General features: G+C 66.9%; 99 protein-coding genes (1 of these 99 running past the window's edge). 32 read left to right on the top strand and 67 right to left on the bottom strand.

Annotated features, from left to right (window positions below; translation table 11 throughout):
* On the top strand, nt 1–4,297 hold the 3' portion of the coding sequence (gene gltB / locus M2650_RS15550) for a glutamate synthase large subunit (protein WP_249476074.1). The gene continues 299 nt to the left of window position 1, outside the view; the window shows 4,297 of its 4,596 coding nt (coding positions 300–4,596); its start codon lies off the left edge, out of view; it ends in the stop codon at nt 4,295–4,297.
* Nucleotides 4,298–4,448: 151 nt separating this feature from the next.
* Nucleotides 4,449–5,900, top strand: coding sequence for an FAD-dependent oxidoreductase (locus tag M2650_RS15545; RefSeq protein WP_249476073.1), 1,452 nt, complete (start codon nt 4,449–4,451; stop codon nt 5,898–5,900).
* A gap of 83 nt (nt 5,901–5,983) precedes the next feature.
* On the opposite strand, the gene M2650_RS15540 is transcribed toward M2650_RS15545, so the two are convergent.
* The 11 genes from M2650_RS15540 to M2650_RS15490 all read right to left on the bottom strand — a co-directional run bounded on the left by M2650_RS15540 (nt 5,984) and on the right by M2650_RS15490 (nt 16,891).
* Nucleotides 5,984–6,793 carry a hypothetical protein gene (locus M2650_RS15540; RefSeq protein WP_249476072.1) on the bottom strand — a complete coding sequence of 270 codons (810 nt, stop codon included), beginning with the start codon at nt 6,791–6,793 and terminating at the stop codon, nt 5,984–5,986.
* A gap of 148 nt (nt 6,794–6,941) precedes the next feature.
* Nucleotides 6,942–7,289 carry an endonuclease domain-containing protein gene (locus M2650_RS15535; protein WP_249476070.1) on the bottom strand — a complete coding sequence of 116 codons (348 nt, stop codon included), beginning with the start codon at nt 7,287–7,289 and terminating at the stop codon, nt 6,942–6,944.
* Between the two features lie 85 nt (nt 7,290–7,374).
* Complete coding sequence (folE, locus tag M2650_RS15530) at nt 7,375–7,968, bottom strand: GTP cyclohydrolase I FolE (RefSeq protein ID WP_249476068.1); 594 nt, start codon at nt 7,966–7,968, stop codon at nt 7,375–7,377.
* 82 nt (nt 7,969–8,050) lie between these two features.
* The gene (locus M2650_RS15525) at nt 8,051–8,509 is read right to left on the bottom strand and encodes a glycine zipper 2TM domain-containing protein (RefSeq protein ID WP_249476066.1); all 459 of its coding nucleotides are present in this window, start codon (nt 8,507–8,509) and stop codon (nt 8,051–8,053) included.
* 87 nt (nt 8,510–8,596) lie between these two features.
* On the bottom strand, nt 8,597–8,959 hold the full coding sequence (locus M2650_RS15520; RefSeq protein ID WP_249476065.1) for a hypothetical protein: 363 nt from the start codon (nt 8,957–8,959) through the stop codon (nt 8,597–8,599).
* 164 nt (nt 8,960–9,123) lie between these two features.
* Nucleotides 9,124–10,596, bottom strand: coding sequence for an efflux transporter outer membrane subunit (locus M2650_RS15515; RefSeq protein ID WP_249476064.1), 1,473 nt, complete (start codon nt 10,594–10,596; stop codon nt 9,124–9,126).
* Nucleotides 10,589–11,170, bottom strand: a complete 582-nt coding sequence (locus M2650_RS15510) for a nuclear transport factor 2 family protein (protein ID WP_249476063.1) — start codon at nt 11,168–11,170, stop codon at nt 10,589–10,591. The genes M2650_RS15515 and M2650_RS15510 overlap by 8 nt, the downstream gene beginning before the upstream one ends.
* The gene (locus M2650_RS15505) at nt 11,163–14,330 is read right to left on the bottom strand and encodes an efflux RND transporter permease subunit (protein ID WP_249476062.1); all 3,168 of its coding nucleotides are present in this window, start codon (nt 14,328–14,330) and stop codon (nt 11,163–11,165) included. Before M2650_RS15505 ends, M2650_RS15510 begins: the two co-directional genes overlap by 8 nt.
* A gap of 139 nt (nt 14,331–14,469) precedes the next feature.
* The gene (locus tag M2650_RS15500) at nt 14,470–15,669 is read right to left on the bottom strand and encodes an efflux RND transporter periplasmic adaptor subunit (protein WP_249476060.1); all 1,200 of its coding nucleotides are present in this window, start codon (nt 15,667–15,669) and stop codon (nt 14,470–14,472) included.
* 50 nt (nt 15,670–15,719) lie between these two features.
* Nucleotides 15,720–16,637, bottom strand: a complete 918-nt coding sequence (locus tag M2650_RS15495) for an SDR family NAD(P)-dependent oxidoreductase (protein WP_249476058.1) — start codon at nt 16,635–16,637, stop codon at nt 15,720–15,722.
* A complete protein-coding gene (locus M2650_RS15490) occupies nt 16,634–16,891 on the bottom strand; it encodes a hypothetical protein (RefSeq protein ID WP_249476057.1) in 258 nt (85 codons plus the stop codon). Before M2650_RS15490 ends, M2650_RS15495 begins: the two co-directional genes overlap by 4 nt.
* A 129-nt stretch (nt 16,892–17,020) precedes the next feature.
* On the opposite strand from M2650_RS15490, the gene M2650_RS15485 reads away from it, so the two are divergent.
* A complete protein-coding gene (locus M2650_RS15485) occupies nt 17,021–18,103 on the top strand; it encodes a LysR family transcriptional regulator (protein ID WP_249476056.1) in 1,083 nt (360 codons plus the stop codon).
* Between the two features lie 117 nt (nt 18,104–18,220).
* Here M2650_RS15485 and recD read toward each other — a convergent pair whose 3' ends face one another.
* Genes recD through recC form a run of 3 tightly spaced genes read right to left on the bottom strand, consistent with a single transcriptional unit; the run spans nt 18,221 to nt 27,089 of the window.
* Nucleotides 18,221–20,140, bottom strand: a complete 1,920-nt coding sequence (gene recD, locus M2650_RS15480; protein ID WP_249476054.1) for an exodeoxyribonuclease V subunit alpha — start codon at nt 20,138–20,140, stop codon at nt 18,221–18,223.
* On the bottom strand, nt 20,137–23,739 hold the full coding sequence (locus M2650_RS15475) for a UvrD-helicase domain-containing protein (RefSeq protein WP_249476053.1): 3,603 nt from the start codon (nt 23,737–23,739) through the stop codon (nt 20,137–20,139). The genes recD and M2650_RS15475 overlap by 4 nt, the downstream gene beginning before the upstream one ends.
* A complete protein-coding gene (gene recC / locus M2650_RS15470; protein ID WP_249476051.1) occupies nt 23,736–27,089 on the bottom strand; it encodes an exodeoxyribonuclease V subunit gamma in 3,354 nt (1,117 codons plus the stop codon). The genes M2650_RS15475 and recC overlap by 4 nt, the downstream gene beginning before the upstream one ends.
* Nucleotides 27,090–27,375: 286 nt before the next feature.
* Here recC and M2650_RS15465 point away from each other — a divergent pair, with 286 nt between their 5' ends.
* Genes M2650_RS15465 through M2650_RS15440 form a run of 6 tightly spaced genes read left to right on the top strand, consistent with a single transcriptional unit; the run spans nt 27,376 to nt 31,434 of the window.
* Entirely contained in the window at nt 27,376–28,161 is a 786-nt protein-coding gene (locus M2650_RS15465; RefSeq protein ID WP_249476049.1) for an ABC transporter ATP-binding protein, read from the top strand.
* Nucleotides 28,158–28,910 carry an MlaE family lipid ABC transporter permease subunit gene (locus M2650_RS15460; protein ID WP_249476048.1) on the top strand — a complete coding sequence of 251 codons (753 nt, stop codon included), beginning with the start codon at nt 28,158–28,160 and terminating at the stop codon, nt 28,908–28,910. Before M2650_RS15465 ends, M2650_RS15460 begins: the two co-directional genes overlap by 4 nt.
* Before the next feature lie 4 nt (nt 28,911–28,914).
* Nucleotides 28,915–29,481 (top strand): outer membrane lipid asymmetry maintenance protein MlaD, encoded by a 567-nt coding sequence (gene mlaD, locus M2650_RS15455; protein WP_249476046.1) that lies wholly within the window; start codon nt 28,915–28,917, stop codon nt 29,479–29,481.
* A complete protein-coding gene (locus M2650_RS15450) occupies nt 29,478–30,125 on the top strand; it encodes an MlaC/ttg2D family ABC transporter substrate-binding protein (RefSeq protein WP_249476045.1) in 648 nt (215 codons plus the stop codon). The genes mlaD and M2650_RS15450 overlap by 4 nt, the downstream gene beginning before the upstream one ends.
* Nucleotides 30,112–30,402: an STAS domain-containing protein gene (locus tag M2650_RS15445; RefSeq protein WP_249476044.1), complete on the top strand. Its 291-nt coding sequence runs from the start codon at nt 30,112–30,114 to the stop codon at nt 30,400–30,402. The genes M2650_RS15450 and M2650_RS15445 overlap by 14 nt, the downstream gene beginning before the upstream one ends.
* Nucleotides 30,403–30,450: 48 nt before the next feature.
* Complete coding sequence (locus tag M2650_RS15440; protein ID WP_249476042.1) at nt 30,451–31,434, top strand: MlaA family lipoprotein; 984 nt, start codon at nt 30,451–30,453, stop codon at nt 31,432–31,434.
* 197 nt (nt 31,435–31,631) lie between these two features.
* Here M2650_RS15440 and M2650_RS15435 read toward each other — a convergent pair whose 3' ends face one another.
* From M2650_RS15435 to M2650_RS15425, 3 genes are all read right to left on the bottom strand, one after another.
* A complete protein-coding gene (locus M2650_RS15435) occupies nt 31,632–32,918 on the bottom strand; it encodes a DNA recombination protein RmuC (protein WP_249476094.1) in 1,287 nt (428 codons plus the stop codon).
* Between the two features lie 218 nt (nt 32,919–33,136).
* Nucleotides 33,137–33,742, bottom strand: a complete 606-nt coding sequence (locus tag M2650_RS15430) for a 3-keto-disaccharide hydrolase (RefSeq protein ID WP_249476041.1) — start codon at nt 33,740–33,742, stop codon at nt 33,137–33,139.
* Nucleotides 33,743–33,851: 109 nt separating this feature from the next.
* On the bottom strand, nt 33,852–35,021 hold the full coding sequence (locus M2650_RS15425) for a class I SAM-dependent rRNA methyltransferase (RefSeq protein WP_249476040.1): 1,170 nt from the start codon (nt 35,019–35,021) through the stop codon (nt 33,852–33,854).
* 1,035 nt (nt 35,022–36,056) lie between these two features.
* On the opposite strand from M2650_RS15425, the gene M2650_RS15420 reads away from it, so the two are divergent.
* Both M2650_RS15420 and M2650_RS15415 read left to right on the top strand, forming a co-directional pair.
* The gene (locus M2650_RS15420; protein ID WP_249476039.1) at nt 36,057–37,433 is read left to right on the top strand and encodes a sigma-54 dependent transcriptional regulator; all 1,377 of its coding nucleotides are present in this window, start codon (nt 36,057–36,059) and stop codon (nt 37,431–37,433) included.
* A 64-nt stretch (nt 37,434–37,497) separates the two neighbouring features.
* On the top strand, nt 37,498–40,248 hold the full coding sequence (locus M2650_RS15415; protein WP_249476037.1) for a serine/threonine-protein kinase: 2,751 nt from the start codon (nt 37,498–37,500) through the stop codon (nt 40,246–40,248).
* A gap of 172 nt (nt 40,249–40,420) precedes the next feature.
* Here the strand turns inward: M2650_RS15415 and M2650_RS15410 are convergent, their stop codons facing one another.
* The 10 genes from M2650_RS15410 to M2650_RS15365 form a co-directional block, all read right to left on the bottom strand.
* Entirely contained in the window at nt 40,421–41,743 is a 1,323-nt protein-coding gene (locus tag M2650_RS15410) for a hypothetical protein (RefSeq protein ID WP_249476035.1), read from the bottom strand.
* 85 nt (nt 41,744–41,828) lie between these two features.
* Nucleotides 41,829–42,596 (bottom strand): hypothetical protein, encoded by a 768-nt coding sequence (locus M2650_RS15405; RefSeq protein ID WP_249476033.1) that lies wholly within the window; start codon nt 42,594–42,596, stop codon nt 41,829–41,831.
* Nucleotides 42,597–42,609: 13 nt separating this feature from the next.
* Nucleotides 42,610–43,323, bottom strand: a complete 714-nt coding sequence (locus M2650_RS15400) for a C39 family peptidase (protein ID WP_249476032.1) — start codon at nt 43,321–43,323, stop codon at nt 42,610–42,612.
* An 82-nt stretch (nt 43,324–43,405) separates the two neighbouring features.
* Nucleotides 43,406–44,212 (bottom strand): hypothetical protein, encoded by an 807-nt coding sequence (locus tag M2650_RS15395; RefSeq protein WP_249476030.1) that lies wholly within the window; start codon nt 44,210–44,212, stop codon nt 43,406–43,408.
* A gap of 67 nt (nt 44,213–44,279) precedes the next feature.
* Complete coding sequence (locus M2650_RS15390) at nt 44,280–45,053, bottom strand: hypothetical protein (RefSeq protein ID WP_249476028.1); 774 nt, start codon at nt 45,051–45,053, stop codon at nt 44,280–44,282.
* A 43-nt stretch (nt 45,054–45,096) separates the two neighbouring features.
* The gene (locus M2650_RS15385; RefSeq protein WP_249476026.1) at nt 45,097–45,690 is read right to left on the bottom strand and encodes a hypothetical protein; all 594 of its coding nucleotides are present in this window, start codon (nt 45,688–45,690) and stop codon (nt 45,097–45,099) included.
* Nucleotides 45,687–46,196 carry a hypothetical protein gene (locus M2650_RS15380; RefSeq protein ID WP_249476025.1) on the bottom strand — a complete coding sequence of 170 codons (510 nt, stop codon included), beginning with the start codon at nt 46,194–46,196 and terminating at the stop codon, nt 45,687–45,689. The genes M2650_RS15385 and M2650_RS15380 overlap by 4 nt, the downstream gene beginning before the upstream one ends.
* Nucleotides 46,197–46,599: 403 nt before the next feature.
* Nucleotides 46,600–47,037, bottom strand: a complete 438-nt coding sequence (locus M2650_RS15375) for a response regulator (RefSeq protein WP_249476024.1) — start codon at nt 47,035–47,037, stop codon at nt 46,600–46,602.
* Complete coding sequence (locus tag M2650_RS15370; protein WP_249476022.1) at nt 47,034–48,215, bottom strand: sensor histidine kinase; 1,182 nt, start codon at nt 48,213–48,215, stop codon at nt 47,034–47,036. Before M2650_RS15370 ends, M2650_RS15375 begins: the two co-directional genes overlap by 4 nt.
* A gap of 78 nt (nt 48,216–48,293) precedes the next feature.
* Nucleotides 48,294–49,382 carry a PA0069 family radical SAM protein gene (locus M2650_RS15365; protein WP_249476021.1) on the bottom strand — a complete coding sequence of 363 codons (1,089 nt, stop codon included), beginning with the start codon at nt 49,380–49,382 and terminating at the stop codon, nt 48,294–48,296.
* 59 nt (nt 49,383–49,441) lie between these two features.
* Here M2650_RS15365 and cls point away from each other — a divergent pair, with 59 nt between their 5' ends.
* From cls to M2650_RS15350, 3 genes are all read left to right on the top strand, one after another.
* Nucleotides 49,442–50,890, top strand: a complete 1,449-nt coding sequence (gene cls, locus M2650_RS15360) for a cardiolipin synthase (protein WP_249476020.1) — start codon at nt 49,442–49,444, stop codon at nt 50,888–50,890.
* A gap of 95 nt (nt 50,891–50,985) precedes the next feature.
* Nucleotides 50,986–51,249, top strand: a complete 264-nt coding sequence (locus tag M2650_RS15355) for a hypothetical protein (protein WP_249476018.1) — start codon at nt 50,986–50,988, stop codon at nt 51,247–51,249.
* Between the two features lie 30 nt (nt 51,250–51,279).
* Entirely contained in the window at nt 51,280–52,029 is a 750-nt protein-coding gene (locus tag M2650_RS15350; protein WP_249476017.1) for a pyridoxine 5'-phosphate synthase, read from the top strand.
* A 1,065-nt stretch (nt 52,030–53,094) separates the two neighbouring features.
* Here the strand turns inward: M2650_RS15350 and M2650_RS15345 are convergent.
* From M2650_RS15345 to dnaA, 11 genes are all read right to left on the bottom strand, one after another.
* Nucleotides 53,095–53,508, bottom strand: coding sequence for an ExbD/TolR family protein (locus tag M2650_RS15345; protein WP_249476016.1), 414 nt, complete (start codon nt 53,506–53,508; stop codon nt 53,095–53,097).
* 150 nt (nt 53,509–53,658) lie between these two features.
* Entirely contained in the window at nt 53,659–54,078 is a 420-nt protein-coding gene (locus tag M2650_RS15340; RefSeq protein WP_249476014.1) for an ExbD/TolR family protein, read from the bottom strand.
* Nucleotides 54,079–54,093: 15 nt separating this feature from the next.
* Nucleotides 54,094–54,522: an ExbD/TolR family protein gene (locus M2650_RS15335; protein WP_249476013.1), complete on the bottom strand. Its 429-nt coding sequence runs from the start codon at nt 54,520–54,522 to the stop codon at nt 54,094–54,096.
* Between the two features lie 39 nt (nt 54,523–54,561).
* Nucleotides 54,562–55,314, bottom strand: coding sequence for a MotA/TolQ/ExbB proton channel family protein (locus M2650_RS15330; RefSeq protein WP_249476011.1), 753 nt, complete (start codon nt 55,312–55,314; stop codon nt 54,562–54,564).
* Nucleotides 55,315–55,411: 97 nt separating this feature from the next.
* Complete coding sequence (locus tag M2650_RS15325; protein WP_249476009.1) at nt 55,412–56,080, bottom strand: energy transducer TonB; 669 nt, start codon at nt 56,078–56,080, stop codon at nt 55,412–55,414.
* Between the two features lie 146 nt (nt 56,081–56,226).
* Nucleotides 56,227–57,378 carry a tetratricopeptide repeat protein gene (locus tag M2650_RS15320; RefSeq protein WP_249476006.1) on the bottom strand — a complete coding sequence of 384 codons (1,152 nt, stop codon included), beginning with the start codon at nt 57,376–57,378 and terminating at the stop codon, nt 56,227–56,229.
* Nucleotides 57,379–57,495: 117 nt separating this feature from the next.
* A complete protein-coding gene (locus M2650_RS15315) occupies nt 57,496–58,299 on the bottom strand; it encodes a M48 family metallopeptidase (RefSeq protein WP_249476005.1) in 804 nt (267 codons plus the stop codon).
* A 116-nt stretch (nt 58,300–58,415) separates the two neighbouring features.
* Nucleotides 58,416–60,869: a DNA topoisomerase (ATP-hydrolyzing) subunit B gene (gene gyrB / locus M2650_RS15310; protein WP_249476004.1), complete on the bottom strand. Its 2,454-nt coding sequence runs from the start codon at nt 60,867–60,869 to the stop codon at nt 58,416–58,418.
* A gap of 273 nt (nt 60,870–61,142) precedes the next feature.
* The gene (gene recF, locus M2650_RS15305) at nt 61,143–62,225 is read right to left on the bottom strand and encodes a DNA replication/repair protein RecF (protein WP_345779870.1); all 1,083 of its coding nucleotides are present in this window, start codon (nt 62,223–62,225) and stop codon (nt 61,143–61,145) included.
* Between the two features lie 73 nt (nt 62,226–62,298).
* A complete protein-coding gene (gene dnaN / locus M2650_RS15300; protein WP_249475998.1) occupies nt 62,299–63,399 on the bottom strand; it encodes a DNA polymerase III subunit beta in 1,101 nt (366 codons plus the stop codon).
* Between the two features lie 226 nt (nt 63,400–63,625).
* On the bottom strand, nt 63,626–64,966 hold the full coding sequence (gene dnaA / locus M2650_RS15295) for a chromosomal replication initiator protein DnaA (RefSeq protein WP_249475997.1): 1,341 nt from the start codon (nt 64,964–64,966) through the stop codon (nt 63,626–63,628).
* A 201-nt stretch (nt 64,967–65,167) separates the two neighbouring features.
* Here dnaA and rpmH point away from each other — a divergent pair, with 201 nt between their 5' ends.
* The 9 genes from rpmH (at nt 65,168) to M2650_RS15250 (ending at nt 72,555) form a co-directional block, all read left to right on the top strand.
* Complete coding sequence (rpmH, locus tag M2650_RS15290; RefSeq protein WP_137266561.1) at nt 65,168–65,308, top strand: 50S ribosomal protein L34; 141 nt, start codon at nt 65,168–65,170, stop codon at nt 65,306–65,308.
* A 35-nt stretch (nt 65,309–65,343) separates the two neighbouring features.
* Entirely contained in the window at nt 65,344–65,808 is a 465-nt protein-coding gene (rnpA, locus tag M2650_RS15285) for a ribonuclease P protein component (protein ID WP_249475994.1), read from the top strand.
* 15 nt (nt 65,809–65,823) lie between these two features.
* Nucleotides 65,824–67,524: a membrane protein insertase YidC gene (gene yidC, locus M2650_RS15280; RefSeq protein WP_249475993.1), complete on the top strand. Its 1,701-nt coding sequence runs from the start codon at nt 65,824–65,826 to the stop codon at nt 67,522–67,524.
* 162 nt (nt 67,525–67,686) lie between these two features.
* Nucleotides 67,687–69,024 (top strand): tRNA uridine-5-carboxymethylaminomethyl(34) synthesis GTPase MnmE, encoded by a 1,338-nt coding sequence (gene mnmE, locus M2650_RS15275; RefSeq protein ID WP_249475990.1) that lies wholly within the window; start codon nt 67,687–67,689, stop codon nt 69,022–69,024.
* A 101-nt stretch (nt 69,025–69,125) separates the two neighbouring features.
* Nucleotides 69,126–70,172: an energy transducer TonB gene (locus M2650_RS15270; RefSeq protein WP_249475988.1), complete on the top strand. Its 1,047-nt coding sequence runs from the start codon at nt 69,126–69,128 to the stop codon at nt 70,170–70,172.
* 175 nt (nt 70,173–70,347) lie between these two features.
* A complete protein-coding gene (locus M2650_RS15265) occupies nt 70,348–70,770 on the top strand; it encodes an ArsR/SmtB family transcription factor (RefSeq protein WP_249475986.1) in 423 nt (140 codons plus the stop codon).
* Nucleotides 70,767–71,267: an SRPBCC family protein gene (locus tag M2650_RS15260; protein WP_249475982.1), complete on the top strand. Its 501-nt coding sequence runs from the start codon at nt 70,767–70,769 to the stop codon at nt 71,265–71,267. Before M2650_RS15265 ends, M2650_RS15260 begins: the two co-directional genes overlap by 4 nt.
* Nucleotides 71,264–71,704 (top strand): hypothetical protein, encoded by a 441-nt coding sequence (locus M2650_RS15255; protein ID WP_249475981.1) that lies wholly within the window; start codon nt 71,264–71,266, stop codon nt 71,702–71,704. Before M2650_RS15260 ends, M2650_RS15255 begins: the two co-directional genes overlap by 4 nt.
* 68 nt (nt 71,705–71,772) lie before the next feature.
* Nucleotides 71,773–72,555: a DNA alkylation repair protein gene (locus tag M2650_RS15250; protein ID WP_249475979.1), complete on the top strand. Its 783-nt coding sequence runs from the start codon at nt 71,773–71,775 to the stop codon at nt 72,553–72,555.
* A gap of 138 nt (nt 72,556–72,693) precedes the next feature.
* Here M2650_RS15250 and M2650_RS15245 read toward each other — a convergent pair whose 3' ends face one another.
* From M2650_RS15245 to M2650_RS15230, 4 genes are all read right to left on the bottom strand, one after another.
* Complete coding sequence (locus tag M2650_RS15245) at nt 72,694–73,863, bottom strand: ABC transporter permease (RefSeq protein WP_249475977.1); 1,170 nt, start codon at nt 73,861–73,863, stop codon at nt 72,694–72,696.
* Entirely contained in the window at nt 73,860–74,606 is a 747-nt protein-coding gene (locus M2650_RS15240) for an ABC transporter ATP-binding protein (protein WP_249475974.1), read from the bottom strand. Before M2650_RS15240 ends, M2650_RS15245 begins: the two co-directional genes overlap by 4 nt.
* Before the next feature lie 84 nt (nt 74,607–74,690).
* Entirely contained in the window at nt 74,691–76,232 is a 1,542-nt protein-coding gene (locus tag M2650_RS15235) for an alpha/beta hydrolase (protein WP_249475971.1), read from the bottom strand.
* Between the two features lie 222 nt (nt 76,233–76,454).
* The gene (locus M2650_RS15230) at nt 76,455–77,165 is read right to left on the bottom strand and encodes an FAD-binding oxidoreductase (RefSeq protein ID WP_249475970.1); all 711 of its coding nucleotides are present in this window, start codon (nt 77,163–77,165) and stop codon (nt 76,455–76,457) included.
* A 145-nt stretch (nt 77,166–77,310) separates the two neighbouring features.
* Between M2650_RS15230 and M2650_RS15225 the strand changes: the two genes are divergently transcribed.
* The 3 genes from M2650_RS15225 (at nt 77,311) to M2650_RS15215 (ending at nt 79,980) form a co-directional block, all read left to right on the top strand.
* Entirely contained in the window at nt 77,311–78,297 is a 987-nt protein-coding gene (locus M2650_RS15225) for an ABC transporter ATP-binding protein (RefSeq protein WP_249475968.1), read from the top strand.
* Nucleotides 78,298–78,491: 194 nt separating this feature from the next.
* On the top strand, nt 78,492–79,292 hold the full coding sequence (locus M2650_RS15220) for an ABC transporter permease (protein ID WP_249475967.1): 801 nt from the start codon (nt 78,492–78,494) through the stop codon (nt 79,290–79,292).
* A gap of 148 nt (nt 79,293–79,440) precedes the next feature.
* Nucleotides 79,441–79,980, top strand: coding sequence for a YajG family lipoprotein (locus M2650_RS15215; RefSeq protein ID WP_249475966.1), 540 nt, complete (start codon nt 79,441–79,443; stop codon nt 79,978–79,980).
* A gap of 49 nt (nt 79,981–80,029) precedes the next feature.
* On the opposite strand, the gene M2650_RS15210 is transcribed toward M2650_RS15215, so the two are convergent.
* Nucleotides 80,030–82,009 (bottom strand): winged helix-turn-helix domain-containing tetratricopeptide repeat protein, encoded by a 1,980-nt coding sequence (locus M2650_RS15210; RefSeq protein ID WP_249475964.1) that lies wholly within the window; start codon nt 82,007–82,009, stop codon nt 80,030–80,032.
* Nucleotides 82,010–82,167: 158 nt separating this feature from the next.
* On the opposite strand from M2650_RS15210, the gene M2650_RS15205 reads away from it, so the two are divergent.
* Nucleotides 82,168–82,473, top strand: a complete 306-nt coding sequence (locus M2650_RS15205; protein ID WP_249475963.1) for a hypothetical protein — start codon at nt 82,168–82,170, stop codon at nt 82,471–82,473.
* Nucleotides 82,474–82,985: 512 nt separating this feature from the next.
* Here M2650_RS15205 and M2650_RS15200 read toward each other — a convergent pair.
* Complete coding sequence (locus M2650_RS15200; protein ID WP_249475962.1) at nt 82,986–83,618, bottom strand: DUF2238 domain-containing protein; 633 nt, start codon at nt 83,616–83,618, stop codon at nt 82,986–82,988.
* A 126-nt stretch (nt 83,619–83,744) separates the two neighbouring features.
* Entirely contained in the window at nt 83,745–84,218 is a 474-nt protein-coding gene (locus M2650_RS15195; protein WP_249475961.1) for an Lrp/AsnC family transcriptional regulator, read from the bottom strand.
* A gap of 121 nt (nt 84,219–84,339) precedes the next feature.
* Here M2650_RS15195 and phhA point away from each other — a divergent pair, with 121 nt between their 5' ends.
* Complete coding sequence (gene phhA, locus M2650_RS15190) at nt 84,340–85,227, top strand: phenylalanine 4-monooxygenase (protein WP_249475959.1); 888 nt, start codon at nt 84,340–84,342, stop codon at nt 85,225–85,227.
* Nucleotides 85,228–85,422: 195 nt separating this feature from the next.
* Here phhA and M2650_RS15185 read toward each other — a convergent pair whose 3' ends face one another.
* From M2650_RS15185 to M2650_RS15125, 12 genes are all read right to left on the bottom strand, one after another.
* Nucleotides 85,423–86,109: a helix-turn-helix transcriptional regulator gene (locus M2650_RS15185; protein WP_249475957.1), complete on the bottom strand. Its 687-nt coding sequence runs from the start codon at nt 86,107–86,109 to the stop codon at nt 85,423–85,425.
* Nucleotides 86,110–86,158: 49 nt separating this feature from the next.
* Nucleotides 86,159–86,908, bottom strand: a complete 750-nt coding sequence (locus M2650_RS16565; protein WP_249475955.1) for an NIPSNAP family protein — start codon at nt 86,906–86,908, stop codon at nt 86,159–86,161.
* 84 nt (nt 86,909–86,992) lie between these two features.
* On the bottom strand, nt 86,993–87,478 hold the full coding sequence (locus tag M2650_RS15175) for a hypothetical protein (RefSeq protein WP_249475954.1): 486 nt from the start codon (nt 87,476–87,478) through the stop codon (nt 86,993–86,995).
* Between the two features lie 12 nt (nt 87,479–87,490).
* Entirely contained in the window at nt 87,491–88,120 is a 630-nt protein-coding gene (locus M2650_RS15170; RefSeq protein ID WP_249475952.1) for a hypothetical protein, read from the bottom strand.
* A 95-nt stretch (nt 88,121–88,215) separates the two neighbouring features.
* The gene (locus tag M2650_RS15165; RefSeq protein ID WP_249475951.1) at nt 88,216–89,475 is read right to left on the bottom strand and encodes an MgtC/SapB family protein; all 1,260 of its coding nucleotides are present in this window, start codon (nt 89,473–89,475) and stop codon (nt 88,216–88,218) included.
* A 166-nt stretch (nt 89,476–89,641) separates the two neighbouring features.
* Nucleotides 89,642–91,411 (bottom strand): YadA-like family protein, encoded by a 1,770-nt coding sequence (locus M2650_RS16620; RefSeq protein WP_425602558.1) that lies wholly within the window; start codon nt 91,409–91,411, stop codon nt 89,642–89,644.
* A 682-nt stretch (nt 91,412–92,093) separates the two neighbouring features.
* Entirely contained in the window at nt 92,094–92,342 is a 249-nt protein-coding gene (locus M2650_RS15150; RefSeq protein WP_249475944.1) for a hypothetical protein, read from the bottom strand.
* Between the two features lie 392 nt (nt 92,343–92,734).
* Nucleotides 92,735–94,411 (bottom strand): YadA family autotransporter adhesin, encoded by a 1,677-nt coding sequence (locus M2650_RS15145; RefSeq protein ID WP_249475942.1) that lies wholly within the window; start codon nt 94,409–94,411, stop codon nt 92,735–92,737.
* A gap of 284 nt (nt 94,412–94,695) precedes the next feature.
* Entirely contained in the window at nt 94,696–97,521 is a 2,826-nt protein-coding gene (locus M2650_RS15140) for a serine/threonine-protein kinase (protein WP_249475941.1), read from the bottom strand.
* Nucleotides 97,522–97,523: 2 nt separating this feature from the next.
* Complete coding sequence (locus M2650_RS15135; protein ID WP_249475940.1) at nt 97,524–98,075, bottom strand: ECF-type sigma factor; 552 nt, start codon at nt 98,073–98,075, stop codon at nt 97,524–97,526.
* Between the two features lie 96 nt (nt 98,076–98,171).
* Nucleotides 98,172–99,065, bottom strand: coding sequence for a DUF2167 domain-containing protein (locus M2650_RS15130; protein WP_249475938.1), 894 nt, complete (start codon nt 99,063–99,065; stop codon nt 98,172–98,174).
* Nucleotides 99,066–99,979: 914 nt separating this feature from the next.
* Nucleotides 99,980–100,963, bottom strand: a complete 984-nt coding sequence (locus tag M2650_RS15125; RefSeq protein WP_249475936.1) for an alpha/beta fold hydrolase — start codon at nt 100,961–100,963, stop codon at nt 99,980–99,982.
* Between the two features lie 182 nt (nt 100,964–101,145).
* On the opposite strand from M2650_RS15125, the gene M2650_RS15120 reads away from it, so the two are divergent.
* Entirely contained in the window at nt 101,146–103,446 is a 2,301-nt protein-coding gene (locus M2650_RS15120; RefSeq protein ID WP_425602557.1) for a TonB-dependent receptor, read from the top strand.
* Between the two features lie 134 nt (nt 103,447–103,580).
* Here M2650_RS15120 and M2650_RS15115 read toward each other — a convergent pair whose 3' ends face one another.
* The 6 genes from M2650_RS15115 to M2650_RS15090 form a co-directional block, all read right to left on the bottom strand.
* Nucleotides 103,581–104,570: an NAD-dependent epimerase/dehydratase family protein gene (locus M2650_RS15115; protein ID WP_249475935.1), complete on the bottom strand. Its 990-nt coding sequence runs from the start codon at nt 104,568–104,570 to the stop codon at nt 103,581–103,583.
* Nucleotides 104,567–104,977: a cytochrome c oxidase assembly factor Coa1 family protein gene (locus tag M2650_RS15110; RefSeq protein ID WP_249475933.1), complete on the bottom strand. Its 411-nt coding sequence runs from the start codon at nt 104,975–104,977 to the stop codon at nt 104,567–104,569. The genes M2650_RS15115 and M2650_RS15110 overlap by 4 nt, the downstream gene beginning before the upstream one ends.
* Nucleotides 104,978–105,049: 72 nt before the next feature.
* On the bottom strand, nt 105,050–105,826 hold the full coding sequence (locus tag M2650_RS15105) for a rhomboid family intramembrane serine protease (RefSeq protein WP_249475930.1): 777 nt from the start codon (nt 105,824–105,826) through the stop codon (nt 105,050–105,052).
* A gap of 784 nt (nt 105,827–106,610) precedes the next feature.
* Nucleotides 106,611–107,645 carry a class 1 fructose-bisphosphatase gene (locus M2650_RS15100; protein WP_249475929.1) on the bottom strand — a complete coding sequence of 345 codons (1,035 nt, stop codon included), beginning with the start codon at nt 107,643–107,645 and terminating at the stop codon, nt 106,611–106,613.
* A gap of 93 nt (nt 107,646–107,738) precedes the next feature.
* Nucleotides 107,739–108,761 carry an MBL fold metallo-hydrolase gene (locus tag M2650_RS15095; RefSeq protein ID WP_249475926.1) on the bottom strand — a complete coding sequence of 341 codons (1,023 nt, stop codon included), beginning with the start codon at nt 108,759–108,761 and terminating at the stop codon, nt 107,739–107,741.
* A gap of 79 nt (nt 108,762–108,840) precedes the next feature.
* Nucleotides 108,841–109,374 carry a hypothetical protein gene (locus M2650_RS15090; protein ID WP_249475925.1) on the bottom strand — a complete coding sequence of 178 codons (534 nt, stop codon included), beginning with the start codon at nt 109,372–109,374 and terminating at the stop codon, nt 108,841–108,843.
* Nucleotides 109,375–109,615: 241 nt separating this feature from the next.
* On the opposite strand from M2650_RS15090, the gene M2650_RS15085 reads away from it, so the two are divergent.
* Both M2650_RS15085 and M2650_RS15080 read left to right on the top strand, forming a co-directional pair.
* Nucleotides 109,616–110,281 carry a response regulator transcription factor gene (locus tag M2650_RS15085; protein ID WP_249475922.1) on the top strand — a complete coding sequence of 222 codons (666 nt, stop codon included), beginning with the start codon at nt 109,616–109,618 and terminating at the stop codon, nt 110,279–110,281.
* On the top strand, nt 110,278–111,705 hold the full coding sequence (locus M2650_RS15080) for an ATP-binding protein (protein WP_249475920.1): 1,428 nt from the start codon (nt 110,278–110,280) through the stop codon (nt 111,703–111,705). Before M2650_RS15085 ends, M2650_RS15080 begins: the two co-directional genes overlap by 4 nt.
* 132 nt (nt 111,706–111,837) lie before the next feature.
* Here the strand turns inward: M2650_RS15080 and M2650_RS15075 are convergent, their stop codons facing one another.
* The 4 genes from M2650_RS15075 to M2650_RS15060 all read right to left on the bottom strand — a co-directional run bounded on the left by M2650_RS15075 (nt 111,838) and on the right by M2650_RS15060 (nt 113,262).
* Nucleotides 111,838–112,047, bottom strand: coding sequence for a DUF6289 family protein (locus tag M2650_RS15075; protein ID WP_249475918.1), 210 nt, complete (start codon nt 112,045–112,047; stop codon nt 111,838–111,840).
* 121 nt (nt 112,048–112,168) lie between these two features.
* The gene (locus M2650_RS15070; RefSeq protein WP_249475916.1) at nt 112,169–112,399 is read right to left on the bottom strand and encodes a hypothetical protein; all 231 of its coding nucleotides are present in this window, start codon (nt 112,397–112,399) and stop codon (nt 112,169–112,171) included.
* Entirely contained in the window at nt 112,396–112,803 is a 408-nt protein-coding gene (locus M2650_RS15065) for a hypothetical protein (protein ID WP_249475915.1), read from the bottom strand. Before M2650_RS15065 ends, M2650_RS15070 begins: the two co-directional genes overlap by 4 nt.
* Nucleotides 112,804–112,944: 141 nt before the next feature.
* Nucleotides 112,945–113,262 (bottom strand): hypothetical protein, encoded by a 318-nt coding sequence (locus tag M2650_RS15060; protein WP_249475914.1) that lies wholly within the window; start codon nt 113,260–113,262, stop codon nt 112,945–112,947.
* Between the two features lie 437 nt (nt 113,263–113,699).
* Between M2650_RS15060 and M2650_RS15055 the strand changes: the two genes are divergently transcribed.
* On the top strand, nt 113,700–114,275 hold the full coding sequence (locus M2650_RS15055; RefSeq protein WP_249475913.1) for an ECF-type sigma factor: 576 nt from the start codon (nt 113,700–113,702) through the stop codon (nt 114,273–114,275).
* Nucleotides 114,276–114,410: the final 135 nt, after the last annotated feature.

Below are 114,410 nucleotides of genomic sequence, written 5' to 3'. Positions count from 1 at the left end.
CGAAGCCGTCGCGCATGCGCGCGCGGGTCTCGCGCAGACGTTGCGCGAGGTCGGCCTGGCCGTGGCCGGCTGGCGCGAAGTGCCGGTCGATGCCGATGCCTGCGGCAAGAGCGCGCGGCATTCGCTGCCGCGGATCGATCAGGTGTTCGTGGTGCCGGCGCTGGACGTGGATGGCGCGCGTCCGGAGCCGGCCGCGTTCCAGCGCGCGCTGTACCTGGCGCGCCGCCGCGCGGAACAGCGATTGCGCGACAGCGTGCCGGGCTTCTACATCGTCAGCCTGTCGGCCGGCAGCATCGGCTTCAAAGGCATGGTGCTGCCGTCGCGGCTGCCGCAGCTGTTCCCCGATCTGCGGCGCGCGGAACTGGCCAGCAGCGCGGTCGTGTTCCATCAGCGCTTTTCGACCAACACGAGCTCGCGCTGGTCGCTGGCGCAACCGTTCCGGTTGCTGGCGCACAACGGCGAGATCAACACCATCGCCGGCAACCGCCGCTGGGCGCAGGCGCGCGCGGCCGAGTGGCGCACCGACACGCTGGATCCGCGCGAGTTCGATCCGGTGATCGAAACCGACGGCTCGGATTCGCAAAGTCTGGATTCGATGCTGGAACTGCTGCAGGCCGGCGGCATGGATCTGCTGAAGGCGATGCGGATCCTGATCCCGCCGGCGACACAATCGTTGGAATACAAGGACGCCGATCTGGCCGCGTTTTACGAGTACTACGCGCTCAACACCGAACCGTGGGACGGGCCGGCGGGGATCGTGGTGTTCGACGGACGCTACGCCGCATGCACGCTGGACCGCAACGGCCTGCGCCCGGCGCGCTGGCTGCTGTCGCGCGACCGCCACTTCATGATCGCGTCCGAAGCCGGCGTGTGGGAATTGCCGATCGGCGAGGTGACCGCGAAGGGCAAGCTGGGCCCGGGCCAGATGATCGCCGCCGATCTGCATACCGGTGAACTGTTGGACAGCGAAGCGATCGACGCGGTCAACCGTTCGCGCGCGCCGTACAAGCGCTGGCTGAAGCAGGGCATGACTTATCTGCACAGCGAGCTGATCGATCCCAACCTGGCCGCCGAGCCGTTCGACCACGGCACGCTCGCCGGCTTCCAGAAATTGTTCCAGCTGACCCGCGAAGAGCGCGAGCAGGTGCTGCGGCCGCTGGCCGAAACCGAGCAGGAAGCGATCGGCTCGATGGGCGACGACGTGCCGATGGCGGCGCTGTCGCAACGCGTGCGGCCGTTGTACGACCGCTTCCGCCAGGCCTTCGCCCAGGTCACCAATCCGCCGATCGATCCGCTGCGCGAGGATTGCGTGATGTCGCTGGCCACGCAGCTGGGCCGCGAGGGCAATGTGTTCGTCGACGGTCCGGACAACGTGCACCACGTGCTGCTGAATTCGCCGGTGCTGTCGCAGCGCAAGCTGCGGCAGTTGCTGGCGACGGCGCCGTACGACGAATCGCATCGTTACGTGGATCTGAATTTCACCGCCGACGAAGGCATGCGCGCCGCGTTGCAACGGGTCTGCGCGGAAGCCGAAACAGCTGCGCGCGATGGCCGCCTGCTGCTGATCCTGAGCGACCGCCGCCCGCGTCGCGGCCACCTGATGCTGCACGCGCTGCTGGCCACCGGCGCCGTGCACCAGCATCTGGTACGCACCGGCCTGCGTTGCGCGGCGAACCTGATCGTGGAGACCGGCACCGCACGCGATCCGCACCATTTCGCCTGCCTGATCGGCTTCGGCGCGACCGCCGTATATCCGTACTTGGCCTATCAGACGCTGCACGACCTGGGCGTGCGCGGGATCCTGAAGACCAAGCAAGGCGGATATGCCTCTCAAGAGCCGGCGCAGATCGGGCGCAGTTACCGGCGCGGCGTCAAGAAAGGCCTGCTGAAGATCATTTCCAAGATGGGCATCAGCACCATCGGCAGTTATCGCGGCGCGCAACTGTTCGAGATCGTCGGACTGGACCGCGACGTGGTCGACCTTTGCTTCACCGGCACGCCGTCGCGCATCGGCGGCGCCGGTTTCGACGCGCTGCAGGCCGAGGCGGCGCATTTGGCCGCGCTCGGCTGGGACAACGCCGCGCTGCCGGAGATCGGCGGCCTGCTGCAGTACACGCCGGAAGGCGAATACCACCAGTTCAATCCGGATGTGGTGATGTCGCTGCAGCGCGCGGTGCGCAGCGGCGATGCCGGCGACTGGCAAAAATACGCGGACACCGTGAACCAGCGGCCGCCGGCGGCGCTGCGCGATCTGTTGTCTCTCCGCACCGCCGCGGCGCCGATTCCGCTGGATCAGGTCGAACCGGTCGAAGCGATCGTCAAGCGCTTCGACACCGCCGCGATGAGCCTGGGCGCACTGTCGCCCGAAGCGCACGAAGCGCTGGCGATCGCAATGAACCGCCTTGGCGGCCGCAGCAACTCGGGCGAAGGCGGCGAAGACCCCGCGCGTTACCGCAGCGACAAGGTCTCCAAGATCAAGCAGATCGCGTCGGGCCGCTTCGGCGTGACGCCGGAATACCTGGTCAACGCCGAAGTCCTGCAGATCAAGATGGCGCAGGGCGCCAAGCCGGGCGAGGGCGGCCAGCTGCCGGGCCACAAGGTCAACGAACTGATCGCACGCTTGCGCTACGCGCGCCCGGGCATCGGTTTGATTTCGCCGCCGCCGCACCACGACATCTATTCGATCGAAGACCTGGCGCAGCTGATCTTCGATCTGAAACAGGTCAATCCCGACGCGCTGGTGTCGGTGAAATTGGTTTCGCATGCGGGCGTGGGCACGATCGCGACCGGCGTAGCGAAAGCCGGCGCCGACCTGATCACCATTTCCGGCCACGACGGCGGCACCGGCGCCAGCCCGCTGTCGTCGATCCGCTACGCCGGCACGCCGTGGGAACTGGGCCTGTCCGAAGCGCGTCAGGCGCTGCTGGCGAACGATCTGCGCGACCGCGTGATCGTGCAGGCCGACGGCGGCATGAAAACCGGGCTGGACGTGATCAAGGCGGCGCTGCTGGGCGCGGAGAGCTTCGGCTTCGGCACCGCGCCGATGATCGCGCTGGGCTGCAAATACCTGCGCATCTGCCATCTGAACAATTGCGCGACCGGCGTGGCGACGCAGGACGAGCGCCTGCGCTCCGATCATTTCACCGGATTGCCCGAACGTGTCGAGAATTTCTTCCGCGGTTTGGCGGAAGAGGTGCGCGGTTATCTGGCGCAGTTGGGAGCGCGCACGTTGAGCGAGGTGGTCGGGCGTGTGGATTTGCTGCGACAAATCGAGAGCGCATACGCCGGACACCGCAACCTCGACCTCTCGCTTCTACTGGCAGTCGAGACGGCGCGTAAATCCTCCCCAGCCCTCCTTTTACAAAGGAGGGAGAACAGCAGCGGTCCGCGCACCGCTGTTCCTCCCCCTTTGAAAAAGGGGGATCGAGGGGGATTTGCGGCGAGCGACGGAAGCTGTGGTGCACCAGCATTGGTAGCCGAGCCCGATAGCTTGACCATGCGCCTGGATACCGAACTCGCCGATGCGATCGAACGCAAACTCGGCGGCCGTTTCGAATACCCGATCCGCAACACCGATCGCAGCATCGGCGCGCGCCTGTCCGGCCGCATCGCGCGCGCGCATGGCAACCACGGCATGGGCGATGCGCCGATCGAACTGCGTTTCGACGGCACCGCCGGACAGAGCTTCGGCGCCTTCCTCGCCGGCGGCCTGCAGTTGGAATTGCATGGCGAAGCCAACGATTACGTCGGCAAGGGCATGGCCGGCGGGCGCATCGTGATCCGCCCGCCGGCGAACGCGCGCTACGCCGCGCACGAGACGCCGATCCTGGGCAACACCTGCCTGTACGGCGCCACCGGCGGCGAGCTTTACGCCTCGGGCCAGGCCGGCGAACGTTTCGCGGTGCGCAATTCCGGCGCGACCGCGGTCGTGGAGGGCGCGGGCGACCACTGCTGCGAGTACATGACCGGCGGCGTGGTCGCCGTGCTCGGCCGCACCGGCCTGAATTTCGGCGCCGGCTTCACCGGCGGCATGGCCTACGTGCTCGACCTGGAGCGCGATTTCGTCGATCGCTACAACCACGAACTGATCGATATCCTGCGCATCAACAGCGAAGGCTTCGAGCACCACCGCTCGCACCTGCTGGACCTGCTGGAAACGCACGCGCAACTCGCCGGCAGCGCGTTCGCGCAGAAGATCACCGACGAGTTCCGAGATTTCCTGGGCAAGTTCTGGTTGGTGAAGCCGAAGGCGGCGAGCCTGGAATCGCTGGCCGACAACCTGAGGCGCGCGGCATGAGGTTGGATTCGTGCCAAGAGCAAATCCCCCTGTGTCCCCCTTTTTCAAAGGGGGAGAAAGCCATGGACTCGCTGGTTTCTGCTGTTCCCCTCTTTGAAAAAGAGGGGGCAAGGGGAGATTTGCTTTTGATCTTGCTTTGGACGGCAAGCCCATGAGCAAGAAAACCGCCTTCGAATTCCTCGACACCCCGCGCCGCATGCCCGAGCGCGTGCCGCTGCCGCTGCGCAAGCAGGGCGACTGGAGCGAACTGTACGGCCGTTTCGGCGCCGAGGAAGCCAAGCACCAATCCGCACGCTGCCTGGACTGCGGCAATCCTTACTGCTCGTGGGGCTGCCCCCTGCACAACTACATCCCGCAATGGCTGGAACTGGCGCGCGAAGGCCGCATCCACGAGGCGGCCGCGCTGTGCCACGAAACCAACCCGCTGCCGGAAATCTGCGGCCGCGTCTGCCCGCAGGACCGTTTGTGCGAAGGCGCCTGCACGCTCAACGACGGCTTCGGCGCGGTGACCATCGGCGCGGTCGAGAAATACATCGTCGACGCCGCGCTTGCGGACGGATGGCGGCCGGACATGACCGCGGTCGAGCCGACCGGCAAACGCGTCGCAGTCGTCGGCGCCGGGCCCGCCGGATTGGCCTGCGCGGATCGACTCGCGCGTTCCGGCGTCGCCGCGACGGTGTTCGACCGTTACGAATCGATCGGCGGCTTGCTGCAGTTCGGCATCCCCAGCTTCAAGCTCGACCGTTCGGTGATGCCGGCACGGCGCGAAATCCTGGAAGGCATGGGCGTCGAGTTCAAGCTCGGCGTCGAGATCGGACGCGACATCGCGTTCCGTACGCTGCTCGACGACTACGATGCGGTCTTCCTCGGCTTGGGCAGCTACCGCTACACCGATGGCGGCCTGCCGGGGCAGGATCTGCGCAACGTGCTGCCGGCGCTGCCTTTCTTGGTGCAGAACGGGCGCATCGTTTGGGGCAACGACCCGCAGGGCCGGCCGATCGCCGGCTGGGAAGACGAAATTGCGTTGCCCGATCTGCGCGGCAAGCAGGTAGTCGTGCTCGGCGGCGGCGACACCGGCATGGACTGCGTGCGCAGCGCGGTGCGGCTGGGCGCGGCCGGCGTGCGCTGCGTCTATCGGCGCGACGAGGCGAACATGCCCGGCTCGGCGCGCGAGGTGGCGAACGCACGCGAAGAAGGCGTGGAATTCCTGTTCAACCGGCAGCCGCTGGGTTTGCTCGGCGATGGCGACGTCGCCGCCGTGCGCGTCGCCGAAACGCGATTGGGCGATCCCGACGCGCGCGGCCGCCAGCGCGCGGAAATCGTGCCGGGCACGGAATCCGAGCTGCCCGCCGACGTGGTGATTATCGCTTTCGGTTTCCAGCCCGATCCGCCGGACTGGCTAACCGCGCACGGTATCGCTTCGCACGATAACGGCCGCATCCGGGTGGAAGGCGGGCTGCCGTTCCAGACTTCGAACCCGCGCGTGTTCGCCGGCGGCGATGGCGTGCGCGGCGCCGACTTGGTGGTTACCGCAGTGTACGAAGGCCGCGAGGCAGCGAAAGGCATCGCGCGGATGCTGACCGCGGGCTCTTGCTCTTCGTAAGAGCGGCTATAGCCGCTTTCACGTATGCATGGACGTACGGAAAAGAGCTCGCGGCTAAAGCCGCTCCTACAAAAAGCGGGTCGTCAGCGCTGGGCCATCAACTGCGCGGTCGACACCGCCAGCCGCTCGACCGCATCGCCGAAATCGCCATGGCCGCCGTCGGCGTACACGCCGTTGCCGCGGCCGAACTGCGACGCGACATCAGCGGAGATACGGCTGGCTTCGGCGAAGGAGCGGTTCAAGCTGCCTTCCAAAGTCGATACCGCATCGACCGCGTCGGCGAAATCGCCGCGCATCGCGCTGTCCATTACGCTGCTGGCCACGTTCGACAGGCTGCGCATCTCGCGGGCGACCGAAGCGATGTCGCCGAGGCCCGGCACGCGGCCGTTGGTCAGTGCGCCGGTCGCCAGCGTGCCGAGCACACCTTGCAGGTTGCTGCTGGTGGATGCGCCGGGAATCTTGCCAGCGAAGGCATCGATGGCCATGTTCGCCAGCGGCTGCATAGATGCCGGCAGGTTGGACGACACCGCATCGCGCGCGGCGTCCTGCAAGCTGCCGCCGACCAAGGCGTTGACCACCCCCATCACCGCACCCGGCAGGCCGCCGGTGACGGCGCCCATGAACGCGGCGCCGACCAGGCCCTGCAGGTCCTTCGCGTCCAGGCCCAGCATGTCGGCCAGGTTGCCGATCGCATCGCTGAGTCCGGCCGCATCGGTGACCGAACCGAGCATGCCGGTGACGGCATCGGCGACCGCATCGACCGCTTGCCCCAAGGCATCGGCGGCCGCTTCGGCGGCGTTGCCCAGACCGTCGGTCGAGTTGTCGTTGCCCGCAGCGTTCGAGCCTCCGCCGCCGCCAACCCCGCTTGCGCCGTCGCTACCGTCGCTGCTCATGGCCCTGCCTCCGTGAACGGGTTACGGACTGAGGTTAGGCCTTGTTTTCCAGGGATAAAACCTAGTGCCGACCCGAGGTCGCGATGCTTTTCCCTCTCCCCTTGCGGGAGAGGGACAGGCCCAAAGGGCCAGGGAGAGGGTCCGGCTCTTAGCGCGAACTTTCCAGCGCCTTTAGGACCGAATCCAGCACAGCCTCGATACGCTGCAGGATGTCGTTATTCCAGAACCGAAGCACGCGGAATCCCTGCGCTTCCAGCCATGCGGTGCGCACCGCGTCGTACTCGAGGGCGTCGCTATGCTGCCCGCCATCCGCTTCGACCACGACGCGGCAACGCAGGCATACGAAATCGACGATGTAAGGCCCGATGGGTTGCTGTCGTCTGAACTTGAACCCTGAAAACCGCTTACCCCGAAAATGGCGCCATAGCAGGGCTTCCGCATCCGTTTGGATGGTGCGCATGCGTTTGGCATGGTCGAGCAGATTTTCTTCCGACATTCGGGCCGAACCTTGAAAAGCCGAACCCTCTCCCTGGCCCTTCGGGCCTGTCCCTCTCCCGTAAAGGGAGAGGGGAAGCAAAAAACTAGCCGCTATCGCGGATGAAGCGCAGGAACTCGGCGCGGGTGCGCGCATCGTCGCGGAAACCGCCCAGCATCTTGGAGGTGACCATGCTGACGCCGCGCTTGTGGATGCCGCGCGTGGTCATGCATTCGTGGGTGGCTTCGACCACCACGCCGACGCCGCGCGGGTTGAGCACCTGCTGGATGCAGTGGGCGATCTGGGCGGTCATCTTCTCCTGCACCTGGAAGCGGCGCGCATAGGTCTCGACCACGCGCGCCAGCTTGCTGATGCCGACCACCTTGCCGTCGGGCAGATAGCCGACGTGCGCCTTGCCGATGATCGGCGCCATGTGGTGCTCGCAATGGCTTTCGAACTCGATGTCGCGCAGCACGATCATCTCGTCGTAGCCGGCCACTTCCTCGAACGTGCGCGCGAGGTATTCGTGCGGGTCGCCGGCGTAGCCGCTGAACCAGTCGCCGTAAGCCTCGACCACGCGTTTGGGCGTATCCAGCAGGCCCTCGCGCGCCGGGTCTTCGCCGGCCCAGCGCAGCAGGATGCGCACCGCATCCTCGGCCTGTTCGCGGCTGACCGCGTTGCTATCGTCGTGAGAGGCCATGGCGGCTCCGGCAATGCGGGGGAGAAGACGCACATGGTAGCGCGACACCCGTATCGCAACCCCGGATCGCCTTGCGGCTGCGCTATTCGACGCGGCCCATCGCTCGCAGGTTGTCGTCGAGCTCGCGCCAGGCGTGCTCCACCGCAGGCTGCGCCTGTTCCCAGCTCAAGCGGGAGACGCCGCGAACGCGCCCCCAATCTTCGGCCAGCGTCGGCGCCGCCATCGCGAAAGGCTGGCCGCCGTGCGTGGCGTAGGTGTCCAGGCCGTAACGGTAGGCCGGTGCGTAATCCTCCCAGCGCATGCCTTCGACGTAATAAGGCGTGGTGCGGTAGACCTGCTGGTAGTGGCCGAGGTCGCCGCGCGGATCGGCCGCTTCGGACAGGCGATGCCCGATGATCGCGCCCGCTGCGCCGCCCGCGACCGCGCCCAGCGTGAGCCCCGGCGTGCCGCCGACGACCGCGCCGACGACCGCGCCGAGCACGCCGCCGCCTAGGGTAGCGCTTCCGGTACCGAGGATATGGTCTTTCTGCAGCGTACTCATGGCGCGCCCTCCACCTTTCGGCATGCTTTCCAAGCTAGCCCTGCGGCCGTCCAGTGCGGGTGAATTCCGCGCCTTCCGGCGTGCGCGCTACTGCCGCCGATCGGTCGACCGGCCGCGTTCGCCGCTGATGTCCTGGTCGATCAACTGCCAGATGTCGCGGATCGCGCCCCTCGCTTCGGCCCAGGCCAGGCGCGATTCGGCTCGGCCGGCGTCCCAGTCGTGTTCCAACTGGGCTTCCACCTCATCAAAGCGTCGGCCGCCGAAGCGGCCGTAGCTTTCGTAGCCGTAGCGGTAGGCCGGCGCGTAGTCCGGCCAGCCGCGGCCGGTGGAGTAGTAGACCGCCTCACGGTAGACGCGTCGAAAATGCCGCTCGTAATCCATCCAGTCGCTCTCTTCCTCGAACGGCTGGCGGGCGGCACTGGATTGCGGAGGACGTCCACGGAGATTCATGTGGGCCATGCTGCCTGGCGCGTTGCGCCTTCGTTCTGCGATCGCCTGCAAACTAGGACAGTCGCGGTCGCAGCATGGTGAAGATGCGCGCATTCATACGCGATGCGCGCACTTCGTTCGGGTTCCTAAACGCAATCGCGAAGCATGAACCGGCCAAATCGCGCCTAGAGATCGGCGACATCCTCGCGCAGCGGCTGACGCTGCGGCCAGCCGCCTGCCAGCGCTTTGTACAGTCCTACCGCGCCGACCACGCTGCGGGTGCGGGCATCGGCGAACGCTTCCTGCGCCTGCAGGCGCGTGCGTTCGGCATCGAGCACTTCCAGCAATCCCGACGCGCCGGCCTCGTACCGCACCCGCGCCAGTTGCGCGGCGCGCGCGCTGTCGGTAGCGGCGCGTTCCAGGTGGCCGTCTTCGACACGCGCCTTGGCATAGCGCACCAGCGCGTTTTCGGTGTCCTCCAGCGCCAGCAGCACGGTCTGCTGGTAGCGCGCCAGTTCGCCGGCGGCATCGGCATCGGAAGCGGCGATGCGGGCGCGCACGCGGCCGATGTCCAGGAACGACCAGTCGATGCCCAGCGCGACCAGCCGCGTTTCGCTGTCGCGCTCGAACAGCGCGCTGCTGTCGATCGCCTGGCTGCCGATCAGGCCGCCCAGGGTGAAGCGCGGGAACAGATCGGCAGTGGCCACGCCGATGCGCGCGGTGGCGGCGTGCAGCCGGTGCTCGGCGGCGGCGATGTCCGGGCGGCGGCGCAGCAATTCGCCGGGCGTACCGGCGTCCAGCCGCGCGGGCAGGGCGGGCAACGGCTTCTGCGCGTCCAACTCGCCGATCAGCGCGTCGGGCGTTTTGCCGCTGAGCACGCCCAGGCGGTGCATCGATACGGCGATCTGCGCTTCCAGCGCCGGTATCCGCGCCGACGTGGTTTCCAGCTGCGCACGGGCGCGCGACGTGTCGAATTCGGTGTCGCGGCCGGCGTCCAGGCGCGCTTGCACCAGGCGCAGCGTCTCGCGCTGGTTGTCCGTGTTCTCGCGCGCCACGTGCAGCCGTTCCTGCAGGCCGCGCAACTCGATGTAGGTGCGGGCGACTTCGCCGACGATCGCCACCTGCAGCGCCTCCAGATCCGCCGCAGTGGCGGCGGCATCGGCGCGGTTGGCCTCGACGTTGCGGCGGATGCGGCCGAACAGGTCCAGTTCCCAAGTCGCCGAAATGCCGGCGCTGTAGCTTTCGCCGTCGCGGTCGGCGCGCGAGGCGCCCGGCGCCTGGTCGGCGCTGCTGCGCGCGTCGCTGGCCTGCGCATCGGCGGTGACGGTGGGGAAACGGTCGAACTTGGCTTCGCGCAGCAGCGCGTTGGCGCGGTCGTAACGCGACAGCGCGATGCGCAGGTCGTGGTTGGCGGCCAGCGATTCCTCCACCAGCCAGGTCAGCTGCGGATCTTCGAAGCCGCGCCAGAATTCGGCGTCGGCTTCGCGCAGGGCGATGTCGGCCGCGGTGGGCGTGGCGGCCGCTTCGGCGCGCGCGAATCGCTCGGGCGCGGCGACGGTCGGCTTCACGAAATCGGGGCCGACGGCGCAAGCGGCCAACGCCAGCGTGAGCGCCGCGGTTTTCAGCATCGCGAGCGCGGTCGGTTTCAGGTCATGCATGGGGACTCTCCAAAGAATCGCTGCGCGTCGCGGCGGCTTGCGGAAACAGCACGGAAGGATCGCCGGTCAGCCAGACATTGCCGATCCGCAACGACTGGATCACCCAACGGTCGCCCTGCCTGCGCAGTTCGGCGGTGTAGAGGTTCTTCAGCAACAGATGGCGGCTGTGATCGTCGCGCGGCAGGTGCTGCGCTTCGACCAGGGCGGACAAGGTGGCGCGGTCGCCGTCGTAAGCGGTCACGCGCGGGTTGGTGACGGTATGGGTCGTGTCGAGCGCCGCGATATTCGCGAACACGGTGTCGGCGATGGCCTGGCGCCCGGAAAACACCGGAATCCGCGCGCCCAGCCGCTGCGCCGGCCCGGTGAAATCCAGTGTCGCGTCGGCCGCGAAGGCCGATTCGAACAAGCCGCGATCGCGCAAATCCTGCCCTGCGCCGAAACGGTACAGGGCATCGACGATCTCGAAATGCTCGCCGGCGGTCGGCGCGTTGCGGCGAGGCGCGGAATGCGCCTCGCCGGCCATGACCTCGCGGATGTCTTCGCGCGAGGGGATCTGCGGAACGGTATTAGGCATGGTTCACCCCGTACAGCGCTTCCGGCGGCGTCGCGGCCTTGCCGCGCGTGACCAACTTGCGCAGCGCGACGTAGAACACCGGCGTCAGGAACAGGCCGAACAGGGTGACGCCGAGCATGCCGGAGAACACGGTGATGCCCGTGGCCTGGCGCACTTCCGCGCCGGCGCCGTGCGAGAACACCAGCGGGATGGTGCCGGCGATGAAGGCGATCGAAGTCATCACGATCGGGCGCAGGCGCAGGCGGCAGGCTTCCAGCGCCGCTTCGACGATGCTCTTGCCCTGCATTTCCAGTTCGCGCGCGAATTCGACGATCAGGATCGCGTTCTTGCACGCCAGGCCCATCAGCACCACCAGGCCGACCTGCACGAACACGTTGTTGTCGCCGGTCATGCCCACGCCGATCAGCGCGGCGAGCATGCACATCGGCACGATCAGGATCACCGCCAGCGGCAACGTCCAGCTTTCGTACAGCGCGGCCAGCACCAAGAAGGCCAGCAGCACCGCCAGCGGGAACACGACCAGCGCCGCGTTGCCCTGGGTCGCCTGCTGGTAGCTCAGGTCGGTCCACTCGATCTCCATGCCGTTGGGCAGTACCTGATTCGCCAGCTCCTGGATCTTCTCCATCGCTTGCGCCGACGACAGCATCGTCGGGTCCGCCTCGCCGAGCAGGTCCGCAGCCGGATAGCCGTTGTAGCGGATCACCGGGTCGGGGCCGTAGGTCTGGGTGACCTTCACCATGCTGCCGATCGGCACCATCTCGCCGTTGGCGTTGCGGGTGCGCAGGTTGGCGATGTCTTCGACGTTGTCGCGGTACGGCCCGTCGGCTTGCGCGATCACCTGCCAGGTGCGGCCGAACAGGTTGAAGTCGTTGACGTAGGCCGAACCCAGATAGGTCTGCAGCGTGTCGAACAGCTCGGTCAAGGGCACGTTCTGCGCCTTGGCCTTCACCCTGTCGACCTCGGCGTCCAGCTGAGGCACGTTGGCCTGGTAGCTGCTGTTGATGAAGCCCAACCCCGGCGTCTGCGCGCCCGCGCCCTGCATGCCCTGCACCGCGCTCTGCAGCGCGCCGTAGCCCAGGTTGCCGCGGTCTTCGACGAAGGCGGCATAGCCCGAGCCGTTGCCCAGGCCCTGGATCGGCGGCGGCAGCAGCGAGAACGCGAAGCCTTCCTGGATGCCTGCGAGCTTGGCGCTCAGTTCCGCATTGATCTCGGACGCGCTGCGCGTTCGCTCGCCGAACGGCTTGAGGTTGATGAAGGTGACGCCGTAGTTTGGCGTGTTGATGAACTGCAGCGGATTGAAGCCGGGGAAGGCGACGTCGTTCTGGGTGCCCTCGATGCCCATCGCGATCTGCCCGATCTTCTTCAGCGCCGCATCGGTGCGTTCGATCGAAGCGCCCTCGGGCATCTTGATGCCGGCGATGATGTAGGACTTGTCCTGCACCGGGATGAAGCCGCGCGGCACGAGCTGGAACATCAGCCCGGTGGCGACCAGCAGCGCCGCGTAGATCGCGAACACCGCGCCGCGGCGCCCCAGCGCCTTGGACACGCCGCGCTCGTAACGCTGCGCATTGGTGCCGAAGAAGCGGTTGAACGGGCGGAACAGCCAGCCGAAAGCGCGGTCGATCAGGCGCGTCGGCGCATCCTTCGGCGCGCCGTGCGGCTTCAGCAGGCGCGCGGCCAAGGCCGGCGACAGGGTCAGCGAGTTGATCGCCGAGATCACCGTGGAAATGGCGATCGTCACCGCGAACTGCTTGTAGAACTGGCCGGTCACGCCGCTCAGGAAGGCCATCGGCACGAATACCGCGCACAGCACCAGCGCGATCGCGATGATCGGGCCGGACACTTCCTTCATCGCCAGGTGCGCCGCTTCCAGCGGGCTGGCGCCGTGCTCGATGTGGCGTTCGACGTTTTCGACGACCACGATCGCGTCGTCGACGACGATGCCGATCGCCAGCACCAGGCCGAACAAGGTGAGCGTATTAATCGAGAATCCGAGCAGGTACAGCGCCGCGAACGTGCCCACCACCGACACCGGCACCGCGATCAGCGGAATGATCGAGGCGCGCCAGGTCTGCAGGAACAGGATCACGACCAGCACCACCAGCAGCGTCGCTTCCAGCAGCGTGGTGATCACCGACTTGATCGAATCGCGCACGAAGACCGTGGTGTCGTAGATCGACTTGTACTCCACGCCCGGCGGGAAGGTCTTGGCGGCCTCGTCCATGCGCCGGATCACTTCGTCGCGGATCTGCAGCGCGTTCGCGCCCGGCGCCTGGAAGATGCCGATCGCGGCGGCATTCTGGCCGTCCAGGCGTGCGCGCATCGTGTAGTCGCCGGCGGCGAGCTCCACGCGCGCGACATCGGACAAGCGCACCACTTCGCCGCCTTCGCCGCTCTTGAGCACGATGTTGCCGAACTCTTCGGGCGTCGACAGCCGGCCGCGGGCGTTGATCGGGGTCAGGAATTGGCTGCCGTTCGCCATCGGCTCGGCGCCGAGCTGGCCGGCCGAGACCTGGATGTTCTGCTCGCGCACCGCGCGCACCACATCGCCGGCGGTCATGCCGCGTGCGGCGACCTTGTCCGGATCCAGCCATAGCCGCATCGCGTAATCGCCGCCGCCGAACGCTTGCGCATCGCCGACGCCGGGAATGCTGGCCAGCCGGTCCTTGATGTGCAGGCGCATGTAGTTGCGCAGGTACAGCGTGTCGTACTTGCCGGACGGCGACACCAGGTGCACCACCATCAGGAACACCGGCGACTGCTTCTGCGTGGTCACGCCCTGCCGGCGCACGTCCTCCGGCAAACGCGCCAGCGCCTGGCTGACCCGGTTCTGCACGCGCACCGTCGCCTCGTCGGCGTCGACGTCGGGCTGGAAGGTGACCGTGGTGGCCAGCACGCCGTCGGAACTGGCGACCGACTTCATGTACATCAGGCCTTCGACGCCGCGGATCGATTCCTCCAGCGGCGTGGCCACGGTTTCGGCGATCACTTTGGGATTCGCGCCCGGATACACCGTGCGCACGACCACGGAAGGCGGCACCACTTCCGGGTACTCGCCGATCGGCAGCAGCGGGATCGAGATCAGGCCGGCGGCGAAGATCACGATCGACAGCACGGCGGCGAAGATCGGCCGGTCGATGAAGAATTTTGAGAAGTCCATGGGGAATCCTTAGGCAATCGGTGGGCTTGGCCCGCGTTTTCTGACGCAGCCAGGCTTGCTTGTTTGGTTCGGCGCGGACTGTCAGGTCGCGCGCCCTCACCCAACCCTCTCCCGCAGGCGGGAGAGGGCTTCGATCACGTCACTTCATCGCGACTTGTTGCGTCGGAGCGGGCGCGCCCATCGCGATCAGCTTCGGCGCCACCGGCATGCCGGGGAAGAAGATCTTCTGCACGCCGTGCACTACCACCTTATCGGCGGGCGCCAGGCCCGAGTTGACCACGCGCAGGCCGTCGACCATGCGCCCGAGCACCACGTCCTTGCGCACCGCCGTGTTCTTCGGGCCCAGTACGTACACGTACTTGCGGTCCTGGTCGGTGAGCACGGCCTTGTCGTCGATCAGCATGGCCTTGAACTGCGCGCTGCCTTCGATCTGGACGCGCGCGAACAGGCCCGGCGTGAACACGCGGTCGGGGTTGGGCACCACGGCGCGGGCGCGGATCGTACCGGTGTTCGAATCCACTTGGTTGTCGGTGAAGTCGAGCTTGCCGGTATGCGGATAGCCTTCCTCGTTGGCCAGACCGATTCGCACCGGGTTGCCGGCCGCGGCGCGCTCGCCGTCGCGGGCGAGCTGGTTGTAGCGCAGGTAGGTCTGCTCGTCGCTTTCGAAGTAGACGTGCACCGGATCCAGCGACACGACCGTGGTCAGCAGCGTCGAATCGGCCTGGGCCAGGTTGCCTTCGGTGACCATCGCGCGGCCGGCGCGGCCGTCGATCGGCGAACGCACCTGGGTGAACTGCAGGTCCAGCTGCGCGCTTTCGACCGCGGCTTGCGCCGCGTTGACGCCGGCGTTGCCCTGCGCGGTGGCGGCCTTGCGCGAGTCGAATTCCTCGCGCGAGATCGCTTTGGCTTCGAGCAAGGTCGCTGCGCGCGCATCCTGGGTCTGGGCCAGCCGCGCTTCGCTGCGCGCGCGCTCCAGGTTGGCCTGGGCGCGGGCGAGTTCGGCGCGGTAGCGGCGCTGGTCGATCACGAACAACAGGTCGCCTTTCTTGACTTCCTGGCCTTCCTTGTAAGCGACGCGTTCGACGTAGCCGCTGACGCGCGGACGCAGTTCGACGGTTTCCACCGCGCTGACGCGGCCGGTGAAATCGTCCCACTGCCGTACCGGCTTGGACAACACGGTGGCGACGCTGACTTCGGGCGCGGGCGGCGCCGCGCCTTCGCCCGGCGCGGCCTGGCTGCTGCACGCGGCGATGGCCGCCGCGATCACAGCGCTCAGGGCGAGCGCCGCGAGCGAGTATCGGGTACCCGAACGGACTTGGAATTTGTTGGGAGCGTTCATCGGGGGGAGGTTCCTGATTGGTTTTCGGTGTGAGCTGGGGTAGGTGGGCGCTAGGTCTGGTGCGAGCGCGGCTTGGCTGAGGCGAGCGTCTGCAGCAGCGTGCGCGCGTCATGCAGACAGCGTGGTGGCAGCAGCTCGGCGTCGCTATCCGGTCCTTGCGTATTCGTCGATTGAGCGACCGCGTTTTCGACATCGGGCGGGAGCGCTTCTGCGGTCGGCGCCGTCGCCGGCAAGTCGATGTCGTCGGACCAGGGCGAGTTCGCCAGCGATCCGGCCGCAGGCCACGCGGCGTAGCGCACCACGGCATGGGCGGGCACGGCCGCCGAATGCTCGATCAGCGCCAGCGCGCGACGGCCGACCGATAGCGCGTTCGGCCATTGCGTGCATGCGTGCTTGCGGTTGGCTTCGGTCTGCAACGGCGAATCCACCGCCAGCAGCTGCACGCGGATCGGATACGCCCGCGCCTCGTCGTGCAGCACGCGGGCGAGCATGCGCAACGCGGCGGCGGCGATCGAGTCGTGGCCGTAGCCGGCCCACGGATGCTCGCCGCCCGGACCGCCGATCAGCACGTAGGCGCCGCCGCGGTCGGATTCGGCCAGCAGCGGCAGCAGATGGCGTGCGGCGGCCAGATGCGGCAGCAGGTCTTCGTCGAGCGTACGGCGCAGGAAGTCGGCCGGCTGGTCGAGCAGGCGGCCACGCTTGCCGCCACCGCAAACGGTCGCGACCACGCCGCCGAGCGGCCGGCCCAGCGCGCGCAATTCCTCGCCCAGCCGCGCCGCGTCGGCTTCGCTGCCGACCGAGGCGCTGATTGCGACCAGGTCGGCGCCGGCATGCCGCTGGCGCAAGGCGTTCAGCGCAGCGACGTCGCGGGCGATGGCGATCACCGGCCAGCCGCCGTCCAGTGCGGCCTGCACCACGCCATGGCCAACGGCACCCGTGGCGCCCAGGACAATCAGGGCCGCCTTCATTGTCCCGCCCCCGGGATTTTTCCTCCCGTGAATGGGACGATGTGGTCGCGGCTGAGCCAGGCCAGCAGGGCACCGGTGGCTGGCATGACGAACATGGCAGCGGGTACGGAGACGATGCCGGACACCAGCCAGGCGTGCTTTGCGTCAAGCGCAAACCATTGATTCAAAAGGGCAGCAACCACAGCCACCAACAACGCTTGCGCGGTCAGGGCCGTGGGCAGATAGGCGAGGCGGGCTTGGGCGGGGGTCAGCATGGCGGCGGCTATGGATCGGGGTGCGATACACAGTAGTCGCGCGAGCGCCACTTGATTAGACACTGAATCGGGGAATAATTGTCCCCGAGGTGGGCCAATCGGCCCACCACCTTCTGGAGGCCTTCCCCCATGGCCCGCGATCTCAACGACACCCTGATCTTCGTCAAAGTGGTCGAGCACGGCAGTTTCATCGCTGCCGCCAAGACCCTGCGCCTGCCCAAGACCACGGTCAGCCGCAAAGTGCAGGAACTGGAAACGCGCCTCGGCGCGCAACTGCTGCATCGCACGACACGCAAGCTCGGCCTCACCGAAGCCGGCAACATCTACTACGAACATTCGCAACGCATCGCCCGCGAACTCGACGAAGCCGAGAGCGCGGTCGGCCAATTGCAGGGCGGCCCGCGCGGCTGGTTGCGCCTCACCGCCCCCTATTCGCTCGGCATCGAACGCATCGCGCCGTTGTTGGGCGAGTTCCATGCGCGCCACCCCGAAGTGCGCGTGGAAATGCTGCTCAGCAACGAACCGCTGGACCTGATCGACAAGGAAATCGACGTCGCGCTGCGCGTCGGCAATCTTCCCGATTCGAATCTGATCGCGCGCAAGCTGACCGTGTTCCGCACCCAGGTGTACGCCAGCCCCGGCTATCTGGAACGACACGGCGAGCCGCTGCATCCGGACGACCTGCAACATCACCGCACGTTGGGCATGCAGAAGATGCATCGCAACGGCCATTACTACTGGCCGCTGAGCGACGGCGAGCGCATGGTCGAATACCGCATCGATCCGGTGATGGTGGCCAACGACCCGGCCGGCGTGCGCGGCGCGCTGCTATGCGGCGAGGGCCTGATGCTGGCCAGCGACATCATGGTCAAGGCCTATGCCGAACAAGGTTACGTGCGGCGCGTACTGGCTGGCTGGACCGGGCCGGAATACGAATTGAACGCTGTGTTCCCGCGCGGCCAGGTGACCGCGCCCAAGATCCGCGCTTTCGTCGACTTCCTGGTCGAACGCCTGAACTTCGACGCCGACTACATGCAGATCCTGTGCCCGGATGCGCGCGGCCGTTGCATGGAGGCCGACAAGGCTTCCGCGGCGGTGATGTCGGCCGAATTGGACAAGGTGGTGAAGGGCGCCAAGAAGAAGCCCGCCGCGCAACCGGCCGAACCGGTGGAAAGCACGCGCGACGACGAGGACGAAGCGCTGGTCGAATGACGCCGATCGTAGCCCGGGCGGAGCGAAGCGATACCCGGGGCTTTTGATCGCCATACCGCAGAAACATGCTCACTTGTTGGAGATGGCGACCCCGGGTATCGCTGTGCTCCACCCGGGCTACATTTCGCGCCGCAACCGCGCCGCCAGGCCCGAAACGCGCGCGGCGTGGCGCGACAGCGCGGCGCGCAGTACGGATTCGTCCGCGCAGACGTGCAAGGCGCTGCGCGCCCGCGTGATCGCGGTATAGATCAGCTCGCGCGACGCCACCCGCGTATCCGCCGAAGGCATCTGCAGCCAGACCGTATCGAATTCGGAACCTTGCGCCTTGTGCACGGTGACGGCGAAGGCGCCGGTATGCGCCGGCAGCGTGGCCGGATGGAAGCCGCGCACGCCGGCGCCGCCGAACCAGGCCACCGCCGCGCCGTCGGCATCGCGCAGGCACACGCCGATGTCGCCGTTGAACAGGCCGTGGCGATAGCTGTTCTCGGCGATCAGCAGCAAGCGTCCGTGGAAATAGGTTTCGCGCTGGGCGCCGGCCAGGGCTTCTTCGATCCGCGCGTTGAGCCGCGCCGCGCCTTGCGCGCCGTCGCGCAACGCGCACAGCACGCGCTGGCGCGCGGCGTGCTCCAGCGCGACGGCGGGATCGGCGAGCGTCGCCAATTCGCGCCATGGCGCCAACAAGGTCTCGCGCGTGAACGTCGCCAAGGGGTCGGTCGCGCCCACGTGGTAGGCGACGCCGCGCAAACCGCCTTGCAGCAGTGCCAGCACACGCTCGCCGTCGCCTAGGCGCGCGGCTTCCGCCAGCGGCGCCAACTCCAGCGCCTGCGATTGCCGATAGCCTTGGCGCAACTGCACGCGATGCCCGCTCAGCGGCGACGATGCGGGCGCCGCAGCCTCAGCCGAATCAGCCGAAGCGGGACGCTCGAACAGCGACATCTGCCGCTGCGCGGCCTCGCCGTCGTTCGCCGGCGGCGCGCGACGCGACGGCGCGCCCAGCAACGGCGCCAGCGCGGCGGCGTCCGCGGCCGCGAGCGCATCGTCCTCGCCCGCGGCATCGACGATCGCCGCCAGCACATCGCCCGCTTCCACCGACGGCAACTGATCGCGATCGCCCAGCAGGATCAGTCGCGCGCCGTCGGGCACCGCTTCGACCAGCTTGCACATCAGCGGCAGATCGACCATCGAAGCTTCGTCGACCACGACGACGTCGTACGGCAGCGGGTTGTCGCGGTCGTGGCGGAAGCGCGGCCGATCGCCGATCGGTCCGAGCAAGCGATGCAAGGTGCGCGCCTCGCCCGGCAGCGCATCGCACAGCACCGGATCGATCCCGGCCGCGCGCATCGAAGCGACCGCCCGCGCCAGACTTTGCGCCATCCGGTCCGCGGCGCGACCGGTGGGCGCGGCGAGGGCGATCCGCGGCGTCTCGACTCCGGCGACGTGCGCTTGCGCCACCAACAACGCCAGCAACCGCGCCACGGTCGTGGTCTTGCCCGTGCCCGGACCGCCGGTGACGAACAACAACTTTCGCACCAACGCGAGCGCCGCCGCACGCGCCTGCAAATCGCCCGAACGCGCCTGCGGAAACAAGGCGACGAACGTACGCGTCAGCGGACTCAAATCGGACCGCGCGGAATCCGACTGCGCGAGGCGCAGCAATCCCGCCGCCAAACGCCGTTCGTATTCGCGGTAGCGACGCAGATAGAGCAGGCCGCCTTCCAAAACCAGCGGCATGGCGGGATCCGCAGCGGCCTCGGCTTGCGGCGCGTCGACCCACAGCGACGACGCCAACGCCGCGCGCCACGCCTCGGCATCCGGCCATTCGCGGCCGTCGTCGATCAACAGCTGCGGCCGCGCCGGATCGAACGCCGCGTGGCCTTCGCCGACCGCGAACGAGGCGAGCATCGCCGCCTGCAGCACGCGCTCGTCGGGGTCGGCGCCGCGCGCGCGGTCCTGCCGGCGCAGCACGTCGGCGAAAGCGCGATCGACCGCGCGCAGGCCTTCGCGCTCGGCGGGCTCGTACCGGCGCCGTCCGCTCATGCCGGCCTCCCGTTCGCCAACAATGCGTCCGCCGCTTCGATCAACTCGCGCGGCAACGCCGGAATCGCGACGCCGCGGCCGGGCGCGGCGACGTCCATGCCGCGGCAGAACAAATAACGGACGCCGCCGAAATGGCGATCGAAACGATAGGCCTCGCCCAGCCGCAAACGCAGCCAGCGATGCACGGCGACCGCGTACAGCAGCGCCTGCAGATCGTATTCGTGCGCGGCCATCGCCTCGCGCAGCGAAGCCTCGCCGTAATCGGGCAGGAAGTTCGATTTGTAGTCGATCACGTAGGCGCGTTCGCCGGCGCGCGCGATCAGGTCGATCTTGCCGTTCATCAGCCCGTTGAGCCGCGGCCATGCGCCGAAATCGCGGCGCCCGGGCACCAGGCCGTGCGCGTGCAGCAAGCTCAGCAGCGCCTCGCCGGCGGCATCGTTCAGCACGAAATGGAATTCGAGTTCGGCGATGCGCTCCGTCGCCGCGAGTTCGCACAAGCGGAACCCGATTTCGCCGTCCGCCGCCGGCAGCGTCGCGTTCAACGTGGCGGCGACGAGCGGCGCCATTTCGCGCAGGCCGTCGATGTCCTGCTCTTCGCGATAGCCCTGGCTGCGCAGCGCGCGGCGCAATCCTTCCGCCTGGCCCGCCGGCACGTCGTCCGCATCGCGCCAGGCGGCGAAATCGGCGTGTTCCAACGCGTGGTGCAAGGCGTTGCCGAAACGTTCGCCGCCGAAAGCGCGCGGCGCGACCGGCAGCGCCGCGGTCGGCCGCTCGTCGCCGGCCGGCGTCTCCTCGACCAGCGCGGCGGCGCCGTGCGGGCGCTGCCGGTGCAGTTGGCTGAAGCTGTGGATCCACCAGTCGCGGCGCAACGGACCGCGCGGAATGCGCGCCGGCGGCGTAGGCGCGGCCGGCGCCAGACGCAGCCGCGCACGATCGTCCAGGTCGATGCGGCGCGTATCGATCTCCAATTCGTGGCCGAGCGCGGCGCGCAAAGTTTCGCTCGGCAGCGCGCCGCCGAGCAGCCGAGACAGCGACGATTTCTCCTGTCCGGCGAATGCGCCGCCGCACACCCACAAAGCGTCGACCGCCCGGGTCAAGCCGACGTACAGCAGGCGCATGTCTTCTTCGTTCTCTTCGCGCTGAGCGAGCTGGCGCGCCTGCGGCCACGGCAACGCGCCGTGCTCGTGCTTCGTTTTCCATTGGCGGACGCGCACGCCCTGCGCATCGTGATAAGCGACGAAATCGGGACCGGGCGGCGGATTGCGCCCGATGCCGGCGAACGGCAGGAATACCAGCGGAAATTCGAGTCCCTTGGCCTTGTGCAGGGTCAGGATCTGGACCCGGCTCGCGTCCGATTCCAAACGCGGCCATTGCGCTTCGTCGGCGTCGTCGGCGCGATCGATCACCGCGCGCAGCCAATCGATCTGGCCCTGCGGGCCGAGCTGCGCGGCGCTGGCTTCCTGCATCATCTCGCCCAGCTGCAGCAGATGGGTCAGGCGGCGCTCGCCGTCGCTCAGCGCCAACACCGCGGCGGCGCATTGCGCGGCGACGTCGGTCAGCATCGCCTGCGGTCCGTGCTGCTGCCAGCGCAGCCGCCAGTGTTCGAACCGGCGCTGCCATCGCCGCAAACTTTCGCCGTCGTCGTCGAGCGCGCGCAAAGCGAGCGCGTCCAGGCCGAATAGCGGCAAGGCCAGCGCGCCGCGCAGCCGGCGCTCGTCGCCCGGCGCGGCGAGCGCCAGCAGCAAGGCCAGCAGCGCCTGCGCGGCCTCGCTCGAAAACAGGCTCTGGCGTCCGGTCGCCACCGCCGGCACGCCGAGCGCGGACAACGCATCGCGCACCGCCTGCGCCTCCTGGTGGCGCCGCACCAGCACCGCGCAATCGCGCGGCTCCAGCGCGCGATGCCGGCCGTCTTTGCCGCGGCGGACGGCGCGTCCTTCGGCTGCGGCTTGCAGCAGATCGCGGATCGTTTGCGCGCACAACCGCGCCGCGACTGCCATCGATTCGGGCGTTTTCAAGTCGCGCGCCGCGCCGTTCGCGTCGACGGCTTGCGGCACGGCGCGGAACACCAGCGCAGGCGCCGGCATGCCGTCGATCAACAGATCGTCGTCGCCGTCCCGCGCCGCGTCGATGCGGCCGTAGTCGATGCCTTCGCCCATCTCGCCGGCGGGCAGCGCCGCGAACATCTCGTCGACCGCGTGGACCACGACGCGTCGCGAGCGGAAATTGCGCTCCAGCCGCATCGTGTCATCCACCCGTCCGCGCGCCTGCAGATAGGCGTGCACATCGCCGCCGCGGAAGCGGTAGATCGCTTGCTTCGGATCGCCGACCAGGACCAGGCCGCCGCTTTCCGAGATCCGGTCGAAGATCGCCCATTGGCGCGCATCGGTGTCCTGGAACTCGTCGACCAGCACCAGCGGGAACTGCGCATGCAGCGCCGCGACCAGTTTGGCGCGCGATTCCGGCGCTTCCAGCGCGCGGTGGACGCCGTCGACCAGATCGTCGAAGGCGCGCACGTTGAAGGCTTCCTTGCGCGCGGCATCGCGCCTGCGCGCCGCATCGCGCAACGCGTGCATCCGGTCGAGGTCGATCGATTCGCGCCACAGCGGGATCTGCGCGTGCGCGCGCAGCCAATCCGCGATCGCCGCGAACAACGGCGAGTGCGGCGTGCGGCCTTGTCCGGCCTTGCTGGTGCCCGCGGCCAGCGCCTCGGGCGTGTATTTCTCGCATTTCGCGTGCACGGCCGACGGCGCGCGCGGATCGTTCGCGGCTTGGGCGAGCCAGGACCAGAGGCTGTCTGCATGGTCCGGTTTGTACTGCGCATTGCTCAGCGTCTTGTCGGCGATCGCCGCCAGGATCGCCGCATGCGCGGTTTCGCCGTGCTCGGCGAATGCGGTGCGCACGTGCTGCCAAGCGGCATCGCAGGACGGCCGCGGATCTTGCGGCAACGAGGCGGGCCGCGACGGCAACAACGGCTCGGGCGCGAGCAACGGAATCATCGCTTCGGCCAGTCGGCCAAGGCTGCCGAATGCGCGGCGCAGGAAGTCGCTGCCGATCGCATCGACGCTGAACTCGCGCCACAGCTCTACGGCGAGCGCCAGTCGCGATGCGCGGTTGTCCGGTTGCAGTTCGGTCGCGATCAGCGGTTGGCCGGCGTCGAGCGCGTGCTCGGCGAGCAGGCGCTGACAGAAGCCGTGGATGGTGGCGATCGCGGCCAGATCCATGTCGCGGACCGCGCGGTTCAGGCGCAGGCGCAGCGCCGGCAGCGATTCGCCGTCGCCGGCCGCCGGATCCAAAGCGGCGTGGATCAAGCCGCGCAGCAATGCGATTTCCGGAGCGTCGCCGTCGCGTTGCGCGGGATCGCCTTCGCGCCACTGCGCCGCGAGTTCGGCGGCCTGCTGCAGCCGCACCCGCACGCGCGCATGCAGCTCCTGCGTCGCCGCGATGGTGTAGGTCACCGCGAGGATCTGCGGAACGCGCAGGCGGTCGACGATCACGGCGCGCGCGAACATGCCGGCCAACGCGTAGGTCTTGCCGGTGCCGGCGCTGGCCTCGAGCAGGCTGCGGCGGCGCAAATCGGCGCCGAGTGCGGCTGCGCTCATCGCAGGGCCTCCGCGTCCAGCGGCGCATCGCTTTCCATCGCGCCGAACAGCGCATCGGCGATGCGCACGAAGCGTTCGCGCTGGCCGAGGTCGCCATCGATGAAGGGATCGCGGCCGCGCAGCGCCAGCCGCGTCGCCGGACCGGCTTCGCCGAACTGGCGATCGCCGCCGCGCCAGCCCTCCGCGGCTTTTTCCAATGCGATGTCGCGGCCTTTCTCTCGCGCCAGGCCGAAATAGGTGTAGCCGCTGCGCGGCAGGAACGGCAGCGGTTCGCGCAACGCCGCTTCGCGCAGGTCGATCAACGCTTGCAGGCAGGCGATCGCGTCCGCTTCCCGCAACGGCGGATACGTGCGCAACGATGGCCTGCTATCGCCATTGGCGACCGCGATTTCGTACAGCGGCAAGCCGTGCAGCGACGCCAGCCAGCGGTCGATGCCATGGCGCAGCGCCTGGCCGCCGTGGCGGCCGTCCGGACTCAGCGCGACGCGCAACGCGCCGCCGTTCTGCACGTCGCGCAAACTGCCCTGCAACAGGCGCGAGCGGGTCGCCAACGCGATCGGCAGCGACTCCGAATCGATGCCGAAACCTTCAGCCAATGCGCACTGCGCGAACGGCGCGATCTCGTCGAGCGTCGCCTCCACGCTGGCGAGCCCGTCCGCGCCGGGCGCGGCCAGCGCGCGCGCGAGCAGGCGCGCATGCAGCGCCCCCGCGTCCGGACGCGAGCCCGTTCGCAGCCAGGCCGCGAACGCGGCGTGGCGCAGTTGGTAGCGCGATAGCGGATCGGGCTCGCCGAACGGTTCGTGTTCGGCCAGCGGCGCCTCTTCTTCCGGCAGGCGCAGGCCGACGCTGTCCTGCAGATAGGCCGCATGCGGCCGCATCAAGGCGCTGCGCAGGCGATCTATCGACAACGGCTCGACGGCAGGCGCCGCGCGCGGCAGCGGCAGCGGCGCGAACGCGGGCAGGTCGCTGCCGTCGCCGCGTTCGGCGGCGGCTTCGTGCCAGCGCGCATCGAAACTGAAGCGCCGCGGATCGCCCTCGCGCTCGTCGACCACGCGTTCGTCGACCAGCGGCGCGCCGAACGCGGACGGCGAAAACGGCTGCAACGCATGCCGCACGACGAGCGCGCGGCGCACGCTCTCGCGATCGCCCTCGTCCGGCGCGTGATAGCGCACCGCCGCATCGAGCAACTCGGACACCGTCGCGGACGGTTCGCGCTCGCTCCCGTCGCGCGGATCGATTCCGCACCAGCTCAGGTACAGCGCGCGGCCCGCGCTGCTGAACAGTTGCAAGAACAGATAACGGTCGGCGTCGCGCCGCGACGGATCGCCGACCCGGCGCTCGCGCGTGTCCAGATCGCGCACGATGCGGTCGAGCGGATCGCGCGCATCGCGCGCCGGGAAAGCGGCTTCGTCCATGCCCAGCAGGCAGACGACTTGGAACGGAATCAGCCGCATCGGCACCATCAGGCCGAAGCACACGCCGCCGGACAGGAACGGAGCGCGCGCATCGCCGCGAGCGAGCCGCTCGCGCACCTGCTCCAGCACGACGGCGTGTTCGACCGGCGCGTCGTAACCGGCCAGCCGCGCGCCCTCGGCGAATTCGGCGATGCCCTCGCGCAAGCGGCGCAACGCGGTGGCGTCGGGGCTGTCGCGCTCGGCGTCGAACGCGGCATCGAGCAGGCGATCGAGTTCGCGCGCCCAAACCGCCGGCGGATGCGGTTGCGCCAGGCGCGCGGCGATGTCGCGCAGCAGCGCGACGAAGCGCAGCAGGCCGTCGAGCGCATCGGTCGCGCGGCCTTCCAAGTCCGGCCACGGCGCGACTTCGCCGATGTCGGCGTCGTCGCCCGAGGCATGGCCCAGCAACAGGCGGTCGAGCGCGAATTCGAGGCTGTAGGCGCCGTCGGCGGGCGCGCCGTGGCGGGCGCGATCGGCCGCGTCCAGGCCCCAGCGCGCGCCGGCTTCTTCCAGTTGCGTCTGCAGCGTGTCGCGGTCGTCCTGGTCGACGCCGAAACGCGCCGCAACCGCCGGCACCGCGAGCAGATCGATCGCGTCGTTCGCGGTGAGCGGCCGCAGCGGCAATTCCAGCAAGCGCAGGAAGGCCGCGGCCAGCGATGCGTTCGCCAACGGACTGGTATCGGCGAGCGTGTACGGAATCTCGCGATCGCTGCCGAGCGCGCCGCCGAATACCGCTTCGATGTGCGGCGCGTACGCATCGATGTCCGGCGCGAGCACGGCGATGTCGCGCGCGCGCAGCGCGGGTTTTTCCGGCGTGCCCGGCGCTTCGAGCAGCGCGCGCAGCTGGTCGTGCAGGACCTGCACTTCGCGCAAACGGGTGTGGCAGCCGTGGAATTGCAGGCTGGCGTCGTCGGTGCGGACCGCGCTGCGCGGCCACACGGCATCGGCGCCGCCGGCGAGCGGATGACGGTTGTGCAGCACGTCCTGCTGCATGCGGCCGAGCAGGGTGCCGGCATCGGGTTCGGCGTGCGGCGCGATCTCGAAAGCGGGCGCGACCGACTCGCCGCTCACCAATCCAGCGATGAAATCGCGGCCGGCCTGGCCCCAGGCCGCGAGCAGCGGATTCGGCGCGATGCCGCCGTCGCCGCCGAGAAAATCGTCGTCCAGCGCCGGCGCGTACGAGGCCCAGCGGTTCAGATCGCCCCAGAACGCGCGCGATGGCGTATGCAGATAGAAATGCTGCTCGCCCGCGCGCGCCTGGCTGGCGATGACCTGCAGCGCATCGGGCGCCAGGTTCTGGCAGGCGAACACGAACAGCCGCGGCGGCAGCCCGCGCGGTTCGCTCACTTGGCGCAGGTAGTCGTCGATGCGGCGCGCGCGATGGCGGCGGCCGCGCGCGATCCGGCGCCACAGTTCGGCCTGCCAGTCCTGGCCCGGCGCGCGCTCCCAGGCCAGCAACCACGGGCGGCGCCAGGTTTGGTAACGCTCGTAGGTGGAAGCGAGCGCATTGGCCAACGACCAGCGCTTGAGCGGATCGGGATCGGCGGCGAATCCGCGCAACGCATCCGGCGGCGCGGTGCGCAATTCGCGCAGCAGATGCCAGCGCAAGGTGTCGGCGGTGAGGCGGTCGCTGTCCGCGGACGGCTCGAGATTCGCGTCCAACGCCAGGTCCACGAACTCGCCCGGCGTGAGGAAGATCAAGTTGGCGCAGATGCCGCTGTGCTCGGCCAGAGTCTGCTGCAGCCAGCGGCGCATCGAATGCTGCGGCACCAGCACGATGTCCGGCCGCAGCCAATCGCCGTCGACCGGCAACGCCGCGACCTGCCGGGCCAACAGGCCCGCCAGCACGTCCAGGGCATTGGAGTGGTAGAGGCGGAAATCGGCGCGCAAAGACATGCGTTATCTTGCCGCAGCGCGGTCGCGCACGCCGAGACCGGGATCGGCCCAAAGAATTCTTAAACCGATCAGGCCACCGTAGCCCGGGTAAGCGAAGCGCACCCGGGACCCCCTCGCGACTTGCCCCGGGTGCGCTTCGCTTACCCGGGCTACGGCGACTGCGCCCCGCCGGGCTACGGACTGCGCGACAATGCCACCGCTATGACCCTGTTCAGCCGCCGGACGCCAAGCTGCGCCCCTTTGCGCCTCGCGCGCCCGATCCTTAGATAAAGATCGCTCCCACCGAATGACCGCCGACACGCCCATCGTCCGCCTTGCCGACGTCCGCCTCGACCGCGGCGGCCGCGCCGTGCTGCGCGATATCTCGCTGGACGTGCCGCGCGGCAGCATCACCGCGGTGCTCGGCCCCAGCGGCAGCGGCAAGTCGACGCTGCTGGCGGCGCTGACCGGCGAACTGGCGCCGGCCGCGGGCACCGTCGAGGTATTCGGCCGACCCGTGCCGCAAACGACCAGGGCGCTGCTGGAAATGCGCAAGGGCGTCGGCGTGCTGCTGCAGGGCAACGGCCTGCTCACCGACCTGACCGTGGCCGAGAACGTCGGCCTGCCGCTGCAGACGCATACCGATCTGCCGCGCCCGGTGCTGCGCCGCCTGGTAGAAATGAAACTGCATGCGGTCGGCTTGCGCGCCGCCGCCGAGCTGTTTCCGCGCGAACTGTCCGGCGGCATGGCGCGTCGCGTGGCCCTGGCGCGCGCGCTGGCGCTGGATCCGCCGCTGATGATCTACGACGAACCGTTGACCGGCCTGGATCCGATCGCCTCGGGCGTGATCATGAGCCTGATCAAGCGCCTCAACGACACCCTGGGCCTGACCAGCATCATCGTGACCCACCACGTGCACGAAACCATGCCCGTGGCCGACCATGCGGTGGTGATCGCCAACGGCGGCATCGTTTTCTCCGGCACGCCGGCGCAATTGCAGGCCAGCGCCGATCCGCTGGTGAAGCAATTCCTCAACGGCGAACCCGACGGCCCGATCGCCTTCGACGCCGTGGCCAGGACCCAAGCCGCATGAGTTTCTTCAACGCCGTCCGCTCGTTGGGCCAGGCCGGGCTGTTCTCGCTGTCGGTGCTGCGCGCGTCGAGACCGACCCGCGACTTCTGGCGCGAACTGGTCCGCGAGATCTACAAGATCGGCGCGCGCAGCCTGCCGATCGTCGCCGCCGGCGGCGCCTTCGTCGGCCTGTCGGTGACGCTGCTGGGCTACCGCGCGCTGGAAACCTACGGCGCCACCAACCAAGTCAGCGTGCTGCTCGGCCTGGGCCTGTACCGCGAGCTGGGGCCGGTGCTGACCGCGCTGCTGTTCGTCGGCCGCGCCGGTTCTTCGATCGCCGCGGAACTGGGGCTGATGCGCGCCACCGACCAGATCACCGCGCTCGGGCTGATGGCCATCGATCCGATCGCCAAGGCCGTCGCGCCGCGCTTCTGGGCGGCGGTGCTGTGCGTGCCGCTGCTGACCGCGTTCTTCTGCAGCCTGGCGATCAGCGCCGGCTATTTCGAAGCCGTGCACGTGATCGGCGTGGATGCCGGCACGTTCTGGCAGACGCTGAAGGACAGCGTGGATTTCGCCGACGACTTCGGCCAGGCCTTCCTGAAGGCGGCCGTGTTCGGCGGCACCGCGGCCTTGGTCGCCTCGTACGTCGGTTTCCATTCCGAGCCGACCATCGAAGGCACCTCGATCGCGACCACCCGCGCCGTGGTCAACGCCTCGCTGCTGGTGCTGATGTTCAATTTCGTACTTTCCGCTTTGCTGTTCCGGAGTTAACGCTATGGCCATCCGTGGTCCACGTCTCGAATTCGCGGTCGGCGCCTTCCTGCTGCTGGCATTGGCCTCGCTGCTGGTGCTGGCGATCGCTTCCACCAACGGCAAGTTCGGTTTCGGCGGCAGCGACACCTATCCGCTCAAGGCCCGCTTCGGCACCATCGGCCAGCTGCGGCCCTCGGCGCCGGTCAAGATCGGCGGCGTGATCGTCGGCAGTGTGGGCGAGATTCAGCTTGATCCGGTCAAATTCGACTCCATCGTCACCCTGGACATCGACAACCGGTACAAGGATCTGCCCGCGGACACCTCGGCCGGCATCTTCACCAGCGGCCTGTTGGGCGAGAGCTACATCGGCATGCAGCCCGGCGGCGATCCGGAAGTGCTGAAGCCCGGCGACGAAATCGCCTACACCCAATCCGCGGTCGACCTGATGCAACTGGTCGGCAAGTACATGTTCGGAGGCGGCAGCGGCCAGCCTCCGGCCGGCGCGCAGGCGGCACCGCAGTCTGCGCCGGCGGCGCCGCCGCAAGCCGCACCCACTCCCCAGCAGACTCCCACGGAAGAAACCCCATGAAGCAGTCCCTTCTTTCGATCATGATCGCTGCGGCCGTCGCCGCTTTCGTTCCGGTCGCGGCGCAGGCGCAGCAGGCCACCACGACCGCGCGGCAGAATTCGCCCAGCCAGATCGTGCTGACCAACAGCACCCGCATCCTGACCACGCTCGAGGACCGCCGCGCCGAGTTCACCCAGAACCGCGCAGCGCTGCGCCAGTTCATGACCAGCGAATTCAACCAGATGTTCGACCGCGACTATTCCGGCCGACTGGTGCTGGGCCGCCACGGACGCGGCGCATCCGATGCCGACGTCAAACTGTTTTCCGACGCATTGGCCGAAAACCTGATGCAGCGCTACGGCACCGCACTGCTGGATTTCAACACCCAGCTGAAAGTGCGCGTGAAGTCGGAAACGGCCTTGCCGGGCGGGCGCGGCGTGCGCGTGTCCAGCGAGTTCCTGCGCCCCGGCGCCGAGCCGGTGCCGGTCGACTATCTGATGCGCCAGGTCGGCGGACAGTGGAAGGTCTTCGACGTAATGGTCGAAGGCGTGTCCTACGTGCAGACCTTCCGCAGCCAATTCGACACGCCGCTGTCGCAGAAGTCGATCGCCCAGGTCGCCGCCGAACTGAAAGCCGGCAGCATGCAGGCCGATGCCACAAAGTGACGCCCGCCTGAGCGTGGACGGCGACGCGCTCGCCTTCGCCGGGGCGCTCGATCGCCCCGCCATGGCCGCGCTGTGGCCGGCCGCATCGGCTGCGATCGGCCAGGCCGGCCGACTGGACCTGCGCGCGGTGAGCCACGTCGACAGCGCCGGACTGGCCCTGCTGACCGAACTGGCCGCACGTCGCGGCTACGCCCTGCACTTGGACGGCGATCCGCCCGGCCTGGCCGAGCTGCGGGCCGCGTACCGGCTGGCGCCCGACCTGTCCTTCGAAGCCTGACTACCCTGGACCCGCGCCACGCGGCTCCGCCTCCGGTATAGTGAACCGATGCGTCCATTAATCCTCCCTCTGGCGCTGTCCCTTGCGCTCACGCTGTCCTCCCACGCGTGGGCGCAATCGTCTGCGCCTGCCGATCAGACGCCCGCGGCGCCCGTCGCCGCGGACCAAGCGGGCGCGCAGACGCAAGCCGCACCGCAAACGCCGCCGGCGAGCGAGGCCCCGACCGCTGCCGAGCAGGATTACAACGCGCTCTACGGCGCGTCCCAATACGATCCGGTCGCCGACCCCACCCTGCCGCCCGGCGTTGAGTCGACCTCGGCTTACGATCCGTGGGAAAAATTCAACCGGCGCGTGCACAAGTTCAACAACGGCGTCGATCGCGTGGTCGCCAAGCCCTTGGCCCGCGCCTACGTCAAAGCCGTGCCGCGGCCGATCCGGTTGGGCGTCACCAACTTCTTCAACAATTTGGGCCAGCCGGTCAGCGCGTTGAACGCGCTGCTGCAGGGCAAGCCCAAGCAGGCGGCGCAATCGCTGGGGCGTTTCGCGCTCAACACGACGCTGGGCATCGGCGGCATCTTCGACCCGGCCAGCGACGCCAAGCTCCCCAACAAGAGCGAGGATTTCGGCCAGACGCTCGGCGTGTGGGGCTGGAAGCGTTCGCGCTACGTGGAACTGCCGCTGTTCGGCCCGCGCACGGTGCGCGACACCTTCGGCCTGATCGGCGACGCGCCGCTGTCGCCGATCCGCCAGATCGAAGAGGACAAGGTGCGCGTCTTCACCCAAGGTTTGCAGCTGGTCGACGTGCGCGCGCAACTGCTGCCGCTGGACAGCCTGCGCGACGGCGCCACCGACGAATACGCCCTGTTCCGCGACGGCTGGACCCAGCGCCGCAACTACCAGATCTTCGGCGACCGCAACCGCGAGAAGCAGGACGACCTGCCCGATTACCTGCGCGAAGAAGAAGACAACCCCAGCGTGCCGGCCGATGCGATGCCGATCATGCCGACGGATGCGAATTTCGACATCAACTGAGCCGGCCCTGCTTTAAGCCGTCATTCCCGCGAAGGCGGGAATCCAGCGACTTTGCTTTGGCCCTCTCCCGCTTGCGGGAGAGGGTTGGGTGAGGGCGCGCGATACTACAGATGGCTTCGAAGCGATCTGGTGGTGACATCAAAGTCACTGGATTCCCGCCTTCGCGGGAATGACGGCTTAAGAGCGAAACAAACGCGCTACTCAGCTTCGTCGTCCGCCGCATCGCCGAGCATGCGTTGCGCTTCCGCGCCCGGCAGCGTCTCCACGCCCTTCAACTGCCGTTCGATCGCACGCGTGCGCACGCCCGCCTGCTTGAGGCTGTTCTGCACGGTATCCAGCTGGCCGTGCGCCTTCTCGAGTATCCCGGCGAACTTGCCGAACTCCGCCTTCACCGCGCCGAGCAACTGCCAGACCTCGCTGGAGCGCTTCTCGATGGCCAGCGTGCGGAATCCCATCTGCAGGCTGTTGAGCAATGCCAACAACGTCGTCGGCCCGACCAGCGTGACCCTGAATTCGCGCTGCAATCCGTCGAACAATCCGGGTCGGCGCAGCACTTCGGCGTACAGGCCTTCGGTCGGCAAGAACAGCAGCGCGAAATCGGTGGTATGCGGCGGCGCCAGGTATTTGTCGCGGATGCGCTTGGCCTCGACCCGCACTTGCCGCTCCAACGCCGCGGACGAAGCCGCCACCGCCTCCACGTCGACCCTGTCCTGCGCGTCCATCAGGCGCTCGTAATCCTCGCGCGGGAACTTGGCGTCGATCGGCAGCCGGATCGGCTGGTCGCCCTGCGTGCCGGGAAGCTTGATCGCGAATTCGACGCGCTCGCTGCTGCCCGGCACGGTGATGCAATTGGTCTCGTACTGCTCGATAGTCAGTACTTGTTCGAGCAATGCACCGAGCTGCACTTCGCCGAACGTGCCGCGGGTCTTGACGTTGGTCAGCATGCGCTTGAGATCGCCGACGCCGGTGGCCAGCTGCTGCATCTCGCCCAGGCCGCGCTGCACCTGCTCGAGGCGTTCCGATACCAGCTTGAACGAAGCGCCCAGCCGCGTTTCCAGCGTGGATTGCAGCTTCTCGTCGACCGTTGCGCGCATCTGTTCCAGTTTTTGCGCGTTGTCGGCCTGCAACTTCTGCAACTGCTGTTCGAGCGTGGCCCGCATTTCGCCGAGGCGCTGCTCGTTTCGCTGGGTAAGCTCGTTCAGGCGCAGGTTCAAGGCGTCGGTGAAACGCTGTTGGGTGTCGGCGCTTTCGCTGCGCGACTTGCGCGCGTCCTCGGTGAGCGCGGCGCGCAATTCGTCCAGGCGCGTATCGGTGCGGACGCTCATTTCCGTGAGGCGGGCGCCGAAGCCCTCGATGCGCTGTTCCTGGGCCGCCGACAGGCTGTCCAATTGCTGCCGCAACTCGCCGCGGCCCTCGCGGTGCTCGTCGCGCAGCGCCCGCTCGAGCGCCTGTTCGGGCTTGCGCAGCAGCAGCAGGGCCAACATGACGATGGCGACCGCCGCCGCAACCAGCAGGAGGATTAGCAGAAAGGAGGTTCCGGGCATGCCGATAGTGTAGCCGGGGCGGTCTCACGGGCTGCGAGCGGCCGGCCTCCCTCGGCCTTTCGTAGGAGCGGCTTTAGCCGCGAGCTTTTAATCCTGTGCAGGCGCGTAAAAAAGCTCGCGGCTAAAGCCGCTCCTACGAAAAGCGAGAGGCCGCCAGGCTAATCCAGCGGCCGGATGCGGATATTGCGGAAACGCACCGGATCGCCATGGTCCTGCAACGCGATATGGCCCCGACGCGATACGGCGAAGTCCGGATAGGCGGCGAACTTGCTGGCGGCGACGCGCCTTTTCCAATCGTCGCTGTCCAGGTCGTAGCGCGCGGCGAGTTTACCGTTGAGCCAATGCTCGACGCGCCCGCCGCGGGCGACGATGCGCATCTGGTTGAACTCACCCGCCGGTCGCGCCGACGGCTGCGACGGTGCGTACACATCGTAGACGCTGCCGGCGCGATGCTTGGGGTCGTGGCGATCCTCGGCGGCCGCGTCGTCCAGCACCTGCATCTCCGGCGCGGTTCGCCATACCGGGACGCGATCGGCGGCGCGATAGAAAATCCCGCTGTTGCCGCCGGGCGACACCTGCCATTCCAGTTCGAGTTCGAAATCGCCGTACTCGGCATCGGTGGCGATGTCGCCGCCGCCGCCGGCCGTGAGCGCGAGCGTGCCGTCGATCGCCTGCCAACGCGAATCGAGCGTGTCGCGGCCGACGTTATGCCAGCCTTGCGTGCTGACGCCGTCGAACAAGGGGATCCATTCGTCCTGTTGCATCGACGCGCATCCCGTCAGGCAAGCCAAGCCCCACAAGGCCAGCGTCTGTAGGGCGGGTCCTGGCCCGCCACCGCCATCACCCAAGCGCCGGCGCAAGCGTTTCACCCCGTCAATCCAGCACCCGACAGAACACCGCCTTCAAATAGCGCGATTCCTGCACATTGGCGAGAAAAGGATGATCCGCGCCGGCGCCTGAAACCTTGAGCACTTGGATGGTGCGGTTGGCGTAGAACGCCGCGCGGCGCAGCATGTCGAGGAACTGCTCCTCGCTGACCAGGCCGGTGCAGGAGAACGTGGCGAACAGGCCGCCGGGCTTCACCACGCCCAGCGCGAGCTTGTTCATGTCGAGGTATTTCTTCAGCGCGGGGATCACCTGCTCGCGGTCGCGGGTCATCTTGGCCGGATCGAGGATCACCACGTCGTACAGGTCTTTGGCGTTGCCGGCATCGCGCAGCCACGGAAAGATATCCGCCTGCACGAAGCGGACGCGGACATCGTTCAACTTGGCGTTGCCCTTGGCGATGGCGAGCACGTCCTCGTCGATGTCCACGCCGACCACTTCTTCGGCGCCGCGGACCTTGGCGTACACGCCGAAACCGCCGGTATTGCAGCAAAGATCCAGCACGCGCTTGCCGGCGACTTGGCGCGACAGCCACTCGCGGTTTTCGCGCTGGTCGGCGAAGAAGCCGGTTTTATGCGCGCCGGCCGGATCGGCGCGGAACTTGACGCCGTATTCGGTGATGATGCTCGGCGCGGGCGCTTCGGTGCCGCGGAAATCGAAGCTTTCCTGCTTCTGCACATGCTCTTCGGCGAAGCTGTAGAAGCGCGCGCCGGGAAACTGCCGTTTCAGCGCGTCGTAGATCCATTCGCGATAGCGGAACATGCCGGCGCTGAAGAATTCGACCACCAGCAGGTCGCCATAACGGTCCACGACCAGGCCGCTGAGGCCGTCGCCTTCGCTGTGCACCACGCGCCAGGCGTCGGATATTTCGTCGAGTTTCAGTACGTCGCGGCGCAGGCCGACCGCGGCGGCGATCTTGCGTGCGAACCAATCGGCATCGACGGCGACGTCGGGATCGGTTTCGAGAATGCGGACGGCGATCCGCGAGTGGCCGTTGTAGAAGCCGCGGCCGATCCATTCCCCGTCCACGCCGACCACATCGACCAGGCTGCCGGGCTTGGGCCGCTGCGTCGGCTTGTCGACCAGTTTCTGGAAGATCCAGGGATGGCTGGAGCGCCAGGCGTTTTTCAGGCGGACGGTGGGTAGCGGTTCGTTCATGCCGGCATTTTACGAGAGCGGAGCTTGCCCCGCTGCCTTGTCTTGCTCCGCCTTTGTAGAGCGAGGCGTGCCCGCTGCACTTGCTCTGTAGGGCGGAGCTTGCTCCGCTACTTTTCGCGCTCTCATGCCGTCATCCCAGCGAACGCTGGGACCCGTCTTGCTCTGGCGCTTGCCCTTAAGCCGTCATCCCGGCGAAGGCCGGACTGCGCAGGCAGGATGCCGGAGCGAACATCCGCGCAGCGGATGGCCCGAAGGGCATGCCGCAGGAGCGGCATGTCATCCAGGCCCGCGTCCTGGCGGCTCGCGCTACGACTCGCGCCATGGAAAAAAGCTTCCGCGCTGCGCGCGGGTCACTTTCTTTGCTGGCCCAAAGAAAGTAACCAAAGAAAGGGCCCGAAGCTTAAGTGATTCGTCGCACCTGAAAAGCCTTACGGGCAACTCCGCTTTCGTCGTGGGTGACCTTCTTACGCAGGTACTAGATTTTGATTCGCAGCCTATGGGTGACGCGGCTTTTGCGGATTTGCGCTAAGGAGGCGTTCGGGTCGATCGCCTCGAATCTGAATGTCGAAGCGACGGAGGAATCCCGAGGGCTGGCGAGCGGTGGCCAAGAACACAGGGGAGCCCCTCGCCGGGATCCCTTCCAAAGGCCCTTTTTCTTTGGTTACTGTTCTTTTTGGGCCCCACAAAAAGAAAGTCACTCGGCCGCGGTTTTAGCGGACGACACCCCGGCCCGAAGGGCCTGCAGGTCGCCACAAACCCCAAGCCAAGGCAGCGGAGCAAGCTTCGCTCTACACAGAGCAAAGCGAATCTTCCCCAGTCGCTAAGGGAGAGACGAGCCAAGGCGCTGGATCCTAGCTTGCGCCGGGATGACGGTTTGGAGCGGGCTGTCCGTCCAGCAAAAACCGTGCCGGCCAAAATGGCCCTTCCTGGCCGCCGGTTGTCCTGTTTTCGTCATCGCCCGCGTTCACCCTACTACCCAGCAGCATTGAAGCAATCCGCGACGACTACGCGGAATGGGTACGGGGAGAAGTGTGGATGAGCGCGCAAGCGACTCGTGACGTGATCTATTTCGCCAGCGCGCCGACCAACGGCTCGCCGGCCCTGCAGGGTTTGGCCAACTTGGGCTGGAACCTGCGCCGCGCGGACAGCATGTCGGCCGTGCTGAAAATCCTGCGTGGCCATGCCGGCATGCGCTTCGCCGCCCTGATCGACTTGCGCGGCGGCTTCGACGCACGCGATCTGGCCGCCCTGGCTCCCATGCTCTCGGCCGGCAACGCCGGCTGGGTGGCCTGCGTGCAGCCCGACCAGCTGGCCCAGGAACCGATCCGGCAACTGATCCGCGACTATTGCTACGACTACGTGACCCTGCCCTGCCCCGAGATGGTGCTGAGCACGGTGATCGGCCACGCCTTCGGCATGGCCTCGCTGTCGCCGCGCATGGTCGACGACGCTCCCAGCGACGCCAACGACGGCATGATCGGCGAATGCCCGCCGATGCGCGCGCTATATCGCGCGCTGCGCAAATCGGCGCTGACCCAGGCACCGGTGTTCATCGCCGGCGAAACCGGCACCGGCAAGGAACTGGCCGCGCAGGCCATCCATCGCCATTCCTCGCGACACGACCAGCCGTTCGCTGCGATCAACTGCGGCGCGATCGCGCAGAACCTGGTGCAGTCTGAATTGTTCGGCTACGAACGCGGCGCCTTCACCGGCGCGCAGCAGCGCAAGATCGGCCGCATTGAACATGCCCATCGCGGTACGCTGTTTTTGGACGAGATCGGCGACCTGCCGCTGGATTGCCAGGCCTCGTTGCTGCGCTTCCTGCAGGAAGGCTGTTTCGAACGCGTCGGCGGGCACGAATCTATCCGCGTCGATGTGCGCATCATTTCGGCGACACACCAGGATTTGCGCGCACTGATCGGAGAAGGCCGCTTCCGCGCCGACCTCTACCACCGCCTGTGCGTGCTGCGCCTCGAACAACCGCCGCTGCGCCAACGCGGCGACGATATCGTGCGCCTGGCCGAGAGCGCGCTGCGCCGCTACGCCAGCGAAGGCCGGCGCGTGATCCGCGGTTTCTCGCCTTGCGCGATCCACGCGCTGCACACCTACGAGTGGCCGGGCAACGTGCGCGAGCTGATCAATCGCGTGCGCCAAGCCGTGGTGATGGCCGACGGCCGCTTGATCACCGCCGAAGACCTGCACCTGGCCGACGAGCACACCAGCATGCTGCCGCAGACGCTGGAAGACGCGCGCAACGCGGCCGAATGCAACGCCATCCAACAGGCGCTGCGCCGCAACCGGCACCGTCTGATCGACACCGCGCGCGACCTGGGCGTCTCGCGGGTCACCCTGTACCGCCTGATGGAACGACACGGCATGCGCCGGCCGGAATCCGAGGCCGGCGCCGCCTGACTGCGAGCCGCGCGCCGCGTACGATCGCGCATAGAATCGCCCTTCGCGGTCTCGGGGGCGGGTGATGGACGCAGATCGTTGGCAGCGGATCAGGGAGCTGTTCGATCGTTTGGCGGATCTGCCACGCGAGCAGTGGCGTTCGCGTTTGGCCGCGGCCTGCGGCGGCGATCGCGGACTCGCGCAGGAAGTCCTGGCCTTGCTCGAAGCCGATGCGGACACTGCGTTCAAGCCGCGCGACATGCTGGCCCAGGAATTGAACGGCCTGACCGACGACGCCGAGAACCAAGCCGAACAGGCCTTGGCCGGCAGCCGGCTGGGACCTTTCCGGCTGCTGCGGCGGATCGGTCGCGGCGGCATGGGCGCGGTCTGGCTGGCCGAGCGCGCGGACGGCGAGTACGCGCAACAGGTCGCGATCAAGCTGGTCCGCAGCGTCTGGGACAGCGCCGAACTGCATGCGCGCTTTCGCAGCGAGCGGCAGATGCTGGCCGATCTGCACCATCCGAACATCGCCAGCCTGGTGGACGGCGGCGTCACCGACGACGGCAAGCCCTGGCTGGCGCTGGAGTACGTCGACGGCACCGACCTGTGCCGTTACGCGGAACAGCAACGGCTCGATTTGCGCCAGCGCGTGGACCTGTTCCTGACCGCCTGCGCCGCCGTGTCGCACGCGCATGCCCGCCTGATCGTGCATCGCGACCTGAAGCCCTCCAACATCCTGGTCCGCGGCGACGGGATGGTGAAGCTGTTGGATTTCGGCATCGCCAAGCTGATCGATGCACCGGACGCACAGGCGACGGTATTGCGCGCATTCACGCCCGAATACGCCGCGCCCGAACAGATCCGCGGCGACGCGGTCACCACCGCCATCGACGTCTACACGCTGGGACTGCTGCTGTACGAGCTGCTGACCGGCCGCCGGCCGTACGTGCTGGACCAGACGACGCCATCGGCGTACGAGCGCGCCGTGCTGGAACAGACACCGACCCGCCCCAGCCAGGCGGTCACGCACAACGACGGCAACGGCACGGCCGCCGCCCGCGCCGCGCAACGCCGGCTTACGCCGCAGGGCCTGAAACGGGAGCTGCGCGGCGATCTCGACGCGATCGTGCTGAAGGCGCTGCGCAAGGAACCCGAGCAACGCTACGCCTCGGTGCAGGACATGGCCGGCGACCTGCGCGCCTGGCTGCAGCGTCGCCCGGTCGCGGCCCGGCGCGGCGGCTGGCGCTACGCCGCCGCGCGCTTCCTGCAGCGGCACGCCGTGGCCGCGGGCATGGCCGCGGTCGCCGTCCTGGCGTTGTGCGCGGGCTTGGGCGCCGCGCTGTGGCAGGCCCAGCAGGCGCGCCTGCAGCGCGACGTGGCGGTGGCAGAGAGCGCCAAATCGCGTGCCGTGCTCGAATTCATGAGCGGCCTATTCGAGCTGGCCGATCCGGACAAATCGCACGGCGCTCAAGTCACCGCGCGCGAGTTGCTGGCGCGCGGCGCCGAGCGGATTCGCGGACAGTTTTCGCAGCAACCGGCCGTGCGCGCCGAACTGCTCGCGGCGATGGCCGGCGCCCAGGAAGGCCTCGGGCTGTATGCCGAAGCGCTGCCGCTTGCCGAGGAAGCGTCGCGACTGACGCGCGATCTACGCAGGCCCGCGTTGCATCGCGCCGCCGAGCTCGATCGTGCGCAGATCCTGCATGGACTCGGCCGTTACCAGGAAGTGCTGGCGCTGCTCGAGCCCTTGCGTTCGGGCGCCGCGCCGGCGAACCGCGACGCGGAGGCCGCCCTGGCCGAGGTCGAATACCGGCGCGCCCTGTCGCTGCAGGCCTTGAATCGCCTCGACGAGGCCGACCAGGCGTATGCCCGGGCCTATCGCGAACAGCTGCGCCTGTTCGGCGCCGCGGACCGGCGCGCCCAGGACACGGCCATGCGCTACGTGAGCCTGCGGATGCTGCGCGGCGAGGCCGCACGCGCGCAGCGGCTGGCGCGCGACACGCTGCGCGCCGTGCGCGGCAGCGCGGGCAAGACCGACCCGCATCTGGCGCAAGCCATCGACACGCTGGCGATGGTGCTTTCCAACACGGGTCCGCTATCGGAGGCCGAGGCGCTGCGGCGCGAGGAAATCGCGATCCGGACAGCCGCGCAAGGCGCCGATCACCCGGACACCATCGGCGCCCTCAACGATCTGGGCTCGGTGCAGTACGCGCAACGCCGGTTCGCGCAAGCCGCGGAAAGTTTTCGTCGGGTGCTGGCGCACCGGCGCGCGAAGTTCGGCGATGCGCATCCTTCGGTCGCGCTGGTGGCCAATAACCTGGCGAACTGCGAATTGGAATTGAACCACCCCGAAGCCGCGCTTCCGCTGGCGCAGGAAGCTTTGCGGATCCGTTTAGCGGCGTACGGACCGCGACACCATGGCACCGCGTCTTCGCTGCTCGTGTTGGGCGCGACCGAGATGGATCTTGGCGAGTACGGCGCGGCGGAACGTCATCTGCGACAAGCGTTGGACACCTACGACGCCACGCTGGGCCCTGACAACGCGTTCGCGCTGCCTGCGCTGCGCGAGCTCGCCCGCGCCGAACTCCTGTCCGGGCGCGCGGATCCCGCATGCGCTACCGCCGAGCGCGCGTACGCGCTCGCCCAGGCGGGCGATGGCGACCCGGCCAAGCGTGCCTACGTCAGCGCGCTGCGTGCGGCCTGTTGGGCCTGGAGCGGGAAATCGCAAGCGGCGGCCACGCTCGCTGCCGACTTGGAACTATTGCGGCGGGAATGGGGGAACGACGATCGGCGTACCCGCAAGATCGATGCCCTGAACCGTGCCGTCGCATCCCGGTAAGCGGCGGCGAGGATTCGCGGGAGCGGCTTTTCGTAGGAGCGGCTTCAGCCGCGAGCCCTTGATCTTTTTTGCTGTCATCGCGAGCGCAGCGAGGGATCTGCTATGTCGTTGAAGCAGATCCTTCGCTACGCTCGGGATGACAGGCGAAAGGAGGCGCGGACAGAAAACGCGCTCAGAACCCGCGCGAAGCGCGGAACGACATCACGAAGTTCGGCGCGTCCGGCGTCAGGCCATTGGCCATCTGCGCGTTCAACGACCAGCCCGACGGCAGCAGATAGCTGGCGCCGACGTTGAACGTGGTGGTCGTGGTCGAGCTGCCGGCGACGCGGCTGTAATCGTCGCTGGTTTCGGGCTTGATATGGGTGGCGCCCGCCGCGGATGCGGCAACGCTGAAGCTGACCGCCGCGCGGTCGTTCAAAGCGATCGCCAGGCCGCCGCTGAGCTGGAACGGATTGCCGAGCTTGACCTTGGCCGGCTGCACCTGCCCCACCACCGGGGAGATGTCGTCGAAGCTGCCCGGCAGGTTGTAGGTATAGCCCAGGTTGCCGAACAGGATCACCGGATCGTAGGTGCGCAGCGCCGATACGTTGGCGGTTACGCTCCACAAGCCGCTGCCGGTAGGCAAGTCCTCGGGCACGTTGAGGTTGTTGTTGTTGTCGTCCGGCGCGATCAGCTTCAGGCCGAACGGATCGCGTCCGGTGGGCGAACGCACGCGCAGGCTGGCGACCAGGTCGGGCCAGCGCGCCGACTCCTTCACCAGCTGGTAGTAACCGGCGACGCTGACGTCGCCCAGGCCGCTGGAGCTCTTGGTCACTTCGCTGATCGACGTGGACGCGCCGCCGGCGCCGCCGCTGACGAAGCGGCTGGTGCGATAGACGTAAGGGACGTTCGCTTCCAGGTTGATGCGGTCGGTGATGCCGTAGCGGCCGGTGATGTCGGTGGTCAGCACCGAGGCCTTGGTCTGGTCGAGGTTGATCGTGCCCAGGAAGATCGCATCCAGCGCGAGGAAGCCGCTCAACGCCAGCTGTCTGCGGTCGTAGTAGCTGTAGTTGGTGCCGACGTCGACCGTGAACTTGCGTTCGAACAGCGGCGCATGCTCCTGCACCACCAGCGCCTTCTCCTGCTCGCGGCGCTCGCTGTCGTCGACTTTCTGCTCCTGGCCGATTTGCTGCATGGCGTTGGGATCGGCGGGCGCCGGCGCGGGCTGTTGCGGATCCTGCGTCTGCGATTCTTGCGGGGGCGCCTGCTGCGCGACGGCGGTTTGCGGATCGCTCACGCCGCGTCCGCGCAGCCCCAACTCCAGGAACTCGACCTGCGCGCGCAAGCGCTCGATTTCCGACTGCTGCTGCGAAACGCGCGCCTCCAAACGGTCTAGCTGCCGGCGCACGTCGCTGGCGACCGTCGACGAGGCGTCGACGCCGGCCGCTTCCTGTGCGTAGGCCGGTACGCTGAGCGCGAAGGCGATGGCGAAAGCGAGGCTCGTGTGCCGAAGCATGGCTGTCCCTGTGTGTATGTCCGGAGTAAAGAGCGCCGCGACGCCGGCCTTCAGGCGGCGTCTTTTTGCATCCGCTCGACAAGAATCAACGCGGCAGCTGGCTCAATCCGGCCAACGCCTGGTACACGCCCATCTGCTGCTGCTGCAGCGCGGGCATGGAGGCAGTCTGCATCTGCAGCTGCATGGTGTTGCTGCCGACCTGGTCCTGGCCGGCGACGCGGGCGGCCTGCATGATGCCGCCGTTGGCGCCGGACACCACGCTCTGGCTGAGCATGCCGCTGGGCGCGGTGAGTCCGAGCCTGGCGCCGCCGCCTTCGAACGACACGCTGGCGATCATGCCGCCAGCGCTGCTGGTGCTGGAGGTCTGACCGTTGAAGTTGCCGCCGCCGGCATGCGGCGCGAAGCTGATCGCGGTCAGGTTGGCGAACTTGTTGCCGTCGCCGGCGACCTGCACCACCTGGCCGACGCCGTTCACCGAGATCTGGTCGCCGCCGACCGCCGAGCCGTTGCTCAGGCCCGAACCGGCGCCGCCGCCGGCCTGCGCATTGCTGCGCGTATCGACCTGCACGTCGAAACCGCCAGCGCTGTTGCGCTGGATCTGCAGCGTGCCGGCCGCGCTCATGTTGCCTTCGGCGGTGCGCCAGTTGGACAGCAGTTCGATCCGCAGTCCGACCAGCATGTCGGCGCCATAGAACTTGCCGCTGATGCGGCTGAGGGTGTCCTCATCGACCACTTCCACCCGCACCGGCTTGATCTGCGGGGCCTGGGAAGGCTGGGCGGCCTCGGCATGCGCCGAGGCCGCCATCCCCACGAGGGTCCCGAACAAAGCGAGGGGGAGAGTTCGTGTGTTCATGGCGCACCTCGTTTCAAAGATAATCCGCGCGCATCAGCCCGAATTCGAGCACTGGCGGAGGGGTTGTCGCGCGGTCCAGCACATCCATGCGGCGCTTGAGCGCCAGGGATCCACGATCACGCATCAAGAATGAATCGGCCAGCATGGGCTTGTCGCCGACCACGGCGAGCACCACCCCGTTCCAGCCTTTCACGAAATCTTTTTCGTACACCACGCGGTGGCCCAGCGCCGGATCGGCGATGAACACGCGCCCGGCCGAAGCGCCCTTCACCAGCACGAAGTGCCGGTAGCCGCGCACTTCCATCAAAGCGATCACCGGCATCTGCAGCTGGTACAGCGCGTCCGGCTTGATCCGGAAGCCGTGGCCGCGGTAGCCGATGCTTTCCACGTAACGCTTCATGTCGAGCATCGAGAAGCCGTTCTTGACGACCTCCTTGGGATCGGCGCCGACCAGCATCTTCTTGATCAGGTCGGTTTCCGAAACTTCGATGCCATAGCCGTAGTGCAACAGCGTGGCCAGCGCGGCCGAGCCGCAGCTGAAGTCGTAGTGCTGCTGCATCATTTCGCGGTAGCGCAGGTCGCGGAAGGTCTTGACCTGTTTGGTGACCGGCACGCTGCCGATGCGGGTAACGTCGAACGCCGTCTGCGCCATGCCGAGCCCCGGCAGGCCGATCGTGACGGCCAGCAGCAGGATCTTCGGTATCGCCAATCGCAACGGCAAACGCATGGTCACTCGCTCCTTGTCTGAAACCGGGCCGGCGAGATCGCCGGCCCGGCATCGCTTCGCACGATCGTTACAACGCTATCGATCAGTCCCCACCGCAGCCATTGCACGGCGGCGGCGGCGCGCACAGCTCGCACGCGGCCACGGCGATCGCCAGGCCGTTGTGCTGGGCATTGCCCACGCCGGCGGCGACGTTGACGCCGATGTTGCCCACGGCGCCGGACAGCGCGTTGCCGCTCAGGAACGCGGTGTTGTCCAGATCGCATTCGGCGGCCAGGGTGTTCCAGATCGTGAACTGCTCGCTGTCGGCGGTGGCCTTGGCGATCGTGCCCGAGCTGTTGACCGAAGCGGCCAGCGCATTGGTCTGCGCATTGCCCACGCCGGCGGCCACGTTCAGGCCGATGTTGCCCGAAGCGCCCGACAGCACGTCGTCGTCGGCCGACGCGGTGTAGAACAGCTGGTTGTCGGCGGAGCCGTCGTCGGTGCCCAGATTGATGCCGGTGGTCTGGCTGTTGAACACCATCGCGTGGGCGAACACTTCTTCGCCGTCGATCGAGGACAGCGCGGTGTCGTTGGCCTGGGCGTTGCCCACGCCGGCGGCGACGTTGGCGCCGATGTTGCCCGAAGCGTCGCTCAGCGCGCTGCCGCTCAGGTAAGCGTCGTTGTCGCCGTCGCCCAAGGAGGCGTTGGCGGCCGTCGTCTGGTCCTGATCGACCACGGCGCCGGATTCGCTGCTGACGGAAATGTAGCCGCCGGCATAGACGTCGCCGACGACCCAGATGCTGTTCACGACTTCGGTGGCGTTGTAGATGACGGCGTCGTCGCCTTCGGCGAGGGCCGGTGCGGACACCGCGAGCATCGCGGCGGCCAGCAGGGTGTGATGGAGTTTCATGTCGATCCCCTAAGAGTGATGGGAGAAGACGGGAGCGGCCCCTGCCGCTCCCGTGCTTCCGTAGCGGTTAGTCGCAGAGTTCGCACGCGGCCACGGCGATCGCCAGGCCGTTGTGCTGGGCATTGCCCACGCCGGCGGCGATGTTGACGCCGATGTTGCCCACCGCGCCGGACAGCGCGTTGCCGCTCAGGAACGCGGTGTTGTCCAGGTCGCATTCGGCGGCCAGGGTGTTCCAGATCGTGGCTTGTTCGCTGTCGGCCGTGGCCTTGGCGATCGTGCCCGAGCTGTTGACCGAAGCGGCCAGCGCGTTGGTCTGCGCGTTGCCCACGCCGGCGGCCACGTTCAGGCCGATGTTGCCCGAAGCGCCCGACAGCACGTCGTCGTCGGCCGACGCGGTGTAGAACAGCTGGTTGTCGGGATTGCCTTCGTCCGAACCCAGGTTGGCGTAGGTTTCCTGGCTGCTGAACACCATCGCGTGGGCGAATACTTCTTCGCCGTCGACCGAGGACAGCGCGGTGTCGTTGGCCTGGGCGTTGCCCACGCCGGCGGCGACGTTGGCGCCGATGTTGCCCGAAGCGTCGCTCAGCGCGCTGCCGTCGAGATAGGCGCTGTTGTCGCCATCGCCGAGCGACCAGTTGGCGTCGGTGTACTGGTCCTGATCGACCACGGCGCCGGATTCGCTGCTGACGGAGATTTCGCCGGAAGCGTAGATGTCGCCGATCACCCAGATGCTGTTCTGGACGTCGGTGTAGTTGAAGATGTAAGCGTCGTCGCCTTCGGCGAACGCGGGCGCGGCAACCGCCAACAGGGCGGCGGCGAGCAGGGTGCGGGTCAGTTTCATGGTTCTCTCCTGGTGGTGTGGTTACGGCTCTTGGGTACAGCGGTTAAGGCGTGCTACCTGGCAGCTGAAGCACGATGGCGTTGGTCGAGAGGTTCCCGACTCCCGCGGTCTGATTGACCTGTACCACCCCCTGGCTGCCGCGGAACGCATCGGTATCGATGAGCGCGTGGCGGTCGGGCGTTGCGGTTGCAGTCCCCTCAGTACTGGTGCCGGCACCGGCGGTTTCGGACAGCGCGGCGTCGTCGGCGCGCGCGATCAGGGAGAAACCGCCGGTACCGATGGCGATGGTGTTGAGTTGCAGGTTGGAAGAACCCGCGACCTGGTTGAGCGACAGCGCGCCGCTGCTGCCGTTGAAGGCGGTGCCGTCGATCGTGGCGCTGGCCGCCGCCGCGCGCTGCGCGGGCGTGGCGCTTTGCAGGCTGTTCGCATCGGCCAGGCCGATGCCTTCCTGCGAATAGGCGAACGCGGCGAGATTGGCCTGCGCGTTGCCTACGCCCGCGGCCTGGTTCACGGCGATGCGTCCCTGGCTGCCCGCGCCGGCGTGATCGCCGATGAAGGCCAGGTCCTGGCTTTGCGCAACCGCGTTCGATGCAAAGCTTGCGGCCGCGATGCAGATGAGCAGGGACAGGCGCTTCACGGCTTGCCCCCCGCCGCGCCGGCGGCCGGCTGCAGCGCGCTGGACAGCGCGCCGTTGATCGTTCCGGCCAAGCCTTCGGTGGCGCCGCGCACGGAGCCGCCTACCGAAGCGCTCATGCCCAGCGGCGCCGAACCCGCCGCGGCGGATCCCATCATGCCCAGGCCGGACGCGCCGGTTTGCGCGTCGGGCACCAGCATGCCGCGCGTGGCCTGCATCACGATGCCGCCCGAACCGGTGGCCGAGCCCAGTTCGCCGTCGCCGAGCGCATTACCCAGCGCTTTGTCGAGCGTGCTGTGGAAGATCTGCGCCGGGAACGTCGTCGCCCGCGCATGCACCGGATTGTCTTCGAGCGGCACGCCGCGATACGCGATGCGCGGATTCACGGTGCGCGTGATCGCGAAGCCGGGGTCTTCCTGCGCCTGCTGCGCGAACGCGGCCGGAGCGAGCGCTGCGGTCAGCAGCAGCAAGCCACTGCGCATATAGAGATTGTCGGCGGTCCGGCGCATCGTTCTCCCTCATGGCGTGCCGCCGCACGCTGCGGTGGCGGGGAGAGCTAAGCGATATGCGTGCCAGCCGTCTAAGGCTATGAATTAGAAGTAATTTTTCCGAAAATGTGAGGGCTGCGTTAAACCCGTCATCGAAAAACGTTGCGCGGATGAAACACGCCGGGGACCATCCATGCGCGGCTGCTCGCGCCGATGCCGCATCGAGGCGCGCAGCATGCGAAATTGCGCCCCAGCGGCGGATTCCCGCCATCGTTTCAGTCTTGAACATCGCGATTTTTCGCGCCGCGATGTCCGGTTTCGATGCGGCGACGCGTTACTTCTTTTGCGAGCAGGGGTCGTCGTTCTCGCGTGCGCAGACGCCGCGGGGCTGCTTCAGGAGGCGATGGTTGCCGCCGGCGACGGATCAGTCTTCGCGCGTGCGGTTCAACACCAGCCAATACAGGCCCACCTGCTTCACCGCGCCGACGAACTGCTCGAAGTCCACCGGCTTCTGGATGTAGCTGTTGGCCCCCAGCGCGTAACTGGCGTCGACGTCGAACGGTTCGGCGCTGGTGGTCAGCACCACCACCGGCAATGTTCTGGTGACGATGTTCTCGCGGATCGCCTGCAGGACTTCGCGGCCGTCGACCTTGGGTAGGTTGAGATCCAGCAGGACGATCGAGGGCAGCTGCAGCGGATCGCGATCGGCATGGCGGCCGCGCGCGAACAGGTAGTCCAACGCCGCGGCGCCGTCGCTGACCACCATCAAGCGATGGTCGATGCCGGCTTCGGCGAAGGCGATGCGGGTCAGTTCGACATCGTCCAAATTGTCTTCGATCAGCAGGATGTCTTTCTCGTTCACTGGGCGTCCTCGTCGGTGCTGCGGTCGTTGTCCATAACGGGTAGCGATACATGGAAGACGCTGCCGGCGCCGGGCGCGGATTCGGCCCAGATGCGCCCGCCATGCCGTTGCGCGATGCGCTGGGCGATGGCCAGGCCCAGGCCGCTGCCGCCGCCTTCGGCTTGGCCGTGCAGGCGCTGGAAGGGTTCGAACAGCTTGTCGGCGTAGGCCATGTCGAAGCCGCAGCCTTCGTCGCGCACCGACAGCCAGACGCCGTGCGCCTGCATCTCGCCGCGCACTTCGATCACAACACGCTCGCGCTGCGCCGAAAATTTCCAGGCGTTGCCCAGCAGCTGGGTGAACAGCGACTTGAGCATGCGCTCGTCGCCATGGGCTTGCAGGCCGGGCTGCACGTCGATGCGTGCGTCGCTTCCGGGATGGGCGTCGAGCAGTTCGGCGCCTACCCATTCGGCCAGCAGGCTCAGATCGACGGGTTGCGGACGCATCTCGGCGCTGATGGCGCGCGACAACTCGAGCAACCCGTCGATCAGGTTCGACATGCGGCCGGCGTTGTCGCGTATTCGCTGCAGGTAGTCGCGGCCGGCTTCGTCCAGCACCGCGGCGGAATGGCGCTCGAGTTGCGCGGCGAAGCCATCGATGGCGCGCAAGGGGCCGCGCAAGTCGTGCGACACGCCGTAAGCGAACTGGCGCAGTTGATGGTTGGCGTCGCGCAATTCGTCGGCGCGCTCGGCGACCTGCCGCTCCAGGGTGCGGTTGACCGACTGCAACGCCTGCTCGGCCTGTTTCTGCGCGCTGATGTCGCGCAGCTGCGCGATCATGTAAAGCGGCGCGCCTTCGCCGTCCCGCACCATCGCCACGTTGAGGTGGGCCCACAGCACGCTGCCGTCGCGGCGCAGGTAGCGCTTGGGAGCGTCGAGCATCGGGATGCTTCCCTCGATCAGGCCACGCAGGTAGCCGCGCGAAAGCTCGACGTCGTCGGGATGGGTGAACTCCAGCACGTGGCGTCCGACCAGTTCGCCGGCCGGGTATCCGAAGATCTTCTCGAAGGCGGGATTGACCTCCTGCCACTGGCCGTCCAGATCGACGATGGCCATGCCGATGCCGGACGAGGCCATCGCCAGCCGGAACAGCTGGCGGTCGTCCCGATCCGGCGCATGCAGCGGCGCACGGGCGGCCATTTACGGTGCGGGCTTGGACATCGTGCCCGGCAGTTTACGAGCAAAGCCGGCGGCGGGCGCGGCCGGCCGTGCCGTGCGTCAGAACAGCTCGGCTTGCGGCGAGGGCTTACGCGGGGGCACGAAACGGCCGCAGTCCAGCCCGGCCCAGCGGTCCCGGGCCGGGTAACCATAGCGCTTGCGGGCCAGGGCGAAACGGTGCGCCAGCAGCTCGGCGTAGGCGCCCTCCCCGCTCATGCGCTTGCCGAACGTCGAATCGTAGTCGCGGCCGCCGCGCATCTGTTTGATCGTGCTCATCACATGCTCGGCCCGGTCGGGCAGGTGCGTCTGCAGCCAGTCGCGGAACAGCGGCGCGACCTCCCACGGCAAACGAAGCAGCACATAGCCGGCGCTGCCCGCACCGGCCTCGCGCGCGGCTTGAAGCACGGCTTCGAGCTCGCGGTCGTTCACCCAGGGGATCACCGGCGCGAACATCACCCCGACCGGCACGCCGTGCTCGTGCAGGGTGCGCATCGCCTTGATCCGGCGATGCGGCGCCGACGCCCGCGGCTCGAGCTTGGCCGCCAGGCGGTTGTCGAGCGAGGTGACGGAGAACGCGACGTGCACCAGGTTTTCGCGTGCCATCGGCGCCAGCAGGTCCAGGTCGCGTTCGATCAGCGCGTTCTTGGTGAGCAGCGATACCGGATGCTTGGTTTCCGCCAACACCTCCAGCAGCTGCCGGGTGATCCGCCATTTGCGTTCGATCGGCTGGTAGGCGTCGGTATTGATCCCCAGCGCGATCGGGCTGACCCGATAACCCGGCTTGGACAGCTCCAAGCGCAATTGCTCGGCGGCATTGGTCTTGGCCGACAGCTTGGTTTCGAAATCCAGGCCGGGCGACAGGTTCAGGTAGGCGTGCGAGGGCCGCGCGAAACAGTAGCTGCAGCCATGCTCGCAGCCGCGATAGGGATTGATCGATTGCGAAAAACCGATATCCGGCGATTGGTTGCGCGAAATGATCGTGCGCGCCCGCTCTTCGCGCACCTGAGTGCGCGGCAACGGCTCGACGATCTCCTCGTCGTTCTCGGCGCGACCATGGTGCCAGCCGTCGTCGATCCGCTCGCTGACGCTGACTTCATAGCGGCCCGGCAGGTAGCCGGTCGAGCCGCGGCCTTTGATTGCGTCGCCCATGGGGCTTAGCCTACCCCCTGCCCGTCGCAGCGTCTGCGACACGTCGGAACCCCGCGCCGATGCTCGATTTGCTGCAGCAGGCCTGGCAAACGCTGGCCTCGATCCCGCACATCCGCCTGTATTTGGCGCTGGGCTGGCTGGGCTACCTGTTGTGGCTGGGCTCGTGGATCGTGCTGCAGAAGCGCGAACCGGTGGCGACCTTGAGCTGGCTGCTGGGCCTGGCGGTGCTGCCCTACGTGGGCTTCCTGGTTTACTACGTGTTCGGCCCGCAGAAGATCAAGCGGCAGCGGTTGCGGCGCGGCCGTACCCGCGCGTCGCATGCCGACCTGCCGGAAGGTTTTCGTCCTACCCCCGTCGCCGTGGAGCTGGCCAAGCTGGGCCAGGCTTCCACCGGCCTGGCACCGACCACGTGCCGCGACGTGCGCCTGCTGGTCGACGGCGGGCAGACCTACGACGCGCTACTGGAGGCGATCGCCGGCGCCGGGCACCACGTGCATCTGGAGTACTACATCTACTACCCCGACCGCACCGGCACCCTGGTGCGCGACGCCCTGGTCGAACGCGCCCGCGCCGGAGTCAAGGTGCGGCTGCTGCTGGATGCGGTCGGCTCGGGCAATGCGCCACGCCGCTTCTTCCAACCTTTGCTCGATGCCGGCGGAGAGCTGTGCTGGTTCCATCCGATGCGCTTCGGACGCTTCTGGAAACGGCCCTGGCTGAATATGCGCACCCACCGCAAGATCGTAGTCGTCGACGGGCGGATCGCCTTCACCGGCGGCATCAACATCACCGACGACGAGAACGAGCGGCTGCGGCCCGACGCCTACCGCGATCTGCATTTGCGCATCGAAGGCGATGCGGTGCGCTCGCTGCAGCGGGTGTTCGCCGAAGACTGGGCCTACGCCACCGGCAGCCGCGATTTCGTCGCCGAAGTCGTGCGCGCCACACCGGTGGCGCAGGGCGGCGATATCCCGACGCTGGCGCTGACGTCCGGGCCGGATTCGTCCTGGGAAGCGATCCACCGCATGCACGTGGCCGCCATCCACGAAGCGCGGCGCCGGGTCTGGTTGGTGACGCCGTATTTCGTTCCCGGCGAAGCGGCGATGATGGCCTTGACCTCGGCCGCGCTCGGCGGCCTGGACGTGCGCCTGCTGGTTCCCAAGATGAGCGACTCGCGCCTGGTCACCTACGCGGCCCGTTCGTATTTCGACGACCTGCTCGCCGCCGGGGTCAAGGTGTATGAATACGGGCCGCGCATGTTGCACAGCAAGGCGCTGCTCGTCGACGACGAGCTGGTGATGGTCGGTTCGGCCAATTTCGACCATCGCAGCTTCCGCCTGAATTTCGAATTGACGATGCTGTTCCGGGACTCCGCCCTGGCCGCTCAGATGGCGGCGCTGATCGAGGCCGAGCTGTCGCATGCGCCGCGGGTGCACGACGACCGGGCCCGTTCCCTATGGCGCTACCGGCTGCCCGAAGCGTTGGCGCGGCTGATGTCCCCGCTGCTGTGACGGCCGTCCGACAAGCGGTTTTTTTGCCCGGACGGCCCGCCTTGCGCCGCCCGCGATCGCGGTAGACTGCGCGGGTCGTCAACGGAGTGTTCACGATGGCTTGGCTGTTCCTATTGCTCGGATTGGTGGCGATGGTGGTCGCGATGAAGACCACGTCCATGCTGCTGATGGTCGTCTGCCTGCTGGCCGCACTGGTGTTGCTGGTGCTGTGGGCCTACAACTGGTACGCGAGCCGCGTGGTGAGCGTGAGCCGCGACGAGTCGCTGATGCTCGATCCGGAAGAGTTGCGCCGGCTGCGCGAACAGGCCCAAGCGCGCAAGCTCGCCGGCCAGGCGCCGCCGGAGCCGCCCGCGGGCTGACGTGCGGACCGCGCCCGACATGCGGCGGCGATGGTCGCGCTGAGCGTCAACGTCAACAAGATCGCGGTGCTGCGCAATTCGCGCGGCGGCGCCGATCCCGACGTGGTCCGCGCCGCGCGCGCTTGCCTGGATGCCGGCGCGCACGGCATCACCGTGCATCCGCGGCCGGACGCGCGCCATATCCGCGCCGACGACGTGACGGCGCTGGCGGCGCTGACCCGCGACTACGGCGTCGAATTGAATCTTGAAGGCAATCCTTTCGCGCCGCCGCGATCGGGCTACCCCGGTTTCGCGCAGTTGTGCGCGCAGGCGCGGCCGGCGCAGGCCACGCTGGTGCCCGATGGCGACGGCCAGCTGACTTCCGACCATGGTTTCGATTTCGGCCGCGACGCCGAGAAACTGCGGCCACGCATCGCCGAATTGAAAGCGCTGGGTTGCCGGGTCAGCCTGTTCGTCGATGCCGGCGTCGCCGATGTGGCGCGCGCCGCCGAACTCGGCGCAGACCGCATCGAGCTGTACACCGGCCCTTATGCCGAGGCGCATGCGCGCGGCGATGCGGCCGCTGCGCTCGCCGCGTGCGCGGCCACTGCGCGCCAGGCGCAGGCGGCGGGTTTGGGCGTGAATGCCGGCCACGATCTGAACCAGCAGAACCTACGCGAATTCGCGGCTGCGATTCCGAACCTGCTGGAAGTCTCGATCGGCCACGCCTTGATCGGCGAAGCGCTCTATGCCGGACTGGCCGATACCGTTAAAGCCTATTTGCGCCTGCTCAAAGGCTAAGCCGCAAATGAAGAAGACCCTCGCGCCGAACTCCGCCTTTGCTCTGTAGGGCGGAGCTTGCTCCGCTGCTCTTATCTTGTTCCAGCTTTGTAGAGCGGGGCTTGCCCCGCTGCTCTTGCTCTCAAGCCTTTCGCTCTTAAGCCTTTCGCTCTTAAGCCTTTCGCTCTTAAGCCTTTCGCTCTTAAGCCTTTCGCTCTTAAGCTTTTCATGCCGTCACCCCAGCGAACGCTGGGACCCATTTTTGCTTTCGCCCTCGCCCCTAAGCCGTCATCCCGGCGAAGGCCGGACTGCGCAGGCAGGATGCCGGAGCGAACATCCGCGCAGCGGATGGCCCGGAGGGCATGCCGCAGGAGCGGCATGTCATCCAGGCCCGCGTCCTCGCAGGTGCGCTGCGACTCGCGCCATGGACAAAGGCTTCCGGCTGCGCCGGGTCACTTTCTTTGTGGGCCCAAAGAAAGTAACCAAAGAAAGGGCCTGAACTGCGGTGCGATAGGTCGCGACTGAAAGTCCGCCTGCAGACCTGCTTTGGTCGTAGGTGACCTTACTTACGCAGGTACTAGATTTTGATTCGCAGCGTATGGGTGACGTGGCTTTTGCGGATTTGCGCTAAGGAGGCGTTCGGGTCGATCGCCTCGAATCTGAATGTCGAAGCGACGGAGGAATCCCGAGCGTTGGCGAGCGGTGGCCAAGAATACGGGGTGGCCCCATCGCCGGGATCCCTTCCAAAGGCCCTTTTTCTTTGGTTACTGTTCTTTTTGGGCCCATCAAAAAGAAAGTAACTCGGCCGCGGTTTTAGCGGACGAAACCCCGGCCCAAAGGGCCGGCAGGTCGCCACAACCCCAAGCCAAGGCAGCGGAGCAAGCTCCGCTCTACAAATGTAGGTGCGAATTCATTCGCACGCTCTTGATGCGTCGAAAGGCGTGCGAATGAATTCGCGCTACGAAAATCAGGAGCCTCGCGGCAAGGCGCTGGATCCGCCATTCGCAGGATTGGCGGCTTTAAGACCAAGTCAGCGGGCAAGCCCGCTCTACAGATCGCAGGCACGCGTTGCGAGGCTCGCGCCCGCTATCTGGCGTTCTGTACGAATCCGATCCGCTGCATATCGGCGTTCCGGGCCGCGGCCAGCACCTTGGCGAGCACGTCGTATTCGGCGTCATCGCTGCTGTCGATCTGCAGCACCGGCGGATTGGCCGGATCGCGCTGCACTTCGGCCTGCATCATCTGCTGCAGGGCCGCGACCGGCGTGGGCGACTCGTTCCAGAACACTTGGCTCGCGCCGTCGATACGCAAATCGATCGGCTCCGGCGGCGTGACGGTAATCGGTTGTGGCGGCGTTTGCGGCAGGTCCACGCGGATCCGCTGGGACAGCACCGGCATGGTCACCATGAAGATGATCAGCAACACCAGCATCACGTCGACCAGCGGGGTGATGTTGATGTCGGCGTTCGGGCGTTGCGCTGAAACGGTGGAATAAGGCATGGCGTCCTCCCCTCCGATTGGCACGCCACCACGCTACTCCCGTCGCCGCCGGCCGCGCAAGGGCGAAAAAAATGCCGCCCTTCCGGGCGGCATTGAAATCCACTTTGTTAGGTAAGCGCGCCGGACCGGCCGGCGTATTGCGTATTGCTCTTACTGCGTGTTCTGGACGAAGCCGATCTTGATCATTTCGGCGTTCTTGGCCGCGGCGAGGACCTTGGCGAGAACCTCGTACTGGGCCTCGTCGTTGGTCTCGATCTCAAGCGTGGGCTGGTTGGTCGGATCGCGCTGGACCTCGGCCGACATCATGTTCTGCAGAGCCGAGATCGGCGTCGGCGAATCGTTCCAGAACACTTCGTTCGACGCGTCGATGCGCAGACGGATCGGCTCCGGCGGTTCCTTCGGATTCTCCAACGGCTTGTCGGTCTTCTGCGGCAGGTCGACCTTGATCGGGAACGACTGGATCGGCATGGTCACCATGAAGATGATCAGCAACACCAGCATCACGTCGACCAGCGGCGTGACGTTGATATCGGCCATCGGGCCGCCACCGGAATTGGATGCGAATGCCATGTTCTATATCTCCGGTCAGCGCTTCTTTTCTTTGGTGGCCACGTAGCCGATATCCAACATGCCCTGGGCCTGCGCGATCTTGGTGATCTCGTTGATCGTGCGCATCTTGGTGGTCTTGTCCCCGCGCAGGTTCAGCGGCGGCTGCGGTTGCAGCTGGGCGGCGCTGGACAGGCGGCTTTCCAGGATGTCCTTGGTGATCGGCTCGTCGTTCCAATACAGCGATCCGTCTTCCTGCACGGACAATTGGATCGGCGTTGCCTTCAGCTTGGCGGCGTCCTCCTTCTTCTGGAGGTTGGCCTCGGGCAGCGTGATCTGCGTTTTATTCGTCATCAGCGGCGTGGTGATCATGAAGATGATCAGCAGCACCAGCATCACGTCCACCAGGGGCGTGACGTTGATTTCGGCCATGGGGCCGCCGCTCTCGTTGCCTGAACTGAAGGCCATGATCGGTTCCTCTATACCCTGCTGAGTCCGAACCGTCGCTTAGCGACGGGCCGGGGACTCGCCGACGCGGGCGCCGGTGGCGAAGAAGTCGTGCAGGTCGTGCGCGAACGTGTCGAACTTGTTGTTGGTGACGCGGTTCAGGCGCACGAAGAAGTTGTACGCGAGCACCGCCGGGATCGCCACGAACAGACCGATCGCGGTCATGATCAGGGCTTCACCCACCGGGCCGGCCACTGCCGAGATCGAAGCGTCGCCCGACGAGCCGATGCGGATCAGCGCGTGGTAGATGCCCCACACGGTGCCGAGCAGGCCGACGAACGGCGCGGTCGAACCGACCGTGGCGAGCACCGTCAGGCCGCTCTCCAGGCGCATCGACTCGCGGGTCACGCCCTGGCGCAGCGCGCGGTCGACGAACTCGGAGCGATTCAGCGACTCGACCAGGCGCGAGCCTTCGTGACGCTGGTGGTGTGCGGCGGCCTGGGCGGCGTCGAGCGCGATCTTCGAGAAGGGTTCGCCCTTGGGCTGCTCTTCCATGAAGCGGATCGCGTCCTGCGCGTTCGGGGTTTCCCAGAACGTGGTCACCACGCGGTCGGCGCGGCCCCTGAGGCGCATGTTCTTGATGAAATTGATGACGATCCAGTAGACCGACATTATCGACATCAGCGCTAGGGTGACGAACACCGCCCAGCCGACGAAGTCGAAGTTTTGGAGCAGTTCGGCGAAGCCCATCTGCTGTAGCGCCGCGGCGTTGTTGTTGCCTGCAGCGGCGGCGGTGGTGGTTTCCTGCAACATGACGCTTACCTTTAAATGTCGTGGAAGGAGTGGATGAGGCGTGTTTCTGTTTATTGAACCTTAGTACCGCTTTGCTAACACGGGCAACAGTAATCTGTCAGCCGAGCTTGAACTCGACCGGCACGCGGACGCGGCCGGTGGTCTTCTGTCCGCCCGATTGCGCGGGGTTGAAGCGCCAACGCTTGGCCGCCGCGACCGCTGCGCGATCGAGATTGCGGTTGCCGCTGGACTGCTCGACCTGCACATCGGTGGCGTTGCCGTTGGCGTCGACCGTGATGACCAGAACCACTGTGCCCTGGATGCCGCGGCGGTTTTCTTCCGGCGGATACTTGGGCGGATTCATGTTCTTCGACGAGATGTCGACGCTGGCTTCCATCGAAGCCACCGGCGCGGGCGGCGCAGGCGGCGCGGGCGGCGGCGCTTGGATATCGCTGGCGCGCGCTTCGTCGACGATGATCGGCGGCGCTTCCGGCGGCGGCGGCACCGGCGACGGGCGCGGCGGCGACAGCTCCTTGATCGGCGTCGGCTTGGGCGGTTCCGGTGGCGGCGGCGGTGGCGGCGGCGGCGGCGGCGGCGGTTCGATGAAGGTCACATCGACGCGGTCGTCGCGTTCGTCTTCTTGCGGCGGCGGCGAAATCGGTGCCAACAGCAGCAGCAGGGCCGCGACATGGATGGCGATCGCCAAGGTGATGCCGACGATGCGCGGCCAGTTGAGTCCTGGGTCGCGGTCGTCTTGGTTCTCGTGGCGGGCGAGGCGTTCGATCATGCGGGGCTCTGCAGTGGGCTCGGGCGCCGCAGCGCCGCGGATCAGTTTCGGTTACACGCGGCCAACTCGGCCGCATGAACCTCTTAGCTTATACCAATCGAGCGGGCTCGTTCCAATCGATTCCGCGCTTAATGAAATCCTTACTCTTACTTGAGCAAGGTCTTAGCCTCGTCCGGCTTCTTGACGCCCTTGTCCAGTGCCTTCTGCGCGGCCTCGCGGGCCTCGGCCTTCTTACCCTGGTAACTATAAACCTTGGCCAGGTTCAGGTAGGCCTCGCCGTCGGCGGCGATCGGCGCGGCCTTGCTGTACATCTCGACCGCGGTCTTGGTGTCGTCTTCTGTGTAGGCCTTCTGGGCGACGATCATGTAGGCCTTGGCCAATTCGGCGTCCTGCGGCAGCAGCCCCTTGGCGACGCCGTCGTTGATCACAGGCACCGCTTCTTTCCAGTTGTCCGAATTCAGGTAGCCGGCGTACAGCGCCTTGTATTCGCGGGCTTCGGTCAATTGGCCCTTCTTGTAGGCCTCGCCGAGCAGCGCATTGGCCTGGTCGTACTGGTCGGCCTGCTGCAACGATGCGACCGCGTTCATCAGCACGCGCTTGTCGTTCGGATTCTTGGCGAGCAGATCCTTGTAGAGCTTGGCCGCTTCGTCGTTGCGGCCGAGGCTGGCCAAGATGCTGCCGCGCATGGCCTGATACTTGGTGTCGGTGGTCTTGGTCTCGGCCAGGAAGCGGTCCAGCGTCTTCAGCGCCGCGTCGTTCTGCTCCAGGCTCAACTGCACGGCAGCCAGATTGCTCATCACTTGGTAGTGGCTGTTGTTGTCCAGGCCGTTGCTGTCCAGCGCCTTCTGGAAATACTCGGCGGCTTTGGCTTCGTTGTTCAAATCGGCCGAAGCGCTGCCGGCCAATTGATAAGCGAAGCCCTTTTCGTAAGGGTTGGCATCGGCCTTGGTCGCGATCTCTTCTGCTTTGGCGACGGTGCCTGCGTAATCCTGCTTCTCGTAAAGCTCCTGCGCAGCCTGCAGCGCTTTGAGCGCCTTGCTGCTGGCTTTGGCTTCGGGCTCCTGACGCGTGGCGTTGGGGAACAGCGGCGCTGCAGTCTCGGTCTTGCCTTCGTTCTTGGACTGGCCCAACTCGGCCTTACGCCGCTCGCGCTGCGCGCGCATGCTTTCCGAGCCGGCGGTACTGGTGTTCTGGCCGCTTTGCGACGAGGAGCCGCTCATCTGCGCGAAGGCGGGCATGGCCACGCCGGCCGCGATCGCGGCGGCAATCAGGAGCGGAGCGGTAGGAACGGTTTTCATCGAAACACCTCGAAAATATGACGATGGCCGCGACGGCGGTGGATGGGGACGTGGGAGCCGGGGGCGGCCACGCTAACAGAACGGACCTTCAAAAGTCGCAAAACCGGCGCATGCGCGTCAGCCGCAGTTCGGCCGGCGGCCGGCCGCGCGCGCCTGTTCGTAGGCCGGCACCAGCTGCGCCGAGCGCTGCTGCAGTTCGGCGATGCGCGCCTGCGGATCGGGATGCGTCGACAGCCATTGCGGCGGGCGGCTGCCGCCGGCGACGATCATGTTCTGCCACAGGTTCACGGCCTGGCGCGGATCGAAACCGGCCTGGGCCATGAGCTGCTGGCCGACCACATCCGCCTCGGTCTCCTGCTGGCGCGAGCCCGGCAGCAGGAAGCCGGTCTGCGCCAGCACGCTGCCGCCTTGCATCGCGGCGTTGCCGGCGCCTTCGCCGTAACGCGAGCCCGCCAATGCGCCGAGGATCTGCAGCGCACCCTGCGCGCCCATCTGCCGGGTGATGCGCTCGTCGTGATGGCGCGAGACCACATGGCCGATTTCGTGCGCGATCACCGCGGCCAGCTGGTCCTGGTTGCGCGCCACCGTGAAAATGCCGGTGTTGACCCCGACCTTGCCGCCCGGCAACGCGAAGGCGTTCGGTTCCTGGTTGGCGAACAATGCGGTTTCCCAACCGGCCTGCGCGCCCGGCGGCAGTTGCCGGGTGATCGCCGATACCACGCAACGCACGTAGGCGTTCTGCTTGGCGTTGCTGCTGATCGGGCCTTTGCTCTTGGCTTCGGCGAAGGCCTGCGCGCCGAGCTGGTTGAGCTCTTGCTGAGACACGGCGCCGACCATTTGCGTGCGTCCGGTCGGCGAGGTGGTCGTTGCGCACGCAGTGGCGACGCAAGCGATGGCTACGCTTAGAACGAGTGTCTTCATGGAAGGGTCCCGTGCGGACGGACTAAGGATGGGCTTCTTGTATGCCGGCCAACCTGAAGGGCGCGTCAAACCGCCTCCGCAGCGCCGAAGGGCGGTGATGGCGCCGGGTACGGCCGTCAAACGTCTAGGTTGGCCACCTTCAGCGCATTGTCTTCGATGAACTCGCGGCGCGGTTCCACCACGTCGCCCATCAGCGTGCTGAAGATCTGATCGGCCGCGACCGCGTCTTCGATCCTCACCTGCAGCAGGCGCCGCGTGTCCGGATTGACCGTGGTGTCCCACAGCTGCTCGGGATTCATTTCGCCCAGACCCTTGAAGCGCTGGATGCTGCGCCCCTTCTTGGCCTCTTCCAGCAGCCAGGCCTGCACTTCGGCGAAGCTGGCCACCGGTTGCGACTTGCCGCCGCGCACGATTTGCGCGCCTTCGCGGATCAGGCCGTGCAGCACGGCCGCGGCTTCGCGCAGCGGGCGCAGTTCGCCGCTCTCGAACGCCGACAGCGACAGCACCTGCACCATCTCCTGGCCCATGTGCTTGCGCGTGACCAGCAACGCGCCCGGACGGTCGTCGCGCGGCGGCTGCAAGGTGAGCGCGTAGCGCGGGCCGCCGATGCCGCCGCGGTTGAGCCGCGCTTGCAGGGCTTCCAGCTCGTGCTGCTCGTCGGTGTTCTCGGCCAAGCGCGCGGCGTCGAGCGGCGTGAAATCGATCAGCGATTCGAGCACGATCGGGTCGTAGCGATGCGTATTGCGCGCGATCGTCTCGCGCGCGCCGGCATAGGCCAGCAACAGTTTTTCCAGCGCCGCGCCGGTGATCGGCGGCTCGCCTGCGGCCGGGATCAGCGATGCGTTTTCGACCGCGTTGCCGGCGAGATAAGCGTTGAGCGCAGCGTCGTCCTTCAGGTACAGCTCCTGCTTGCCCTGCTTCAACTTGTACAGCGGCGGCAGGCCGATGTAGACGTGGCCGCGTTCGATCAGTTCGGGCATCTGCCGGTAGAAGAACGTCAGCAGCAGCGTGCGGATGTGCGAACCGTCGACGTCGGCGTCGGTCATGATGATGATGCGGTGGTAACGCAGCTTGTCCGGGTTGTATTCGTCCTTGCCGATGCCGGTGCCCAATGCGGTGATCAGCGTGCCGACTTCCGCGGACGCGAGCATGCGGTCGAAGCGCGCGCGCTCGACGTTGAGGATCTTGCCGCGCAACGGCAGCACCGCCTGGTTCTTGCGGTTGCGGCCCTGCTTGGCCGAACCGCCGGCCGAGTCGCCCTCGACGATGAACAGTTCGGACAACGCCGGGTCCTTCTCCTGGCAGTCGGCGAGCTTGCCCGGCAGGCCGGCGATATCCAGCGCGCCCTTGCGGCGAGTCAGGTCGCGGGCCTTACGGGCGGCCTCGCGGGCGCGGGCGGCGTCGATGATCTTGCCGGTGATGGCGCGCGCTTCGTTGGGGTGTTCTTGCAGGAACTCCTCCAAACGCGCACCGAACGTGCTCTCAACGACCGGCCTCACCTCGGAACTGACCAGCTTCTCCTTGGTCTGCGAGGAGAAGCTCGGGTCCGGCACCTTGACCGACAGCACCGCGATCATGCCCTCTCGCATGTCGTCGCCGGACAGCGTGATCTTGGCCTGCTTGGCGATGCCGTTCTGTTCGATGTAGTTGGTCAGCGTGCGCGTCAGCGCGGCGCGGAAACCGATCAAGTGGGTGCCGCCGTCCTTCTGCGGGATGTTGTTGGTGAAGCAGAACATCGTTTCCTGGTAGGCGTCCGTCCACTGCAGCGCGACGTCGACGGTGATGCCGTTCTGCTCGCCGGTCACCGAGATCACGTTCGGGTGCAATGGCGTTTTGAGCTGCGCCAGATGCTCGACGAAGGAGCGGATGCCGCCCTCGTACTGGAACAGGTCCGTGCGCCCTTCCCCGCGCTCGTCGATCAGCGTGATCTTGACGCCGGAATTGAGGAACGACAGTTCGCGCAGGCGTTTGGCCAGGATGTCGTAATGGAATTCGACATCGGTGAAGATTTCGGCCGCCGGCTTGAAGCGCAGCAGCGTGCCGCGCTTGTCCGATGCTTCCAGCTGCTTGAGCGGATACAGCGGCTCGCCGAGCGCGTATTCCTGCTGCCAGTGGTAGCCGTCGCGCCAGACGTCCAGCCACAAGTGCTCGGACAGCGCATTGACGACGGACACGCCGACGCCATGCAGACCGCCGGAAACCTTGTAGCTGTTGTCGTCGAACTTACCGCCGGCGTGCAGCACGGTCATGATCACTTCGGCCGCGGAAACGCCCTCTTCCTTGTGCGTATCTACCGGAATGCCGCGGCCGTTGTCGTACACGCCTACCGAGCCGTCTTCCAGGATCCGCACGACCACATCGTCGGCGTGGCCGGCGAGCGCTTCGTCGATCGCGTTGTCGACCACCTCGAACACCATGTGGTGCAGACCGGTGCCGTCGTGCACGTCGCCGATGTACATGCCGGGACGCTTGCGGACGGCTTCGAGGCCGCGCAATACGGTGATCTTGCTGGAGTCGTAATTCTGGTTCGGAGTTTCGGGGATGGTGCTGTCGTCGGTCGTTTCGGACATGCTTTTCGCGCGCTCCCGCGACGCCGGCGCGGAGCTCGGCATCGCGACACATTAGCTATAGGGGATTGCTCCGGGAATTATAGCATCCGGGACGCCCGCAAGCCGCCGTGTCGCGCCTTCTCCTGCCTGCGAGAGAGGGTTGGTGAGTGCGCAGGGAATTGCCGATCTCTGCGTGTCCCCTGGTGATGGAAACAAGGGTCGAAGCGATCTCAATCTCCGCGCGCCCTCATCCGACGCTTCGCGCCACCCGCACGCGGGAGAAGAATGGATTCGCTATTGCCTCATTATATCGCCGTGTTCCACGTGGAACCATGCGTCGTCGGGTTCCCGGTCGGCCGGAGCCGGCACTTCAGTCCCGGTAATGAAGACCTGAGCCCCACTCTGCCGCAGCCGCGCCAATAGCTGCCGCTGGTGGCGGCCGTCCAATTCGGACGCCAGATCGTCTAAGGCCACCACCGGCCACTCGCCACGGCGTTCGGCATAGTCCTCGGCCTGGGCCAGCAGGCAGGCCAGGGCCGTCAGCTTGGCCTGGCCACGGGACAGGGCCTCGCGCCCGGGGCGGGCGGCGTAGTCGATGCGCCAATCGGCGCGGTGCGGGCCGACCGAGGTGTGGCCGGTCAGCAGATCGCGATCCCGGGCCAGCAGCAATGCATCGGCCAGGGACAGGTCGTGGCGCCGCCAGCCCGGCTGGAAATGCAGCGTGGCCACGCCTAGCGACGGCACCAGGTCGGCCGCCACGCCGGCCAACCGGATCTGCAGACGCTCCAGGTACTGCTCGCGCCGGGAGGTGAGCGGCTCGCCCGCCTCGGCCAGCTCATGCTCCCAGGCATCCAGCTGCTCCGGCCGCGGCCGGCTCTTCAGCAAAGCGTTGCGCTGTTTAAGGGCGCGGGCATAACGCCGCCACAGCGGAAGAAAGTCTTGTTCCACGTGGAACAGCCCCCAATCGACCCAGCGACGGCGCGGCTCGCCGCCGCCCGCTATCAGGGCATGGCTGCCAGGCTCGAAGGTCACTACGGCCAAGGCCGCGCAGAGCTCGCCCAGGGCCGGCGCAGGAACACCGTCCAGTCGCCCCTCCCAGGACTGCCCGGCGTGGCGCAGACCGACGCGGCGAGCGCGTGCCGAGGCGGATTCCTCCCACTCGGCAAAAACTTCCAGCGCTTCGGCTCCGGTCCGGATCAGGCCGTCGCGGACCGGGCCGCGGAAACTGCGGCCATAGGCGAGCAGGTGAACCGCCTCGAGCACACTGGTCTTGCCCGCGCCGTTATCGCCGGTGATCCAGTTGAGGGTAGGCCCCGGCTGCAACGAGGTCGGCGCAAGCAGGCGCAAATTGCGGATGTCGAGCCGGGTCAGGCGCACGAGGCACCACCCAAACGACACCGCCCGGCAAGAGCCGGGCGGTAATGTTTCACGTGGAACTGCATTCGATCCATCAAAGCCGCAGCGGCATCACCACGTGGCGGCAGCGCTCGTTGCTGGCTTCGCGCACCAGGGCGGATGAATTGGCGTCGCGCAGGGCGATGACCACATGCTCGTCGCGCAGGGCGGAAAGCGCGTCGAGCAGATAATTGACGTTGAAGCCGATCGCCAGGCCGTCGACCTTGGTGTCGGCTTCGACTTCTTCTTGCGCCTCTTCCTGTTCGGGGTTATGGGCATTGATCTTCAACTGGCCCGGCGAAACTTCGACGCGCACGCCGCGGTATTTCTCGTTGGACAGGATGGCCGCACGCTGCAGCGAGGCGCGCAGGGCTTCGCGGTCGACCTTGACCTCGCGGTCGGCGCCGATCGGAATCACGGCCTCGTAGTCCGGGAAGCGACCATCGATCAGCTTGGAGGTGAACGTGACGTCGTCGCGCTTGACCCGGATGTGGCTGCGGCCGAGCTCGAGTTCCAGCGTGCGATCGCCGCCTTCCAGCAAGCGTTGCAACTCCTGCACGCCCTTGCGCGGCACGATGATCTGGCGCTTGCCGCCGCCGCCGCTTTCCAGGGCCGCTTCGCACAGCGCCAGACGATGGCCGTCGGTCGCCACGCATCGCAGGGTCTTGTCGCCCAGGTCGAATAGCAAGCCGTTGAGGTAATAACGCACGTCCTGCTGCGCCATCGCGAAGGCGGTGCGTTCGATCAGTTCCTTCAGCGAAGCCTCGGGCACCTGCACGCGTTCGGTCGCTTCGACTTCGTCGATCGACGGGAAATCGTTCGCGGGCAGGCTGGCCAGCGTGAAGCGGCTGCGACCGGCCTGGACCGTGATCTTGTCGCCGGACTGGCTGACGACGACCTTGCTGCCGTCGGGCAGGGCGCGGACGATCTCGAACCATTTGCGTGCCGGCACGGTGATCTCGCCATCCTGAGCGTCGTCGACCGCAGCGCGCGCGATCATCTCCACTTCCAGGTCGGTGCCGGTCAGCGACAGCTGTCCGTTCTTCACCTGTACCAGCAGATTGGCGAGAACGGGCAGGGTCTGCCGGCGTTCCACGACATTGACGACCTGCGCCAATGGTTTGAGCAAGACTTCGCGTTGCAGACTGAAACGCATGCGGCCCCGATCCCTTGTGCTCTGTTTCTAGACGGAAGGAATAAACAAAAAGCTGGTGGTGATGGTGTAGCCGAAATCTGTGGGTATATGACCTAAGTCAATGAATCCATTATGTTTTCAGAGACGCCATTGTGTTCTGGTAACTACGGTTGCGGGTACTGCACAAGCTGTGGGTAACTTTTCGGCCTGAAACTTTCCCCATCTTATCCACAGCGCTGGGCGAGAGTTACTCACTGAGCTTGCGGATCAACTTGTCCCAATCCTCGTGCAACTTGCCGTCGGTCTCGAGCAGGCTCCGGATCTGGCGGCAGGCGTGCAAGACGGTCGTGTGGTCGCGGCCGGCGAAGGCATCGCCGATCTCCGGCAGGCTGTGTTCGGTGAGCTCCTTGGCCAGCGCCATCGCCACCTGGCGCGGCCGGGCCAGCGAACGCGTCCGCCGCTTCGACAACAAGTCCTTCAATTGCAGGCCGTAGTAGTCTGCCACGGTCTTCTGGATATTGGGGATGCCGATCGCCTGCTGCTGCGCGCGCAACAGGTCGCGCAGCGTTTCCTGGGCGAATTCCGGGGTGATGCTGCGGCCGGTGAAGTTGGCGCGCGCGGCCAGCGTGTTGAGCGCGCCTTCCAGGTCGCGGACGTTGCTGCGCATCTTCTTGGCGATCAGGAAGGCGACGTCCTCGGGGATCATCGTGCCGCGCTCGCGCGCCTTGGACAGCACGATCTGCGCGCGCGTTTCGAAGTCCGGCGGTTCGATCGCCACCGACAGGCCCCAAGCCAAACGCGATTTCAGCCGCGGCTCCAGGCCTTCCACTTCGCGCGGATAACGGTCGCAGGTCAGGATGATCTGCTGCTTGCCGTCAAACAGCGCGTTGAAGGTGTGGAAGAACTCCTCCTGCGTGCGGTCCTTGCCGGCGAAGAATTGGATGTCGTCGATCAGCAGCGCGTCGACCTGCTGGAACTGGCGCTTGAAACCGTCCATCGCCTTGTCCTGCAGCGCTTTCATCATCGCGCTGAAGAACTGTTCCGAGCGCAGATACATCACGCGCGTCGCCGGATTGTGGGCGCGCATCGCGTTGCCGGCGGCGAACATCAGATGGGTCTTGCCCAGGCCCGTGCCGCCGTACAAAAGCAGCGGATTATGCGAGCGGTCGCCCGGACGCGTGGCTGCCTGCCAGGCAGCAGCGCGGCCGAGCTGGTTGCTGCGGCCTTCGACGAAATTATCGAAGGTGTAGTGATTGTCGAGATTGCCGTGGAAGGGCTCGGGTTGCCGCGTCGGCGCCGACATCGACATCGACGCCGCGACGGGCGAGGGCGCGCGCTTGAGCGCGCCGATTTCCAGGCTGACTTCGGGCGTGCCGGCGAAATGCGCCAGCAGTTCGCGGATGCGGTCCAGGTAGCGGTCGCGCACCTGTTCGACCACGAAGGCGTTCGGCGCGAACAGCACCAGGGCGTCGTCGCGCTGCGTCGCCTGCAGGGGTTTCAGCCAGGTGTGCACGTCCTCGGCCGGCAGTTCGGCTTCCAGGCGCTCCAGGCAACGTGGCCAGGCATCAAGGTTCGGAGTCAGGGTCATTCGGAAAGGCTGGCCGCACGACGCAGCGCGTCGCGAGAAGTTGTCGAAGCCGGGATGCGGGCAGACTATCACCGCGCCCCTGGCCGCGCATCAGCGTTCGTCGATTGGCAGACCGCCGGCACGGGCAAGAGGGGGCATTTGACCGCGTAGCAGGCAACCCGCTATGATTTCCGGTCTTGTTCACCGAAACCCGGCACGCTCATGGCCACCAAGCGCACCTACCAGCCCAGCAACCTCAAGCGTAAGCGCGACCACGGCTTCCGTGCCCGCATGAAGACCGCCGATGGCCGCAAGGTCCTCGCCCGTCGTCGTGCCAAGGGCCGCAAAGTCCTGTCGGCCTGAGTCGACCTGCCGGCCGTCCCGGCCGGAGTTTCGTGATGCCCACGCGTGCCCGCTTTCCGCGCAGCGCACGCCTGACGGCAGCGTCGGACTACGACGCCGCATTCAAGTCCGGACAACGTTTTAGCGACCCTCTTTTCGCCCTGCATTGGCGCCGCGGCGACGATGCCGCGCGCCTGGGTCTGGCCGTATCGCGCAAGGTCGATCGCCGCGCCGTGGTCCGCAACCGCATCAAGCGCGCGCTGCGCCAGCAATTTCGCCTGATCCGCGCCGACCTCGCCGGCGGCGATTACGTCTTCGTGGCGCGCGCCGCCGCCGCGGGCGCGACCGCCACGGCGCTCGCTGATGCGATGCGCGCCTTGCTCCGACGCGCCGGCGCGTTGCCGCGCCAGTCGACTGCGGGAGCGCCGCCCGGCACAATGCGCGGCGTTGCATCCGCCGATGCCGCCCCCAATCCAGATGTTCCCGCCCACGATTCCATGCCGGTGTCCGATCCCGGCTGAGCCTGCCGCTGCCTGATGAACCAGACCCGTGTTTTCCTGATCTTCGCCTGGCTGATGGTGGCGACCTTGTTGTGGATGGAGTGGGGCAAGGAACATGCCGCGCCGCCCACGTCGACGGCGCCGACCGAATCGGCCGTGCCCGCGGCTGCCGGCAACGTGCCGCCCGCCAGCGCCGACGCCATGGTCGGACCGATTCCCAGCGCCACGCCGTCGGGATCCGCACCGGCCGCGACCGTTGCGCCTGCCGGCGCAGCGCCTACGGTGACCGTCACCACCGACGTGCTCAAGATCAGCATGGATGGCGGCACGCTGAAGGTCGCCGACCTGTTGAAGTACCCGAGCACGGCCGACGAGAAGAGCGCGCCGGTGCGCTTGCTCGATCAGTCGCCGAACAGTTACTTCGAAGTGCGCAGCGGCTGGATCGACCAGCGCAATCCTTCGCAACGCAGCGTCTTCGTTCCCGAAGGCGGCCGCACCGATTTCGCGATGGCCCAGGGATCGCGCACGCTCGACGTGCCGTTCGTTTGGCACGGCCCGAACGGCGTGACCGTGCGGCGCGTCTATACGTTCACGCGCGGCCTGTACTCGGTGAAGGTGCGCGACGAAGTGACCAATGCCGGCAGCGCGCCGTGGCAGGGCTACGTCTACCGCGAACTCGAGCGCGTGCCGCGCGCGCTGGTGCGCAAGGGCCCGACCAGCGCCGAGCAGTACAGCTTCCAGGGCGCCGCCTGGTACAGCGACCAGGACAAATACGAGAAGCGCAAGTACGACGATTTCGCCGACGATCCGATGAGCAAGGAGATCACCGGCGGCTGGCTGGCGATGCTGCAGCACCATTATTTCGCCGCATGGATCCCGCAGCGCGACCAGGCCGCCCGCTACGAACTCGCGGTACGCAACGGCCGCTACGCGATCGACGCCAAAGGCCCCGCGTTCAACGTAGCGCCCGGCGAAACCCGAACGAGCGAAGCGCGCCTGTGGGTGGGCCCGAAGCTGGTCAATCAGATCACCGCGCAGCAGGTGCCCAGCCTGGAGCGGGCCGTCGATTTCAGCAGCTACGCGCTCATGGCCACGCTCGCCGGCTGGCTGTTCTGGGTGCTGGAGAAACTGCACGGCATCTTCGGCAACTGGGGCTGGGCGATCATCGGCCTGGTGGTGCTGATCAAGCTGTTGATGTATCCGCTGTCCGCGGCGCAGTACAAGTCGATGGCCAAGATGCGCAAGTTCCAGCCGCGCATCGCGCAGCTGAAAGAGCGCTACGGCGACGACAAACAGAAGTTCCAGATGGCGATGATGGAGCTGTACAAGAAGGAGAAGATCAACCCGGTCGGCGGCTGCCTGCCCATCCTCCTGCAGATGCCGGTGTTCCTGGCGCTGTACTGGATGCTGTCCGAATCGGTCGAGCTGCGCCATGCGCCCTGGATCGGCTGGATCCAGGACCTGACCGCGCGCGATCCGTACTTCATCCTGCCGTTGATCAACCTGGCGGTGATGTTCGCCACCCAGAAGCTGACGCCGGTGGCGCCGGGCATGGACCCGATGCAGCAGAAGATGATGCAGTGGATGCCGGTCGTGTTCGGCGTGATGTTCGCGTTCTTCCCGGCCGGCCTGGTGCTGTACTGGTGCACCAACGGCGCGCTCGGTCTGTTGCAGCAGTGGTGGAACACCAAGCGCTACAGCGATCCACCGGCGAAGGCCGGAACTGTCTCTACGTAAACGAAAAGCCCGCCCGCAAGGCGGGCTTTCCGCTTTTGCTCTCCCTGCTCTTCGTAGGAGCGGCTTTAGCCGCGAGCTTTTTCGATCCGGTCGCGGCGTCTTCCAGAAAGAGCTCGCGGCTAAAGCCGCTCCTACGAAAAGCGGACCGTGCGAACATAGCCCATGGCCGAAACATCCGACACCATCGTCGCGATCGCCACCGCGCCCGGCGCCGGCGGCGTGGGCATCGTGCGCTTGTCGGGGCCGCGATCGCTCGCGATCGCCGAAACTGCCTGCGCGAAGAAACTGCCCCCGCGCGTCGCCGAGCACGCGCGTTTCCGCGACGAGGGCGGCGCCACGCTCGACGACGGCATCGCGTTGTACTTCGCCGCACCCGCAAGCTATACGGGCGAAGACGTCGTCGAGCTGCAAGCGCACGGCAGCCCGGTGGTGCTGCAGCAACTGGTCGCGCGCTGCTGCGCGCTCGGCGCCCGCCATGCGCGGCCGGGGGAGTTCAGTGAACGCGCCTTCCTCAACGGCAAGCTCGACCTGACCCAAGCCGAAGCGGTCGCCGACCTGATCGCCGCCGCGGACATCCACGCCGCCCGCGCCGCCCGGCGTTCGCTCGACGGCGTGTTCTCGCGACGCGTCGATGCGATCGCCGACGAATTGCTCGCCTTGCGCGTGCACACCGAAGCCGCGATCGATTTCGCCGACGAACCGCTCGACACGCTCGGCGGCGAAGCGCTGCGCGCGCGACTGTCGCAAGCCCTGCAGGCGATGGACGCGCTTGCGTTGGAAGCGCAGCGCGGCCAGAAACTCCGCGACGGCCTGCACGCGGTGATCGTCGGCCCGCCGAACGCCGGCAAGAGTTCGTTGCTCAACGCGCTCGCCGGCAGCGAACGCGCCATCGTCACCGATATCGCCGGCACCACGCGCGATCTGCTGCGCGAAGCGGTGCGAATCGACGGCATCGAACTGATGCTGGTCGACACCGCCGGCCTGCGCGAGGGCGGCGACGCGATCGAACGCGAAGGCATGCGCCGCGCGCGCGACGAAGTGCGGCGGGCGGACTTGGCGATCGTGGTCCTCGACGCCCGCGATCCGATCGGCGGCCGCCAGGCCGTCGCCGACACCGTGGCCGGCGTGCCGCAGCGGCTGTGGCTGCATAACAAGTCCGACCTGCTCGGCGCCGCGGAGCCCGAACCTGAAGAAGGCGTCCTGCGCGTCTCCGCCCGCACCGGCGAGGGCCTGGACCGGCTCCACGCCGCCCTGCGCGACTACGCCACCGGCGGGCAGGCCGGCGACGGGGCGTTTACGGCCCGGGCCCGCCACGTCGAAGCCCTGCGCCGCGCCCAGGACCATGCCGCCATCGCCGAACGGGAACTGGCGGCCGAGGCCCTGGATCTGGCCGCCGAACGGCTGCGCCTGGCCCATGAGGCTCTGGGCGAGATCACCGGCCGGATCACCCCAAACGATCTACTCGGTCACATTTTTGCCAGTTTTTGCATCGGCAAATAGCCGGAAACGGACCTGTGCGGCTATTCATGGTTGACAAACGTCTCCTGCTGTCGCGTGCTACGCATACGTGCGCGAACCGCACCACAGGGGAGAGTTGTCACATGTACGTTGTAAAGCCATTTTCGCGGCTGGCGGCTTCGCGCCGGCCTTATTTCCACCTGACGCTCGGGCTGGCGCTCGCTTGCGTCGTCGTCGGCTGCAGCAAGGACGAGCCCGCGCCTGGCGCCGCCGCGCCGGGCAGCCAAGCCGCGCAAGCGGTCGCGCCGCCGCAGCCGGCCGTGTCCGCCGAAGTGGCGGCGATGGGCGCCGATCAGCTGCGCGAGTCCGCCAGCACGGCGCTGCGCGAACAACGCCTGTACGCGCCGGCCGGCAACAATGCGATGGAGTACTACCTGGCGCTGCGCGACAAGCAGCCCAACGATCCGGCCGTCGCCAGCGCGCTGACCGATCTGCAGCCGTACGCGCTGATCGCCACCGAGCAGAGCATCGGCCGCGAAGACTTCGTCGAAGCGCAGCGCCTGTACGCGCTGATGGAGAAGACCGACCCGCAAGCGCCGGCATTGCCGCGCCTGAAGACCAGCATCGCGGCCGCGCAACAGGCCGTCGCGCAGCGCGCCGTCGACGAGAAGACCCGCACCGAAGAAGAGGCCAAGCGCCTGGCGGACCTGGAAAAGCAACGCGCCGCGCAACAGCAGCAGGAACAGCAGCGCGCCGCGGCGCAGCTCGCGCAGCAGCAGTCCGCCGCAGCGCCGGCCGCGCCTGCGCCGGACACCGCGGCCCAGGCCGCGGCCGCACAACGCGAAGCCGACCGCCGTGCCGCCGAACAGCGCGCCGCGCAACAGGCTGCCGCGGCAGCGCCGGCACCGCCGCCGCCGGCGGCCGCCAGCGCGTCCAGCGATCTGCGTCCGATCAGCATGCCGCAGCCGCGCTATCCGGCCGCCGCACTGCGCGCGCGCCAAAGCGGGCAGGTGCAGGTGGAATTCACCGTGGCGCCCGACGGTTCGGTCAGCGCAGCGCGCGTGGTCAGCGCCCAGCCCGACCGCGTGTTCGATCGCGAAGCGGTTGCGGCGGTCAAGCGCTGGCGTTTCCAGCCGGTCGATTCGCCGGTCACCACTCGCCGCACGATCGCTTTCAATCCGGGTAACTGACCCGCAACGCGACGCAACCAAGCCTCATCCAAAGCCCGGCGAAAGCCGGGCTTTTTTGTCGGCCAGCCTCGGCAGGGCATGGCGATCGGCCCCTTCTGAAAGCGCCGGCGGCCGGCCTTGACAGCGACGATTTCTTATATAACTATTAAGTTATGAAACTAGTGAGTTATACAATATGACCCCGCAACGCCTCGACGCCACCTTCGCCGCCCTTGCCGACCCCACCCGGCGCGCCATCCTGGCCCGGCTGGCCCTGGGCGAAGCCTCGGTGACCGAATTGGCCGAGCCGTTCGCGATCAGCCAACCGGCGATCTCCAAGCATCTGAAGGTGCTCGAACGCGCCGGCCTGATCTCGATCGGCAGCGATGCGCAACGGCGGCCGCGCCGGCTCGAGCCCGAGCCGCTGGCCGAAGCCAACCAATGGCTGGAGCGCTACCGCGAATTCTGGGAAGCCTCGTTCCTGCGGCTGGACGACCTACTCGACGAAATGAAGGCCATTCGCGGACCCACTGCGCCGCCCGCCGATGCGTCGTCGTCCAAAAAAAGCCGAACCACCATCCATCGCAGCACGACGAACAAGAGAGGAGAGAAGGAATGAACTTCGCAGGCACGTTCAAGATCAGTACGCCGTCGGACACCGAGATCCAGATCAGCCGCGATTTCGCCGCGCCGCGCGAACTCGTCTTCGACGCATTCACCCAACCGGAATTGCTCAAGCGATGGCTGTCCGGCCCGCCGGGCTGGTCGTTCGTCGTTTGCGAAGTGGATCTTCGCGTAGGCGGCGCGTACCGCTTCGTGTGGCGCGGCCCGGACGGCACCGAGATGGGCCTGGGCGGCGTGCATCGCGAAATCGCGCGCCCCGAACGCGTGGTCAGCACCCAGCTTTACGATCAGGATTGGACAGGCGGCGAAGCGATCGGCACCTTGCTGCTGACCGAGAAGGACGGCGTCACCCGCAGCACCAATACCATCCGCTATCAATCGAAAGAGGCGCGCGACGGCGCGCTCGCGTCCGGCATGGACCAGGGCATGGCGGCCGGCTACGACCGTCTCGAAGAACTGCTGCCGGCGTTGCAAGTGGAGGATCGGTCATGACCGCGCAAACGCTTCCGGCCGCGCCGCGGCCGCGCCAACTCGGGCGCAGCGCATTGGCGGTAATCGCGGGTTTCCTCACCGTCGTCGTGCTGTCGCTGGGGACCGATCAATGGCTGCACATGCTCCATGTCTATCCGCCGTGGGGGCAGCCGATGCACGCACCGGAATTGAATCTGCTCGCGCTGGCCTACCGCCTCGTCTACACGGTGCTCGGCGGCTACGTGACGGCGCGGCTGGCGCCGCATTCGCCGATGCGACACGCATGGATATTGGGCTTCGTCGGTTTGTTCTTCGGCATCGTCGGCGCGATGGCCGCGATCCCGATGGACCTGGGACCGGCCTGGTATCCGGTCGCGATCGTGCTGACCGCATTGCCCTGCACCTGGCTCGGAGGCCGTTGGCGGCTGCGGCAATCTTCCGCACGCCGGTCGCGATGATCCGCCTCGCCAGCCGCAGCAGCGACGCATCGAACTCAACCCGCCGTTGATCGACTGAGGCGAACATCATGAAAAAAGCCGCCGCCAAAAGCGCTGCTGCAGAAAACGCAGCGCCGCGCAAACGCGCGACAAAAGCGGCGTCGGCGAAAGCCGAAGCCGCAGGAGCAGCCGATGCGCGGGCGCAATCCGCGCTGAGTTGGTTGAAACGCCACAGCAGCAAAGCTACTCGCGACGGCATGGCGCGATACGGCCTGCCATCGGACCGCGCGCTGGGCGTGACGATGGCGGACATGCTGGCGCTGGCCAAACGCCTGGGCCGCGACCACGCACTCGCCGCCGCGCTCTGGGACACCGGCGTGTACGAGGCGCGGATGGTGGCCTCGATGGTCGACGACCCTGCGCAGGTTACCGTCGCGCAGATGGATCGCTGGTGCAAGGATTTCGACAACTGGGGCCTCTGCGACACGGTTTGCTTCAAACTGTTCGATCGCGCGCCGCATGCCTGGGCGAAGGTGACGCAGTGGAGCGGCAAGCGCGAAGAGTTCGTCAGGCGCGCGGCGTTCGCTTTGCTGTGGGGGCTCACCGTGCACGACAAGCAAGCCGCGGATGCGAAATACATCGAAGGCCTGCGTCTGATCGAACGCGCGGCCGGCGACGAGCGGAATTTCGTCAAGAAAGCCGTGAACATGGCGTTGCGCGCGACCGGAAAACGCAATCGCGCGCTCAATGCCGCCGCGGTCGCGACCGCGAAGCGGCTGGCGGATGCTTCCAACATAACGGCCCAATGGGTGGGCAAGGATGCGCTCAGGGAGCTGACGAGCCCCGCCGTGACTCGGCGTCTGGTGGCCTGATCCGCTTTCGTAGGCGCGAATTCATTCGCACGCTCTCCGCGCTATGCAAGGACCGTAGCCCGGGTAAGCGAAGCGCACCCGGGAAACACGCCGCCGCTCGATCCCGGGTGCGCTTCGCTTACCCGGGCTACGGGATCATCAGGCCGATATGGCCAGCTTCTCCTGGTGGTAGCGCCTGGTCGCTGCGAACCACAACAACGCGGCCAGTCCGAAGCCGGCGACGAAATACACCAACCATTCCATCGGCGATACCGCTTCGCTGCGCACCACCTTCAGCAGCATCTGGTTCTGCGCCAGGAACGGCACCGCGAACATCCACAATTGGTTCTTGACCGGGCTGACCATCAGCACGATGGTCGGGATCATCGGCATCAGCATCAGGAAGGTCATGTAGCTCTGCGCCTCCTTCACCGATTTCGCACCGGCGGCGATGAAGGTCAGCAGCGACGTGCCGATGAACAGCATCGGCAGCAGCACCACCAGCATCTTGGCGATCGCCATCATGCCCATGTCCAGCTGCTTGGCGATGCCGGGCGCCATCGCCGCGCCTAATTTGAAGGCCAGCAACGTCAGCAACAGGCTGGCCAGACCAACGGTGCACGCGGCGGCGATCTTGCCGCTGACCACCGCGCCGCGCGCCGCGGGTGTAGCCAGCAATGGCTCCAACGACTGGCGCTCGCGTTCGCCCGCGGTCGCATCGATGATCAGATAGGCGCCGCCGAGGAAGGCGCTGAGGATCAGCAGATAAGGAAGCATCGCCATTGCGATGCCCTTGCGCGATTCGGGCGTCGACAGGTCCTTGTGCGACACCGCCAGCGGCGCGGCGACGCTGGGATTGATGCCGCGCGACAGCAGGCGCAATGCGCCGACCTGCTGGCCGTAGCGCGCCAGCGCGCCTTCCAGGCGCCGCACCGGCACCTCCGCGTCCTGGCGGGTACTGTCGTGCACGATCTCGACCAGCGCCGGCGAACCTTCGCGCCATTGCTTGGCATAGTCCGCGCCGATCTTCAGGTAGACGTCTTCGTCCTGGCTGCGGATCGCCGCATCCGGATCGCCGGCGAGCGTCTTGCGCTCGATGCCCTGGCCGGCGAGCCAGGCGACCAGGTTCGGCGCCTGCTCGGCGCCGACCATGGCGATCGACAGCGGCTTCTCCATCTGGTCCTTGGCCCGCGACTCGGCCAGCGTCAGCAGGCCGACGAACAGCGCCGGCGCGAGCAGCGGGCCCATCACCAGCGCCAGCATCAGCGTGCGCCGATCGCGCGACAGTTCCAGCAATTCCTTCCACCAGACGATCCACATCGAAGTCATGCGTGCAACCCCTCATCCGAACCGATCAGCCTGACGAAAGCGTCCTCGAGATTGTCCTCGCCGGTCTGCGCGCGCAGCTCGTCCGCGGTGCCTTGCGCGCCGACGCGGCCGTGCGCGATCACCACCACCCGGTCGCACAGCGCGGCGACCTCCTGCATGATGTGGCTGGAGAAGATCACGCAGCGCCCTTCGTCGCGCAGCTGTTTCAGGAATCCGCGCAGGCCGCGCGTGGTCATCACGTCCAGGCCGTTGGTCGGCTCGTCCAGGATCACGTTGCGCGGGTCGTGCACCAGCGCGCGCGCGATCGCGGTCTTGGTGCGCTGGCCCTGGCTGAAACCTTCGGTCTGGCGATCGAGGAAATCCTCCATCTGCAGCGCTTGCGACAGCGCCTGCGTACGCCGGTCGATATCGGCGCGCGACATGCCGTGCAGTTCGCCGAAATAGCGGATGTTCTCGCGCGCGGTCAGGCGCTTGTACACGCCGCGCGCATCCGGCAGCACGCCCAGCGCGCGGCGGGCGGCGGCGGGATCGTCGGCCACGTCGCGGCCGTCGACCAGCACGCGGCCCCGTTCCGGCGCCATCAGCGTGTACAGCATGCGCAGCGTCGTGGTCTTGCCGGCGCCGTTGGGGCCGAGCAGGCCGGTGATCTCGCCGTCGCGCGCGGTGAACCCGACGTCGTCGACGGCGATCACGTCGCCGGTCTTGCTCTTGAAGGTCTTGCGGAGGTTTTCAGCGATGATCATGGCGGGTATTCGAGATTGGGGATTGGGGATTCGAAGCGGCGCTGGAGTGGGTGGGTTACGAATCCCCAATCCCAAATCCCTGCTTCACGGATCCCAGCCGTTGAAATCGGTGAACGGCGGCGTATAGGCCAATTTGTCCAAACACTTCGCGTCCAGTGCTTTTGCGTCCGCAGTTTCCAGGAACTGCGCGAACAGCTTGGGCATGCAGCCGGCGCCGATCACGTTGTGGCCCTGGCCGCGTAGCGTCAGCGCGCGACCCTTGCGCAGCGTCTTGACCACGCTGTCGGCGTAGCTCGGCGGCGTGACCGGATCCAACTCGCCGGAGATAAGCAGGGCAGGCACGGGCGTCGTCAGCGGTTGATGGAAATCCGCCGGACGCGCGCCTTTGGGCCACACCGCGCACTGCGCGATCAGTATGTCGACGAGCGCATTGCCGAGCAGCGACGTCGACATCGACGGATCGCCGCGCACACCGTCGACGTCCTCCGTGCAGATCACGGAAAGCTGCATGCCGTAGGCCATCTGTTCGGCCAGGCCGCTGGTCAGCAGCTTGGACAGCGCCATCAGGCCTTCGTAGCGGCCCTGGCTGGCCTCGTTGATCTGCAGCGGCAGCAGCGCCGCCGCCGCGGGCGCATAAGCGTACATGCGCGCCAGCCCGGCCACGTGCGCAGGCAGCAGTCTTTCCTGTTTCTGCTCGCCGGTGTTGGCGTCGCGATAGGTCACCGTCGGCGGTTCGGCTTTCAGCTTCGCCATCAGCGCGTCGAGCCGCTGGCGCGGATCGCCGAGCGCCTTCGCGCAGCTGGGGATCTTTGCGCAGCGACCGAACTGCAACGCCAGCGCGTTCTCCAGGTTGCGCGCGAAATCGTTGCCCAGGTAGATCGCGTTCGGCGCGACCGAATCCAGCGTGATCGTGCGCGTATGCGCCGGATAGCGCATCGCATACTGCTGGGCGACGCGGGTGCCGTAGGAAATGCCGATCAGGTTGATCTGCGCGGCGCCGATCGCCTTGCGCACGGCATCGAGATCGCGCACCGCATCGGTGGTCGTGTAGAAGCGCAGGTCGGCGTCCTTGGCGAGCCTGTCGCGGCATTTCTCGGCCTCTTCGCGCGCGATCCGCAGCGAAGCCGCATCGTCCGCCGATTCGTCCTGCTCGCCGTCGCTCTTGCAGGCCAGCGGATGCGAGCCGCCGGTGCCGCGCTGGTCGACCAGGATCACGTCGCGCTTCTTCAGCGCTTCGGCGAAGGCCGGCGCGACGGCGGGATAGCTTTCGGTCGCGGCTTGGCCGGGACCGCCGGCCAGCAGGAATACCGGATCCGGCGCGTGTTCGCCCTTGTCGTCCGCCGGAATCCAAGCGATGTTGAGCGCTATTTTGCGTCCCGCCGGCAACGCGGGATTCTCGGCGACCGACAGCGCGCCGCACTGCGCCTCGATGCTGCCCGCGCCGAACTGCGAAGCCAGGGTACAGGGCTTGAAGGCGAGGCTGCCGAGCATGCGCGGCGCGGCGTCGTGCGCGGCGACGGCGGCCTTGCCTGCCGGCGCATCTTTCTTATGGGCGCTGTAGTAGCGGTAGCCCAAGAAAGCGATCAGGAACAGCACGATCACGACGATTCTGGTTTTTCGGGACATGGCGGCCTGCGGAATTTGAGGCGAAGGCTAGGGTCTTAGGATGACATGACGCGGCTGCGGGCTACATGTGACCAGGGTCGGATCGGCTGACGCCTGCTCCGGCGCCGTGGGTGCGAATTCATTCGCACGCTCTTGCCCCAGGAAGCGTGCGAATGAATTCGCACCTACGGAAGGCAGAAGCAGCGGAGCAGCCCCGCTCTACAAGGCGGCATCCGGCAGGGCTTATTTGCTGCTGACGTATTTTTCGCGGCGGATCTGCGGCACGGGAAGACCGTGGCCTTTCAGCGCCTCGAAGCAGGCATCGACCATGTTCGGGTTGCCGCACAGGTAAGCGATGTCGGTTTCTGCGTTAGGCGCGAATTCCTCGAGGAATTGCTGCACGTAGCCATGGCGCACGTCGGGATGCGGATTCTCGGGCAATTCGCGCGAGAAGCACGGCACGAAGCGGAATCCCGGATGCGCATCGGCGAAGGCGCGGAACTCGTCGCCGTACAGCAGCTCGACCGGCGTGCGCGCGCCGAACAGCAGCACGACCTCGATGCCGCGTTCGCGGATCAACGTTTCGATTTGCGGCAGCATCGCGCGATAAGGCGTGACGCCGGTGCCGGTGCCTATCAGAAGATAGCGGCGGTTGCTGTCGGCGGGCATCAGGCAGAAGCGGCCGAACGGTCCGCTGGCGTCGACCTGGCCGCCCACTTCCAGGCTTTCGAACAGCGCCGTCGCCGCGCCGCCGGGCACGTAGCTCACCGCGATCTCGACCGCTTCGCCCGCGCCCAGCGCGTGGTCGTGGATCGTCGCCAGCGAATAGCTGCGCTTGGTCGCGGTGCCGTCGGCGTAGTGGAAATGCACCTGGATGAACTGGCCGGGGATGTAGTCCAGCGGTTGGCCGTCGTCGCGGACGAAGGCGTAATGGCCCACCGTCGGGGCCAGCATGCGGCGGGATACGAGTTTTAGCGGGAAATGCTGGATGGCCAAGGAAATACCGGCGGTGGCTGCAACAGTCCGTGGCCGGAACGGCGCCTCGGGGCCGCCTATACTAACGGTTATCGCCGCGCGGCTCGCGGCGCAGGCTCGAGAAATGACCCAGAACCCAGCGGTTTCGGCCGCCGAACCGGCGCTGTCCGTTCGCGATTTGCGCAAAACCTACGACAACCGCGTCGAAGCGCTCAAAGGCGTTTCCCTGGACGTGACGCCCGGCGATTTCTTCGCCTTGCTGGGGCCCAACGGCGCCGGCAAGTCGACCTTGATCGGCATCGTCAGCTCGCTGGTCAACAAGAGCGAGGGCGAAGTGAAGGTGTTCGGCGTCGATCTGGCCCGGCGGCGCGATGCAGCGATGCGGCTGATCGGGCTGGTGCCGCAGGAATTGAACTTCAACATGTTCGAGAAGCCGCTCGACATCCTGGTCAACTACGCCGGTTTCTACGGCGTGCCGCGCGCCGAAGCGATCGTGCGCGCCGAGCAGGAATTGAAGAACGCGCAACTGTGGGACAAGGCCACGATGATGAGTCGCACCTTGTCCGGCGGCATGAAGCGGCGGCTGATGATCGCGCGCGCGATGATGACGCGGCCGCGGCTGCTGATCCTGGACGAGCCCACCGCCGGCGTGGACATCGAAATCCGCCGCGGCATGTGGAAGACGCTGAAGGACATCAACGCCGCCGGCACCACCATCATCCTCACCACGCACTACCTCGAGGAAGCCGAGAGCCTGTGCCGCAACCTGGCGATCATCGACCGCGGCCGGATCGTCGAGCAGGGGCCGATGAAGGCGTTGCTGGCCAAGCTCGATGTCGAAGGTTTCCTGCTCGATATCGATGGGCAATTGCCGACGTCGTTGCCGGCGATTGAAGGCACTACGCTGCTGGCGACCGACGACCACACGCTGGACATCGAAATGCCGCGCGCGATGGACCTCAACCGCGTGTTTGCCGCGCTCGGCGCCGCCGGCATCCGTGTGCGTTCGATGCGTACCAAGTCCAACCGCCTGGAAGAGTTGTTCGTGCGGCTGACCGGCGAGAACGCGGCCGACAGCACGGCGCAGTTGCCGCCGGAACAGGTGGCGTAATGCTTCCAAGCCGTCATTCCCGCGAAGGTGGGAATCCAGCGACTTTAACGCGACACCAGATCGCTGCGCCGCTATCTGCCATGCCGCACGCCCTCACCCAACCCTCTCTCGCAAGCGGGAGAGGGCCGAAGCAAGTCGCTGGGTTCCCGCCTTCGCGGGAATGACGGCCAAAAAACAAAGACAAGCAAAAAACCATGAACCAAGCTATCGCCAAACCCCCCACCGACCTTCAGCGCAACTTCACCGCGCTGGGCACCATCGTCCGCCGCGAGGTCAACCGCATCCTGCGCATCTGGGGCCAGACCCTGGTGCCGCCGGCGATCACGATGACGCTGTACTTCCTGATCTTCGGCGGCCTGATCGGCTCGCGCGTGGGCACGATGGACGGCATCAAGTACATGGACTTCATCGTCCCCGGCCTGGTGATGATGAGCGTGATCCAGAACAGCTACGGCAACATCTCCTCCAGTTTCTTCGGCGCCAAGTTCGGCCGCCACGTCGAGGAGCTGCTGGTCAGCCCGATGCCGAACTGGGTGATATTGGGCGGCTACGTCGCAGGCGCCGTGGTGCGCGGGCTGATGGTCGGCGCGATCGTGCTGGTGATCGCGTTGTTCTTCACCAAGGTGCGCGTGCCGCACCCGCTGGTCACGCTGTCGACCGTGTTGCTCGGCGCGACGATCTTCTCGCTGGCCGGCTTCATCAACGCGGTTTACGCGAAGAAATTCGACGACGTGGCGATCGTGCCGACCTTCATCCTGACCCCGCTGACTTATCTGGGCGGCGTGTTCTATTCGGTTAAGCTGCTGCCGCCGTGGGCCGAAGCGATGACCCATGCCAACCCGATCTTCTACATGGTCAATGCCTTCCGTTACGGCCTGCTCGGCAGCAGCGATGTTCCGTTGTGGGTGGCGTATGCGCTGATGCTCGGTTTCGTCGCTGTGCTGAGCGGATTGGCGCTGTGGTTGCTCAAGCGCGGCGTCGGCCTGCGTTCGTAAGGCGCAGCCGAGCAGGCTCGACTCTACGAGGCCCGAGAGCCCCGGCGGCCTGGAAACGGCTGGCGACCGCCCGCGCTTGCCAGACCCGGTCGGGTATGCGAGTTTTGCGCGGCCCGCGCGATCCTGCGCAGGCTTACAGGGGGAAAATATGGAGTTCAAAAAAGCCATAGCGCCGCTGGCGCTGGGGATGGCGCTGGCCTTGGGCGGCTGCGCGTCGAACATACCGCTCAACTACGCGCCCAGTTCGGTGATGTCCGCGGAAGGCGCGCTGACCGTAACCGACTTCCGCTACCTGCCGGCGATTTCCGGCAAGGTCAAGCCGAACCAGATCCGCAACACGGCGATCGGCAACGCGTACTTCGACCAGAACGTCGACGTGTTCTTCAAGGACGCCGTGTTCAAGGAGCTGCGCTTCGTGGGCATGAAGCTAAACGATCCGAACAAAGTGCTGGGCGGCGAGATCGACGAGTTCCTGATCGACGACCTCGGCTACAGCGTGGACTGGACGCTGCGGGTGAAATACGTGGTCACCGAAGCCGGCACCGGCAAAGTGATGTACGAGTCGACCAAAACGACCCAGCGCAAAACCAGCAAATTCGCCAACGTGTTCGGCGCGCTCAACGAGACGATCAAGCTCAACGTCGAAGAGGCGATGAAGGACCCGCAGTTCATGGCGGCGGTCAAGTAAGCGGCGCGGGCGGAGCGCACGCGTTCCGCCCGCTCCCAAAAGCCGGCTTTCAATCGCAAACCGCGCCGTCGCGGCCGTCGGAGCGGCACACATCCGGCCAACCGTGCTCTCGCCAAAATGCGAGCAGGCCGCTGCGGCGCAGGTAGGCCTGGAACGCGGGATGCCGGCGCAGCGCTTGCGATTCCGGCTGCCAGAACACCAGCTGGTACGACGCATAACCTTCGCGCTGCACGCCGTCCAAGCCGTCGATGTCGCGGGCGTAGTCGCGCTGCGGCAGCAATAGGCGGGTGAAGTCGTAAGGCACCATGCCGTCTTTGGCCATCGCTTCGTTGGCTTCTATCAACCGCATCACTTCCGGCCAGCGTTCGGGGCGCGCCATCGCGTCCAGCGCGGCGAGTTCGGAAGCGCGCCACGGCACTTCCTGGGGCAAGGCTTCGACGGCGCGCCGCGCCGCGGCGCGATCGCCGCGCCACAACGCGTTGAAGAATATCGCCGTCGGGCTGAGCGACGGATCCGCCCGCATCAGATACGTGCGCGCTTCGTCGTGGCGCCCCAGCGTATCGAGCAAGCGGCCACGGGTGAAGTTGTGCACCGGCACCAGCGGATCGATCGCCTGCGCTTGTTCGATCTCGCGCAACGCGGCGTTGACGTAGCCGACCGTGGCCAGGCGGTTGGCATGCCAATTGCGCCAGATGCTGTCCGACGGCGCCAGCGCCACCGCGCGCCGCGACAGGGCTAGGCAATCGCTCCAGCGCTGCTCATTGCAGGCTTTCGCCGCCAGTACGGCATGGGCGTCGGCTTGGCGCGGATCCAGGCGCAACGCGGTGGCGGCGGCGCGCTCGGCTTCCTGGCGCATGCTCCAACGTTCCGGCGCGGGGCGCAGCGCCAACATCCACAGCGTGACGCCCAAGCCGCCCCAGGCGCGCGCGTAGCCGGGGTGGTCGGCGACCATGTCGCGCAAAGCGCGCTCGGCTTCCAATCCCGCCTGGCGCGGATTGGCGGCATGGCCGCCGTTGGCGCCGCGCGCGAGCAGGTAGCGATGGTGGAGCTGCGGATCCTCGCCCGGCCCGGGTTGCGGCCGGGCGCCGACGTTGAGCCGCAGTTGCAGCGCCGAGCCGACCGAGCGCGCGATGCTGTCCTGGATCGCGAAAATGTCGCGCAGTTCGCGATCGTAGTCCTGCGACCACAAGCTGCGCTCGCCATCCGCCTGGATCAGGCGCAGGGTGATGCGCAGACGCTCGCCGTCCTGGCGCACGCTGCCTTCCAACAAGTGGGTGGCATGCAATCGCCGTGCGACCTCGCTGCGCGGCAGGGCGCTGCCGCGCAATTGGAAGGACGATGCGTACGAAGTGACGCGCAAGCCGTCGATGCGCGCCAGCAGGCTGATCAGTTCCTCGCTCAAACCGTCGGCGAAAGCTTGGCCGCGCGGGTCGTCGCCGACTGCGCGCAGCGGCAGCACCGCCAGCACCGGCCCGGCGGCGAGATTCGCATCGGCCGGTCGCGCGCCGGGATCGCCGGGAGGCGATCGCCACCAGAGCACGGCCGTTATCGCCAGGACAAGCCCTACGGCCACGGTCCAGACTGCGGCGCGCCTGCGCGGTGCCGTCGTTTCGGCATGGTCGCTGGCGCGTCTGCGCGGGGGCTCGTCTCCGGGTACGTTATCCACCATATCCGCAGTCGAAGCAGGCAGGTCGAAGCGGTACCCGACCCCATGCAGGGTGCGCAGATAGCGCGGCGCATTCGCTTCCTCGCCCAAGGCGTGGCGAAGCAGGGTCATGACCCGGTTCAGCACGCCGGGGGTGACGTGGCGATGGCCCCAGACCGCATCCAGGATGTCGTCGCGGCTGAAGGCGCGGCCGGGCGCTCCGGCCAGCAGCGCCAATACGGCGAAGGCCTTGGGCTCCAGCGGCTGCGGCACGCCGCCGCGCAGCAGGCGGCGGCCGGCGAAATCGATCACGACGTCGTCGAAACTCAGCGGCAGGGGATCCGGCACGGACATGGACGGCCAAGGGTTTTGCGGGGTGGGCATCCTAACGATACGGCAGAGGCCGCCGATGGCGGCCTAAGCATTCCCTAAGCGCCCTAATCGCATCCCAGCGACGTCCGCAGGCTTTCCTCCAGCTTGCCGGCGGCGGACGCGTGAGGCTGGGACACCGGAAATCGTCCGGGTCAGCCGCAGGCCCCGCCATGAACGCCATCGTCCGCCACGCGATTCTCCCGCTCTTGTTCTGCGCCACAATGCCCGTCGGCGCCGCAGAAGCGCCGCCGCCACCGGCGGTGACGATCGATTGCGCGCATCCCGCGCTGCCTTCTCAGGCCGAAATCTCGTCGCTGACAGGGATCGAGAACTTCGGCCGGGCTTATGCCGAGCGTTCCCGGCTGATGCAGCAGGCCGTCCGCGTTTGTCGGCGCGGCGCCACTCAAGTAGTGCTCGTTCGCGGCCCGGATCGGCGCGAGCTGCCGCAGGTGGCGCGCACCGCAGCCAACCGATAGCGACATCGCTTATGTAGAGCGAAGCTCGCTCCGTTGCCCTTGCTCCGGCTCTGTAGAGCGCAGCTCGCTCCACTGCTCTTCGCTCTTAAGCCGTTGCTCTCATGCCGTCATCCCAGCGAGCGCTGGGACCCATGTTGCTCTTGTTCCTCAGCCGTCATCCCGGCGAAGGCCGGGATCCAGGCCCGCGTCCTGGCCAGTGGCGCTGCGACTCGCGCCATGGAAAAAGGCTTCCGGCTGCGCCGGGTCACTTTCTTTGCTGGCCCAAAGAAAGTAACCCAAGAAAGGGCCTGAACTGCGGTGCGATGCGTCGCGCCTGAAGTCCGCCAGCAGCCCGGCTTTCGTCGTGGGTGACCTTCTTACGCAGGTACTAGATTTTGATTCGTAGCCTATGGGTGACGCGGCTTTTGCGGCGTTGCGCTAAGGAGTAGTTCGGGTCGATCGCCTCGAATCTAAATGTCGAAGCGACGAGGAACCCGAGCGCTGGCGAGCAACGGCAACGGGCAAGCCCCGCTCTACGGAGTCCGAACGCCGAGTTGGCTGTCGTGCAAACGCGACCAAACCAGCAACGACAGCGCCGCGCCGATCAGGCACAGGAACATATCCCACTGAGTGTCCCATGGGTCGCCCTGCGTGGCCAGGAACGCATCGGCGTCGGCGCCGAACGCCAGCGCCGCCCACCATTCGATCAGTTCGAAGAACGCCGAGAAACTCAGGCACGCGGCCAGCACCAGGTACACCAGCCAACCGCCGCGCTTGAGCGGCGTCAGCCGCAACAGCAGCTCGCGCGCCAGGATCGCCGGTACGAAACCCTGCATGAAATGACCGACGCGATCCCACGGATTGCGTTCGAAATCGAAGGTGTCGCGCAGCCAGAATCCCAACGGCGTTTCCGCATAGGTATAGGCGCCGCCGTGGATCAGGACCAGCGCGTGCGCGGCCAGCAGCCAGCACAGCAGTCGCGTCAGCGGGAAACGCGGCCAGCAAAAGCAGATCAGCGGCAACGCCGCGACGACCCATACCACTTCCATGAACCAGGTCAGGCGGTCCTTGGGCGCGATGCCCGAATAGATCAGCGCGCCGGCCACCAGCGCAAGCAAGATGATCCGCTCGAGGCGCGACGGGGGTTGGGCTATCGGCGCTGTCATCTCTATTCCCCCGCTTCGGCTTTTCGCTTTTCGTAGGAGCGGCTTTCGCCGCGAGCTCTTTCCATCAAATCGCGGCCGCGTGCGATTAAGAGCTCGCGGCTGAAGCCGCTCCTACGAAGAGCCAAATTACGTGGGCAGCGGCAAACCGCGCAAGGCTTTCACCGTGCGCAGCACGAAACTGGAATTGACGTCGGCCACGCCGCTACGGTTGAGCAGGCGGTCGAGCAGGAAGCGCGAGAAATGCTCGAGATCGCGCACCGCGACCTGCAACAGGTAATCCATGTCGCCGGTCAGCGCATGGCAGGCGACGACCTCGTCCCATTCGTTGACGAAGCGCGCGAACGCGGCGACCGATTCGGCGTCGTGGTGGCTCAGTTGCACGCGCACGAAGGCCTGCAGGCCCAGGCCGATGCGTTCGGGATCGACCTCGGCGCGATAGCCGGCGATCACGCCGTCCCGTTCCAGCCGCTGCACGCGGCGCAGGCAGGCCGAGGCCGACAAGTGAACGCGCTCTGCGAGCTCCGCGTTGGTGAGGCGGCCATTGCGCTGCAACTCTGCCAGCAGCAATAAATCGATGCGGTCCAGCTCGGTTTGCGACATTTTGAGCCGATATTCTCTGATTTACGCAAGAATAGTGCGTATGACGGCACTTTTGGCGCAATTATGCAATCTTTTTGCGCGATTTCACGACTAAAGTCGTGAGTCGTCCAGGAGTGCCGCCATGAACCAGCCCCGACGCGTCGAAAATCTGCAGACCGACAAGGGCAAGGTGCCGGTCTACGCCACCGGCGTGGTCGCGCAGCCCTGGGCCGACTACACGGCCGAAGATCACGACGTCTGGCGCCGCCTGTACGAACGTCAGCGCCAGATCCTGGTCGGCCGCGCCAGCGACGAGTTCCTGGTCGCGCAGGACGCGATGGGCATGACCCCGGACCGCATCCCGAAATTCAGCGACCTCAACCGGGTCATGCGCGACGCCACCGGCTGGGAACTGATCGGCGTGGAAGGCTTGCTGCCCGAGCTGGATTTTTTCGACCACTTGGCCAACCGCCGTTTCCCGGTGACGTGGTGGATCCGCAAGCCCGAACAGATCGACTACATCGAAGAACCCGATCTGTTCCACGACCTGTTCGGGCACGTGCCGCTGCTGATGAATCCCTTGTTCGCCGACTACATGCAGGCCTACGGCCGCGGCGGCGTGAAGGCGCACGGCATCGGCCCCGGAGCGCTGACCGCGCTGACCCGGCTGTATTGGTACACGGTGGAGTTCGGCCTGATCCGGCAGCCGGAGGGCCTGCGCATCTACGGCAGCGGCATCGTGTCGTCGAAGGGCGAATCGATCTACTGCCTGGAAAGCGATGCGCCGAACCGGATCGGTTTCGACCTGGAGCGGATCATGCGCACGCGCTACCGCATCGATACCTACCAGAAGACATATTTCGTGATCGACAGCTTCGAGCAGCTGATAAGCGCGACCGAGCCCGACTTCACGCCGATCTATGCGCGGCTGGCGTCGCAGGAGTCGTATCCGGCCGGCACGGTGCTCGATAGCGATAAGGTCTATACCCGCGGCACGGGCGAGGGTTGGGCCAGCGACGGCGATGTGTGATTCGTTTTAGCCTTCCGCTTTAGCCCTCTCCCGCTTGCGGGAGAGGGTTGGGTGAGGGCGCGCGACATCGCAGATGGCGACGCAGGTCGATTCGTGCGCTGCCGGCGAAAATAGGCCGCTTCATCTCGGTTTGACGCGAACTGAGATTTCGCGCGCCCTCTCCCCAGCCCTCTCCCGCAAGCGGGAGAGGGAGCTTTAAAGCGATGCGTTCACCGCACGCAGATACGCATCGAAGCCATGCGCTTCGGTTTCCGGGAAGATGACCCCGTCGTCGTGGATCGCCGCGATCCGGTCGGGCCGGAAACTGCGGAAATCCTCGCGCAGCCGGCACCAGGCGCCGAGCGTCCAGCTGCCGCCCCAGAACGCCAGACACAGCGGCTCCACTTCGCGCGTGGTGATGCGCTCGTCCTTGTCCCGATAGTCCAAGCGCAATAGCTTGCGCGCCTCGATCGCCGCATGCAGCCGGTCGACCATTCCGGTGGTTTCGATGCGATGGGCGAGTTCGGGCGCGAAGATCCGCGTGCGCCGGCTGCGCTCGCGCAACTCCGGCGGCAGCACCGCCTCGATCTTCAGCAGCGCGGCCTTGGCGCCCAGGCCCAGGCGCTCGCCGCCGAACGCGCGCACGAAGCGCGTGCCCACGACCAAGGCTTCGAGCTCATCGATATTGAACATCAGCGGCGGAATGTCCGAACCCTTGCGCAGCACGTAGCCCACGCCGGCCTCGCCCTCGATAGGCACGCCGGACAACTGCAGGTCGGCCACGTCCCGGTAGATCGTGCGCAGCGACACGTCCAGCGTCTCGGCCAAGGCGCGCGCGGGCATCGCCGAGCGGCGTCCGCGCAGGGCGTGGATGATCAGGAACAGTCGGTCGGCGCGGCGCATGGTGCGACATCATCGCGCGGCCCCTCTTGCGACTCAATCGCCGCATCGTTCAATCGCGCGCCAGCGAACGGGCGGCCGGCGCCAGGCGTCGCACTTCGGGCGGCCCGATCAGCCGTGGCGACAGTTCCGGCAGCACCCGTTCGCGCCAGCGCGGCGACGACGCGAGCGCCTGCTGGTATCGCTCGCAGCTTGCCTGATCGTCGAAGCCGGCGATCCATACGAACACGTGCTCGCCCTCGCGGACCGGCAGGCGCGGAAAATTGTTGGCGCCGTACTCGGTCGCATACGCGGCATGCAACCGCGCGCCGGCGGCAGCGGCGGCAGGCACGAGCGCGCGGTCGAAAAGATCCAGGAAAGCGGCATCGGCCGGCGCCGCCAGCCGATAAGTGGTGACGACCTCCCGCGACGGCGGCAGCTGCGCGCCGACCGGCGGACGCGGTCGCGCCGGGCCGAAACCGCTGCCCGCACGCACTTCGCGCAGCAGCAGTACGTCGTCCGAATCGATCATCGTCGCATTGGCGGCTTCGCGGTGCGTTCGCCACGCCTCGCCATCCAGGTAGAAGGCGCGCAAGGCTTCGGCGCGGGTTGCCATGTCGCGAAAGCCGCGGAACCAGACGAAGGCGTCGGGATCGTCGAGATCGCGGTAGTGCGCCAACACTTCCATGCCGGCTTCGTTCTGCGATTCGATGAAGTGGCGTTCGAACAAGTCGATCAGCGTCTCGCGCCGGCCGGGGTGCAAGGTGTAGCGCCGATACTCGACGATCGGGCGGGTCGAAGCATATTTGCGGTTTTCTAGCACGCTTATCGTTTCCTGCGGTTTGATATCGGGTCTGGCTACAGGGCTCTGCTATTGCTCTTCGCACCTACGAAAAACGAACTGCGATCAGGAAATGCGCGTCATGCGCATGTACCAGTTGGTTTCCCAGGTTTCACCACCGTCGGCCGACAACGCCTGCTGCCAGAGCGCGCTGGTCGCTGTGATTTCCGACCAGATGAAGCGCAGCCGGACCGGCCGGCCTTCGTGCGTGTCGTGGCCGTAGAACGTGCCGACGCCGTTCTCGAAACGGCCGACCACGGGCGGATCGAGGGTGCCGGTGCGGTTGCTGGCCCAGTAGATGCTCCACAGCCGCGTCTGCGGATCGAACAGGCGCAGGCTCATGCCGATGAAGCCGGCGCCCCAATCGGTGATGAAATTGTCGATGTTGCCGAGCCCGCCGAGGATCGGTTCGCAATCCTGGGTCGAGGCGAAAATTTCCCAGTCGTCGCTGCCGGCCAGGCGCTGCCGGAGCCGTTCGTTGCGCAGCTGCCAGCGGCCGTGGAAGAAATCGAAGTCGCGGCGGCCGTCATGCTCGTCGGCGATGTCGTTCATGCGGCGGTCTCCTCAACCGATGCGGGTCATGTGCATCACTAGATTGGTTTCCCAGGTGCCGCCTTCGTCGATCGAGAACGCCTGTTCCCATTTGACGTGCGCGGCGGAGATCTCCGACCACAGGCAGCGCACGCGCACGGCGCGATCGCCGTCCTTGTCGATTCCGTAGAAGGTGCCGATGCCGTCCTTGAAGCCGCCGACCACCGGCGGATCGAGCGTGCCGGTGCGGTTGCTGGACCAGTACGCGCGCCATAGCCGCGTCTTGGGATCGAAGATGCGGATCGCCATGCCGCGGAAGCCGCCGCCGAAATGCTCGGTGCGGCAATCGTCGATGCTGCCCAAGCCGCCCAGGATCGGCCGGCTTTCGTCGGTGGCTTCGTACGTCTCCCATTCGTCGATGCCGACGAAGCGTTGTTTCAGGCGCTGGTTCCGCACGTGCCAGCGGCCGAGATAGAAATCGAAGTCGTGGCGTCCGTCCTGCGCTTGCGCGGTCTGCATGGCGCGTCCTGTCGGTATGGGAGGGGCGCCGGCCCACGCGGCCGGAAGCGGCAGCGCCGCCGCGCCGCCTGCTGCGGCGAGAAGGCGGCGGCGCACGATGTCGATGTCCGCAGCCGCGACGGTATCGGGGGGAGGGAGCGGCATGCGGAAATTCCGTGTCGTGCGCAGCGCACGGACACAGCCTGCATTCGCGCTGCTGACAACCTGCTGTCAGCAGCGAGCGGCTCATCGATCGATCGCTAATTGGCCCCTATCGGCCACCACCAGGCAACGCTTGCCGCCGCCGCGGTCATCGCAAGCAATCCCGCCGCGACGCGCAAACCGTAGGCCGCGCCGCCGCTCAGAAAAGCCAGCACGGATTTCGCCGCCGAGCTGGTCGCCAACAACGCGACGATGCCCCATCGCGCTTCCGGCAGCGTCAGCGCCTTCGCGCCCGCGAGCTGGCCGACCGCGACCGCGGCCGCCTGCAATTCGGCCATCGCCGCGATCGCCGCAGCCAGCAACGCGCCGCGGTCGCCGATCCATTCGCGCAACCAGGCGGTCAGCAGCAGCAAGCCGGCGACCGCCAGCGCGAACGACAGCGCATGGCTCAGCTTGAATGCGCGCGTTTGCGCCTCTTTGCGCTGCGCATCGCCGGCCGGCGTGTGCCATAAGCCGAACGCAGCGAACGCCGTCAGCGCCAGCGCTGCGGCCGTCAACGGCCAGGCACTGGCGCGAAGCAACGTGAGATTGCCGGCGGCCAGCACGCCGGCCAACAGCAGCAACGAACCGAGATTGGCGAACAGCGCCGCGGACACCGCATAACGACGCAGCGCCGGCGCATCCTTGGCGCGTTGTCCGAAGCCCGCGACCGCAGCGGTGGATGAGGCGAAGCCGGCAAAGAAGCCCGCTACCGGCATGCCCAGGCGCGCGCCCACCAACCGCTGCGCCACATGCCCGGCGACGCCGGCCGCCATCACCAGCACCACCAGCTTCCACAGTTCCGCCGGCTTTAGCACGCCCCAGGGATCGACCGCTTCGCGCGGCAGCAGCGGCAGCACGATCAACGCGCTGGCCAGGAGCAGCAGGCCGTCGCGCAATTCGCGTTCGCTGACCAGCTCGCGGGTGAAGCGGTGCAATGCGGTCTTGGCATACAGCAATACCGCGACCGCCACGCCGAGCCCGGCGGCGAGCGCGGGCGTGCGCATCGCCAATGCGCCGAGCAGCGCGCTGAACAGCAAGGCGACTTCGCCGGTCAGGCCGAGGTCGTGCTCGGCGCTGCGCCGGTAGCCGGCGAAAGTGAGCAACGCCACGGCGGCGAACGCCGTCACGAACACCGCTAGGCCGAGCTGCCAGGCCACCGCGCCCAACAACGCCGTCAGCGCGTGCGTGCGCAGGCCTGCGGCGGTCGGTCCCGCATCGGGATCGTCCTTGCGCCGCTCGCGCATCGCGCCGATCAGCAAGCCGATGCCGAGCGCGGCCAGCAGGCCCTGCCACCATGGATTGGCTACTGCATCCATTCGCACCTCCGCCGGCGCTCGATAGGGCGGAGTCTAGCCGCTGCGCGGGGGCTCGGCGCGTGCATGCGGCGGCGCGTACCGCTTAGGCGAGTATGGGAACAATGAAGGCCGCAAAAAAACGCGGCGCCGTTTGGCGCCGCGTGGTCGTGCCGCTTTAGTACGGCCGTCAGAACCCGATGCCCATGCCCACCGACGCCGAATGTTCCGAGCCGCTGAACGCGCCGCCCAGCGTCAGCGCAGCGCGAGAGCCCAGGCGATGCTGCACGCCCACCGACAAGGCCTGCTTGCCGCCGTAGGTGCCGGCAGCGATGCCGACGCGCGTCTGCCCGCCTTCCACCGCTGCGGCGCTGGCCGCCATGCCTACCATGGCCGCGCTCAACGCGCCGGCGCGATTCAATCGATCGTCCAAACGGTTGATACGCTGGTCGACGATTTCGAAACGATCGTTGAAGCCAGCGAATTTGCTATCGGTGTAGGTGTTGGCTGCCGACAATGTAGCGGAGTCGCCAGCATCGGCGCGTTGGTTGGCCGCGGAGAGCGTGGCGGCATCGCCGGCATCGGCATGCTGGTTGGCGGCGGAGAGCGTGGCGACGTCGCCGGCATCGGCATGCTGGTTGGCGGCGGAAAGCGTGGCGACGTCGCCGGCTTCCATGTCTTGCTTGACGTTAGCGATCTGGTCGTCGGTATAGGCGTTGGCGGCGGTGCCGCCGGTGGCTACTGCGGTGTCGGTGTAAGCGAAAGCCGAAGCCAGATTGGCTTCCAACTCGCTCTTCAGCTGGCCCAGATTGACCGCGTCGGTCAACTCGGTCGCAGCGGCGACATTGGTGATTTGGCGTTCGTTGCCAGCCGAACCGACCGATATCGTGTTGCCGCGGTCGGCGACGGAGCCCGTGCCGAGCGCGACACCGTCATCCACGTTAGCCATGCTGCCGGTGCCGAAGGCGATGGCGTGTTCTCCGGTCGCCCAGGCCCCAGCGCCGATAGCGATGGCATGCGTGCCGCCGGCACGCGTCAGTTCGCTGCTGGCGTCGACCATGCCGTTGTTGTCGGTGTCGACGTCGTTCTCGAAGCCATCGCTATTGTCTGCGTCGAACCAACCGCCGATCGCCAGACCTCCGTCGCCACTGGCCGTGCTGAGGTGTCCCATGGCCACGCTTCGCCCACCACTGGCCTTGTTCTGGCTGCCGAAAGCAATGCTGCCTGTATTGGTGGCCTCGTTAAAAAGGCCGAAGGCATTGCTTGCGAACCCCGAGGCTTTGTTCTGATTGCCCATCGCGCTGCTCGTCGACCCGGTCGCCTCGTTCCGATAACCGACAGCGCTGGTCTGAGAATTGCTAGCTTCGTTGTCGTGGCCCGCTGCGAAGCTACGGTCGCCCATAGCCTCGTTGCTGAAACCGAATGCGCTTGCTTCAATGGCGCCGCTGTCATCGTCGCCTGCGATATTCTCGAAGCCCATGGCCGAGCTGGCCGCTCCGTTCGCTTCATTGCTGCGTCCGACCGCGCTGGTATCCAGCGCCCTGGACCAGTTTTCGAACCCTATCGCAGTGCTGTTGTTGCCGATGGCGTGGTTTTTTCTTCCCAGCGCGCTGCTTGAACTGCCCTTTGCAAGATTGAAAAAACCCAGCGCGCTGCTTTCTAACCCATCGGCCGTATTGAAATATCCGACGGCGCTGCTGAATCCGACGTTCGCGTGGTTGTCGTAGCCTACCGCCGTGCTGCTATCGCCGAGGGCGTCGTTTTGAACCCCCAACGCGCTGCTGAAGCTACTCTTTGCGAAATTGTTGTTGCCCAGCGCACTACTATTCGGACCATCGGCGTCATTACTGTATCCGCATGCCACCGCGTTCGAGCCGGAAGCCGTGCTATTACCGGTGAATTCGCCGGGATCCGCATCGACCAGCTCGCAACTCTCGGCATGGGCCGGCAGGGCGATCATCGCTGCGAGCAAGGCCAGCACGAGAATGGCGGGGCGTTGCAGAGGTGAATAATTCGGATGCTTCATGAGAGGGATTCCATCGTTGTATTTCGCCGCCGGTCGTGCGTTACAAGACGGAATCCGCTAAAAAAAAGGCCACCACGACGGATCGTATTCAGCGACAACGGCAATTTTGCATCGCCATAAGTCGCAGTGGGCCGGGAAACCACGGTCCAAGCGCAAAAAAATCGTGTCGCCGAAACAACGCGGTAAAGGAAAGCAATCGCCGGGGATCGTGGCCCGCTAGCGCTGTCCTGATCTCCGGAAAGCAACTCAGAACGCCAGGACGCGCTCCGGACGACTAAAGCCGAGATGGGCCTACGCCATTCATGGCGCCCAAGACAGATGAGCGCCCTGAGGTCGATTCGATGCGCGCTTAAGCGCCGCGATACCGACCGACACCGATGCAAGACGGATTCCACGATAATTTGGCCAGACGCAAGCTCAGCGCTCTTAGAAATGCAGTGCCATAAGTATCAATTGACGAGATCGCTGCCGGCGCAGTACCGAAATATGAACAAAAAAACGCGCCGGCGGAGCGGCGCGGAATAGGTCAAACCTCCCGGGGAAGAGGCTTGCCTGCTTGCTGTCCTGTTCTCATCCTGGACAGCAGGTTCGGAGCGTCAGGGTCCGCTCCGAATGGTCAGAGCTTGAGATAGGCGACCAGGCCGATCACGCTGCCCAGGACGATCAGCGCCCTGGATACCGTTTCGATTCGCGCTTCGCGCCGCATGACCGAGCCGGCGCCATAGCCCAACAGTTCGTCCAGGCTCAACACGATCATGTTGCGGCGCTTGGCCTTGCTGCGGCGCACGTGCGAGATGCCGGTGATGCCGGAAACCAGCATCGCGCAGCCCAGCACGAACGCCACGACCGGAAACAGGGCGCCCATGGCCGCTACCAATCCGCGTTGAGACACGCGCCAGCGGCGTTGTCTCCATCGGCAAAGGCGGCACCGATCCGCACCGTCGCACGCGGCGATACCCGCCGGCCATATCCCGCCCGCGGCGCTTGCTGGTTGCGGCGATCCGCGCCCACGCTGCATGGCGCCGCCATGCCGAGCGCTGCGGCTGGCGAGAAATCGCTTATCGCTCGAGTCGCAACATGGATCATCTGATTTGGCTCCGTCTGAATACGCCGCGCAACGCAGGCTGTGGGCTTAAAGACGGAAACCTCCGAAAAAATGGCCATGCCGAACGAAAGAACGCCGTGCGTTCGCGCGAACGCACGGCGTGAGGCGGCGGCCCGGGGTGGTGGACCGCCTCAACGTTGTAGCCGGAGCGGCTAGAAACCGAAGCCCACGCCGACCGTGGCCGAGCGCTCCGAACCGCTGAACGCCCCGCCCAAGGTCATCGCCGCTCGCGCCCCCAGGCGGCGCTGCACGCCGACCGACAAGGCCTGCTTGCCGCCGTAAGTGCCGGCGGCGATGCCGACGCGCGTTTGCCCGGCCTCGACTGCGGCGGCGCTGGCGGCCATGCCGATCATCGCTGCGCCCAACGCGCCGGCGCGATCGATGCGGTCGTCCATGTGGCGCAGCCGCTCGTCCATTTGGTTCAGGCGGCCGTCCATTTGGTTGAAGCGCTCGTCGAAGGCGGCCGGATCGAAGCCGGCGATCGCGTCGATGCGGCTGTCGGTGTAGGCGTTGGCGGCCGACAGCGTGCCGGCATCGCCGGCCTCCATCTGGCTCACGTTGACCGCATCGGTCGATGCGGTGCCGGCGGCGACGTTGGCGATCTGCCGCTCGCTGCCGGCGTTGCCGACCGACACGGTATTCACCCGGTCGGCGACCGAGCCGTGGCCCAATGCGACGCTGCCTTCGGCCGAGGCCGTGCTGACGCCGCCCAACGCCATCGCGCCGTTCGCCGTCGCGCTGCTGATCGCTCCCAACGCGACCGACTGGCTGCCGGCGGCGCCGCTGAAGTAGCCCACAGCGGTCGCGTTGTCGCCGCCTGCCGTGCCCGCATACCCCAGCGACGTCGCGCCCGCGCCGCTGGCGACGCTGCTGTTGCCGAGCGCGACCGTTTCCCGATTGCTGGCCTGGCTGCTGGTGCCGATCGCGGTGCTGGATTGCCCGCTGGCATTGGCGAAGACGCCCAATGCGTTCGCGGCGGCGCCCGTGGCCTGGCTTTGAAAACCGATCGAGGTACTGGAGTCGCCGCTGGCGACCGCATAGCCGCCGCTGGCGAGCGAATGGAAGCCGCTGCTTTGGCTGGCGAAACCGAGCGCGGTGCCGCCGATGCCGGTGGACGCGCTCTGCGCGCCGAAGGCGCTGCTGGCTTCCTGCGTGGCCTGGCTGTTGGCGCCGCTGGCGATGCTCAGGTCGCCGCTGGCGGTGCTGCCGTGGCCGAGGGCGGTGCTGCGCAGGCCGCCGGCGGCGCTGCCGACGCCATTGGCCGTGCTGTAGCTGCCGAGCGCGCTGCTGCGCGCGCCGAGCGCCGTGCTGTCGACGCCGGCGGCGCTGGCGCGGTTGCCGACCGCCGTGGCATCCCAGCCGGAAGCCGTCGTCCGCTCGCCGCCCTCGACGGTGCTGTCCAAATCGACATCCACCCAGCCGCCAATGGCGACGCTACCGGTGCCGGTCGCCAGGGAATAGCTGCCGACGGCGGTATTTCCGGCTGCGCTCGCCGCCGATCCCACGCCGAACGCCGAACTCGTGAATCCTGCCGCTTCCGCGCTGGTGCCGACGGCGGTCGCGCCTTGCGCGGTCGCTTCACTGGCATGCCCGACCGCGGTGCCGGCGAACCCTGTGGCGATGCTGCCGGCGCCGATAGACGTGGCATTGGCCGCCGCCTGCGCGCCCTGGCCGCAAGCCAACGCTTCGATATCGGCATCGGCGACCGCACCGCCTGCGCCGCCGCTGCTGAGTTCGCAGGTTTCGCCCGCCCATGCAGCGCCGGTCGTCAGCCCCAGCGCGATGATCGTTGCCGCCGCCAGCCGACGGCGCACCCCGTAAATCCCCATGTCTCGCTCCTCGCTTGTGCTGCGGCCGGCTAGGGCGGCCTCCCCGTTCAGCCGGCGACGATCGCGCCGCGGCCTTGCGGGTCAACATCCGCAGGACGGCGGCGAAAACTGACAAGCCGCCGACGGCCGCGCATCGCGTGGCCGCCGTTCGGGCGGCGAGCGGCGGGTGTCGCGCAGGGGTGATCGGGCAGAATCGCTCCGGCGTATGGCGTCGCCGCATGGCTCGCGTCGCAACGCTCTCGGCCCGAGCGTATGCCGCCGACGGTCGGCACCTCGCGTGCGTTTTATCGGCGGCTGACGCGCGCCGCTTCCTGGATCGCCATGGCCTGCTGCGCCTGTTCGAGCTTGCTGCGGGCGCCGCCGGGTACGTCCTGGCGCTGCAGTTGTTCGGCGATCGCCCGCTGTAATGCCGCGCAATCGTCGCCCGCTTCGGCGCAGGCCGCGTTAGCGGCGAACGCCAGGCTCTCCCAGTAATAGCGATGCTCGCGGCCGAGCAGTTTTTCGATATCGCGCAATGCCGCGTCCGCTTCCGATCGGGCTTCGTCGATACGCGCGGCGGCCAGCAAGGCCTGGCTGCGGTACGCGCGCACCACCGCGGCGGAATGCTCGCCGGGCGCCTGCCTGCTGCGGTAGATGGCCAGGCTGCGGTCGTAGTGGTCCAGCGCCGCGGCGACGTCGCCGAGCAGCAATTCGGTGCGCGCCAGGTTGCTCAGCCTCGCGGCATGGCGCGTGGAGTCCTCGCCGAACAATTGCGCCATCGCCGCCGCCGCACCTTGTTGCAACGGCAGGGCTTCGCGCGCGCGGCCTTGCTCGCGCAGCGCGTCGGCGTAGTTGCCCTGGCTGATCATCGCGCCGGCATGCTGCGGGCTGTAGAGCCGGCTATAGAGATCCTGCGCGCGGCGATAGGCGTCGGCCGCTTCGGCATAGCGGCCGTCGGCGAAATACAGCGAGCCCAGGTTGGCGTAGCCGACGGCGACGTCGCCGTTGTTTTCGCCGTAAAGGGCGCGCGCCTGTTGCAGATAGCGCTGCCGCAACGCCAGCGCGCGGTCGAAGCGGCTCATGTCGGCCAGCACTTCGGACAGGGATTGCAGCGTGCTCAGGCTTTCCTTGGTGGGGCGATGGTAGATGCGCTGTTGTTGCGCGTACACCTGTTCGAGCAGCGCCAGACCGCGTTCGCGCTGTCCGCTGCGGGCGTAGACCTTGCCCAGTTCGCCGGCGACGAACAGCGTGTCGGCGTGGTGCTCGCCGCGGCGGCGCTGGCGCAAAGCCAACAGCCGCTCCAGCGGCGCTGCCGCATCGACCGGGCGGCCCGCGCGGTGCGCGAGCAAGCCTTGCACCAGCCAGGCCTGATCGCAGCTTTGCGCATCGCGCAGCGCCGGGCGTTCGCAAAGCGCGGCCGCCTCGGCGGCAACCGAGTTGGCTTGCCGATAACGGTCGTTGTCGCCGAGCTTGCCGGCCCAGGCGGTCAGCGCTTGAACCAGCAACGCCGATCCGGGCCGCTCGGCGCGCAGTACGCCGACCGCCGCGCGCAACTCGCGCTCGGCCGCGGCGATGTCCGGCGGATCGCGCAGCGCAAGCGCATCGCCCCAGTGCATGCGCGCTTCGGCCACTTCGGCGCTGCGTTCGGCGAACAAGCTGCGGCGGCGCTGCAGCGCGGCGCGGTACAGGTCCGAAGCCTGCGCATAATCGCCGACGCGCTCGGCGACGCCGCCCAGGCTGAGTTCCACCGTCGCCAGCAGCGGCGGCCGCTGCGCCAGTTCGCTGCGCGCGCGGCGCGCGACTTCGGCGATCAGCTGGCGCTTGTCGGGCTGCTTCATGGCTTCGGTGCCCGGCGCGAGCACGTCGAGCACGCTGCCCAGATAATCCAGCTGCGCCTGCGATTCCTCGGCGGCGGCGCGGGCGCGGCCCGCTTGCCACAGCACGCCGGCCACGCCGGTGCCGAGCAATGCCGCCACCACCGCGCCTGCTGCCACGGCCAGGCGATGGCGTGCGGCGAATTTGCGCAGCCGGTAGCCGGCGCTAGGCGCGCGGGCGCGGACCGGCCGGCGAAATTGCCAGCGCCGCAAGTCGTCGGTCATCGCTTCGATGCTGGCGTAGCGGCGTTCGGGTTCCTGCGCCAGGGCTTTCATCAGGATCGCATCGAGGTCGCCGCGCAGGATCTTGGCGGTTTCGCGTCTGGCGGCAGGCGCGAGCGCCGGATCTTGCCGCGCAGCGCGAGACGGCGCCAACGTCTGCGTGTTTGCGTTGCGCTGCCCTTGCGGCCGCGGTGCGCGTCCGGTCAGCAGGCGGTACAGCAGGGCGCCCAGGCCGTAGACGTCCATGGCCGTGCTGGGCGGCGCGCCGGCGAATTGTTCGGGCGCGGCGTATTCGGGCGTCAACGCGCGCAGGCCGGTCGCCGTGGCTTCGGTTTCCGCGTCGTCCGCCAGCCGGGCGATGCCGAAATCCAGCAGCCGCACGTGGCCGTCCTCATCGACCAGCACGTTGGACGGCTTCATGTCGCGATGGATGACCAGATTGCGGTGCGCATAGCTGAGCGCTTCGCCGACCTGCAGGGCCAAGCCGATGCGGGCCTGGGCATCGAGTCCGCGACGCCCGCACCATTGGTCGATGCGCTCGCCTTCGACCAGCGCCATCGCCAGCCAAGGCGTGCCGTCTTCGGCGACGCCGGCGTCGTATAGCGGCACGATGTAGGGATGGCGCAAGCGCAGCAGCGCACGCTGCTCGCGCAGAAAACGTTCGCGGCCGACCTCGGCCAGCGCGCCGAGCGTGAGCACCTTGACCGCGGCGATCTGCCCGGTGGCGCCTTCCATCGCCTGCGCCCGGTAGACCACGGCCATGCCGCCGCGGCCCAGTTCGCCGTCGAGCCGCCAGCGGCCCAGCCGGCGACCGGACAGCGCCTGCGGTTCGATCGCGATGCCGGCAGCGAACGTGCGGTCCAGCGGACCGGCGCTGCGTTCGTGGGCCGACAGCAGGCGGCGCACGCGGTCGCGCAACGCAGGCGACAGGTCCATGCTTTCGAGTTGCGCAAGGCGCTCTGCGGCCGGCAGATCGAGCAGGCCGTCGAGGACGCGATCGGCCCGGCGCCAGGTTTCGCGCTCGCCGGCGTCCATGCTCAGGGGTCGCTCAGCCAGGCGTGCAGGAAAGCGCGCGCGCGCTCCCATTCGCGATGCACCGTGCGTTCCGAGCAGTCCAGCAGTTCGGCAATCTCGGCGAATTTGAGACCTGCGAAGTAATGCAGCTCGACGACCTGGCGCTGCTGTTCGTTGACCTGCGCCAGCGCTTCGAGCCCGTCGTGCAGGGCCAGCATGGTCGTGTCCGCGGCATCGGCGCCGACCAGGGCCTCGTCCAGCGTGACCGCGACCTGGCCGCCGCCGCGTTTGTCGGCGCCGCGCCGGCGCGCATGGTCGACCACGATCCAACGCATCGCCTGCGCGGCGGCGACGAAGAAATGCTTGCGGTCGGTCGCCGACAGCGGATCGCCGCTGCTGGCGCGCAGGAACAATTCGTGGACGAGCACGGTCGGCGTGATCGTATGTTCGCCGGCGCCCAGCCGCGACGCCGCCAGGCGGCGCAGCTCGGGATAAAGGGATTCGAACACGGCCGAAAGCCGCTCCGGCTGGCCGGCACGCGCTTGCACCAGCAGCTCGGTGATTTCATTCCCCATGAAGTCGCGTCCGCCCCACCCCGATCCCTAAGCATAGCCCCGCGGACGAGGCCGGCGTACGGGCGCCCGGCAGCGGCCGCCCGTACGGGTTTCGGATTAGGCCTTGTCCTGCTTGTCGCGGCCGAAGAATCCGAGGATCTTCTTGCCGAACGCAAGCAACACCAGCACCAACGGGATCAGCAGCTTCTTGAGGCCGAGCAGCAGCGCGCCGATCTTGGCGAACAGGCCGGCCTTGGCGGCGATGCCCCCGCCGATCAGCGCGGCGATGCCGTAGCCGGCGAGTTTGTCGGTGTCTGCGTTGTAGTCGGCGTAGCGCGCGCCGCTGTCGAACTCGGTCATCGGCAACAGTTGCTGCATGCCGGCGCGGACCGTTTCCAGTTCGGACATGCCCGACACCGCATTCAAGCTCAGATAGCCGCGCCGGCCGAGCACGCGGATGTCGTAATTGAGCGTGTGCTGCGGGCTGCCTTCGAAATCGAGTTCCTTGGCCCAGTACAGTTTCTTGCTGTCGCCGTCGTAGCGCGGCGGCACCGCCCAGCCGACCAGCCGGATTTCCTCGTAGCCGGCTTTCTTGCGCTCGGCGTTTTCCTGCTCGGTGCCTTCCTTCAGCTCCTTCAGCAGCGCATCGTAATCGGTCTTGGCGGCGTCCTCGTCCGAGACGTAACCCTCGTCGGAATAGGTGACCACCACCGCCCACGATTCGTCGCTATCCAACGGCGTGGCGGTCGGCACGACCATGCCGAGCACGCTGTCGTCGGGCGGATTGCCCCAGAACTGTTCCAGCACGCGCCGCGCATCGGCTTTCTCGAGATAGCGGAACTCGCCGCCCAGACGGAAATGCGCCTGCGCTTCGGGCACCGCGATCTCGCCGCTGCGGAAATGCAGCGACTCGACGAACTGTTTCGCCTGAGCGGCCGCATCGGCATTGTCCTGCGCGTACGCCCCCGTGGTCACGGCCAGCAAGCCGACCAGCAATCCCCTTGCCCACATGATCTATCCCCCTGTCGGACGTCCCCACGTCCCGGCAGGAAGTTTGCACACGGGTCCGAGCCGCCGCAAGGCTCGCTTTGTCCTTAAGCCGTCATTCCCGCGAAGGCGGGACTGCGGAAGCCGAAGGCCGGAGCGACCTCTGCGTCAGCAGATGGCCCGGAGGGCGAGCGAAGCGAGTAATCCAGCGCCTTGGCTTGTCTCCCCTCTTTGAAAAAAAGGGGTCGGGGAAGATTTGCTGTTGCTCTGTAGAGCGGAGCTCGCTCCGCTGCCTTCGCTTGCGGGTTCGTCGCGATCTGCCGGCCGTTCCGGCCGGGGTTTCGTCCGCTAAAACCGCGGCCGAGTGACTTTCTTTTTGTGGGGCCCAAAAAGAGAAGTCACCAAAGAAAAAGGGCCTTTGGAAGGTATCCCGGCGATGGGGTTACCTTGTGTTCTTGGCCACTGCTCGCCAGCCCTCGGGATTCCTCCGTCGCTTCGACATTTAGATTCGGGGCGATCGACCCGAACGCCTCCTTAGCGAAACTCCGCAAAAGCCACGTCACCCATAGGCTGCGAATCAAAATCTAGTACCTGCGTAAGAAGGTCACCCACGACGAAAGCAGGGCCGCTGGCGGACTTACAGGTGCGACGCATCGCACCGCAGTTCAGGCCCTTTCTTGGGTTACTTTCTTTGGGCCAGCAAAGAAAGTGACCCGGCGCAGCCGGAAGCCTTTGTCCATGGCGCGAGTCGCAGCGCAGCTGGCGAGGACGCGGGCCTGGATCCCGGCCTTCGCCGGGATGACGGCTTAGGGGCAAGAGCAAGAGCAACATGGGTCCCAGCGTTCGCTGGGATGACGGCATAGGGGCGCGAAAGTAGCGCAGGCAAGCTCCGCTCTGCAGAGCGAGCTTCTGCAAGCGCCGAACCCCTTCCCGCGCGGTTATCGCCGTCCAGCCATGAATTCGCGAATGGCGGCAACGAATTCGGCGTTGTTCTCGTAATACGAAATGTGGCCGCCGTCCAGCGTCACCGTCTTCTGGTGGGCGAAACGGAAGCGCTTGTACTCGTCCGGACCCACTGCGTAGTCCTTGCTGCTGGTGATGACGAGCACCGGCGATCGAATCCGCGCGCTGACGGGAGCATAGTCGATCCAATACTCGGGATAAGCCCCCCGCTGTTCGAAAATCGCGTTGCCGAAACCTCGGGAGCGCTCGTAACCGCCGTCGATCTCGCTCATCACGCGAATGCTGTCCGTGTTCTCGGTGAGGAAACGATAACCCTTGCCGCTCTTCATCAGCGCCGCGCGCGCCCGCTCGCGGCCTTCGGCCAGCGCGGCTTCGTTCGCATCGTCGGCGACCGCAACGACAGTCCTGCCGAGCAGCCGGTTGACGAAAGCGATCTGCATGCGCGAATTCTCCGGGCCGAGGAAATGCAGGGTGCTGTTGGCCAGGACCAGTTCCGACACGTGCTGCGGATAACGCTTGGCGTATTCCACCGCCAGGATGCCGCCGAACGAATGCGCGATCAGGCACATCTTGTCCGCGCCCAGCGCCCGGCGGACTTCGTCGAAGTCCTGCACGACGCGTTCGAGACGGTAATCCTGCGCATCCGGCGACTTGCCCGAACCGCGCTGGTCCAGCCACACCATCGTCAGGAAGTCTTCGAGCTTGTCGGCGCCCATCTTCTCGGTCGACAGCGATCCCTGGCCCGGCCCGCCATGCACGAGCATGCAGACCGGGCCCTTGCCGGCGACCTTGAGATAGATCTCGGCGCCGTCGGACATCTTGATGCGCCGCTCGCCGGCCGCGAGCGCGGCGATAGGGGCCGCCGCGGAAGCGGCGGCCGGAGGCGAAGGCGCCGTCGCAGGCTGCGTGCAGGCGGCCAGGGCCAGGACGAGCAGGCTGCAGCAGGGCAGGGTGCGCATAGGTCCATCCATTGCGAAATCGCTTACACGGTAGCCGGCCGCCGCCGCCGCAAGGAATGCCACACGTCACGGAGCCGATCGACAGATTGCGACGTTGTCGTGGCCCGCTCATCACGAATCTGTAACAATTATCCGGCGAGGGGAACACCGCCGCGTCCGCCCAGCCTTCCGAGGAAACCGCCATGTCCGTGCCACGCCGCTTGTCGTCGCGCTCCGCCCAGTTGCGCCCGCTCGCGATCGCCATCGCGATGCTCCTGCCCGCCGCGCCCGTGTTGGCGCAGGATGTCGCAGCGGACCAGGCCGCTGCGCAGAAGGAAGCCATCACCCTCGATACCGTCCAGGTGACGGCGCAGCGCCGCGTCGAGAACGCGAAAGACGTGCCGGTGTCGCTGACCGCGGTCGACGGCGAAAAACTCAACGTGCTCGCCTCCGGCGGCGAAGACGTGCGCTTCCTGTCCGGCCGCGTGCCGTCGCTCAACATCGAATCCTCGTTCGGCCGCGCCTTCCCGCGCTTCTACATCCGCGGCCTGGGCAACACCGACTTCGATCTCAACGCATCGCAGCCCGTGTCGCTGATCTACGACGACGTGGTGCAGGAAAACCCGATCCTGAAGGGCTTCCCGGTGTTCGACCTGGACCAGGTCGAAGTGCTGCGCGGCCCGCAGGGCACGCTGTTCGGCCGCAATACGCCGGCCGGCGTGGTCAAGTTCGAATCGCGCAAGCCCAGCCAGGAAACCGATGGCTATGCGCAGGTGTCGGTCGGCAGCAACGAAGCGATCAACGTCGAAGGCGCCTTCGGCGGGCCGCTGAGCCAGCACTGGTCGGCGCGCGCGTCGATGCTGTACCAGAAGCGCGACGGCTGGGTCGACAATACCTTCGCCGCGGGCCCGGAAAGGGATCTGGAAGGCTTCGAGGAGATGGCCGCGCGCCTACAGCTGTTGTACGAAAGCGGCGACGGCTTCGAGGCGCTGTTCAACGTCCACGCACGCGACCTGGGCGGCACCGCGCGCCTGTTCCGCGCCAACATCTTCCAGAAGGGCAGCAACGATTTCGTGCCCGGCTTCGACCGCGACAAGGTCACGATCGACGGCACCAACTTCCAGAAGCTGGAATCGCAGGGCGCCAGCGCGCGCCTGTCGTGGGATCTGGGCCGCACCACGCTGTACTCGATCACCGGCTATGAAAGCGTCGATACGCTCAGCCGCGGCGACATCGACGGCGGTTTCGGCGACCGCTTCAACCCGCCGTCCGGCCCGGGAACGATCGCGTTCTCGGCGGAATCGGCCGACGGCCTGCCCGACCATTCCCAGTTCAGCCAGGAATTCCGCATCGAATCCAACGAATGGGGCCGCTTCGACTGGCAGGCGGGCCTGTTCTATTTCGACGAAGACATCACCGTCGACAGCTTCAACTACGATTCCTTGCATGGCGGCGTGCAGAACGGCCACGCAGTGCAGGAACAGCGCAACAAGGCTTGGGCGGTGTTCGGCTCCGGCGAATTCGACGTCACCGACAAGTTCAAGCTGCGCGGCGGCCTGCGCTATACGCAAGACAAGAAGGACTTCAGCGCCAGCGTGCTGCAGTCCGCGCCGTTCGGCACGCCGGTGTCGGGTCCGTTCCCGGTCACTACCGACGCCAACGACGTCAGCTGGGATCTGAGCGGCACCTACGCGATCAACTCCGACGTCAATTTCTACGCGCGCGTGGCCAAGGGCTTCCGTGCGCCGTCGATCCAGGCGCGCCTGCTGTTTTCGCCAACGCCGTCGATCGCCGATTCGGAAGAAGTGATTTCCTACGAAGCCGGCATCAAGGCCGACTTGTGGAACAAGCGCGCGCGCATGGGCTTCAGCGTGTTCCGCTACGACGTCAAGGACCAGCAGCTGGTCGCGGTCGGCGGCGGCAACAACTCGGCGATCCTGCTCAATGCCGACAAGAGCCTGGGCCAGGGCTTCGAGTTCGACCTCGAAGCGTATCTGACGCCGGATTTGCTGGTGACGTTCGGCAGCAGCTACAACGACACCGAGATCAACGACGCATCGCTGGCGGTCGGGGTCTGCGGCGGCACATTCGGCGCCACGCCGCACTGCACGGTCACCGACCCGACCCAGCTGCTGCCGAACGGCACCACCGTGGCCTTCATCGACGGCAACCCGCTGCCGCAGGCGCCCAAGTGGATCCACAACCTGACCGCGCGCTGGGGCATTCCGGTGGGCGAGGGCGAATTCTTCGTCTACACCGACTGGGCCTACCGCAGCGAAATCAATTTCTTCCTGTACGAAGCTCGCGAATTCACCGGCAAATCGCTGGTCGAAGGCGGCCTGCGCCTGGGCTACAACTGGGACGCCGGCAACTACGAAGTGGCGCTGTTCGGCCGCAACATCACCGACACCGAGCGTGCGGTCGGCGGCATCGACTTCAACAACCTGACCGGCTTCATCAACGAGCCGCGCAACTGGGGTTTGGAGTTCACCGCCAAGTTCTGAGGCGTTATCGCGAAAGGCGGCCCGCCGCCTTTCGCTTTCGCTTTTCGTAGGAGCGGCTTTAGCCGCGAGCTTTTTGTCAGATGTGAAGCAAGATCAAAAGCTCGCGGCTAAAGCCGCTCCTACGAAAAGCAGCATTACTCCACCGGATACAGCCCGTCCTCGAACGACGGGCCATGGTAGCCCTTGATGCCGATCGCCTGCGCCAGCGGGCTGCGCGGGTCTTCGCCGGTACGCAACCGTTCCAGCACATAGGCGAAGTCGTAGCGCGGCCGCCAACCGAGCGCCTGCCGCGCCGCGGCGTTGACGTAGACGCGTTCGATGCTCGGGAACATGCGCCAACCGCGGCGCGCGTATTCGGCCTCGTAGCCGGGCACGCGACGTGCGACCACCGCAGGCGCATCGCTGCGCAATTCGGCGCGGTCTTCCAATTGGAACGGCGCGGTCGCGCTGACGATGTAGCGGCCGAAGCCGATCTCCGGCGCGCGCGCGATCGCCAGCAGGTGCGCATCGACGATGTCCTGTACGTCGACGCGCCGGTACAGGAACTCGTTGGCCTTGATGTTGCCGTCGGCATAGGCCGAGCGCAGCGCCGGATTGTCGTCGGGCTCGGGAAAGAAGCGCGACGTGCGCAGCACCACACAGGGCAGTCTCTGCTTGCGGTGGAACAGCCGGCACATGTCTTCGGCCGCGGTCTTGGTCGCACCGTAGATGTTCTTGGCCACCGGGACCACGTCTTCGGTGATCCAGGCCGCGGGTTCGCCTTCCGGCGGCGTCAGCGCGTCGCCGAAAGCGCTGGTGGTGCTGGTGTAGACGAAAGCCCCGACGCCGTTGGCCGCGGCCGCTTCCAGCAGATTGAGCGTGCCGGTGATATTGGTATCGACGAAATCCTGGCGCGTGTGCGTGGCCACGTGCGGTTTGTGCAGCGTGGCGGTGTGCAGTACCGCCTGCACGCCGCGCATGCAGCGCTCGACGAAATCACGGTCCGCGACCGAACCGACCGCATCGGTATAGGGCGATGCGGCGATATCGAGCCCAACGACGTCGTGCGCCGCCGCGCGCAACGTGCGCATGAGCGCTTCGCCCAGATGGCCGGCGCTGCCGGTGACGAGGATGCGCCCGCTCATGGCTGCGCCGGCGCCAGGTCGATGACGCGTCCGTCCGCCACGTTTACTTCCAGGGTCGGGTACGCCCAGACTCCATTTTCGCTATGCGCAGCGATATGCAGCGTTGCAGTGGATTTGGGGCCATGGATCGGCACCGCATAGCGCGCATCGCCGCGATGACCGGATACGGAGATATTGCCTTCGAAAAAGCGGCCGGCTTCGATCGGTGCGCCCAACGCCTCGACGACTTGCGCGTTGGATCGCATCGCGGACATCCCGTGCAGGTAGGGCTCGGTGCCTCGCAACACATCCAACATGAAGCCCGCGAAAGTCCAGATCGCCGTCGCGATGATGAGCACGCACGCCGCGATGGTCGCGATCAGTACCCAAGGATTGTCGCGCCTTTTCGGTTGGGCGGTGACGGCCATGGTCGTCTGCCACGTCGCGAACGAGTTGCCGCGAAGTCTAGCGGCTCGGCCGCGCCGATTACATCCCGGGACTCACTGTCCGTCGCGCGGCGGAAACTTCAACACCACGCCGCGTTCTTCTTCCTGCCGCCGCCACAGCACCGGCACGTCGCGCGGCCGTTCGGGCTCGTATTGCTCGCGCTCGATGCGGGCGGCCTCTTCGGCCAATTCTTCCTCGATCTCCCAGCTGTACCGGCGGCGCGGCAGCGGCGGGTCGCGATGGCGGAACGCGAATGCAGCGATCGCGCCGGCTACGGCACCGCCCAGGTGCGCCTGCCAGGACACGCCGGGCTCGCGCGGCAGCACCGTCAACAGCATGCCGCCGTACAGCATGAAGGCGATCATCGCCGCGGCGATCGCGGGCCGATCGCGGCGCAGCAGGCCGAGCACGAACACAAGGAACATCAGGCCATGGGTGACGCCGCTCGCACCCAGGTGATGCGTGCCGGTCTGGCCCAACAGCCAGGCGCCCAGGCCGGAGCCCAGCCACAACAGCGGCAATGCGCGCACGGTGGCCTGCGGATAAACGCTGCCGGCCAAGGTGCCCAGCAGGATCAACGCGGCGGCATTGGCAGTGATGTGTTCGAACGAACCGTGCAGCAGCGGTGCCGTAAGCACACCGAGCAAGCCGCCGAGTTCGTGCGGCGCCACCGCCCAGTCGCGCAGATCGAATGCGTGCTGGGCGGCGAAGACGATCGCCAACAGCAACACGAAGCCCAGGCTCAGGTTGAGCGCGCGCATGATGCGGCCCTTGTCGATCCGGCCCTGGGCCTTGGCGTCGCTGGGCGAGTCGTTGCCGTGCAGGTGCATTCCAGCAGGATGGCGGCGGAACTCCGGGATGCAAGGCCGGGCAGAGGCTTTCTTCCGCAGGCGATTTTGCTCCCAGCCGTCCCGGCGCGGGCCGGAATCCAGCTTGTCTCCCCCTTTTTGCAAAAGAGGAGCCGGGGAGATTCGCTTTGGCTCTTGTAGAGCGGGACTTGCCCCGCTGCTCTTTGCTTGGGGGTTCTCGCGACCTGCCGGCCGTTCCAGCCGGGGTTTCGTCCGCTAAAACCGCGGCCGAGTGACTTTCTTTTTGATGGGCCCAAAAAGACAAGTAACCAAGAAAAAGGGCCTTTGGAAGGTATCCCGGCGATGGGGTTACCTCGTGTTCTTGGCCACCGCTCGCCAGCCCTCGGGATTCCTCCGTCGCTTCGACATTCAGATGCGAGGCGATCGATCAGAACGCCTCCTTAGCGCAACTCCGCAAAAGCCACGTCACCACAATCGCGGCGAATCAAAATCTAGTACCTGCGTAAGAAGGTCACCCACGACGAAAGCAGGTCTGCAGGCGAACTTTCAAGCGCGACGCATCGCACCGCAGTTCAGGCCTTTTCTTTGGTTACTTTCTTTGGGCCAGCAAAGAAAGTGACCCGGCGCAGCCGGAAGCCTTTGTCCATGGCGCGAGTCGCAGCGCACCCGCCAGGACGCGGGCCTGGATGACATGCCGCGCCTGCGACATGCCCTTCGGGCCATCCGCTGCGCGGATGTTCGCTCCGGCATCCTGCCTGCGCAGTGGAAGTGCAACGGCATGGTTCCGCCCTCAACGCTTATGCCGTTAAGACGTCGCTGCAGCATCGTGCTCCAGGTGATACCGCGTCGCTTGCTCGACCTCGTCCCTCGAACCCAGGAACACCGGTACGCGCTGATGCAATTGGTCCGGAGCGATGTCCAGGATCCGTTCGCGGCCGTTGGTCGCGGCACCGCCCGCCTGCTCCACCAGCAGCGCCATCGGATTGGCCTCGTACATCAGTCGCAGCTTGCCGGCCTTGCCCGGGTCCTTGCGGTCCCAGGGATAGATGAAGATGCCGCCGCGGGTCAGGATGCGATGCACGTCGGCCACCATCGAAGCGATCCAGCGCATGTTGAAATCCTTGCCGCGTGGGCCTTCCTTGCCCGACAGCAGATCGACCACGTACCGCTGCATCGGCGCCTCCCAGTGGCGCTGGTTGGAGACGTTGATCGCGAATTCCTTGGTTTCCGCCGGCACTCGCATGTTCTTTTGCGTCAGCACGAAACCGCCCTGCTCGCGGTCCAGCGTGAACGCGTGCGTGCCGTGGCCGATGCTCAACACCAGCATCGTACTGGGCCCGTATATGCAATAGCCCGCGGCGACCTGGGTGCGCCCCGGCTGCAGGAAATGCTCGTCCGCCGCCTGGGCCACGCCGTCCGGGCACTGCAGCACCGAGAAGATCGTACCGACGCTGACGTTGACGTCGATATTGCTGCTGCCGTCCAGCGGATCGAACAGCAACAGATAATTGCCGCGCGGAAAGGCATCCGGAATCGGCTGGCAGTGGTCCATTTCTTCCGAAGCGCAGGCGGCCAGGTGCCCGCCCCAGGCGTTGGCCTCGAGCAGGATCTCGTTGCTCAGCACGTCGAGCTTCTTCTGCGCTTCGCCCTGCACGTTGATGCTGGCTGCGCCGCTGGCGATCACATCGCCCAGCACCCCGCCCAGCGCGCCCTTGCCGACCGCGACCGAGATCGATTTGCAGGCGCGCGCGACGACTTCGATCAGCAGGCGTAAATCGGGATTGACGTGGCCGGCGCGTTCTTCTTCGATCAGGAAACGAGTCAGTGAGATGGACGACATGGCGAGATTCGGCGAGGAAAGGCCGCCATTGTCGCCGATCCGCGCGTGGACGATTCCGTCCTACGCGCTGGAAACGTTTGCAGATCGCGCGCTTCAGCGTGCCGCCGTCCACCATGCGCCGGTGGCGGCCGGCTCGCGGATCGACAGCGGCTGTCCGATCGCTGGCGTGACGATCCGCGCGCCGCGCGCCGCAGCCAATGCGCTGATCCGCTCCAGCGGTTCGCGCCAGCCGTGGAACGCCAGATCGAAGGTGCCGTTGTGCACCGGCATCAACCGGCGGCCGCGCAGGTCCAGGTGCGCCTGCAGCGTTTGTTCCGGCTGCATGTGCACGTCGGGCCAATCGGTGTTGTAGGCGCCGCATTCGATCAGGGTCAGGTCGAACGGGCCGTACCTGTCGCCGATCGCCTTGAAGCCGTCGAAATAGCCGGTGTCGCCGCTGAAGAACAGCCGCAACCCGTCGCCTTCGATCACCCACGACGTCCACAGCGTGGGATTGTCCGCGAACGGCGCGCGGCCGGAGAAATGCTGCGACGGCGTGGCGACGAAGCGCAGGCCGCCGACCGGTATCGAATCCCACCAGTCCAGCTGCAGCACCTTGCGTTCGTCCACGCCCCATTCGATCAGCAGGTCGCCCACGCCCAGCGGCGTCAGGAAATGCTCGGTCTTGTCCGCCAGCGCCAGGATCGCCGCCTTGTCGAGGTGATCGTAATGGTCGTGCGACAGGATCACGCCCTTGATCGGCGGCAACGCATCGATCGAGATCGGCGGCGGATGGAAACGCTTGGGTCCGGCCCATTGCACCGGCGAGGCGCGCAGCGAGAACACCGGATCGGTGAGCCAGAACGCGCCGCCGAGCTTGATCAGCACCGTGGAATGGCCCAGGCGGTACAGCGTCCCGTCCGGCGCGGCCAGCAGCTGTTCGCGGCTGAGCGGGGACACCGGCAGCGGCGCGGACGGTACCGTGTCGTCCGGCTTGTCGAACAGGAAACGCCAGGTCATGGAGAAGAAGTTGCCGCGCATCCGCGGCGCGACCGGATTGCGGAAGCCGCCGTCGCGGTATTGCGGCGATTGCGCGTAACGCGCCGTACTGCAGGCGCAAAGCGTAAGCGTAGTCATCGATACCATCGCGAAAAGGAATAAAAATCGCCGCGCGCGGCGCGCACGGCTCGGCGCATGAGGGGAGCGCGCCCAAGACTCAGGCATGGAGCAGGCCCGACGCATCGTCGGCGGTCGCGCGCGGCGCCAGCGGCAGCACGTGGCGCACGGTTTCGATGCGCGTGGCGCGTTCGCTCGACAGCGCCGATGCCGCGCTCCAAGCCGGCGCCTGCCACTGCAGGTTCAGGCAGCCGAGCTTTAGCGCAAGGTACTGCGCCTGTTGCAACAGCAGCAGGTCGGCGCCGTCCGTTCGCCACGGCGCGCGCACGTGCCAGGGTTCGAGCTGCAGGTAATAGCCGCGTTCGAGCATCGAGAAACCCACCGTGGCGGCCGCATAGCCGATCGCTTCGTCGCCGGCGTGCAGCAGCCATGCCCAGGCGCGCAACGGCGGTTCGAACAGGGCTTCGCGCAGTTCCAGCGGATCGTGGCGGATGCGGCCGTAGGGCAGGCGTTCGAACGCGGTCTGTTCGGCGTGCTCGGCGCACAACCGCAGCAACTGCGGAAGATCGTCGTGAATCACGGAGCGGATGGTCAGTGCGGGCAGGCGCGAGAGCGCTCGGGCTTCGGCGTTCATCAGGGACTCCAGCAATAGGTAGCCGACGGTCACGTGGCGGCGAAGGTTTTGGCTTGAAACGGGGGCGCGCCGACACGGCCGGTCGGCGATGGCGTTAGGATCGGTAGCGGCGGCACAGCGATCCTCCGGGCGAAAGCGGGGCCGGCAGCGGACCCGTGACAGCCAGCGTAAGGACATGGTTTTAAGAAGTTTTTAATTGCGCCGGCGCAGAGTGACCGGCATCTCCGGAACAAGGCGAGCGATGAAACTGCTGCTGGTGGAAGACGATGCGATGCTGGCCGACGCGCTGCGCGCCGGGCTGGAGCAGCACGGCTCCGCGGTGGATTGGGCGGCCGATGCGGCGACGGCCAAGATCGCGCTGGTCGATCACGGCTACGACGCGGTGTTGCTGGACCTGGGTCTGCCGGGCAGTTCCGGGCTCAGCGTGCTGGCCGTGCTGCGCGGCCGCTACGACACCACGCCGGTGCTGATCATCACCGCGCGCGACAAGCTCAGCGACCGCATCGCCGGGCTGGACGCCGGCGCCGACGATTACATCGTCAAACCGTTCCAGCCCGACGAGTTGTACGCGCGCCTGCGCGCAGTGACGCGCCGAAGCCAGGGACGCGTATCGCCGGTCCTGAGCCACGGCGACGTTACCTTGGATCCGGCGAAGCGCCTGGTGACGCGCGGCGGACAAACCGTACCGGTGAGCTCGCACGAATTCCTCACCCTGATGCTGCTGATGGAGCGGCAAGGCAGGGTGACCACGCGCGAACAACTGGAGGAAGCGGTCTACGGCAGCTCCGGCACGATCGAGAGCAACACCATCGCCGTGTACGTGCATCAGCTACGACGCAAGCTGGGCGAGAAGCTGATCGGCACCGTGCACGGTTACGGCTATCGGATCGGCGGTCCGCAGGCATGAAGCGATACTGGCGCGAGCGCATGGAGCAGTGCCGCCGCGCCGTCCACGAGCGCCATTCGCTGCGCTGGCGCCTGACCAAGGCGCTGCTGCTGTGCATCGTGCTGGCCTTCACCTGCTGGAAGGGCTACCAGAGCTGGCAGCTCACCCGCGAGCGCACCGGATTCTGGGACGCGTCGCTGCGCGAGATCGCCACGCAGATCCTGACGTCGATGCCGCACAATCTGGCCGTGCTGGCGCCGACGGCGCAACCGCCGCGGCTGCGCGAAAAAAGCAGCGCCAGCGACCAGAAGATGAGTTTCCAGATATGGGCCGGCGGCCGCAACGTCGTGCATTCGCCGGCGGCGCCCGCCGAGGCGATGAAGCCGGACTTCGCCGACGGCTACGCCACGCGCGTGATCGGCGGCGAGACCTGGCGCGTCTACAGCGTCTCCGATCGCGAGCGCGGCATCATCGTCCAGGTCGGCCGCACCCAAGACATGATGGCGCAGGAGTTCAAAGGCTGGGTGCGCGTGGCGGTGATCGCCGCGCTGCAAATCTTCGTGCTGTTCGGCCTGGTCGCATGGGTGGTGATCGGGCGCTCGTTGCGCCCGGTGACCGCGCTGCGCCGCACGCTGATGACGCGGCAGCCGCTGGATCTGACGCCGCTGCCGGTCGCGCCGATCCCCACCGAGCTGCAGCCGCTGGTGGAGGCCTTCAACAGCCAGCTCGCGCGCGTCGACGAAGCCCTGCAGAACGAGCGCCGCTTCATCGCCGACGCGGCGCACGAACTGCGCACGCCGCTGGCGGTGCTGATCGCGCACGCCGATCTCGCGCTGCGCGCGAATACGGTCGAAGAGAAGAATGCGGCCTTGCAGCGGCTAAGCGCCGGCGTGCAGCGAAGCGCGCGCTTGTCCGAACAGTTGCTGGACCTGGCCCGCCTGGACACGGCCGCCGACGGCGCGCAACGCACGCCGGTCGACCTGTCCGAACTGCTGGTGCTGCTGGTACGCGATTTCGAAACGCTGGCGCGCGAACGGCGGCAGAAGATCGCGCTCAATGCCGAACCCGCGGTGGTGAACGGCGATATCGACCAGCTCGGCATCCTGCTGCGCAACCTGCTAGACAACGCGGTGCGCTATGCCGGCGAGGGCGGCACGATCGCGGTGTCCTGCGGGCCGGCGCTGTACGAAGGCGCGCCCGGCGTGATGCTGCAGGTCGCAGACGACGGCCCCGGCGTGCCTGCGGCGGATCGCGATCGCATCTTCGATCGCTTCTACCGCGCGCCGGGCAATGGCGGGCGCGGCAGCGGCATCGGTTTATCGCTAGTGGCGCGCGCGGCGCGCGGCCACGATGCACGGATCGTCGTAGGGGAGGGGATAGGCGGGCGCGGGTTATCGGTGATGGTTTTTTTCCGCTCTGCCGGCGAAGGCGCGGGAGCTGCCTGATCGCGGCTGCGGACTCGCAAAAAAGCAATCGTCGTTCGCGAGCCTGGAAAAACGTTGGCGCGGCGGACAAAGGGATCGAAGCTTTGCCGCCGCGCCAACTGCAACGCAACCGACGTCAAACGTCGTGCGGATTCAATCGCACGGCGTGCTGGACGTCACGTACTTGGGCGTGACCGTGCCCCACTGCGACGTCATGCCGGCGCAGTGAAGCGTCTTGCCACCGACGACTTCGCCCTTGCCGTTGAGATAGACGAACTCGACTTCATTGGCTCGCTTGGCGAGAGCGACCGTGCTGACCAGGGCCAGAACCGCTACCACTGCATATACCAGCTTGACTTTCATCTATGACTCCAAAAGGAATGGTTGACCGTATTACCATAATACGGTAACCAATATATATTGTATTGGTAATGGCGAGTCAAGGCCTTATCCTCCGTTTTTAATTGCGCATAAACCGAAGCAACTAGTCGTCCAGGTTCAACCGAATTGCTGAAAGGACACCGAAGTGCTCGGTCGCATAGGCCAGCGCATCATCCAGGCGTCGCCACCGCATGAGGCGGCGCCCATTGGCCGCAAGTACCGGAAAAGCGCCTTCCTCGCGGTGCAGCGTGAGGGTGTAACCGTTGCGAGTGCGGTGCACATCGACACCGAAGCGGACTGAGGTGGGTAGGCTGCGTTCAGAAGGGGCGGTCATTTCTGCCCATGGCCCCGCTTGCGTCCGATAGGGCCCGACCGTGCGACGGTCGAGCCTGTGTCTCTGGCTGCCGAATGGGTTTTTTCGTGCAGCAGGTGCAGCAGATCGCGGTGGTGATCGATTTCCTGCCAGATGCCTTGGCTCGCCGAGGGAGCGCGCGCCGACGGCTGCCGCCCCGCCATTGCATTGCGGCGGCATGAAGCGGCGGCGCTACGGCAAGCGAAGGCAACGCCCATGCCGGCACAGAACGCGACCAGCGGAACGGCCCAGCTTTGGTCGATCGCCCCGGAGAAGCCGGCTAAAGTCGCCAGCACCGTGCTCGACCAAGCCAAGAGCGAACCCTTGTCGAGACGGCGGATGCGCGCGGAGAACGGCCATGGCGGCGAATAGAAATTCGTGGTCATTAGCGGTTCTCCTCGCTGCTAGGGTTAGCAGCTAAGGACGAAAAAAACGCGCGCTCGCGGCCCTCGCGTCGGAAAGCTTCGGAGAGGCGCCAAACCGCGGCTTGGCGGTCGAGCGAGCCATCCGACGTAGGTCGCCGGGCGCTATCGGGCCGCTTTCTTCCGGGCGGGCTTTGCCGGCTCGATAGCCGTCATGAGCTCGATCCGCACCTGCCGGACCGCGGGATAACGTTCTCGGATATGCGCCACCAGCCGTTCAAGGCTCTTGAACAGGCGCGGTTCGGTCGTAGATCTGCGGGTCCTCATCACCACCCGCTCCGGATGCCACTTCAGGCCGACCACGACCTGATAGCCCTGCGGTGTCTGCACGATCGACATTTCGGTCACCGCGCCGAGCTTGGCCTGCCGCGCCAAGTCGACTTCGGTGATGGTGTTGTCCTCATGCCAAGCGGATGCAGCCATGCGCGGTCATTCCTGCGTAGTACACGGCGTCGACCCGACCCCATCCAAAGGGACGCAGGCCGCGGAGCGTTACCGTCACGCGCACCGCGGCTCGCAGCCGTCAGCTCCCCGGCGGGCGGGATGATAGGGCCGGCACGCGGGGCAGCTCAAGCGCCACGACAGCGAGTATTGACGACCGTCACGATATCAGGCGGGCGCCAGAAACTCATGGTTTGGCACTTCGGAAAAGCGAATGCCTTGTCAACAAGAGCCTCTCAGCGAGCCCTCCGCAGACTTAACCGACCGCCTGTCCCCGCCGAAAGGCCTTCAATCTCTCAACCGGGGGGGTTATAAGTGCGACGTAGTTGGCAAAACGGCCAAGGAATGGCTCTGCAAGCGCAATGACATGCGCTGTGCCAACCTATAAGTCTGGGGGAAGCGAGATGGGGATCGCTGCGATGGCTAAACAGCCGACCAAGCTGGCACAGACACTGGACGCGATCAGCCAGGGCGACGCCGCGGCGCGCCAGCAATTGTCCCAGGATATCTACAACCAGCTTCGCGTCATCGCACGGCACCGTTTGGGCGGACGGGCCCGGACCAATCTGGACACCACGGCGCTGGTGCACGAGGCTTACCTGAAAATCGCCGACGTGCCCGGCAGCGACGATCAGCTCGAGCGCGCCCGTTTCTTCGCGCTCGCTTCCAAGACCATGCGCAACCTTTTGATCGACTACCTGCGCGAACGCAAGGCCGCCAAGCGCGGCGGCGGCGCGGTGATGCTCACGCTCGAACCCGACCGCGTGGAAGACGCCGACATGCAGCAGATCGACGTGTTGGCCATCGAGGATGCGCTGTTGGCGCTGGGCGAGCTCGATCCGCGCCTGGTCAACGTGGTCGAATGCCGTTTCTTCGCCGGCATGGACTATGCCGAGATCGCGATGGTGCACGACATCAGCGAGCGCACCGTGCGCCGCGACTGGCGTCGCGCCCGCGCCTTCCTGCGCGCGCACCTGGACGACAACGTGCCGTGAACGCGCAGGCCGAACGCTGGCACCGCGTCTCGGACCTGTTCGACCGCGTGGTGGACCTGGGCGTGGCCGAACGCGAGCGGGTGCTGTCGGCCGAGTGCGCGGACGATCCGGCCTTGCGCGCCGAAGTGGACCGGC

The organism is Luteimonas galliterrae, assembly GCF_023374055.1.
In the GTDB taxonomy this organism is placed as follows: domain Bacteria; phylum Pseudomonadota; class Gammaproteobacteria; order Xanthomonadales; family Xanthomonadaceae; genus Luteimonas_C; species Luteimonas_C galliterrae.
The sequence above is the reverse complement of the archived record's forward strand: the minus strand, read 5'-3'. Positions and strand labels throughout refer to the sequence as shown.

Coding starts and splice junctions, on each gene's coding strand:
- M2650_RS15545 (WP_249476073.1), top strand. CDS start 4,449: ATGAGCAAGAAAACCGCCTTCGAATTCCTCGACACCCCGCGCCGCATG.
- M2650_RS15540 (WP_249476072.1), bottom strand. CDS start 6,793: ATGAGCAGCGACGGTAGCGACGGCGCAAGCGGGGTTGGCGGCGGCGGA.
- M2650_RS15535 (WP_249476070.1), bottom strand. CDS start 7,289: ATGTCGGAAGAAAATCTGCTCGACCATGCCAAACGCATGCGCACCATC.
- folE (WP_249476068.1), bottom strand. CDS start 7,968: ATGGCCTCTCACGACGATAGCAACGCGGTCAGCCGCGAACAGGCCGAG.
- M2650_RS15525 (WP_249476066.1), bottom strand. CDS start 8,509: ATGAGTACGCTGCAGAAAGACCATATCCTCGGTACCGGAAGCGCTACC.
- M2650_RS15520 (WP_249476065.1), bottom strand. CDS start 8,959: ATGAATCTCCGTGGACGTCCTCCGCAATCCAGTGCCGCCCGCCAGCCG.
- M2650_RS15515 (WP_249476064.1), bottom strand. CDS start 10,596: ATGCATGACCTGAAACCGACCGCGCTCGCGATGCTGAAAACCGCGGCG.
- M2650_RS15510 (WP_249476063.1), bottom strand. CDS start 11,170: ATGCCTAATACCGTTCCGCAGATCCCCTCGCGCGAAGACATCCGCGAG.
- M2650_RS15505 (WP_249476062.1), bottom strand. CDS start 14,330: ATGGACTTCTCAAAATTCTTCATCGACCGGCCGATCTTCGCCGCCGTG.
- M2650_RS15500 (WP_249476060.1), bottom strand. CDS start 15,669: ATGAACGCTCCCAACAAATTCCAAGTCCGTTCGGGTACCCGATACTCG.
- M2650_RS15495 (WP_249476058.1), bottom strand. CDS start 16,637: ATGAAGGCGGCCCTGATTGTCCTGGGCGCCACGGGTGCCGTTGGCCAT.
- M2650_RS15490 (WP_249476057.1), bottom strand. CDS start 16,891: ATGCTGACCCCCGCCCAAGCCCGCCTCGCCTATCTGCCCACGGCCCTG.
- M2650_RS15485 (WP_249476056.1), top strand. CDS start 17,021: ATGGCCCGCGATCTCAACGACACCCTGATCTTCGTCAAAGTGGTCGAG.
- recD (WP_249476054.1), bottom strand. CDS start 20,140: ATGAGCGGACGGCGCCGGTACGAGCCCGCCGAGCGCGAAGGCCTGCGC.
- M2650_RS15475 (WP_249476053.1), bottom strand. CDS start 23,739: ATGAGCGCAGCCGCACTCGGCGCCGATTTGCGCCGCCGCAGCCTGCTC.
- recC (WP_249476051.1), bottom strand. CDS start 27,089: ATGTCTTTGCGCGCCGATTTCCGCCTCTACCACTCCAATGCCCTGGAC.
- M2650_RS15465 (WP_249476049.1), top strand. CDS start 27,376: ATGACCGCCGACACGCCCATCGTCCGCCTTGCCGACGTCCGCCTCGAC.
- M2650_RS15460 (WP_249476048.1), top strand. CDS start 28,158: ATGAGTTTCTTCAACGCCGTCCGCTCGTTGGGCCAGGCCGGGCTGTTC.
- mlaD (WP_249476046.1), top strand. CDS start 28,915: ATGGCCATCCGTGGTCCACGTCTCGAATTCGCGGTCGGCGCCTTCCTG.
- M2650_RS15450 (WP_249476045.1), top strand. CDS start 29,478: ATGAAGCAGTCCCTTCTTTCGATCATGATCGCTGCGGCCGTCGCCGCT.
- M2650_RS15445 (WP_249476044.1), top strand. CDS start 30,112: ATGCCACAAAGTGACGCCCGCCTGAGCGTGGACGGCGACGCGCTCGCC.
- M2650_RS15440 (WP_249476042.1), top strand. CDS start 30,451: ATGCGTCCATTAATCCTCCCTCTGGCGCTGTCCCTTGCGCTCACGCTG.
- M2650_RS15435 (WP_249476094.1), bottom strand. CDS start 32,918: ATGTTGGCCCTGCTGCTGCTGCGCAAGCCCGAACAGGCGCTCGAGCGG.
- M2650_RS15430 (WP_249476041.1), bottom strand. CDS start 33,742: ATGCAACAGGACGAATGGATCCCCTTGTTCGACGGCGTCAGCACGCAA.
- M2650_RS15425 (WP_249476040.1), bottom strand. CDS start 35,021: ATGAACGAACCGCTACCCACCGTCCGCCTGAAAAACGCCTGGCGCTCC.
- M2650_RS15420 (WP_249476039.1), top strand. CDS start 36,057: ATGAGCGCGCAAGCGACTCGTGACGTGATCTATTTCGCCAGCGCGCCG.
- M2650_RS15415 (WP_249476037.1), top strand. CDS start 37,498: ATGGACGCAGATCGTTGGCAGCGGATCAGGGAGCTGTTCGATCGTTTG.
- M2650_RS15410 (WP_249476035.1), bottom strand. CDS start 41,743: ATGCTTCGGCACACGAGCCTCGCTTTCGCCATCGCCTTCGCGCTCAGC.
- M2650_RS15405 (WP_249476033.1), bottom strand. CDS start 42,596: ATGAACACACGAACTCTCCCCCTCGCTTTGTTCGGGACCCTCGTGGGG.
- M2650_RS15400 (WP_249476032.1), bottom strand. CDS start 43,323: ATGCGTTTGCCGTTGCGATTGGCGATACCGAAGATCCTGCTGCTGGCC.
- M2650_RS15395 (WP_249476030.1), bottom strand. CDS start 44,212: ATGAAACTCCATCACACCCTGCTGGCCGCCGCGATGCTCGCGGTGTCC.
- M2650_RS15390 (WP_249476028.1), bottom strand. CDS start 45,053: ATGAAACTGACCCGCACCCTGCTCGCCGCCGCCCTGTTGGCGGTTGCC.
- M2650_RS15380 (WP_249476025.1), bottom strand. CDS start 46,196: ATGCGCCGGACCGCCGACAATCTCTATATGCGCAGTGGCTTGCTGCTG.
- M2650_RS15370 (WP_249476022.1), bottom strand. CDS start 48,215: ATGGCCGCCCGTGCGCCGCTGCATGCGCCGGATCGGGACGACCGCCAG.
- M2650_RS15365 (WP_249476021.1), bottom strand. CDS start 49,382: ATGGGCGACGCAATCAAAGGCCGCGGCTCGACCGGCTACCTGCCGGGC.
- cls (WP_249476020.1), top strand. CDS start 49,442: ATGCTCGATTTGCTGCAGCAGGCCTGGCAAACGCTGGCCTCGATCCCG.
- M2650_RS15355 (WP_249476018.1), top strand. CDS start 50,986: ATGGCTTGGCTGTTCCTATTGCTCGGATTGGTGGCGATGGTGGTCGCG.
- M2650_RS15350 (WP_249476017.1), top strand. CDS start 51,280: ATGGTCGCGCTGAGCGTCAACGTCAACAAGATCGCGGTGCTGCGCAAT.
- M2650_RS15345 (WP_249476016.1), bottom strand. CDS start 53,508: ATGCCTTATTCCACCGTTTCAGCGCAACGCCCGAACGCCGACATCAAC.
- M2650_RS15340 (WP_249476014.1), bottom strand. CDS start 54,078: ATGGCATTCGCATCCAATTCCGGTGGCGGCCCGATGGCCGATATCAAC.
- M2650_RS15335 (WP_249476013.1), bottom strand. CDS start 54,522: ATGGCCTTCAGTTCAGGCAACGAGAGCGGCGGCCCCATGGCCGAAATC.
- M2650_RS15330 (WP_249476011.1), bottom strand. CDS start 55,314: ATGTTGCAGGAAACCACCACCGCCGCCGCTGCAGGCAACAACAACGCC.
- M2650_RS15325 (WP_249476009.1), bottom strand. CDS start 56,080: ATGATCGAACGCCTCGCCCGCCACGAGAACCAAGACGACCGCGACCCA.
- M2650_RS15320 (WP_249476006.1), bottom strand. CDS start 57,378: ATGAAAACCGTTCCTACCGCTCCGCTCCTGATTGCCGCCGCGATCGCG.
- M2650_RS15315 (WP_249476005.1), bottom strand. CDS start 58,299: ATGAAGACACTCGTTCTAAGCGTAGCCATCGCTTGCGTCGCCACTGCG.
- gyrB (WP_249476004.1), bottom strand. CDS start 60,869: ATGTCCGAAACGACCGACGACAGCACCATCCCCGAAACTCCGAACCAG.
- dnaN (WP_249475998.1), bottom strand. CDS start 63,399: ATGCGTTTCAGTCTGCAACGCGAAGTCTTGCTCAAACCATTGGCGCAG.
- dnaA (WP_249475997.1), bottom strand. CDS start 64,966: ATGACCCTGACTCCGAACCTTGATGCCTGGCCACGTTGCCTGGAGCGC.
- rpmH (WP_137266561.1), top strand. CDS start 65,168: ATGGCCACCAAGCGCACCTACCAGCCCAGCAACCTCAAGCGTAAGCGC.
- rnpA (WP_249475994.1), top strand. CDS start 65,344: ATGCCCACGCGTGCCCGCTTTCCGCGCAGCGCACGCCTGACGGCAGCG.
- yidC (WP_249475993.1), top strand. CDS start 65,824: ATGAACCAGACCCGTGTTTTCCTGATCTTCGCCTGGCTGATGGTGGCG.
- mnmE (WP_249475990.1), top strand. CDS start 67,687: ATGGCCGAAACATCCGACACCATCGTCGCGATCGCCACCGCGCCCGGC.
- M2650_RS15270 (WP_249475988.1), top strand. CDS start 69,126: ATGTACGTTGTAAAGCCATTTTCGCGGCTGGCGGCTTCGCGCCGGCCT.
- M2650_RS15265 (WP_249475986.1), top strand. CDS start 70,348: ATGACCCCGCAACGCCTCGACGCCACCTTCGCCGCCCTTGCCGACCCC.
- M2650_RS15260 (WP_249475982.1), top strand. CDS start 70,767: ATGAACTTCGCAGGCACGTTCAAGATCAGTACGCCGTCGGACACCGAG.
- M2650_RS15255 (WP_249475981.1), top strand. CDS start 71,264: ATGACCGCGCAAACGCTTCCGGCCGCGCCGCGGCCGCGCCAACTCGGG.
- M2650_RS15250 (WP_249475979.1), top strand. CDS start 71,773: ATGAAAAAAGCCGCCGCCAAAAGCGCTGCTGCAGAAAACGCAGCGCCG.
- M2650_RS15245 (WP_249475977.1), bottom strand. CDS start 73,863: ATGACTTCGATGTGGATCGTCTGGTGGAAGGAATTGCTGGAACTGTCG.
- M2650_RS15240 (WP_249475974.1), bottom strand. CDS start 74,606: ATGATCATCGCTGAAAACCTCCGCAAGACCTTCAAGAGCAAGACCGGC.
- M2650_RS15235 (WP_249475971.1), bottom strand. CDS start 76,232: ATGTCCCGAAAAACCAGAATCGTCGTGATCGTGCTGTTCCTGATCGCT.
- M2650_RS15230 (WP_249475970.1), bottom strand. CDS start 77,165: ATGCTGGCCCCGACGGTGGGCCATTACGCCTTCGTCCGCGACGACGGC.
- M2650_RS15225 (WP_249475968.1), top strand. CDS start 77,311: ATGACCCAGAACCCAGCGGTTTCGGCCGCCGAACCGGCGCTGTCCGTT.
- M2650_RS15220 (WP_249475967.1), top strand. CDS start 78,492: ATGAACCAAGCTATCGCCAAACCCCCCACCGACCTTCAGCGCAACTTC.
- M2650_RS15215 (WP_249475966.1), top strand. CDS start 79,441: ATGGAGTTCAAAAAAGCCATAGCGCCGCTGGCGCTGGGGATGGCGCTG.
- M2650_RS15210 (WP_249475964.1), bottom strand. CDS start 82,009: ATGCCCACCCCGCAAAACCCTTGGCCGTCCATGTCCGTGCCGGATCCC.
- M2650_RS15205 (WP_249475963.1), top strand. CDS start 82,168: ATGAACGCCATCGTCCGCCACGCGATTCTCCCGCTCTTGTTCTGCGCC.
- M2650_RS15200 (WP_249475962.1), bottom strand. CDS start 83,618: ATGACAGCGCCGATAGCCCAACCCCCGTCGCGCCTCGAGCGGATCATC.
- M2650_RS15195 (WP_249475961.1), bottom strand. CDS start 84,218: ATGTCGCAAACCGAGCTGGACCGCATCGATTTATTGCTGCTGGCAGAG.
- phhA (WP_249475959.1), top strand. CDS start 84,340: ATGAACCAGCCCCGACGCGTCGAAAATCTGCAGACCGACAAGGGCAAG.
- M2650_RS15185 (WP_249475957.1), bottom strand. CDS start 86,109: ATGCGCCGCGCCGACCGACTGTTCCTGATCATCCACGCCCTGCGCGGA.
- M2650_RS15175 (WP_249475954.1), bottom strand. CDS start 87,478: ATGAACGACATCGCCGACGAGCATGACGGCCGCCGCGACTTCGATTTC.
- M2650_RS15170 (WP_249475952.1), bottom strand. CDS start 88,120: ATGCCGCTCCCTCCCCCCGATACCGTCGCGGCTGCGGACATCGACATC.
- M2650_RS15165 (WP_249475951.1), bottom strand. CDS start 89,475: ATGGATGCAGTAGCCAATCCATGGTGGCAGGGCCTGCTGGCCGCGCTC.
- M2650_RS16620 (WP_425602558.1), bottom strand. CDS start 91,411: ATGATCGCCCTGCCGGCCCATGCCGAGAGTTGCGAGCTGGTCGATGCG.
- M2650_RS15150 (WP_249475944.1), bottom strand. CDS start 92,342: ATGGGCGCCCTGTTTCCGGTCGTGGCGTTCGTGCTGGGCTGCGCGATG.
- M2650_RS15145 (WP_249475942.1), bottom strand. CDS start 94,411: ATGGGGATTTACGGGGTGCGCCGTCGGCTGGCGGCGGCAACGATCATC.
- M2650_RS15140 (WP_249475941.1), bottom strand. CDS start 97,521: ATGGACGCCGGCGAGCGCGAAACCTGGCGCCGGGCCGATCGCGTCCTC.
- M2650_RS15135 (WP_249475940.1), bottom strand. CDS start 98,075: ATGGGGAATGAAATCACCGAGCTGCTGGTGCAAGCGCGTGCCGGCCAG.
- M2650_RS15130 (WP_249475938.1), bottom strand. CDS start 99,065: ATGTGGGCAAGGGGATTGCTGGTCGGCTTGCTGGCCGTGACCACGGGG.
- M2650_RS15125 (WP_249475936.1), bottom strand. CDS start 100,963: ATGCGCACCCTGCCCTGCTGCAGCCTGCTCGTCCTGGCCCTGGCCGCC.
- M2650_RS15120 (WP_425602557.1), top strand. CDS start 101,146: ATGTCCGTGCCACGCCGCTTGTCGTCGCGCTCCGCCCAGTTGCGCCCG.
- M2650_RS15115 (WP_249475935.1), bottom strand. CDS start 104,570: ATGAGCGGGCGCATCCTCGTCACCGGCAGCGCCGGCCATCTGGGCGAA.
- M2650_RS15110 (WP_249475933.1), bottom strand. CDS start 104,977: ATGGCCGTCACCGCCCAACCGAAAAGGCGCGACAATCCTTGGGTACTG.
- M2650_RS15105 (WP_249475930.1), bottom strand. CDS start 105,826: ATGCACCTGCACGGCAACGACTCGCCCAGCGACGCCAAGGCCCAGGGC.
- M2650_RS15100 (WP_249475929.1), bottom strand. CDS start 107,645: ATGTCGTCCATCTCACTGACTCGTTTCCTGATCGAAGAAGAACGCGCC.
- M2650_RS15095 (WP_249475926.1), bottom strand. CDS start 108,761: ATGACTACGCTTACGCTTTGCGCCTGCAGTACGGCGCGTTACGCGCAA.
- M2650_RS15090 (WP_249475925.1), bottom strand. CDS start 109,374: ATGAACGCCGAAGCCCGAGCGCTCTCGCGCCTGCCCGCACTGACCATC.
- M2650_RS15085 (WP_249475922.1), top strand. CDS start 109,616: ATGAAACTGCTGCTGGTGGAAGACGATGCGATGCTGGCCGACGCGCTG.
- M2650_RS15080 (WP_249475920.1), top strand. CDS start 110,278: ATGAAGCGATACTGGCGCGAGCGCATGGAGCAGTGCCGCCGCGCCGTC.
- M2650_RS15075 (WP_249475918.1), bottom strand. CDS start 112,047: ATGAAAGTCAAGCTGGTATATGCAGTGGTAGCGGTTCTGGCCCTGGTC.
- M2650_RS15070 (WP_249475916.1), bottom strand. CDS start 112,399: ATGACCGCCCCTTCTGAACGCAGCCTACCCACCTCAGTCCGCTTCGGT.
- M2650_RS15065 (WP_249475915.1), bottom strand. CDS start 112,803: ATGACCACGAATTTCTATTCGCCGCCATGGCCGTTCTCCGCGCGCATC.
- M2650_RS15060 (WP_249475914.1), bottom strand. CDS start 113,262: ATGGCTGCATCCGCTTGGCATGAGGACAACACCATCACCGAAGTCGAC.
- M2650_RS15055 (WP_249475913.1), top strand. CDS start 113,700: ATGGCTAAACAGCCGACCAAGCTGGCACAGACACTGGACGCGATCAGC.